The organism is Aquiluna borgnonia, from assembly GCF_013283855.1.
GTDB lineage: Bacteria > Actinomycetota > Actinomycetes > Actinomycetales > Microbacteriaceae > Aquiluna > Aquiluna borgnonia.
Genome location: NZ_CP054056.1, coordinates 629,252 through 744,594 on the forward strand (window position 1 = coordinate 629,252; position 115,343 = coordinate 744,594).

Below are 115,343 nucleotides of genomic sequence, written 5' to 3' on the forward strand. Positions count from 1 at the left end.
CAGGTCGTAGCCCTCCTGATAGCCAACAAAATCCGGGTCAAAACCTACCTCAATAAACTCAGGCATTAGTGCCGCAGTCCTCTCTCGGTTAGGTTTGTGATTTCGCCAACTTCCGCCTGAACTACCAGGAGCTGTTACTAGATACCCAGGTTCGCCTCGAAGGCACCAGCCTCGAGTCTCGCCTTGACGTCGGTTAGGTAGCGGGAAGCATCCGCGCCATCGATGTGGCGGTGGTCATAGCTCAGGGCAAGGTAGACCATTGAGCGAATGGCGATTGAATCGTTGCCGTCTGCATCGGTGACTACCACCGGACGCTTGGTAACGACTCCGGTTCCAAGGATTGCGCTCTGCGGCAGGAAGACCACCGGGGTGTCAAACAGAGCACCGCGGCTTCCAGTGTTGGTGAGGGTAAAGGTGCCACCGCTTAGTTCATCCGGGGTCAGTTTGTTGCTTCGGGTGCGCTCCGCTAGTTCAGCAATCTGGCCTGCAATCTGTGCGATGTTTAGCGAAGCCGCATTCCGGATAACTGGTGTCAGCAAACCGCGCTCAGTATCAACAGCAAAAGAGATGTTCTCGGAGCCGTGGTAAACGATGTTTTCACCGTCAACGGTTGAGTTGATCTTTGGGTGTGACTGCAGACCCTCAGCCGCCGCCAGGGTGAAAAACGGCATGAAGTTGAGCTTGTTGCCGGTCTTTGCGACGAATGCACCCTGAACGTTTTTACGAAGGGTCGCAATCTTGGTCACATCGACCTCCACGACCGTGGTGAGCTGTGCCGAGTTCTGCATCGAAGCAACTGCTCTTTCAGCAAGGACCTTGCGAAGTCGAGACATCGGCTCCGAGGTTCCTCGAAGGGCAGAGACGGCTGCAGGCTGGTGAACAACCGGCGCACTCGAGGCCGCGACGGTAGCAGTTGGTGCCACGTGGGAAAGTACGTCTTCCTTGCGGATGCGTCCGCCTACGCCAGTCCCCTTTACCTGAGCAAGGTCTACACCCATGTCGTTAGCTAGCTTCCGGACGATTGGGGTCACGTAGTTTGGATCAGACTCGTCTTGAGACTCTGAAATTGCTGGTGCAGCAGGTGCCACCGCTGGTGCAGCGACGGGGACAACGACTGGCGGCGCCACTGGTGCAACTACTGGAGCCGGGGTTACCGGAGCCGCAGCCGCAGCCGCAACTGGCGGTGGAACAACCACCGGGGCTTCAACGACCGGAGCGGGGGTAACTGCGGCTGGAGCGACAGCTACTGGCGCTGAAGCAGGCGCTGCACCCTCGCCAACGACAGCTAGGACTGCTCCGACGGCAACCGTCTCGTCCTCTTGGACACGGATTTCCTGCAGGATGCCGGCGACCGGGGAGGGGATCTCGGTGTCTACCTTGTCGGTGGAGACCTCAACCAGCGGCTCATCGATGGCCACTGTGTCGCCGACCTTCTTTAGCCAGCGCGTGATGGTTCCTTCGGTAACAGATTCTCCGAGGGCTGGAAGTACTACTTCGCTCATTGTTGATTCCTTTAGGCGTGTGCGTGGAGTGGCTTGCCAGCGATAGCAAGGTGTGCCTCGCCGATGGCTTCGTTCATGGTTGGGTGGGCGTGGATGTGAGGTGCTACATCCTCGGGGTGAGCTTCCCAGTTCACGATCAACTGTGCCTCACCAATTTGCTCCCCGGCACGAGAGCCGATCATGTGGAAACCGACCACTGGACCATTGATCTGGCGAACTAGTTTCACGATTCCGGCGGTGCCCAAGATGTTGCTCTTCCCGTTTCCGGCGAGGTTGTACTCGTAGGTGGAAACTGATTCGGAACCGTACTTTTCGCGAGCCTGGGCTTCGGTAAGTCCAACTGACGCAATTTCAGGCTCACAATAGGTAACGCGAGGGATTCCCATCTCGTCCACCTTCATGGGCTTGAGCCCGGCGATTTCTTCCGCAACGAAGATTCCCTGCATGAAACCGCGGTGTGCGAGCTGCAGTCCCGGGACGATGTCACCGACTGCGTAAACGCCTGGAAGATTAGTTTGCAAACGCTCGTTGGTTAGTACCCAACCGCGGTCCATCTGAACGCCCTGCTCCTCAAAGCCAAAGCCGGTTGCGTTCGGGCCTCTACCAACTGCGACAAGCAATATGTCAGCCGTGATTTGGTCGCCATTTTCTAGCTCTACCTGAACCCCAGATTCGTTCTGGGACACGGTCTTGAACTTGTTTCCAAGCTTGAATTCGATGCCGCGCTTTCGGTAGGCGCGCTCGAGTACCTTGCTGATGGCTGGGTCCTCATTTGGAACCAAGCGGTCAAAACCTTCAATAATCACCACTTCGGCACCGAATGAGCGCCAAATCGATGCAAACTCAACACCGATTACTCCACCGCCCAGCACCGCAACCTTCGAAGGTACGAAATCCATCTGCAGGGCCTGATCACTCGTAATGACGCGGCCTCCGATCTCAATCCCCAGCGTGCGGGTGTTTGAGCCGGTCGCAAGGATGACGTTTTTACCCGTGTAGTTCTCCCCGTTTACGGTCACAGTCTTGGGACCGGTTAGCCGGCCTTCACCCTGGACGAAAGTGATGCTCTTAGAGCTAACCAGCCCGGTGAGACCCTTGTAGAGCTTGTCGATGATGGAGTCCCGGTACTTGTTTACCTGGGTCATGTCGATCGACTGAAAAGTCGCGTTCACGCCGAACATGGCGGATTCTCGAGTTACGTCAGCGACCTCAGCGGAGTGAAGCAGAGCCTTGGTCGGGATGCAGCCGCGGTGTAAACAGGTGCCACCGAGCTTGTCCCGCTCGATTAGAGCAACACTCATGCCCAACTGAGCGGAGCGAAGGGCTGCCGCGTAGCCACCACTGCCGCTTCCGAGGATTACGAGGTCAAAATTGTGATCGGACATATAGCTACTCCAAGTTGTCGCCAAACAGCCCCAAGTCTAATACCTAGCTGCTCGCCAAAGAGTCGGCCATGTCAATCAGCGTTCTAATCATCACACCGGTCGCCCCCTGCGGGGTTATGTCGTAGGCCGCAGCGTCATTATTCGCGCTGGGTGCGATGTCCAGATGTGCCCAGCTAGTCCCCTCTGGAACAAAGTCCTTCAAGAACTGTCCGCCCACAAGCATGCCGCCAGCGCGGTTTCCGATCTTGACGTTGGCGATGTCCGCAAGTTCTGAGTTGAGGATCTCACGCAGTTCAACTGGCAACGGCATTTCCCAGAGCAGCTCCCTGCTGCGTTGCGCGGATTCCAAGGCAAGCTTCACGGCAGCACCGGTCCCCATAAGCCCGGTGTAGCGGTTTCCGAGCGCGATGGTGGCCGCACCCGTTAGCGTGGCAACATCAACAATGTGATCAGGAGATAATTCGGCCGCGAGGCTCAATCCGTCGGCGAGCACTAGGCGGCCCTCAGCATCGGTGTTTAGTACTTCTACCGTTTTTCCGTTTCGAATCCGAATGACATCGCCCGGCCTCGTCGCCTCACCTGAAGGCATGTTCTCTGCAAGGCACATGAAACCGGTGACATTGATTTTTGTTTTCTTCAGAGCAATGCCAATCATGGCTCCAAGAACGGTTGCCGATCCCGCCATGTCGTACTTCATGCCAACCATGGACTCTGCAGGCTTGAGCGAAAGACCACCCGTGTCGAAGGTAATTCCCTTCCCAACCAGAGCGAGGTGTTTTCCGCCGCCCGAATAGCTCAGTTTGACCAGTCTTGGTGGCCTTACGGAACCCTTGCCAACCGAAAGTATTCCGCCGCAGCGTTCCTGCTCTAATTTTTCCTGGTCCCAGATCTCAACGGTTATTCCGACAGCCTCTGCAAGTTCCTTCGCCTTCTCGGCGAGTAGTTCGGGGTAGAGGTCGTTGGCTGGCTGATTAATCAGCTCACGAATTCGCACGATGGTCTGTGCTGTGGTGAGTTCAGGCTCCAAGGTCAATTTGTCTGGGTGGACAATCACGACCTCTGAGTCAACGGGTTGCTCAGATTTGTAGGCGGAGGGAGTTTTCTGGCCCAAAATTACGCCCATCACTAGCTGCTTTGCTTCGGCCTCGTCAGCTGCCCTCAGCACCAGGGGAGCACCTGGCGCCATCCCCCTGAGCGCGTTCGCTGCAAAGTTCATGGGGTTGTATGTATCTCCGCAACCAATGATGAGCAGCGAGCGGTCCTCGAGCACGATTCGGGCCACGCTTCCAGGTTTGCTGTCAGCCTTTGCCAAAGTGCGCTGTTGGTCCGAAATAGTGTGAACTTGATCCTTTAGTCCACTTTTCAGATAGGGAATAGCTTCCTGGTGGATGGAATTTGGATTAGCTGAGGCGGTGGTTATTTTGATCACCCAAAGAGCTTAGGTGAGTTAGTATCTGGACATGAGCAAGCTGTATCGCGTCTATGGTGAGCGCACCGAGCTCAAGGGCCTCCCGTTGGTGGCGATGCTCTCAGGGTTCACCGATTCTGGAAGCACGATTTCACAGCTGAGCGAGCATTTCTTTGCCCACCTCGACAACGAACTTCTGATCAGGTTCGACAATGATCAACTCTTGGATTACCGCTCTCGCCGGCCGGTCCTCTATTTCGAGAAAGATCACATCGAGTCCTACGAGCCCAACACCCTCGGTATTTACCTTGTCCAGGATGAGGCTGAACAGAGTTTTCTGTTGCTCGAGGGCTACGAGCCAGATTTCAAGTGGGAGGCATTTACCGAGGCGATTATTGAGATCGCTAAGGATTTCGAGATTTCTTCGCTCACCTGGGTCCACTCAATTCCGTTTCCGATTCCCCACACCAGGCCAATTGGCATCACCGTGTCCGGAAATCGTGCAGACATGATTGATCGCTTCAGCGAGTGGAAGCCGCAGACCCAGGTTCCTGGCAACATCGTACACATGCTCGAGTATCGCCTCAGCGCCGAATCACTTCCAGTGGTTGGGTTTGTCCTTTTGGTTCCGCACTACCTTGCGGATAACGAAGTGCCGGCTGCCGCACTCTCTGGCCTAGAGCTGATTACCGCTGCCACCGGACTGGTCTTCCCCTCCGATGAGATTCGAGAGCGAGCCAACAAGTTCGCAGCAAAGGTAGATGCGCAAGTGGAGGAAAATCAAGAGCTCTCAAAGCTAGTTGCAACGCTGGAGCAGACCTACCAGAGTGGCACCGGACCTTCAAGGGCTCCAATCGGAAAGCCCTCCGCCCCAACTCCCAGCGCGGATCAGATAGCCGACGAGTTGGAGAAATACCTCTCGAGCATAAGAAGGAATTCTGAAGACTCGGAATAAATTTCAGGATTCTGCTCTTTTCCACTGAACTGAAGCAAATTCAATGGCATAATTAGCTCCTCAAACCCTTAGCGAGTCTTCTGACTTGACAAGGGTTTAAACTCTGCCCAAAAAATGAGGTCATCATCGCAACCGTATCCAAAGCCACCGCAAAAGCCACCAAGCCCAAGGCAAAAGCTAAGGGCGGTGTAGAGGCTGCCGCTGAAGATGAGGTCGACCTAGAGGACGAAGTCGACATCGAGTCTGTTGAAGACATCGTGGCCGAGGTGGTTGAGGCGGCAGAGGCTGTCGTGGAGGACCCTGCAAAGGATGAGGATTTGGATTTGGCCACCGAGGTTGTGGCTCTTCCATCTGATTTAGTGGTGCTCAGCGACGACGACGATGACATTCCGGTTCAGAACCTAACCATCTCCGGAGCGACAGCGGACCCGGTCAAGGACTACTTGAAGCAAATCGGCAAGGTCGCCCTGCTGAATGCCGAGCTCGAGGTAGAGCTTGCAAAGCGCATTGAGGCGGGCTTGTTTGCCGAGGAGCGCCTCGCCACCGCAAAGAGCCTCTCTCCTGCTGAGCGCAGAGATCTGTCATGGGTGGTCAAAGACGGTGCTCGAGCCAAAAGTCACCTGCTAGAGGCAAACCTTCGCCTGGTTGTTAGCCTCGCAAAGCGCTACACGGGTAGGGGCATGCAATTCCTTGACTTGATTCAAGAGGGTAACCTCGGTCTAATTCGTGCTGTAGAGAAGTTCGACTACACCAAGGGTTACAAATTCTCAACCTACGCAACCTGGTGGATTAGGCAGGCCATCACTCGCGCCATGGCGGACCAGGCTAGAACCATTCGTATCCCTGTTCACATGGTGGAGGTAATCAACAAGCTGGCCAGGGTTCAGCGCCAGCTGCTTCAAGATCTAGGCCGCGAGCCAACCCCAGAGGAATTGGCTGCCGAACTTGACATGACCCCGGAAAAGGTTGTCGAAGTTCAGAAGTACGGGCGTGAGCCAATTTCTCTTTCCACGCCGCTTGGTGAAGATGGCGACAGTGAGTTTGGGGACCTGATTGAGGACACCGAGGCTGTCGTGCCTGCCGATGCTGTTGGTTTCACCATGTTGCAGCAGGAGCTTGAGAGGGTTCTAGATTCGCTTCACCCCAGAGAGGCCGGAGTTATCAGGTCTCGCTTTGGGCTTGGAGATGGAGTGCAGATGACTCTCGACCAGATTGGTGAGAAGTTCGGCGTTACCCGCGAGCGTATTCGTCAGATTGAATCTAAGACCATGTCGAAACTGCGTCACCCGTCTCGTTCGCAACTACTGCGCGACTATCTAGATAGCTAATGCGCACAATCCTGGCCATGGCGGCCGGCAAGACCCTGCGGTTTTTGCTCCGTCGGGTAAGGCGCGGGGGTGGTTCTGCACTGCCAGGGACTTTGGCCTACAAGATTCAACCCCTGCTGTTAGAAAATGCCATCGCATCGGCCCCGCTCGGCCTGGTCGTTGTCAGTGGTAGTGCGGGTAAGTCCTCGACAACGAAGATTCTCGTTGAGCTGCTTAGGGCTCACGGCCTCAAGGTTTTTACTAATCCATCGACCGCAAACATCCGGCAGGGCTTCTACGCGGCAATTTTGCAGTTTGCCGACCTCAGGGGGCGGATCGATGCCGACATAGTTGTGATGGAGTGGGATGAGGGTCACGGGGCTGCTTTCTCTCAGACCCTCAAACCCAGACTTGCCGTTTTGACTAACGTCCTATCCGATCAGCTCGATAGATTCATTGATCCTGTTTACGTGGTCGAAAAGCTCGCGACCATTGCGGGCAATTCCAGCCAAATTGTTTTCAATCGAGATGACAAAAACCTGAGTCAGTTCGCTGCTTCTCACCCAAATAGTCTCGGCTTTGGGCTGGGGGAGGAGCTAGTCAAAATTGGCCCGGACTACGCCCTGAATTTTGGCGAACATCCTGAACTTTCCAGGGATTGTCTTGTCGAATCAGCCACCGATGGGCAGCTCGAGCTTCGAGTCAAGGGCAGACTTGTGAAACTGTCGGGTGACTATGAGAGTCTTCCGAACGCCTTGAATACTGCAGCGGCTGTGCTGGCGGCTAGTGAGCTCACCTCACTTGACTTCGCCAAGGTGGTTTCCACCATTGAAACCCTTCCGCCGGTATTCGCTAGGGATGAGAATGCAATCATCAGGGGGCGAAAGGTCAGATTGATGCTGGTTCAAAACCCGACCAGCTTTCAGCTCAACCTGGATAAGTTGAACACCACCCCAACCCCGCTGATGCTCATGGCGGGTAGGGACATTCACGATCCGAGTTGGTTGTGGACGGTCGATTTCTCCAAACTCTCCAAAGTCGACGTCGTCGGAGGATTCAACGCCTACGAACTTGCACTCAGGCTCTTTTCTGCAGGAGTCCAAGTGAGCCAAGTAATACCTGAGATTGACAAGGCGAATGAGGCATTTTTGAGACTGGAAGGCGACAGTGCCACCATTTTGTTTTCTGCAGATGCGATGCGAAGAACCCGCAGATACCTAGGGTTGGCCAAATGACAAGGCTTTATTCATTTCAACCGCACTATTTCAACAACAATGGCGATCAAGGGAACCTAGAGGTTATAACTTCTGCCATCCGTGCCAGTGGTTCGAGCTTCAGCGTTGTCAATGAGCCCTCAAATGCTGATTTTGTGCTGATTGGCGATTGTTCCATTGCTGTCGCCGCCAAGTATGAGTCGGAGCTCCGGGCGTTGGTACCCACGCTTTCTCTCAGGCTGGAATCCGGTTTGCCAACTCTGCTGGTGGGGCGAAGCTATGAGCTATTGGCCTCAGACTTGGGCATCGAACTTGATTTCACAGATCGAGTCTCAGCATTCGTATCAGAGCAAGATGGCGATAGTGAAATTTGGGGCTACCACAACTCTTTGGTCTCAAGCCCAAAGGTTTTTCGCAAGGGAAATTTCATCGCCACCACATTATTTGGTCCGTTGCTCGCTAAGAACCCACATGTTTTGAAGAGCATGGTTGGAGCCATGGGTGTGGAGATTAAGTTGGAGCGGATGGGGGCGTTGGAGGCATTGGCCGCCAAGGCCCGAAGCAACACTACTTTTGGCTGAGGTCCTCAGACTGGTCGTGCCAGTTGATGGTTAGCGGTTGGAGCTTCTCTTTGTTGGCATTCCCGTGATGGGCGCAAAAGAGCAGTTCGCCAGTTTCCATCTCAACTCGAATGTAGGCCTGGGCTCCGCATACATCGCAGCGGTCAGTAGCTATAAGCCGAGGGGACTCTTTTACGTTTTCCATGTTGCGACTATTCAACCAGCTTTAGGGTTATTGATTCCGCTATTTACCCTTTGTTTCGCTAACTGCGAAGTGGCAGCTCAAACAACTCTGGACTCTGAGTTAGATTTCCCAAGTGGAAACCTATTCAGCCAGGCACCTCTCTGTCCTAGAGGGGCTAGAGGCCGTTCGTAAGCGTCCGGGCATGTACATCGGGTCTACCGATGCGCGCGGACTCATGCACTGTCTCTGGGAAATTATCGATAACTCGGTTGATGAGGCTCTCGCAGGTCATGGAAATCAAATCGAGGTCATTGCCCATTCGGACGGTTCACTTTCGGTCGCCGATCACGGCCGTGGTGTCCCGGTTGACATTGAGCCTCGAACCGGACTCACCGGAGTTGAGGTGGTCTTCACAAAGCTGCACGCCGGTGGAAAGTTTGGTGGCGGTAGCTACGCAGCATCTGGTGGTTTGCATGGCGTTGGCGCATCTGTTGTAAATGCCTTGAGTTCGAGACTGGACGTTGAGGTTGACCGAGATGGCGCCACCTATCAGATGTCATTTCGCAGGGGGGAGCCGGGAAGGTTTTCTGGAGCTGGCCCGGATGCGAGCTTCACCGCCTTTGAGGATGGCAGTGAGCTAACCAAGATCGGCAAAGTTGCCAAAGGTGTCACGGGAACCAGAGTCAGATACTGGCCAGATCGGCAGATCTTTGAAGCATCGGCCGCTTTTTCGCTGCAGGATTTGGAAAACCGGCTGAGGCAAACAGCCTTTTTGGTTCCAGGCCTGAAGCTCCTGGCTACTGATGAATCTTCAGCCACAAAGCTTGAATACCAGTTCGAAGGCGGCATTGCCGAATACGCGGAGTTCTTGGCTAAGGATCTAGCCATCGTCCCAACCAAAAGAATTCAATTTGAGACAACTTTTGAGGAGACCGTTCCGGTTCTGGATGAAGACAGTGGGTCTATGGTTTCCAAGGCGGTCGAGCGCAATGCCAAGGTTGACATTGCCCTTCGCTGGGGTCAGGGCTTTGACACTGAGCTCAAAACCTTTGTGAACATCATCGCCACACCCAAGGGTGGGAGTCACCAGGCAGGTTTCGAACTGGGCCTTCTAAAGTCGATTCGAGGAGCTATTGAGGCTAACTCTAGAAAGCTAAAGGCCAACGGCCTAAAAATCGAACGTGACGACATCTTTGCCGGCATGACTGCGGTCGTTGCAGTCAGTTTTCCGGAGCCTCAGTTTGAGGGGCAAACCAAGGAAACTCTGGGTACTCCGGCGATCAAGCAAATCGTGGCCAATGGTATTGGCGCTTGGCTGGACAACTTTCTCAGTGGAGGTATTCGCGGAACCAAAACCGAGGTTGATGCCTTGTTGGACAAAGTAGTTAGCGAGGCTAAGGCAAGAATCAGCGCCCGAAGCCTGAAAGACACCCAGCGGAGAAAGAACGCCCTCGAGTCATCATCACTACCCACCAAACTCGTTGATTGTCGTGCCGATGCTACTGCGGGCAGTGAGCTATTCATTGTGGAGGGCGACAGCGCACTTGGAACTGCAAAGTTAGCCCGCGACTCAAAATTCCAGGCGTTGCTGCCGATTCGCGGAAAGATACTCAACGTACAAAAAGCGTCTGTCTCCGACATGCTTTCCAATGCCGAGTGCGCCTCTATCATTCAGGTAATCGGTGGAGGTTCGGGTCGAACCTTCGATTTAGATTCGGTGCGTTACGAAAAAATCATCCTCATGAGCGACGCAGATGTGGACGGCGCTCACATTAGAACACTGCTGCTCACACTGTTTTTCCGATACATGCGTCCGTTAGTTGAAGCCGGCCGGGTTTACGCAGCCGTCCCACCGCTTCACCGAGTCATGGTTCAGAATGGGCGCTCGAAGGAGCCCGTTTACACCTACTCGCAATCTGAACTCAATGACCTACTCACAAAGTTGGAGAAATCGGGCAAGACCTACCTAAATCCCATTCAGCGCTACAAGGGCCTTGGCGAAATGGACGCCGATCAGCTAGCCGAAACCACCATGAATCCGGGAAATCGCATGCTCAGGCGGATAACTGCCGATGACGCTCAGCTCTCGGATGAGGTCTTTGAATTGCTGATGGGAAATGAAGTTGCTCCGCGCAGAGACTTCATTATCGACTCTGCTGATAGCTTCGACCGCGAGCGGATCGACGCCTAAAGTGCTCCACCTAGGTAGGTGGAAATAGGTGTACCCGAGCCGTCTCGACGGTCATCAGTCTGAGGCCCTTGGATTCTTTTCTCATCTAGGTCGAATAGTCTCGCTGGAGACTTCGCGATCGTTGCGAAGTAGAGCTGGTCTTCTCCTTTGAGGAAGCGGTGGGCTCGAATGCCCATGGCAGCTCTACCCTTCCGGGGGTATGCAACAAGCCTCGTTACCTTGGCGCTTCCAGCATCCGTCCCGCCGAGTGCCATTGCGGAGTTTGCGGCAGTCACAAGCACACCATCGTCGATGGCGTTGCCGAAATAGATGGCCCGACCCTCGGAGATGTTCATTCCTGCCATGCCGGAGGCGGGTAGCCCCTGTGGCCGAACGGTATCGGCATTGAAAATCAACAGATTTCCTGTCGAGCTCACGAATGCAATCTCGCCGCCATCGGTTGACTCGCAGACACCAATCACCTCATCAAATTCCTTGAGGGAAATTACCGGGACCTCTTGCTTTTCGGGGAGTGGACCTGTGAATCGCTTAACTACGCCGCCTGAAGTCCCGATTGCAAATGTCATATTTGATCTCCAGGGGATGACGCCAACGACCCGGCTCGACTTTGTGCCGATGAGAGATTCTGGCTCTGGTAGATCAGGTGTTACGGCTGCAGAAATACTTGGGAGATCGGCGACGTGGACGGAGTGAGCAACGCCATCGGAGGTGATTAGTGCTAAATCGGACCTCGTAGTGGTCTCGATAATCCTCGCATCGAGGGTCTGTCTGTCAACCGGAAGGTTGCTGGTTCGGTAAAGCTTGCCAGTTGGCGTTACGCATACGAAGGTCGGCTCATCAATCAACTCTTGGACCACGACGGGCTTCTTGCTGACCACCATTCCCGCAGAATCTATCAACTGCGTTCTGCGTGGTGAACCATACTTTTCAGAGACCTCTTCGAGTTCGCGCCTAATAGTTGTCTTCATGAGACTTTCCGACTCCAGCAATGATTGAAGTTCGGAAATCTCTTTGCGGAGTTGATCCGCCTCAGTCTCCAGTTCAATCACGCTAAATCTGGTTAGCCTTCGCAGGCGCAATTCCAAAATGTGGTCCGCCTGAAGCTCACTTAGGTCAAATACCTGCATCAGCCTTGTTCTGGCTAGCTCTGCGGTGTCTGATGTCCGAATAACCTCAATGACCTCATCAATGTTGAGTACCGCAACCTGAAGCCCCTCAAGCAGGTGGAGCCTCGATCTTCTTCTCGAAAGCCTGGACTCGCTCCTTCTTCGAACGACCTCCAGGCGGTGCAGGAGATACACCTCTAGAAGTTGCTTGAGGCTGAGCTGCTGGGGACGGCCATTAACCAGGGCGACATTATTGACGTTAAAGGCCTCCTCCAGTGGTGTCAGCCGATACAGCGCCTCCATTACCGAATCAGGGTTGAATCCAGTTTTTAGTTCAATTACCAACCGCAAACCGTTATCTCGGTCGGTAAGGTCAACCACGTTGTGGATTCCCTCAAGTTTTTTGGCACTGACCGCGTCGCGAATTCGGTCAATCACCCTCTCGGGACCTACCAGGTAGGGGAGTTCTGTTACTACGAGGCCGGTTCGGCGAGGACCAACACTCTCAACCGATACTCGTGCGCGCATTCGGAAGCTGCCTCGTCCGGTCTCGTAGGCCTCCCGAAGCGACTCGGCCACAAGTGCAACGGCGCCGGTTGGGAGATCAGGACCAGGAATGTGTTCCATTAGCTCAGCGGTGCTTGCGTTTGGGTTTGAAATTAGGTGAACCAGAGCAGCTATCACCTCTTTGAGGTTGTGGGGTGCCATGTTGGTTGCCATACCAACTGCGATGCCGCTGGCGCCATTCACCAGAAGGTTTGGAAATGCTGCTGGTAGGACGGATGGCTCAGTCAGCTGAGCATCGTAATTAGGCTCAAAATCTACGGTGTCCTCATCGAGTGACTCGTTCAGAAGCAGTGCTGCGGGAGCGAGCCTGGCTTCGGTGTAGCGGGCCGCTGCAGGACCGTCATCTAGAGATCCAAAGTTTCCGTGGCCATCGATCAGAGGAATCCTCAGCGTGAAAGGCTGTGACATGCGTACTAGCGCGTCGTAGATTGCACCATCACCGTGAGGGTGGAGTTTTCCCATCACCTCGCCGGTTACTCGAGCTGATTTGACATGGCCCCGATCCGGACGCAGTCCCATTTCGCCCATCTGGTAGATGATTCTGCGCTGAACGGGTTTTAGTCCGTCTCGGGCATCGGGAAGTGCTCGAGAGTAGATAACTGAGTAGGAATACTCCAGGAAGCTTTCACGCATCTCTTTGCCGACGTCAATGTCAACTATGCGCTCTTTGTTTTCGGACATGGTTCCTGATGTGTCAAACTGGTCTGGTGCCCATGACTTTACCCGTTGTTCCCAAAGCCCTGGGGAACCTGAGGCACGTGTTCTCTTCAAGCTTGCTGGCTGTTCAAAAAAAGCCAAATCCACTTGGCCTCAAACCGAAAAAGAAGATCGTTTGCATTCTGGTAGATGGGATGGGTGCGGAGAACATTCTTGCTCGAGCCGGGCATGCTCCCTATCTGGCTGCTGCTGTCCGGGCGGGGGCTGTCGGGTTCAGCGGATTTCCTTCGACGACCTCTGCAAACATTGCCAGCTTTGCAACCGGGCTGTCTCCGGGGGAGCACGGCCTGATTGGCCATGCGGTTTATGACCGCAAACACGACAGAACCTTGAATCTTCTAACCGGCTGGGATGAGTCCACTGACCCTCTGCTTTGGCAGCCGAACACCTGCGTTTCAGAGCTTTCAACCGCTGCGGGAATTGCATGCAACGTAATAGGTCATGCGGAGTATCAACATTCCGGTTACACAATGGCCACGATGCGAACCGCTAACTACCTGGTAGCTGAGAGCATGCGGGAGCGCTTTGACAGAGCTCTAGAAGTCATGGTTTCCAAGAGCGAATCCATTAGTTACCTGTACATTCCCGAGCTGGATAAATACGGCCACAAATTTGGCTGGGAGACCGCGGGCTGGGCTGCACTGCTAGAGGAGGTTGATGGCGAGCTCAGAAGACTTGTGGGCAAACTTCCTACTGACGCAGGAGTCCTTGTGGTGGCTGATCACGGAATGATGGACTCCCCACTAGAGCGACGCCTCTACATCGACGATTTCGTCGACCAGGGCGGGCTGGTCGACCATTTTGCTGGTGATACCAGGGCGAGTTACCTTTATCTAAAACAGCCAGATCTAGCCCAGGGCTTTACCGAACAGCTAAATAATCAACAGGAAATTTTCACTGCCGTAACCGGTACTCAGGCGCAAGCGGCGAACTGGTTCGGGCCAATTGGGCCAGAGGCGAGGGATCGATTCCCTGATGTAATTTTGCTGGCAAAAAGTAACATCACTCTTTTCCACAGTGTTTTTACCAAAAAGCGCGCCTTTGACATGACCGCCCATCACGGGGGTCTTACTTCTCAGGAAACCAGAGTGCCGTTAGTTCGGATCGGCTTCTAGGTGGGAAGCCCCAAGCACAATCTCGTCCCAGCTGGGGAGTGAGGCCCTTCCCTTGGCGGTCTGGGGCTTGATTTCCGCAGGTGCCTGCCGGCGGCTTCTGAGTTCCTGAACCAGGTCATGCACTGAAGCTGACGGGGCCTCTTCCGGAATTTCCGAAACTGGCACAGCTGGGGCCTCAAAGATTGCATCGCGCACTGCTGGATGCTTTCCGATTTTTCTCGCGGCAGAGTTTGATGGTTCAAGCAATCGCGCTTTGGGGTTGAAGAGCCAGGTGTAAGTGTCAGAGCCCTTGGCAGCAACAACCCAGCCGTCTTCGCTCTTGCTCACGCTGAATAGGGCGCCGGGATCAAATGCAAGGACTATGTCCTCAAATCGCTTCATCGAAGGACCGTCGGCCAGGGAAGTGTTAAGCGCCGTTTCGAGAACGTACTTGAGTTCATCGAGGATCGGGAGGGCGAACGGTTCAACGGCGGAGGAGGGCACGCCAAATTTCTCAGCAACTTGCTCTACCGTGCTGCCTGAGCGAATCAGCGACTGGACATCTTTTGGCGTGAAACCTGAAGACTCCACAACGTGATTTTTCCGGATAGCGTCCCTCAGGGATTCATCCAGGAGGGTTTGCATCCTAGTTCCGTCTGGTGCTTCAAAGATTAGAAAGTCACCTTCGCGGTTAACGAACTTTAATTCCATTTTGTGCTCCCTTTGATACGAGTTTGGCAAAGGGATTGGGGTTAGTTCGTTATTTGCTCGGTGAGTTGGTTAAGTGTTGGCGGACATCGGCGAGCCTTATTTGCAAAATGCGAGTTGCTAGGGGATGATACCTGCGCTACTAGATGCGAAAGGTGCGTGAGCAATGGCAACTGATTATGACGCTCAGCGCAAAAATGACGACGATACCGAGTCCATTGAGGCAATCAAGGAGCGCATCCCCTCCAAGCCCTCGCTTTCTGACGATGACGCTGACAACGCGGATAGCTTCTCAATTCCTGATGTAGTGAACGAAGAGCTAGAGGTGGTCATTCTGCCTCAGCAGGAAAATGAATTCACCTGCGTCAGCTGCTTCCTCGTAAAGCCTCAGAGCCAAATGGCTTCCAAAACTAAGCTCGGCTCAGTTTGTACGGAGTGCGCTTACTAGTTCCTCTGCCCGACGAGTTGAAACAATTAGGTAGGGCGTTGGATCCTCGGGATCCGTAATTTCGATTCGAACCGCGCTCCTAATGTCTCCGCGAATAACCAGCGCCGCACGCGCGCTGAGTTTTGGCCCAAGTTCGTCCCGAAGATCCGATTGCGAAATTACCTTGAACTCTCCAATGGCCTCTCGCGGCAAGGACACACTTCCGGCCATAACTCGGAACTCGTCTATTACGACCAGAGGGCTCGAAAGCACTGAGATAGCGATCAAGACGATCGTTGAAAACCCGGCAAGGACTAGCGCAAGCGACCAGCCAAACGGCGCTGCCGCCAATAGCACCATAGGGAAACTAAGGCTGTAGGCAGCCAACAGGCCGACCGATGGGTAGAGTCTTTCAACAAACTGCGGGTTGGTCACCCAAATACATTACGCTCTAGGGGTGAGTTTGGAAGTACTGATTATTGCGGAACCAGGGTTTGAACCTGTTTACGCCAAGCCAGGAGATGCCGGCTGTGACCTGAGGTCAACTCAGTCACTTATTCTTCCCGCAGGTGAGCGCGCGCTGGTCAAGACCGGTGTTCGCATTGCGATGCCCGCTGGCTACGTGGGTCTCGTTCACCCGAGAAGCGGGCTGGCAGCCAAGCACGGCATCACCGTATTGAACACTCCGGGGACGGTTGACTCCGGTTACAGAGGGGAATTGATGGTGACTCTATACAACTCCTCAAAAGAGGATTTCAAAATCGAGACCGGTGACCGAATTGCCCAGCTGGTTTTCCAGCGTTTTGAAACAGCTCGATTCATACCGGTTACTGAGCTTCCGGAATCCTCAAGGGGCGACTCTGGCTTTGGGTCGAGTGGAGTGAACTAATGCAGAAGATTGCCCCGGAAGATAGAGCTCAAAATGGACCATTCGATGTATCCGAAATCGGGCTTCTGACCCCCTACGTTGATTTTGGATCGATTCGCATTGCACCCACCGCTAATGTTTTGATCCGCGCGGACATTGATGACAACTCAAAGCGAGTCGTGGCGATAACTCTTGAGCAAGACGGCCACCGCATTCAACTTCAGGCTTTTGCTGCAAGCAAAGTAGAAGGCATTTGGGCTTCGACGTTGGATGCCATTGAAAGCGCCATTGCAAACCAGGGTGGGACTTGTGAGCGAATCACCGGCTTGTTGGGTCCTGAGACCAAGGCCTCGGTGCCGGTCACTGAGGGCGACAAGAGGGCAATGCGGGAGTCACGCTTTGTTGGAGTTGACGGCCCTCGCTGGTTTCTCCGCGGGGTGATGACGGGCCCGGAGCTTTACTCTCAGACTCGTTACACAGCTCTTATCGAGCTTTTCCGATCGGTGGTCGTCAACCGCGGTGAAGTTCCTATGCCACCGGGAGACCTGCTTCCCCTGACTATTCCGGTTCAGCAGTGACAGACCCTGCAAAATCCATAGCCTCAAGGCTCGGCGTCGAGCGGGAGGGCGAGTCCATCAAACTCACCAAAGATTCCCTGCTGGCGGCGATGGGTGGAACCCTGGGAATCGCCGAATCGGTCCTCCCGGCGTTTTCTTTTTCAATCTCCTATGCCTTGGGCCGTAGTGCATTGGTCTCAGTTCTAATCGCTGCCGGTCTGGGTCTGGGTTTTATTCTCTACCGCTTGGTGCGCAAGCAGGCGCTGAGTTCAGCTGTCATCGGGGTCCTAGCTATTGCGCTCGCCGCATTCTTGGCTCTCAGAGATGGCGGATCAGCGGTGGATTACTTCGTGCCTGGTTTTTACACCAATGCCGCGTACGGATCGGTGCTTTTGCTATCTGTTTTGGTTCGCTGGCCGATTCTTGGATTCGCCGGCAAGTTCCTATTCGGTCTTGACAATTGGAGAACTTCGAAGCCGCTCTACCGCCGATTTCAGCTTCTGACTCTCATCTGGGTCGGGTTCTTCGCTCTCCGTCTTGCAGTTCAACTTCCGCTGTATTTTGCCAATCAGGTCGAACTTCTAGCCACCTCGAGGGTTGTCATGGGGGCGCCTGCCTACGCTGGACTACTTGCCTTGACTTGGGTGGTTCTTAAGCGCATCTCCAGTACCGAAAAAGAGTAAATTAGTCAGGTCACACGTCAGGAGAAACAATCCATGCCAGATAGCTTCAAATCAGCAAAGCAGCTGCAGGTCGGTTCTAAGAGCTACAAGTACTACTCAATGCCCGAACTCGGCGTGGAAAAGCTTCCCTTCAGCCTCAAGATCCTGCTAGAGAACATGCTTCGCACAGAGGATGGCGCGAATGTAACCGCGGATCACGTGAATGCCATTGTCAACTGGGACCCTAAGGCCGAGCCTGACACCGAGATCCAGTTCTCTCCTGCCAGAGTGATTATGCAGGACTTCACCGGTGTGCCATGTGTCGTTGACCTTGCCACCATGCGCGAGGCGGTTCTTGAACTTGGTGGAGATCCGCAAAAGATTAATCCGCTGGCCCCGGCTGAGATGGTGATTGACCACTCCGTTGTCATTGATGTTGCCGGTAGCGCCGATGCCGCTGAGCGCAACGTCGAATTCGAGTACCAGAGAAACGCCGAGCGTTACCAGTTCCTGCGCTGGGGGCAAACAGCCTTTGACAACTTTAAAGTCGTTCCCCCAGGAACTGGAATTGTGCACCAGGTAAACATCGAATACCTAGCAAGGACCGTCATGGTTCGCGAGTTCAACGGTGAGCTAGTGGCTTACCCTGACTCCTGCGTGGGCACTGATTCCCACACCACCATGGTCAATGGCCTTGGTGTATTGGGCTGGGGAGTTGGAGGCATTGAGGCCGAGGCTGCGATGCTGGGTCAACCTGTTTCGATGCTCATTCCAAAGGTGGTCGGCTTCAAGCTCACGGGTCAGATTCCAGTTGGAGCAACCGCCACGGATGTGGTGCTGACCATCACCGAGATTCTCCGAAAGCACGGCGTGGTCGGTAAGTTCGTTGAGTTCTATGGATCTGGTGTTGGCAGGGTGCCGCTTGCCAACCGAGCCACGATTGGAAACATGTCCCCGGAGTTTGGCTCCACGGTTGCGATCTTCCCAATCGATGAGGTCACCCTTGACTATCTTCGAATCACCGGTCGAAGTGATGAGGAAGTAGCTCTTGTCGAGGCTTACACCAAGGCACAGGGTCTATGGCACGACCCAAGCATTGAGCCGGTTTACAGCGAATACCTAGAGCTTGATCTGAGCACTGTGGTTCCATCCATTGCCGGTCCTAAAAGGCCTCAGGATCGCATTGAACTCTCAAACTCTAAGAATGCGTTCGAGAAGGTCCTACCCTCTTACGCAAGCGTTGCATCGAAGCCGACCAAGGTCGCGGGTCACGATTACCTGATTGACAACGGTGCAGTCACCATCGCATCCATTACTTCCTGCACCAATACCTCGAACCCATCTGTGATGTTGGCTGCCGGTCTAGTAGCCCGAAACGCAGTAAAGCGCGGCCTGAAGGCTAAGCCATGGGTAAAGACTTCGCTCGCCCCAGGGTCCAAGGTTGTGACCGAGTACTACGAGAAGGCTGGTCTGACGAAAGACCTGGATGCGCTCGGTTTCAACTTGGTTGGATACGGCTGCACCACCTGCATCGGCAACTCAGGCCCGCTGGCGCAAGAAATTTCTAACGCGATCAATGAAAACGATCTTGCCGTTACTGCCGTGCTGTCCGGAAACCGCAACTTCGAGGGTCGAATCAACCCTGACGTCAAGATGAACTACTTGGCATCGCCACCGCTGGTTATTGCCTACGCACTTGCCGGAACCATGGACTTTGATTTTGAAAATCAACCCCTAGGACAGGACAGCTCTGGAGCTGACGTATTCCTGAGGGATATTTGGCCCACCCCGGACGAGGTTCAGCAGACTATTGATTCGTCCATCAACTCCGAAATGTTCAAATCTCAGTACGCGTCGGTGTTCGACGGCGATGAGCGCTGGCGTTCGCTTCCAACTCCAAAGGGTGCAATCTTTGAGTGGGACGAGAAGTCAACCTACGTAAAGAAGGCGCCGTACTTTGACAACATGCCTTTGCAACCAACTCCGGTGAGCGACGTTCACGGCGCCAGGGTCCTGGTAAAGCTTGGGGATTCCGTTACCACAGACCACATTTCGCCTGCGGGTTCCATCAAGGCAGACTCACCAGCCGGTAAGTACCTCAGCGAGCGCGGTGTATCCAGGGTTGACTTCAACTCTTACGGATCTAGAAGAGGTAACCACGAGGTTATGATTCGCGGCACCTTCGCGAACATTCGCCTTCGTAACCAGCTGCTAGACAATGTTGAGGGCAGCTACACTCGCGATTTCTCAAAGGCCGACGGCCCTCAGGCCTTCATCTTCGACGCTTCTGAGTCTTACCGCGCGGATTCCACCCCTCTAGTAGCCCTTGCGGGCAAGGAGTACGGTTCCGGCTCCTCTCGTGACTGGGCTGCCAAGGGCACCAGCCTGCTGGGAATCAAGGTAGTAATCGCTGAGAGCTTCGAGCGCATTCACCGCAGCAACCTCATTGGAATGGGAGTCCTGCCGCTGCAGTTCCCTAAGGGTGAAACGGCTGATTCGCTGGGTCTTGACGGCACTGAAGTATTCGACGTCACGGGCATTGAGGCGCTAAACGCCGGAACGACTCCAAAGACCGTTCGGGTGGTTGCAAAGCCCTCGGCTCACTCGCCTCAGGGCAAGTCGGTTGTCGAATTCGACGCCGTCGTCCGAATCGACACACCCGGTGAAGCGGACTACTTCCGCAATGGAGGAATTCTGCAGTACGTACTCCGTAGCTTGGTTGCCTAGGAAGCTAACGGCCGTTTAGGTTGTTGGTATTGCCATGAGCATTCTTGAAGGCATCTCAGAGCCGAGAGACCTAGATTCGCTGTCAGTAGCCCAGTTGCAAGAATTATGCGGCGACATCAGGGAGTACCTGGTTGAGTCGGTTTCGAAGACCGGTGGCCACCTGGGTCCAAACTTGGGCGTCGTGGAAATCTCTGTAGCCATCCACCGGGTTTTTGATTCTCCCAATGACGCCATCGTTTTTGATACCGGCCACCAGAGCTACGTCCACAAGCTACTAACTGGACGAAAGGATTTCTCCAAGCTCCGCCAGAAGGATGGAATCGCTGGATATCCGCAGCGTTCTGAGTCGGTGCACGACATTGTTGAGTCATCGCACGCTTCCAGCTCGCTCTCTTGGGCGGACGGTATATCTAGGGCCTTCAAGGCAACCGGCCAAACATCTAGGCACGTTGTTGCGGTAATCGGCGACGGTGCGCTCACCGGTGGTATGGCTTGGGAGGCTCTCAACAACATCACTGATGACAACGACAGAAACTTGGTCGTCATAGTCAATGACAATGGCCGCTCATACGCCCCAACCATCGGTGGTCTGGCGCGATCGCTAAACGCTATCCGAACTGAATCCTGGTATCGAAAGGGCTATTCACTCTCTCGTCGAATCTTCTCAAAGTTTGGCCCCCTCGGTAGGTTGCTGTTCCGAGCCGCCCACGCCGCCGGGCAGTCTGTAATTGTTGAGGCAAGTCCGAACGCTATGTTCCCGAATCTTGACCTGAAGTACATCGGACCTATCGATGGCCACAACCTCCAGGAGCTAGAAACTGCCCTGCGGCAAGCCAAGGATTATGGCGGTCCGGTTATTGTTCACGCAGTGACCCAGAAGGGCAAAGGCTACGACCCAGCGGTTTCCGATGCGGCCGATCAATTCCACGCGGTTGGAAAGATTAATCCCGAAACTGGCCTACCCCTCAGCAGCGGTTCTGGTCAAAGTTGGACCGGTGTGTTTTCAGAGGAAATAGTCAAGATCGCTGATGCCAACCCCAGGGTGGTTGGCATCACGGGCGCGATGCTAATCCCGGTTGGGCTCGATAAATTCGCAGAGAAGCATCCAGGTCGAGTTTTCGACGTTGGTATTGCCGAGCAGCACGCCGTGACCTCAGCGGCGGGCATGGCATTCGGTGGGCTACACCCTGTGGTTGCAATTTATTCAACGTTCTTGAATAGAGCATTTGATCAGGTGCTGATGGATGTCGCCCTCCACAAAGCTGGTGTGACATTTGTGCTCGACAGAGCTGGGATCACGGGTCCCGATGGGGCTTCTCACCATGGTGTATGGGATCTTTCTATGCTCCAGGTTGTTCCGGGAATGCAGCTCGCTGCTCCAAGAGACGGTCAAAGGCTAAAGGAGCTGTTGTCGGAGGCAATCGGTGTGGACGATGCGCCAACTGCGGTCCGCTTCCCCAAGGGCAACATCCCATCGGCAATCGATGCCATCGTGATGACAGATGATGGCGTTGACATCCTGCACCAGTCGCCCAGCAAAGATGTTTTACTGGTAAGCGTCGGAGCTTTCGCCCACACCGCAGTTCAAGTTGCCCAGCTGCTGGCAGCCCAGGGAATTGGAACAACGGTTGTTGATCCGCGCTGGATCCTTCCAATTCGCTCGTCCCTGGTGGATATGGCGAGAGAGCACAGGCTCGTGGTGACTCTTGAGGATGGCGTTAGGGTTGGGGGATTTGGATCCAGGTTGCGTCAGGAGCTGCGTGCTCAGGGTGTGGACACGGGCCTCAACGAGGTTGGCGTTCCAGCTGAGTTCCTGGAGCACGCCGAGCGAGACCAGATATTGGACAGACTCGGGTTAAATCCACGGGCAATTGCGATAGACATCGTTGCCCAAGTGGTGGGAACCAAAGTTCCTCACGCTAAGCCGCTGGATCAGACTCCGTTTGATTCAAGCATTCAAGAATCGGCCCAGTAACCAGACCAATCTGCCACGGCCTTGCTCCGTAACTCCTTAGCTGGCCAGCAATGTCATCAAGCGGCTCGAAGGCAACTCTTCTGAGGTAGTCAGGGGTAAGTAGGTTTTCCGTCGGGAGGTTTAGCTCTGAGGCGAGTTTTTGAACCACTGGGCGCAATTGCTCAAGTCTCTTGTGAGCATCGGGGAACCTGCGCTCCCAGCTCTTATGGTTCGGGATGCCATTCGACTTATCCAGTGGCTCAGCTGAAATCTCTAAGTCTGGAGACTCCTGAATCGCCTGCCACCAGGTGGATAACAGTGACCTTGAAGCTCGCCCCTGGAAATCTGGGTTCTTCGCCAGCTCGGAGCGTGTAGTCGGCGCTGCGAGGGCAGCAGCGACTATCGAGCGATCTGGAATAAGGCGACCAGGAGCGATGTCTTGATCTCTTGCGAGCTGGTCCCTCTTGGCATGCAGGGCCGCTGCAATCTTTAGCTTGCTGATGTCCTTGACCTTGATCATCCCGGGTAGGTGGCGCCACGGTTCGATTAGAGCAGGCTTAGGAGAGAAGCCAACCAGGTTTGCAAACTCCTGCAGTGCCCATTCAAGTTTTTCCTGCTCTCTAAGCAGGGCGGAAATGGCATCCCAGAGCTCAAACATCACGTCAACGTCCAAAGCGGCGTAGTCGATCATTTCCTGGGGGAGTGGTCGCTTGGACCAGTCGGCGGCAGAGTGCTCTTTTGCCAGGTCCAGTTCCAGAAGAGATTCACTCAGAGAACCCAAACCGACGCGCTCGCAACCTGCCAATCTCGCAGAAAGCTCAGTGTCGATAATTCCAGAGGGCTTAAGGTTTAGCTCTGCCAGGCACGGGAGATCTTGGGTTGCAGCGTGTAGCAGCCAGGTTTTTTTGTTGAGCTCGAGGGAAAGACCCGATAGGTCTATGTCTTCAGCAGTATCAATCAGCCAGATTCCAACGTCGCGAATTGCTATTTGGATCAGGTATGCGCGCTGGCTGTAGCGAAAGCCTGACGCGCGCTCGGCATCAATGGCTACTGTGTCGGTTCCAGGAAGCGCCTCAAGCAGGCTATGCAATTCGCCGGCTTGCTCAACTAAACGAACAGGCAGGCGCGGTTTATCGAGCCTCACTAAGTCTCACTACCTTTGAATCTTTCGGGGGCAGACCTGAAATGAGGGCCAGGAGCTCGATCCATCCGGTCAGGTGGGGGAGTAGTTCAAAATTGATGGGTGCCCAGGATGCTCGAATTTCCAATTCTGCATGTTGCGGCTGAGTGATGAGCGAACCGTGACCCGTTGAAATCACGGTTGTGGTGGTGCCGGCGTCGTGTGCGAACTGGGCGCCAGATTGGGTGAGAGAGTCTCTTAGCCATTCCCAGGGCATTGAGGAGAGATATTCATCCTTCGCCATGTCAAGTTCGATTGGACTCTTCGCGTAGCCAATCACTCGGAATTCGCTATTCCAACCCTCTGGCATAGAACTGTCTCTGCAAAAAACCAAACGAGACACCCCATGGTCGCTCGCAATTTCGTGGTCTATTTCGGCTGCAATTGCAATAGCTTCTGGGGCGATGCCTTTAGGGGAAGGAATTTGCGTGAGAGTGATCTCTGGTCGAACCTGGATGCTGGAAAGGGAAGTGAGCATGCCTTTGAAGGGCTCTGAGATTCCGTCTAGGTCCAATTCCACCTCGTAAATTTACCCCCGAGCCGGTCTAATTTTTGAGTGCCACGCCACCACGGCGAGGAACAGGTCAGCCAGTTCAAACCTGGCCCCATCGAGACCCTCTCGACCCAGGTAAGCCTCGACTCCGTCGGCCGAGGTGGATGAGATAAAGAGTGCGTCCAAATTTCGATTTGAAACCAGCTCACGGATACCGGTCTCTCCAAACTCGACGTGGACGGCGCCGTAGGCGTCACGGAGCTCTTCAAAAGAACTCTGGTAGCCACCAGATAGTAAAAGCAGACGCCTGTCCTCGGGAACAGTAATCGAAACCCCTTCTCTGGTGAGCACAGCTAGGTCAGCAGCTCTGGGAAAACGATATTGGTCGGCTCGAAACGTCCTCCCCGAGGTCAGCACCACCTTGGAATTTCTTCGCAGCGCCTTGAGTAGTTCAAGATCCGTGGCGTTGCCTAGGCCCTTTGAATTTCCAATTGGCCCGATACTCGAGCCTTTTGGGTCAACCACCAGTGACGCGGTGAATCGAAAGCCAGAAATCAGGGCTTCCAGCAAACTTGGGAGATTGCCAGTTAGTTTCAACTATTTAGCTCGCGAGTTTTGCGCTTGATTCTGGCTAGCATCCCCCGCATGCCTCTGACCCTAAGAGGTGAGATCAGCTTGTCTAGGCCAAGGGCGCTTGGAAAGTCATCTGAGGTATCAAGAATTTCCTGAGCGCTCAAACCATCAAGAGCGGAATGCAGCACGCTCGCGAAACCACGAGTGGTGGGAGCTTCCTGCGGGGCCGAAAAATGCAGTCGAATCTGGTCGGCGGTCCCATCAACGGCAATAAAAACCGGTGACTGGCACTCTTCAACGCGCTCCAGAAGTTCTGGATGCTCGCCATACTTCGGGTCCAAGGGGGGAAGGTTTTCACTGAATTCAAGCAGGAGCTGCAGCCGGTCCTTCTCGGGCAAGAAGTTGAAGTCCTCGGCTATTTCCGTGGCTCTTAGGTTCAACGTGAGACCACTCCGGGCTCTTCGCCCACCGCCACTGGAACTCCGACTAGGTTTCCCCACTCCGTCCAGGAGCCGTCGTAGTTTCTGACATCCGATACGCCAAGAAGGTACTTGAGTACGAACCAGGTGTGGCTCGAGCGCTCACCAATTCGGCAGTAGGCAACGAATTTATCCGCAGGGTTGAAGCCGGTGTTCTCAAAATAAATGGCCTTTAGCTCATCAACCGGCTTGAAGGACTCATCGGCAAGAATCGCGGACGACCACGGAATGGATGCAGCAGTCGGGATGTGGCCACCACGGGAAGCGCCCTCGTTTGGGTAGTCCGGCATGTGTAGCCTCTCGCCGGTGTATTCAGGTTTTGAACGAACATCAACCAGAGGGAGGCCTAGGTGGTCTAGGACGTCATCACGGAACGCCCTGATGGTTCTGTCGTCCCGCTCTACGACGGGATAAGCCTTACTTTGGGGCGTAGGAACTTCCTTCGTTAGCTCTCTGCCCTCCGCAATCCACTTGGCCCTGCCACCGTTGAGGATTCGAACATCCTCATGTCCGAAGAGCTTGAACACCCAAAAGGCATAAGTTGCCCACCAGTTCGACTTGTCTCCGTAGATGACGACGGTGTCGTTGCGCCCAATCCCTTTTTCATTCATTAGCTCGGCAAATTGTGGACCGGTCAAGTAGTCGCGCTTGTGCTCATCATTGAGTTCGGTGTGCCAGTCGAGCTTCACTGACCCTGGGATGTGACCGGTTTCGTAAAGCAGAACGTCTTCGTCGCACTCCACGATCACAACCGATGAGGAATTTTCCTCGAGCCAGGCAGTTGTTACAAGGGAATTCGGGTGAGCGTACTGTGCGATTCTCTGGTCTTCCGACATTGGTATCTTCCTTGTTGCCTAGAATTTGTTGCTTGGAGGTAGCAAAATGCTCGAACAGCGCATCGTGGGTGCTAATTCCCTCCCGAGTATTGTCCCAGACTTATCACCTGAAGAACTAATTAGGCAGCTCTTACCTCCACCGGAATTTACCGCCGCTCGGTTCGAGAACTACCGTCCTGACGCCAATTTCCCCTCCCAGAAGGCGGCTGTGGAGATTTCGCAACAGTTCGTAACAGGCAAAAAGGGGAAGTTATTTTCCAAAACCGAGCCGACGCCTGGGGTTTACCTAGACGGCGGTTTTGGCGTGGGGAAAACGCACCTGCTGGCATCAATCTGGCATGCATATTCTGGGAAGAAGGCTTTTGGTAGCTTCCTGGAGTACACCAGCTTGGTTGGATACATCGGCTTTCAGACGGCAGTTTCTGAGCTTTCAAAATTCGCCCTGATATGCATCGATGAGTTTGAACTCGATGATCCGGGAGACACAATGCTGATGTCTCGACTTCTCAAAGAACTCAGCATCAAGGGGGTGAGGTTTGCCGCCACGTCAAACACTCCGCCGAACGCCTTGGGTCAGGGAAGATTCGCTGCCGAAGATTTCAAGCGAGAAATTCAAGGCTTAGGCGAGCGTTTTGAAATTGTTAGTGTCGACGGCGAAGACTATCGTCACCGCGACACTCACGCGGACTCCCGCAATCTCACTGTGGCGGAGCTGCAGGATTGGCTGGGAATACAGTCCGACCTATACACCTCAGATTTTCCAGAGCTACTAAAGCTTTTGTCTACGCTTCACCCGACAAAGTTCCGCAGGCTCATCGCTTCGGTTGGAGCATTCGCACTAACTAACGTCTACCAACTTGAGGATCAGGTTGCAGCCTTGCGACTGGTCGCGTTTGTCGACCGGATGTATGAGCAGCAGATACCGATTCGGACCAGCGGGACAGTTCCGCTCACCAAGGTTTTCTCAGAAACCATGCTCCAAGGCGGCTATCGCAAGAAGTACCTCCGCGCGATTTCGCGCATAGGTGCGCTTTGCGAGCTCTACTGAGCACGAATCTTGCGGTAGTGCCTGCCCCGCAGCTGGGCTAACCAAGCTCCCAGCGTCATGGAGATGACAGAGCCCAGAAGCACGGCAAGCGTCCCCTCGGCCAGGAGTTGTGGGTGATCTTCAAAAGCAAGTTTGGTCATCAAGAGTGACACCGTGAAACCCACTCCGGCCAGTGCAGCAATCGCGAGAAAATCAAGGGTTTCAAGCGGCAATCGTGACTTCGGATCCGCCATGCGATTGGCAATGGCTGCAAAGGCGGTGATGCCGATGAGTTTTCCAAATGGAAGAGCAATCAGGACGCCCAGGAAAACCATGGAAGTCTGGGAGCTGAAGCTCGGCAGGGTGATTGCAACGGAGAAAAACGCAAATAGCGGTAAGACGAGCGTGTTCGTCCATGGCTGCAGCTTTGAGACCAGCTGGTGGGTTTTTTTGGCGGGTATGAGTAGCCCAAGCAAAACACCTGCGATCGTGGCATGGACCCCTGATTGAAACACTAGGTACCAGAGCGCGAAAAAGGCCAGGATTCGAATCAAGTTGTGAGGCGCTTTACGAATTCGCTCTGCTATAACAACCGCTGCAGCGACCACAGCAGCAGCCAAAAGCCACAGCGCCTCGAGGTCATCGGTGTAGAAGACAGCGATGATGAGGATGGCGACTAGGTCGTCAAAGATCGCCAGAGCTAGAAGAAAGATCCGAGCGGCCTTAGGAAGTCCAGTTCCAAATATGGCCAGCACCCCGAGTGCAAAAGCAATATCGGTTGCGGTTGGGATCGGCCAGCCCGAAGCCTCGACGCCCTCCGTGTTGAACGAGTAATAAATCAGGGCAGGGACAATCACTCCGCCCAGGGCGGCAAGAATCGGTACAAGCGCTATCGATGGCTTTGAAAGTGCACCGAGCCTCAGCTCGTATTTGAGTTCTAGGCCAGCGACAAGAAAGAAGGTTGCCAAAAGCAAATCGCTCACCCAGTGCTCGACTGTGAGCTTCAAACCAATTTGCTCGAGGCCGAAGTAGGTCTCCTTGAATCCCAACAGCGCGGGTCCGATAGGGCTGTTAGCGAGCACCAGGCCAAAAATTGCAGCGCCAAGCAGAGCGAACGCTGCAGACTTGTCACTTTTCATTCGGACCTTATCTTTTACAAACTCGAAACAAAACAGGGCACCTGCATGAAATCTTCGTTGACCAGACTCTCAGTCAAGAGCCCCAGCGGGTGGGTTCGTTTAACTCTACGAGAGGGAGAGACTATGGATCAGGGAAACACAGCCTTTGTGCTGTTTTCAGCGGCCTTTGTGTTGCTAATGACTCCGGGACTGGCATTTTTCTATGGCGGCCTAGTGAAGGCAAAGAGCGTCGTGAGCATGATGATGCTGTCTTTTGGATCGCTTGGGCTTATCGCAGTGCTTTGGGTGCTCTACGGATACGCAATTACTTTTGCCGACATAGATGACGCAGGCTGGGTCGGAATTCCCCACATCATCGGAATAGACACCAACGCTATTGGTCTTGCGGCACAGGTCGCGGACGCTGCAGATCCTGCTGGTGCGTTCCCTGAACTTGCGTTTGTTTCCTTCCAGGCTACTTTTGCCATCATCACAGTTGCTCTGATCTCGGGTGCTATCGCCGACCGTGCAAAGTTTGGCGCATGGATGGTCTTTGCCGGACTCTGGGCCACCCTGGTGTACTTCCCGGTTGCGGGTTGGGTGTTCAACTTCATCCCATCGGACCAGGGCGGTTGGATTGTGGACAAGCTTGGAGCGATCGACTTCGCCGGCGGAACCGCCGTTCACATCAACGCCGGCGCTGCTGCACTGGCTCTTGCAATTGTGCTGGGTAAGCGATTTGGATTCTCCAAGGGAATCATGCAGCCACACAACGTGCCGCTGACCCTAATTGGAGCAGCTCTTCTTTGGTTTGGTTGGTTTGGCTTCAACGCCGGCAGTGAACTTGCTGCCGATGGCGTGGCGACCGTGGCCTTCATCAACACAATTGCCGCCCCTTCGGCTGCGATGCTCGGTTGGATCATCATCGAAAAGATCAAGCACGGCAAGGGCACCTCGGTCGGTGCTGCCTCAGGTGTGGTTGCGGGTCTAGTCGCGATTACCCCCGCCTGCGCCTCGGTAGACCCAATCTGGGCGATTGCCCTCGGACTAGTGGCGGGTGTGATTTCCGCACTGGCAATCGACCTCAAGTTCGCACTGGGCTTTGATGACTCGCTGGATGTTGTAGGCATCCACCTGGTTGGCGGTCTGATTGGAACCCTATGGATTGGCCTGTTTGGCAACGGAGTCGGACTTGCGTTCGGCTACGGTTTCGAACAACTTTGGATTCAGACTGTTGGATCTCTTGCCGTTCTCGCCTACAGCTTCGTGGTTGCGCTACTGCTGGGTCTAATCATCGAGAAAACTATGGGCTTCAGAGTCAAGGCTGAGGATGAGATTGCGGGTATTGACACTGTCGTACACGGCGAACTTGCCTACAGCTTCGGAAGTGACAAAGACTAACTAAATACAAAGACACCAAACGCCCTTCGAGTCCATGACTCGGTGGGCGTTTTGGTGCGTAATGGAGAGAGCTATGAACCACGACCAGATCTACTTTTTGATTACCTGCATTGCCATGGTGCTTTTTATGACCCCTGGGCTTGCATTCTTCTATGGGGGTCTAGTTAGAGCATCCTCTGTCATCTCGATGATGATGATGTCTTTCGGCGCCCTCGCGTTGATTTCGCTGCTCTGGATTGCCTTTGGTTATGCCATGGCCTTTTCAGGCTCCGGAGCAGGAAACTACATCGGAATTGACGGTGTCTTGGGAATCAACCTTTCAAACCTGTTCTTGGATTCGCTTCTTGATGAGCGAATGTCCTTCGACCTAGTTTTTGCAGCATTCCAGGGAACGTTCGCGGCCATAACGGTCGCGCTGATCTCGGGAGCCATTGCCGATCGGGCAAGGTTTGGATCTTGGATGATTTTTGCGGCGCTCTGGGGAAGCGTGGTCTATTTTCCGGTAGCTGGCTGGGTATTCAATTTCACGCTTGACGACCAGGGCAAGGTAATTGATGGCGGCTGGTTGGTCAAAGACATAGGTCTACTCGACTTCGCAGGTGGCACCGTTGTTGAGGTTGGTTCGGGCGCGGCAGCGCTTGCTGTGGCACTTGTGCTTGGCAGACGGTTTGGGTTTCGAAAGGGCATGTACGCTCCCCACAATGTGCCGCTAACGCTGATTGGTGCAGCTATCCTCTGGTTTGGTTGGTTCGCATTCAACGCGGGCAGTGAACTCGCAGCCGATGGTATTGCCTCGTTGGCTTTCCTGAATACCCTCATTGCGCCAGCGGCAAGCATGCTCAGCTGGGCTGCCTTTGAGAGAATTACGGCAGGCAAGCCAACTGCAGTCGGAATTGCGTCTGGCGCCATCGCCGGAGCTGTAGCCATTACTCCGGCCTGCGCATTTCTCGATCCGATCTGGGCCATTGTTTTAGGTCTTGTCGTTGGCGTGGTTTGCGCCTGGGCAATTGAGTTGAAGTTCGCCCTTGGCTTTGACGACTCTCTAGATGTAGTTGGAATCCACTTGGTTGGTGGAATCGTGGGAACCTTATTCATTGGCGTGTTTGGTAGGGGAGTGGGGCTGGCCTTTGGGCACGGATTTGATCAGCTTTTTGCTCAATTAATCGGGGTGCTCGCGGTCGGACTTTATAGCTTCGCAGCAGCTTGGATAATTGCGTATGTCCTTGAGAAGACGATTGGCTTCAGGGTCCAGTCAACGGATGAAATGGCCGGAATTGACCCAATTTTGCATGGACAGCTTGGTTACCACGACAAGGATCCACGCTGGAAAGGCGCACTTGACTAGCTAGTTTCAAGCTTTTGAACATAACCGAAGAATTTGTGGCATAATCTTCTAGTTCTGTTTAGAGCATGCGGATGTAGCGCAGTTGGTAGCGCACAACCTTGCCAAGGTTGGGGTCGCGAGTTCGAGTCTCGTCATCCGCTCTGAACACCACACACGGTGGAGTGGCCGAGAGGCGAGGCAGCGGCCTGCAAAGCCGTGTACACGGGTTCGAATCCCGTCTTCACCTCCATACCACGACATGGGCGATTGGCGCAGTGGTAGCGCGCTTCCCTGACACGGAAGAGGTCACTGGTTCGAACCCAGTATCGCCCACCAGGTTTGTCCCCAGTTCATCGATTTCTTGTCGGTATGTAATTAGGCGTTCACTCATTGGTAATGCTTCCTACCTAACTTGCTCGGCATGAACCCAACATTGAAGAAGGCCTTCGGGGCTATAAGCTCTCTCGCCATTGCATCTGCACTTCTCCTCGGCACTGCCCCAGTGGCATCCTCCGCCGAGACATACGCCGCTCCGGCTGCTCCAACCAAAGTGTCCGTCGTTCCCGCAAAGGGTGGCTTCAAGGTTTACTGGAATTCGGTCGTCGCGACCCCAGCGGTTACGAACTTTATTGTCACCGGTGGTGCAAACAGCTGCCCAGTGATCGTTTCGGGAAATAAGACATCTGCGTTTGTTCCCGCTACCTCGATGGATTTCCAGGAGCTTCAAGTTCAGTCTGTAAACGAGTATGGAATTTCTGCACCCTTCGGTAATGGAGAGCTAGTAAGTCCCATCTCCAAGGGAAGTAGCACCATCAAGACCGTTCAGATCTTGCAGTTGAGCGACCTACACGGCCAAATTGAAGCGAACCGCTCTTTTGGGGCCGGGCTTTTAGCTGCAAACTTTGATGCTGAGCGAAAAATGAATCCAACTACTGTTGCAGTTTCAGTGGGAGACGCCATTGGAGCAGCTCCACCAATCAGCAGCCAGTTCAACGAGCTTCCAACAATTGAAGCCATGAACGAGATTGGCTTTGACGTTGCAACCTTTGGAAACCACGAGCACGACCGCGATCTGAAGCACCTGAGGACGATGATCGCCGCCTCTGACTTCCAGTGGGTCGCCTCAAACTACTCAAGCCTTCGACCACTGAACGCAGGCACCGGAAAGTCCGCGAAGTCATTCGCTATCGTCTCTAAAGGTGGTGTAAAGATTGGGTTCGTCGGCATGAACACCGCTCAGACCGCAGAGCAGGTTATGCCCGGCAATCTCGACTACACCTACGCTGGAAAGAATTACACCCTGGAAATTCTCGACAGCGAAGAGCGGGTGGAAGCTGCTGCCAAGGCTGCTCGCAAAGCTGGTGCAGACATGGTGGTCGCCCTGATCCACGAGGGTTGGAACACCAACCGCGATGGTAAGGCTGTAGGGCCGCTGGTTGACTACGCCAAAGGCATCGCTGGCGTTGATGTGTTCTACGGCGGCCACTCGCACCTGACTTACTCATCGGTACTGAACGGTCACCTCACCGCAATGGTTGCTAATGCTGGGTCCCAGTACAACAGGACCCAGGTTTGCGTTGACACAAAAACCAATAGGGTGCTTGGGGCCTCCAATGAGCTCGTAACAACAGCTAACGCCAAGATCACAGCAACGACTCAGGCTGACCCTGGGGCCACGGCTGTGGTGAACAAGTACAAGACCGATTTGAACGCCAAGTTCGATGTCAAGGTTGGAACTGTTGCCCAGCAGACGCCAATTGGTGGAACTGTTCCAGTTCAGCGCTCGGGCGAGCACGCCTTCGGCAACTGGTCGGCTGACGTGATTCGGGCGAAGTACGGTACTGACTTCGCCCTGGTAAACGGTGGTGGAATTCGCGACACTTTCCCGTCCACCAACTACAAGGTCGCAGATGCTTCGTTGCGCCGTCCCGGAGCTAGCAGCTCAAGTTCGGTCTTCGATGTGACCCTGGGTGACGTTTACACGGTGCAGCCTTTCGGAAACACATTCAGCACAATCGAGGTAACCGGAACGACTCTCTGGGCAGCTCTTGAGAATGGTGTCTCGAACTACCCCGCAGATGGTCGCTGGCCACACGTTTCCGGATTGAAGTTCACGGTTGACGTTACCAAGCCTGCAGGCTCAAGAATCGTCAGTGTCACGGATTCTTCAGGTAAAGCAATCGCGAAGGATTCAAAGGTCTTCTCCCTGGCGACAACTGACTTCATCGCTAAGGGTGGGGATGGTTACAGCATGTTTGACGTGCTGAAGCTCAGCGTCAGGGACATTGACGCCCTCGTGCTAATCGATGCCCTGAAGGCTGATCTAGCCGCTGGAAAGACAACCGTTATGGCACTTGACGGTCGAATCACTGTTATCAAATAGCTAAATCGAATAGGAGAGGGAGGCAAGAGCCTCCCTCTCTTTGATTAAGCCCTAAGCCCCAGAGTTTTGGCGGTTTTTGCCAGAGTCCTCATGGCGAGAGCCGAATTGGTATTCAGGGATTTGTTGTGTGCTGGGATGAACTCGGCGAGTTTTTTATCGTGCTGTTCACGACTTTCGGGGTAGAACTTTCTTAGAACGTCAATCATCACGCTCACCGACACCGAAGCTCCGGGGCTAGCTCCGAGCAATCCTGCGATGGTTCCATCCTTGGAGGCGATGACCTCGGTGCCGAACTGTAATGTGCCACCGCCCTTGGCTGGCTTGATAACTTGCGCGCGCTGACCTGCCTCATAGAGAGACCAATCCTCTTGCTTTGCTTGGGGAACAAACTCCTTCAGGCTTTCAAACTTCTTGGCGCTTGACTTTGTGACCTCCGTGATGAGGTATTTTAGCAGGTCGAAATTCTTCAGGGCGACAGAGAGGTAGGGGATGATGTTTGCCGGGCGAATTGATAGCGGCAGGTCTAGAAGCGAACCGTGCTTCAAAAACTTGGGGTTCAGTCCGGCGAATGGGCCAAAAAGCAGTGACTGCTTGCCGTCTACCACACGAGTGTCAAGGTGAGGGACAGACATTGGGGGAGCCCCGACTTGGGCCTGAGAATAGACCTTGGCCTGGTGCTGACTGACGATCTCTGGATTATCGGTCCTGAGGAAGTGTCCGCTCACCGGGAAGGTGCCGTAGCCGGAGATTTCAGGGATGCCGGATCGTTGCAGTAGCTTCAGTGCCCAACCGCCGGCGCCAACAAATACGCGATCAGCTTTGACAATTCTTTGGTAGTCGGCCCCTCCAAGGGATAGTTCCCAGGAGCCGTCTGGATACTGGTTGAGATTCTTCACCTCCGTGGAGGTCTGCACCTCGGCGCCAGCATTCTTTAGCCACGCAATCATTTGCTTTGTCATGGTTCCATAATCAACGTCCGTGCCTTGCATTATGCGGGTGGCGGCAATTGACTCTGATCCTCTTCCACTGATTATGAGCGGCGCCCACTTTTTAATTTGCTCGGGGTCCTCGCTGTACTCAAGGCCGGCAAACAACGGTTGGTCCTTCAGGGCCTGGAATCTTCTTCGCAGGTAATCAACATCTTTTTCACCGCGCACAAATGTCATGTGGGGAACAGTCCGGATGAAACTCTCTGGCTCTCCCAGAATTCCAAGCTCAACAAGGGCGCTCCAGAACTGGCGAGAGACTTGAAATTGCTCATTGATCGCGATCGCCTTGGCTGGCGAGGGGAGCGAGCCATCTGTGCTGTCCGGCATGTAATTCAATTCGCAGAGTGCAGCATGGCCAGTACCGGCATTGTTCCAGGGGTTCGAACTCTCGAGGGCAAAATCATCAAGGCGTTCAAATAGCGCGATTGAAGCCTTGGGGTTGAGGAGCTTAACGATTACACCAAGGGTTGCGGACATGATGCCGCCGCCAATTAGGCCAAGATCAAAACGTTCTACGTTGGACACCAGTAAAGGCTACCGAACTACAGGACCGTTACCCCTAGAAGCTGGCCAATTCCCCACGAAATTGTGACCGTTGCCAGTGACACCAACACGTTTCTGAGGATTCCCCGGGTAATCGAAGATCTTCCTGCAAAAGCGGCCCACCAGCCGGTTGCGGCAAGTGCCACAACTACCGCTGCGCTGGTGACCAGAATCCGCTGCTGCTCCCAGGGCCCAATCATTGCAAATAATGGCAACAGGGCCCCCAGGGTGAATGCGACAAACGAGGACCAAGCTGCCTGCCAGGGATGGGCAGCGGATTTGTTTGGGTCTTTACCGTGGGAGAGTTCCGTGTCACGTTGGGCGCTTACCGAGGTGTATTCCCCGCCAGCCATAGACACTGCACCTGCCACCACAGCAGCGACACCGGCCAGGAGTATGGTCTCCCGTTGAGCACCAGCACTGGCAACACCAATCACCACACCGGCCACGGATACGATTCCGTCGTTGGCGCCAAGTACAGCAGCGCGAAGCCAATTGAGCTTGAGCTCCAAAGCAGCTGTGTCGGTTTTCACGGCTAAAGTCAATCGTCCATTTGGCACTGTGTCCAGTAAGGCAAGCCTTGATAGCTAAGGGATAGACTTTGCGGGTTAGGAGCCAAGTGGACATCAAACTTTCAGGCCAGCCTCACCAGGTAAGTGAGGGAGCCGATGGATTCAAACTCTTTGAGGATCGATCAGTAGTTGCTCTTCGCGTAAATGGCGAATTGAAGGACCTGAGTTATCAACTTGCTCCGGGTGACGATGTAATGCCGGTGACTATTGATTCAGAGGATGGCCTGGCTATTTTGCGCCACTCAACCGCGCACGTTATGGCCCAGGCTGTGCAGGAGCTTTTTGACCCGGCAAAGCTAGGAATTGGACCGCCGATTAAGGACGGCTTCTACTTTGATTTTGATGTCCCCGAGGCCTTCAAGCCCGAAGATCTGAAGCGCATTGAAAAGCGAATGAAGGAACTTGTTGGGAAATCCCAGCGGTTCGTAAGGCGCGAGGTCTCCGATTCCGAGGCTCGTGAGGCAATGGCCGATGAGCCTTACAAGCTTGAGCTGATTGGCTTGAAATCTTCCGATGTCGGCGAAGGTGCCGCTGAGGTTGGCGAGGGAACTCTCTCTATCTATGAGAACGTCAATCCGGACGGCAGTGTCGCCTGGAGAGACCTTTGCCGCGGACCTCACCTGCCAAACACCAGGAGCATCGGCAAGGGATTTTCGCTCACCAGAAGCGCAGCTGCGTATTGGCGAGGAAACGAAAACAATAAGCAGCTGCAGCGTATTTACGGCACCGCTTGGCCAACCCAGGAGCAGCACGACGAGCACCTGCAGCGCCTCGAGGAGGCCGCCAGGCGAGACCACCGGAAGCTCGGGGTTGAATTAGATCTGTTTAGCTTCCCCGACGAGATTGGCTCAGGACTGGCAGTTTTCCACCCCAAGGGCGGAATCCTCAGGCGGGTTATGGAGGATTACAGCCGCAAGCGTCACGAGGAGGCGGGATACGAATTCGTGTACTCGCCACACATCACTAAGAGCAATTTGTTTGAAACCTCCGGACACCTGCAGTGGTACTCCGACGGCATGTTCCCGCCGATGAAGCTCGATTCCGAATTTGATGAATCGGGCGCCTTGAAAAAGAGTGGTGCTGACTACTACCTCAAGCCCATGAACTGTCCGTTCCACATCTTGATTTTCCGCTCACGGGCTCGAAGCTACCGAGAGCTTCCGCTTCGGATGTTTGAATTCGGCTCGGTATACCGCTATGAAAAATCCGGAGTTCTGCACGGTCTAACGCGCGTCCGGGGAATGACTCAGGATGATGCTCACCTTTTTGTTACCGAAGAGCAGATGGAGCAGGAGCTCACATCGGTTCTGGAATTCGTGCTTGGGCTACTCAGGGATTATGGACTAAATGATTTCTACCTTGAGCTTTCGACCAGGGACCCCGAAAATCCAAAGTTTGTGGGCTCGGATGCGCTATGGGAAAAGGCCACCAACACTCTTGCCAAGGTTGCCGAAAAGTCCAAGTTGAATCTGTTCCCAGACCCGGGCGGAGCGGCTTTTTACGGTCCGAAGATTTCGGTTCAAGCCAGGGATGCCATTGGCCGAACCTGGCAAATGTCCACAATTCAGCTGGATTTCAATCTTCCTGAGCGATTCGATCTTGAGTACATCGGTTCAGATGGTGAGCGTCACCGGCCAATCATGATTCACAGAGCGCTGTTTGGTTCGATTGAACGCTTCTTCGGAGTATTGACTGAGCACTATGCCGGTCATTTCCCACCGTGGCTTGCGCCGGTTCAGGTGGTTGGTGTTCCTATTGCTGACGAATTTGCGGATTACCTGGAGCAGTTCGCTGCTGAGCTTCGCCCTCACTCAGTTCGCATCGAGGTCGATAGAAGTGACAATCGAATGCAAAAAAAGATTCGTGATCACACTTTGGCCAAAGTTCCCTTCATAGTTATCGCAGGAGCTAGGGACGTTGAGCAGGGAACTGTCGCATTCCGCTTCCGAGATGGCTCTCAGGAGAATGACCTGACTCTCGAAGAGGCAAAGGCTCGAATCCTCAGTGCTATCGCTAACAAGGAACAGGTCTAATTGACCGAGTTTCTTGATCGTTTTTCTCCGATGGCCGATGATTTTGAGCGGCTTTGGACGCCGCACCGTTTGGTCTATCTCCAGTCGGGTCAGCAGCCGCCAGATGACGAGTGTCCTTTTTGCCTAGCTCCAGGCAAATCGGATGAGGATGCGCTAATCGTCTTTCGAGGCAAGAGCTGCTTTGTCCTTTTGAATCTGTTTCCCTATAACACCGGCCACTTGCTGGTGTGTCCATACCGCCACGTGGATACCTACGACAAGGCCACTGAGGAGGAAACAGCTGAGATTGCTCTTCTCACCCAGCAGGCCATGAAAACTCTAAGGAAGGTTTCCGGGACTCACGGGTTTAACATCGGGATGAATCAGGGAGAACTGGCAGGAGCAGGAATTGCCGGGCATCTTCACCAGCACATAGTTCCGCGCTGGCTACATGACTCAAACTTCTTTCCGATCATCGCCAAGACCAAAGCGCTTCCTAGGCTTCTTGGTGAGGTTCGCGAAACAATTGCAAACAACTGGATAACCGATAAATAGGATTGATGAATGTCAACTAACGAAAACGCAACCCCATTAGTCAAGCGCGGCCTAGCAGAGATGCTAAAGGGCGGCGTGATCATGGACGTCGTTACCCCTGAGCAGGCTCGCATCGCCGAGGATGCCGGAGCGGTGGCGGTTATGGCTCTCGAGCGCGTCCCAGCCGACATCAGGGCGCAGGGTGGCGTTGCCCGCATGAGCGACCCAGACTTGATCGACGCAATCATCAACACCGTTTCCATTCCAGTTATGGCCAAGGCGCGTATCGGTCACTTCGTGGAGGCGCAGATTCTGCAGTCACTAGAGGTGGACTACATCGACGAATCCGAAGTTCTCAGCCCTGCCGACTACGTGAATCACATCGACAAGTGGAAGTTCGACATTCCGTTCGTTTGCGGTGCCACCAACCTAGGCGAGGCACTTCGCAGGATCACCGAGGGTGCTGCCATGATTCGCTCAAAGGGTGAGGCCGGTACCGGTGATGTTTCTGAGGCGACCAAGCACATCAGAACAATTTCCTCGGAAATCCGTGCCCTCGCTGCCAAGACTGAAGACGAGCTTTACGTGGCCGCAAAGGAACTTCAGGCGCCTTACGCTCTGGTCAAGGAAGTTGCAACCACCGGCAAGCTCCCAGTCGTTCTGTTTGTTGCAGGTGGTGTTGCAACTCCAGCTGACGCCGCCATGATGATGCAGCTGGGTGCTGACGGAGTCTTCGTCGGTTCCGGAGTTTTCAAGTCCGGCAACCCAGCTGCCAGAGCAGCCGCCATTGTGAAGGCCACCACCTTCTACAACGACCCAAAGATCGTTGCAGAGACCTCACGAGGACTGGGCGAGGCCATGGTTGGAATCAATGTCAACGACCTGCCCGCCCCGCACCGCCTTTCGGAGCGTGGCTGGTAGTTGCTAGTTGGAGTTTTAGCCCTTCAGGGGGATTGGCGTGAGCATAAGGTAACCCTCGAAAGCTTGGGCGCCGAGGTCCTGCCGGTGAAGACTAAAGAAGATCTCGAGAGAGTTTCCGGCTTGGTGATTCCCGGAGGCGAGTCAACGACAATATCAAACCTCGCAAAAAGCTTCGGTCTGTTCCCTCACCTGCGAGAGTTCGCCAGGTCAAAGCCTGTGCTTGGAACCTGTGCTGGGCTAATTATGCTCAGCAATGAGGTTGAGGGTGCGGCACCCGGCCAAGAGTTTGTTGGGGGGCTTGATGTGAAAGTGTCTCGAAATGCGTACGGCGGTCAAACACACAGTTTTGAGGCAGAAGTTTCCTTTGGTGCAGAAAAAGAGCGGGTGGCGTTCATCCGTGCCCCTAGAATTTTGGCGGTAGGAAGCGCTGAAGTAATCGCCAAGCTAGGGGATGAACCGGTGGCAGTGCGGCAGGGAAAGTTGCTAGGTGCAACTTTTCACCCGGAGATAACCGGAGGCACACTGCTTCACAAGCTGTTCCTCGAAAGCATTCACTGAGAACAAAGGGCACTCATGTCAGGCCACTCCAAATGGGCAACCACCAAACACAAAAAGGCAGCCAACGACGCTAAGCGCGCCAAGCTCTGGGCCAAACTCATTAGAAACATTGAGGTTGCTACGCGAACCGGCGGTTCGGACATAGAGGGCAACCCAACCCTGTATGACGCGGTTTACAAGGCTAGAAAGAATTCAGTCCCCAACGACAACATTGAGCGTGCTATCAAGCGCGGTTCCGGTGCGCTTGGAGATGGCGCCGAATACATGGGAATCATGTATGAGGGTTACGGGCCAAATGGAATTGCGATTCTGATTGAGTGCCTCACGGACAACAAGAACCGCACGGCTGCAGAGGTTAGGACTGCCGTCACTAAAAATGGTGGCACCATGGCCGATCCCGGATCAGTGTCCTACCAGTTTGCCCGCAAGGGAGTAATCGTCTGCACCGCAGGTAGCAGTGAGGACGCCATCTTGGAGGCGACCCTGGAACACGACGCAGAGGATGTCTCTTCGAATGGTGAGGGCTTTGTGGTCACAGTTGACCCTTCCTCCATGGTTGCTGCAAGAGCTGCACTTCAGGCGGCCGGAATCGATTACGAATCCGCGGATGTTGAGTTTGTGTCCTCTATGAAGATTCAAGCCGACCTGGAAACTGCCTCAAAAGTAATCAAAATGATTGACGCAATTGAGGATCTTGACGATGTCCAAAATGTTTACACCAACATGGACATCAGTGCAGAAGTCCTAGAGCGACTCGAGGCCTAGTGGCTTTGATCCTTGGAGTTGACCCCGGGCTCACCCGCTGTGGATTTGGTTTGGTCGACTCTGAGAAGAACTCGGCAATCAGGTACGGAATGTTTCAATCAACGCCAGATCAGGACCCGAGTGAGCGAGTCGGACGGATTTCGCAGCAGCTCGCGGCGCTTTTGGATGAGCATCGGCCGGAGCTGATTGGCCTCGAGAGGGTTTTCGCTCAGGCCAACCTTCGGTCAGTTATGGGTGTGGCCCAAATCTCCGGAGCCTTGATGGCACTGGCTTTCGAGCGCAACATTCCCCTTCAGTTCTTCACGCCGAGCGAAGTAAAGGCAGCGGTAACGGGCAATGGAAGGGCTACCAAGGATCAGGTTGGCATGATGGTGACCCGAATCCTCCAACTTGATAGCCAACCCAAGCCCGCCGACGTTGCAGACGCTCTAGCTGTGGCCATATGCGCTTCTAAACGTGGTTTCAATGTGGGGACTTCTGCACAGCAAGCGTGGGTTGCGGCGGCAAAAAAGGCATCGCGGCGATTAGGTTAGCTTCGTGATTGAACTTCTAACGGGTCAAGTAGCAAGACTCGGCACTGATTCGCTAACCCTTCTGGTTGGGGGAGTCGGATTCCGAGTTGCGGTTACCCCGCGGCATGGGCTCTCCCTCCGGCTAAACCAAGACGCAACGTTGGTCACGAAGATGGTTGTCAAAGAGGATGACATTTCGCTTTATGGCTTTGAGAGCTCTGCCGAACTTGAGATTTTTGACCTACTTTGCTCGGTCAGCGGCATTGGGCCGAAGCTCGCGATGACGGTGCTGTCTGGTATGGATGCCGATGGCGTGAGAAACGCCGTCAATGCCTCCGACGATGCCGCATTCAGGGCGATCTCGGGTATCGGGCCAAAGACGGCCAAACTGATTGTGATTTCACTCTCCAACAAGGTTGGACTATCGGTTCACCTGCCCCACGCCAACGTCATTCAAGCGCTAGTGCAGTTGGGAACTGACGAAGCGCGCGCTCGAGCCGTTATCTCGGAAATCCCCGTGGGGCTTGATGATTCCGCGGCGCTCAAGGCGGCACTCTCTCTCCTTGGTAGCAGCAAACTAGGTGAAGCTTGATCGAGCCAACCTCCGACGAGCGGGAGGTTGAAGCAAAACTGCGGCCAACCTCTCTGACCGAATTCGTGGGTCAAGAGAAAGTCGTCAACCAGCTCAACCTGATTCTTGACGCTGCGAAGCTGCACAACCGCGCCCCCGATCACATTTTGCTGGCGGGACCGCCCGGACTTGGTAAGACCACCCTCGCCATGATTGTCGCTCACGACTCCGGGAAACCACTGCGGCTTACCTCCGGTCCAGCCATACAGTCGTCAGGGGACTTAGCATCCATGCTCTCGGCACTGCAGAGCGGAGACGTTTTATTCATAGACGAGATCCATCGAATGTCTCGCAGTGCCGAAGAGATGCTCTATTTGGCGATGGAAGATTTTCGAGTAGATGTGATGGTCGGCAAGGGCCCGGGAGCCGCTTCGATCTCACTGGAAATCGCTCCCTTTACCCTGGTTGGAGCCACCACCCGGAGCGGAATGCTACCCACGCCACTAAGGGATAGGTTCGGGTTCACTGCCTTTCTGGAGTACTACGAACCCGCGGACCTGGTTTCGGTCGTAACGAGGGCGAGTCAGAAACTCGGGATAGAAATCGAGTCAGACGCGGCCAATGCGCTAGCAACTCGCTCTCGTGGCACACCGCGAATCGCAAATCGCCTGCTGCGCAGGGTCCGAGATTTCGCGGCAGTCAATAGACAACCAGTCATCACCATGGATTCAGTTCTAAGCGCTATGGAACTGTTTGAGGTTGATGCCCTCGGGTTAGACCGAGTTGATCGACAAATTCTGACTCTGCTTGCCACTCAATTCAGTGCAAAGCCGGTGGGTTTAAGCACTCTGGCCGTTGCTATTGGCGAGGAACCAGACACGATTGAGGCCGTTATCGAGCCTTACCTGATTCGAATTGGATTTATCCAGCGTACTCCGCGCGGTAGAGAGATAACTCAGCACGGCATCGCCCACCTGACGCAAGCTAAGCGCTAATTGAGTAACTTGCACCTATAATTTCGGGGTACCTAGTCGGTAAGGAAAACTCTTGGACTACATTCTGCTTGGCGTGCTCGCCGTGATGATTCTGCTTTTGGTTCAGCAAAATCGCAAGCGCAAAAAGGATGCCGAAACTCTCCTAAGTTCTTTGGAGGTTGGCTCCGAGATTATTCTCCACTCCGGCATCAAAGGTGTTATCACGGAGATTAGCGGCGACGATTTAGTCGTGGAGAGCACTCCAAAGACTAAGTTGCGAGTGGTCAAGCAAGCCGTTCGCGGTGTAGTGCCGACGCCAGCTGAGGGGAACTAGCGTGTCAGAAAGAACAACCGAGCAATCCGCTAAGCGGAAGCTGGGATGGCTTGGAGCCGTTGCTGCTTTTTTCACAGGTCTAATCATCTGGGGCGTGGTAACCGTTCAGCCAGGTGCAAGTTTTGCCCCTGAGCTAGCCCTTGACCTTCAGGGTGGAACGCAGATCATCCTCACCCCAACTCTCGCCGATGGCCAGGTTGTTGAGCAGGAGCAGCTAGACCAAGCCGTCACAATTATTCGTCAACGAATCGACGGCTCCGGTGTTGGTGAAGCTCAGGTTTCGGTCCAGGGAAATCAAAATATCGTGGTCTCAATCCCTGGAGCTCCTGACGCCAACACTCTTCAGCTGATCAAGGCCAGCGCTTTGCTGGAATTCCGGCCAGTTATCACCTACGCGGCCTCGGCAGCGCCAAGCACTGAGTCTGCCGCTGTAGACATTTCAACCCTGAATGACACCCCGGCGACCACTCCGGTAAATGCCTCGGACGCAGCGTGGATTACTGAAAAGGTGCAGGCCCAGTTCGACCAGCTGGACTGCTCAACAGAATTTAGAAGTGCAGGGCAGGTTGATGATCCAACCAAGCCATTGGTTACCTGTGACGACTTTTACCTTTACAAGTACATCCTCGGTCCCGTCGAGGTCAATGGACTCAACATTTCCAATGCCTATGCCGGTACGGTTACTACCACTACCGGTGCAAGCACCAACGACTGGGCGGTAAACCTAGAGTTTGACGCAACCGGAACAGAGTCATTTGGACAGGTAACCGCTCGCCTTTTCGGTTTGCCATCGCCACAAAACCAGTTTGCTATCACCTTGGACGGATTGGTAATCACCGCTCCTGCAACCAACGCAGTGATTACCAACGGTCAGGCTCAAATCACTGGAAACTTCACCCAGGAATCCGCTACCGCACTGTCGGATCAGTTGAAGTATGGAGCTTTGCCTATTGGCTTCGAAGTCCAGTCGCAAGAGAACATTTCAGCCACCTTGGGTGAGGAGTCACTTCGTAGCGGTTTGATTGCCGGTGTTATCGGCCTCATTGTAGTCGTGGTCTACATGACTTTCCAGTACCGCGGCCTCGCATCCGTGGTTCTGGGATCCCTGATTGTCGCTGCCATCCTGGTCTACCTCGCGGTGGCCTTCTTGAGCTGGCGCCAGGGCTACAGACTTTCGCTAGCCGGAGTTGCCGGATTGATTGTGGCAATTGGTATCACGGCTGACTCGTTCATTGTTTACTTCGAAAGAATTCGAGACGAGCTTCGCGAGGGTCGAACCCTTGAAACTGCGGTTGAAGCCGGCTGGAAGCGTGCCCTGAGGACCATCTTGGTTTCAGATGCCGTGAGCCTTACGGCCGCAGTTGTGCTCTACCTCCTAACCAGTTCTTCGGTTCGAGGGTTTGCCTTCACCCTCGGTCTCACGACCCTCATCGACTTGATGGTAGTTACCCTGTTTACCCACCCGCTTGTTCAGGTACTGGCAAGAAAGAAGTTCTTTGCCTCAGGTCACAAGTGGTCTGGCTTTGACCTGAGTGCATCCAAGGCTGCCTACCTAGGTCGCGCTCAATTTAGAGTTTCCGAGAAGCTGGCTGAGGGCAAGGCTGAGAAGGCCTCCAAGGAAGCGCGCAAGCGTCAAACAATTGCAGAGCGTAAGGCTCAGGAGGTCACAAATGACTAGTCTCAAGACAATTGGAAATCAGCTCTACTCAGGCGAGCGTTCGTTTGACTTTGTTGGTAAGCGGAAGCTTTGGTACACCATTGCCGCACTCGCAGTAATCCTCTCGGTCCTACTTCCAATCCTCAGAGGCGGATTCAACTTTGGAATCGAATTCCGAGGTGGATCTGAATTTCGTTTGACGAATTCACAAGAGCTTCCGCTAACCCTCGCCGAGGATGTTGTTTCGGGCATTGTTGCCGGAGCTCAGGTCTCTGTAACTGAGGTTGGAACCTCTGACATTCGCATCCAAACCGAGCAGCTGGCCGATGTCGAGTCTGAAGAGGTGCGCCTAGCGCTCGCCGAAGCCTACGGCGTACAGGACAGCGAGGTCGCATCGAGCTTTATCGGTCCGAACTGGGGAGCCGATGTCACACAGCAGGCCATCACCGGACTGATTGTGTTCTTGGCTCTGGTTTCGCTCCTCATGGCCTTTTACTTCAGAAGCTGGAAGATGTCAGTGGCAGCATTGGTCGCCCTTGCCCACGACCTCATCTTGACCGCTGGCGTTTACGCTGGAGTCGGCTTCGAGGTGACTCCCGCGGCAGTCATTGGCTTCCTCACCATTCTCAGCTACTCTCTCTACGACACGGTGGTGGTATTCGACAAGGTTCGCGAGAACACTCTTGAAATTGAATACAGCGAGACTAGGACGTTTGCCGAGATGGTAAACCTCGCCGTGAACCAGACCCTGGTGCGCTCTATCAACACTTCCGTCGTGGCGGTTTTGCCAGTAGCGGCCATTCTGTTCATTGGGTCTGTTTTGCTCGGGGCTGGAACACTGCGTGACATCGCTCTGGCGCTGTTTGTAGGAACCATCGTCGGCACCTACTCGTCCATCTTCCTAGCGGCTCCGGTTTATGTTCACCTTCGTGAAAATGAGGCACAACTCAAGGCTGCGGCTGAAAAGGTCGAGGCAAACCGCTAATAGACTTCTCACAACCATTAGGGAGTGACTAGTTGACTGACAGCTTTGCATCGTCGCTGAGGTCTCGCCTGCCGAGAATCTTTACTAGATCCTCTACGGCCTATGGAGCCGATCTAAGTGAACTCATCAAGATTGTGAGAATCAACCACCCCAAAAGCGACTACCAGGTAATTGAACGTGCCTACAAGACAGCAGAGCACTATCACGAAGGTCAAAAGCGCAAGTCTGGAGAGGACTACATAACCCACCCGCTTGCGGTTGCACGAATCCTTGCCGACCTCGCTTCCGGGCCCGCAACCATTGCCGCCGCACTGCTGCACGATACGGTCGAGGACACAGAGTACTCGATTGATAAGTTGCGCAGTGACTTCGGTGAGGAAGTGGCTCTTCTGGTAGACGGCGTGACCAAGCTAGACAAGGTCAAATTTGGTGACAGCGCCCAGGCAGAAACCATGCGCAAGATGGTTGTAGCCATGAGCAAAGATGTCAGGGTTTTAGTCATAAAGCTGGCCGACCGTCTGCACAACGCCAGAACCTGGGGCTTTGTAAACCCTGAGTCGGCTAAGCGTAAGGCTCAGGAGACTCTCGAGATTTATGCCCCCTTGGCACACCGTCTCGGAATCAGCACCATAAAGGTTGAACTTGAGGACATCAGTTTTGCCGTCCTTTATCCAAAGGTTTACGAAGAAATAGTCAGCTTGGTGTCGCAGCGCAATCCCTCTCGCAGTGAATACACCGAGCGAGTAATAGACGCCATCGAAACAGAACTTCGAGATAACCGCGTCAAGGCAAGAATTTCAGGGCGCCCCAAGCAGTACTACAGCATCTATCAAAAGATGGTTATGCGCGGTCGTGAGTTTGATGACATTTACGACCTAGTTGGAATCAGGGTAATTGTCTCCAGTGTCAGGGATTGTTACGCCGCACTGGGAGCACTGCACGCTAAGTGGTCCCCGTTGCCAGGCCGATTCAAGGACTACATCGCCATGCCGAAGTTCAATCTCTATCAGTCGCTTCACACCACCGTGGTGGGGCCGGATGGCAGAGCGGTAGAGATTCAGATTCGCACTCAAGAGATGCACCAGAGAGCGGAATTTGGTGTTGCAGCTCACTGGAAGTACAAAACCAACACCGGTAAAGACGGGGACCAAGAGGTAGATTTCGCGTGGCTAAAGCAGCTGAGCGATTGGCAAGAGGAAACTGCAGATCCAGGGGAGTTCCTAGACAACCTGCGGTTTGAAATTGGAGCCAAGGAACTCTACGTCTTCACTCCAAAGGGCAAAGTGGTTGGTCTGAGCGCCGGTTCAACTCCGGTCGACTTCGCCTACGCCGTCCACACCGAGGTTGGTCACAAGACCATTGGTGCAAAAGTGAACGGCCGTCTCGTCCCACTTGAGAGCAAGCTTCAAGCCGGTGATGTGATTGAAATTCTCACGTCAAAGAGCGAGTCAGCTGGCCCTTCCAAAGACTGGCTAAACTTCGTTGGCTCACCAAGGGCACGAGCAAAGATCAAACACTGGTTTACCCAGGAGCGCAAAGAACTCGCAACCGAAGAGGGTCGAGAAGCCTTGGCAAAGGCCCTCAGACGCCAGGGTCTTCCAATTCAGTCGCTGCTGAGCTCAGAGAGCCTGAATCAGGTTGCTCAGGAACTGCGACTGACAGACATCAATGGACTATTCACTGCGGTGGGGCAGGGCCAAGTATCTGCCATAACCATCATCGAGCGAATCAAACAGCTGCAAGGGCTTGGAGGAGATCCAGACACTGAAGAGATTCCGGTTCAGCAAATTCCGAAATCCCTACGAGGTCCGCGTCACCGTTCGCAGGGCGTGCTGGTCAAAGGTTCACCAGATGTGCTCACCAAAATGGCACGTTGCTGCACTCCGGTTCCAGGTGATGGGATTATCGGATTTATCACCAGGGGAGACGGTGTTTCTGTTCACCGCTCCGACTGCAAGAACGTCAAGAGTCTCAACGCTGAACGAGTCGTTGAGGTTAGCTGGGCGGAGGATTCCAGGGGGGTATTCATGGTTCAGATCCAGGTTGAGGCTTTGGACCGATCTGGATTACTTTCCGACGTCACCAGGGTCCTGAGTGAAAACCACGTCAACATTCTCAGTGCCACCGTCTCAACCTCAAGAGATCGTATTGCGCTCAATAAGTTTGTCTTTGAGATGGCAGACCCATCTCATCTCGACCACCTGCTAAATCAAGTTAGACGCATCGAAGCCGTCTACGACGTCTATCGAGTAAAAAGCACCTAGTCGACAGCCTTGATTGCAGCCTCTAGCCAAGACTTTCTGGCGTCAATCTGAGCTTGGATGTCCTTCTTCTTTGCAGCTGGTGCTGCCTTCAGCTCGGCCTCAAGGCTCTCGATAGCAGATTCGAGTTGAGAAACCAACGAGTTGCTTCTGGCCTTTGCGGCTGGGTCTGATCTTCTCCAAGCGTCAGCCTGGGCGTCCTGAACGAGCTTTTCGACCTTACGAAGTTCCGACTCAATGTCTCGGACCTTGTCCTTTGCCACGTGACCGATCTTGACCCATTCTGCCTGGATCTCAGAGAGCGCTCGCTTGGCGCTGTCGAGGTCTTTGACGTCAATCTTCTTAGCCTTTGCAATGAGTTCTTGCTTGGCCTTGAGGTTAGCGGTGTGCTCGGTGGCTAGCTCAGCGTCCTTTTCCTTCTTGGCCGCAAAGATCGCGTCACCGGCTGCTCTGAACTTGGCCCATAGGACATCCTCGGCCTTGCCCGCTCTTGGAGCGAGTTTCCAGTCATCCTGAAGCTTGCGGTAGTCGGCTGCTGCATCTCCACCCTTGGCGACAAGCGCCTCAGCTTTTTCAACAAGCTGTGATTTGGCACTTTTAGCCTCTTTGAACTTAGAGTCAAGCGTTGCAAAGTAGGTTCTGCGACCGGCCTCAAACTTGGCACGTGCCTGTGAGAAGCGCTTCCAGATGGGGTCAGTCTTAGCCTTGGGGACCTTCACTCCATCCTTCTGAAGGCTTTGCCACTGATTGAAGAGGTCGTTCATCTCCTGGGCAGACTTCTTCCAGTTGATTCCCCCTAGGTTGCCTACCAGAGCCTCAGCTCGGGCGGCAATCTGCTCTTTCTGGGCCATGGCTGCCTCAATGGCTGCGTCACGCTCGGCAGCAAGCTTTGCCGATGCGGCTTCAATAGCGGGGGAGACTTTGGCTAAACGGTCTCGGAGTCCCTTGACATTTCCCACGGCCTTTGGCTCGGCGAGCTCTGAGGTCAGGTGGTCAAAAGTGGTCTTGAGGCTCTTGGAATCGGTTATGCCTGAGGCCAATCGCTGCTCCAGAATGCGCACCTGAGCCTCAAGGTCCTCGAACTTGCGAACGAAGTAAGCCAAAGCCTCATCGGGAGTAACGTTTGGGTACTGGCCAACCAATCTCTCGGTGCCTTCCTCGATGACGTAAACGTTGTTTTCGCTGTCGACGCGGCCGAATGCATTGTTGGACACGGGGGATCTCCTATGTTTTGAGGTTTTACTCTACCGAAATACCGCTTAGCGAGACGGCGTTCAGCGGAGAGCCATCACTTCCGTCATCAGCTGTTCCTGCTGCCGCAATCGCGGTCACAGCCTCGAGGTTTGAGGTGATTCGGCCAAACACCGTGTAGCCGCCCGCAGCGTCCGATGGAATCTGCGAGTCCTTGTAGACGATGAAGAACTGAGAGCCCATTGAGGCTGCATCGCCGCCTCGACGTGCCATTGCAAGTGTTCCAGCAGGGTAAATGTCGTCTGCCGGAGCATTCTCAATCGGGCCAAAGCTATAGCCTGGACCGCCGGTTCCATCGCCGCTGGGGTCTCCGCACTGAAGCACAAAGATTCCCTCGGTGGTGAGTCGGTGGCAATTTAGAGATTCGAAGTAGCCAGCTTGGGCAAGGGAGATGAAGTTTGCTGAGGCCTGGGGTGCCAGGTCACCGAATAATTCCAGTCCTAGAGGTTGATCGTTTAAGTTCAGGGATCCGTTCCAAGTTCGATTCTCAGCCAACGCCGGGTCTGGAACCATCGACTCAGATTCCTCGACAACTTCCTCTGCAACCACTTCTTCGGCCGGAGCGGATCCAGGGCCAATGCCGAAATAGGCCAACTGTCCGAGAAATGCAAGAGCCAGCGCACCAGCGCCGACGAGGAGAGCGAGTCGATTGTCCTTTTTGCGAACCAGCTCCCGCTCATTCTTTAGGTTTTGTTTTGCTTGGTAGTTAGCAAGCTTGTCGGTGTTTCCCATAAAACCCTCAACTTTCCGCAGTAATTCTAGGTGTTGCATACAATCAGCTTGTGGCTTCAATACCTTTGGCAAACAGGCTCAGACCCAAGAGCATCGACGACGTGCTTGGGCATGAATCCTTACTAAAGAATGGCTCGCCGCTTCAAAGGCTGATATCAGGGAGCGAGACACAGAAAAGCTCCGTAATCCTTTTTGGACCCCCCGGAAGCGGTAAGACCACGCTCGCAAGGCTGATATCGCAGGGAACCGGCTCGGACTTTGTTGAACTCAGTGCTGTTTCAGCATCGGTTGCAAATGTTCGCGAGGTGGTTGAGAGCGCTAAACGGCAAAGAGAGGTTTTTGACCGCGATACGGTGCTGTTTTTAGATGAGATTCATCGCTTCAGTAAATCCCAGCAGGATTCCCTGCTGGCGGCTGTGGAATCTGGTGTGATCACACTGATTGCAGCCACCACTGAGAACCCAGCTTTCTCAGTGATTCGCCCACTGATCTCGAGATGCCTGGTAATCAAATTAGAACCGCTCACGCAACTTGAAACTAAAACGCTCCTCGAGAAGGCGCTCAACGATCCCAATGGCGTTCGCCTTGAAATCGAAGAAGACGCCCTTGAATACATAGCCAGCGTCTCGGATGGAGACGCGCGAAGAGCCCTAACCCTTTTGGAGGCTGTTGCGCTGGGCTCTGAGGCTGCCACTCTGGAAAACGTGAAAGAAGTTTGCAGTCGAGTCCAGGTTTACGATGCCACTGGCGACCAGCATTACGACACGATCAGCGCTTTTATAAAGTCTGTGAGGGGTTCTGATGTAGCAGCGGCAATCCACTACTTAGCCAGGATGATAGCCGGGGGAGAGGATCCTCGCTTCATCGCAAGAAGGCTAATGATTCTGGCCGCCGAGGACATCGGCCTTGCCGATCCAAACGCCCTGTCCATCGCTCATGCTTGTGCTGGAGTGGTCGAGAAGATTGGCATGCCAGAGGGGAGAATCCCACTAGCCGAGGCAACTATCTACCTTGCAACTGCGCCCAAGTCGAACCGGGCGTACCTCGCAATAAATCAGGCTCTTGAAGACCTCGAGAGCGGCGGACAGCAGCCCGTTCCCGCCCACCTGCGCTCCACCGGAGCCGTGGGCTATAAGTATCCGCACGATTTCCCAGCCGCTGTGGTTCGACAAACCTACGCTGAGGGAATACCGAACTACTACGAGCCCTCTAATCACGGGTTCGAGAGAACCATCGCCGAGCGCATGAAGGGTATCGGCGATATTCTGGGCAAATAGTGACAGGTCCACCCTCAACTGCTAAGCTTTCGGGGTTACTCTGCTCCAGCGGCTGGGACGTAGGGTGAGAATCCAACCTAAGACATTTGAAAGGTACCTTTTTGTCAAAGACAACTAGAACCCGCAGCAAGACTCGTCTGTCGCGTGCACTCGGCATCGCACTGACTCCAAAAGCTGCAAAGTACATGGAAAAGCGCCCGTATGCACCGGGCCAGCACGGCCGCACCAAGCGCAAGTCTGACTCCGACTACGCAGTACGTCTTCGCGAGAAGCAGCGCCTGAGGGCCCAGTACGGCATTCGTGAGGCACAGCTTCGCAAGACTTTCCAGGAGGCAAAGCGCACCGAGGGTCTAACCGGTGAGAACCTAGTAGAGCTCCTAGAGATGCGCCTCGACGCTCTGGTATTGCGTTCGGGCTTCGCTCGCACCATGGCCCAGGCTCGTCAGATGGTAGTCCACCGCCACATTCTCGTTGATGGAGAACGCGTTGACCGCCCATCCTTCCGCGTGAAGCCAGGTCAGATGATTCACGTTCACTCCAAGAGCGAGAAGACCGAGCCATTCCAGGTTGCAGCTGCCGGCGGACACAGCGATGTCCAGGCCAAGACCCCTGAGTACCTGTCAGTAGATCTAGACAAGCTCCAGGCCACCCTAGTGCGTCGTCCAAAGCGCGTTGAAGTTCCAGTCACCTGTGAAGTTCAGCTCGTGGTCGAGTACTACGCAGCAAGGTAGTTCTAATGAGCGGCGGCGAAGTTGTCGGCATAATTTTTGCCCTCAGCTTCGCCGTTCTCGTTCTATTCATCGGTTTCCCTCTGGTCAAACTCGGGAAAGTTCTCGACGAGTCGGCAAGAACCATCAAGTCTCTAAATGCGGAGCTTGAGCCCATGCTTCAAGAGGCCAGGGTCACCATGGCCGAGGCGAACAAACAGCTCAAGCGCATAGATGCGATCACCGAAGACGTCGAGCAGGTAACCGAGAACATCAATGGCCTGGTAGCAGTTTTTACAGCTTCCATAGGTGGTCCGCTGACTAAACTTTTTGGTGTCACCAAGGGCCTGTTTACGGTCATGGGAAAGCGGAGGTAGAAATGTCTAAATTGGGTTGGTTTGCCGCGGGACTAGGTCTTGGCGCACTCGCCGTGATTCAGCTCAGGGATAACCCAAAGGCCCAGGCGGCCCTGGATGACGCGATTGCGGCTGCCAAAGACTTTTCCTCGGCCGTCGCCGCCGGATACCAGGAACGTGAGGCTGAGCTATCTAAGCCCGCCCCTAAGGCTGCTGCCAAAGTTTCAACCCCTAGACCTGCCGCTAAGCGTCCTGCAACCAAGAAATAACTCATGAAGACTGCCGAAATCAAACGGCGGTGGCTCGACTACTTCGAATCGAAGGGTCACACCGTTGTACCCAGTGCTCCACTGATCAGCCAAGACCCAACTCTGATGTTCGTGGTCGCCGGAATGGTCCCCTTCATTCCATACATGACAGGTGTACTTCCGGCACCGTACTCGCGCGCCACGAGCGTTCAAAAGTGCGTTCGCACCCTAGACATAGACGAGGTCGGAAAGACCACACGTCACGGCACCTTCTTCCAGATGAATGGCAATTTCTCATTTGGCGACTACTTCAAAAAGGAAGCCATCGGATTCGCCTGGGAACTCCTTACAAATCCTGTTGAGCAGGGTGGTCTTGGGTTTGATCCGAAGCGTCTCTGGGCAACTGTCTACCAGGATGATGACGAGGCAATCGGTTATTGGCTTGAGCAGACCAGCATTCCTGCAGAACGAATCCAGCGCCGCGGCATGCGCGACAACTACTGGTCCACCGGACAGCGTGGCCCAGCAGGTCCCTGCTCAGAGATCTATTTCGACCGCGGCCCTGAGTACGGGGCCGAGGGTGGCCCTGAGGCAGATGAAGATCGCTATATCGAAATCTGGAACCTCGTGTTCATGCAGTATGAGCGCGCCGACGGCGGCACCAAAGATCACTTCGAAATCCTCGGCGAACTTCCAAAGAAGAACATTGACACTGGAATGGGTCTTGAACGAGTCGCATTCTTGCTTCAGGGCGTTGAGAACATCTACGAGATAGATCAGGTCCGCCCGCTGATTGACGCTGCAGCCAAGCTTTCCGGAAAGCGCTACGGAGCAGTCGAGGCGGACGACGTCCGAATGAGGGTAATTGCCGACCACATTCGATCGGCACTGATGCTGATGTCCGACGGAGTCACCCCGTCAAACGAGGGACGCGGGTACATCCTCCGAAGGCTTCTTCGTCGCTCAGTGCGATCACTGCGACTTCTAGGAGTGCAGCGCCCCTGCTTTGAAGAACTTTTCACGATCAGCAAGAATGCAATGGTCGAGGCATACCCAGAGCTCGAGGAATCCTTCGAGCGGGTTCTGCGGAACGCCCTAGCCGAAGAGGCAGGATTCACCAGAACCCTGGACACCGGACTGCAGGTGCTGTCTGAGGCGATCTCTCAAAGCGCAAAGGAGCTCTCTGGGGAAGTTGCATTCCAACTTCACGACACCTTCGGATTCCCCATCGACCTAACGGTTGAAATTGCCGAGGAAAACGGTCTCGGAGTTGACAGAGCGAAGTTTGACTTGCTCATGCAGGAGCAAAAGCAGCGAGCTAAGTCTGATGCGAAGGCAAAAAAGGTCGGCGGAGCAGGGCTCCAGGTCTATTCAGAGTTCCGCGCCCTCGGCGAGACTCGATTCCTTGGTTACCAGTCCCTGGAAACTTCGGGTTCGGTTCTGGGACTTCTGCACGAGGGTGAATCGGTTTCTGCACTATCCCAAGGTCAGCTCGGCGAGGTTTTCCTAGACCAGACCACGCTTTATGCGGAATCCGGTGGTCAGAGCGCCGATGCCGGATGGATTCGTGGCGATGGTTTTGAGCTTGAGGTTCTGGATGTGCAAAAGCCCGTGAAGGGACTGTTTGCCCACCGAGTCAGGGTTACTCGCGGTCAAGTAGTAGTAGGCGCTGCCGCGCAGACTCAAGTTGATGCGGACTGGAGACTCGGTGCCGCACAGGCTCACTCAGCCACCCACGTAGTTCACGCCGCCCTCAGGCAGGTGCTGGGACCAGAGGCCTTGCAGTCCGGTTCGTTCAACAAACCCGGCTACATGCGGCTCGACTTCTCTTGGACCGCTGCACTTTCAGAGGAAACCAAAAGTGAAATTGAGGAGGTCTCTAACCTCGCAATACGCGCCGACCTCGCCGTTAGCGCCCAATTCATGAGCCTTCCCGAAGCCAAAAAATGGGGAGCGGTAGCACTGTTCGGCGAGACCTATGACGAAGAGGTTCGTGTTGTCCAAGTTGGTGGCCCCTGGTCAAGGGAGCTTTGCGGTGGAACACACGTGTCCAGATCCTCGCAAATTGGTCTGGTTTCCGTAACTTCCGAATCTTCGGTCGGTTCGGGCTCCAGAAGAATCGAAGCATTGGTTGGGCTTGATGCGCTTCACTCGCTATCGGCTGAGAGAGATCTAGTGAGACGACTTTCGGTCAATCTCAAGGCTCCGGTTGCTGAAGTCGAGGCAAGAATCATGTCCTCCCTGGAAGAGTTAAGGAGTGCTCAGCGCAGAATTGCAGAGCTGGAGTCCGCTCAAGCCCTCGCGCTCGCGCCGGCTCTGGTTACGACCGCAACCAAGATTGCGGGCCTAAATGTGGTTTCACAAGAACTTACAAATCCCATTTCTACTGATCAGCTAAGGGCTTTGACGCTTGAAGTCGCTAGGCAGCTGCCCGATTGTGTAGTGATTTTAGGTGCCTCGCTGGAAAAGCCCGTCGTCATGGTCTCCTCGTCTCAAAAAGCTCAGCAACAGGGCATTAGGGCGGGAGAGCTGGCAAAAGTAGCATCTGCTGTGCTGGGCGGTGGCGGCGGCGGCAAGGCTGACTTCGCTCAGGGCGGTGGAGTCGATTCGGCCAAAATGTCTGCGGCCCTTCACGCTGCGGTCTCCGCAATCGGCTGATGGCTTTTGTCGCGCTCGACGTTGGGGATGTCCGGATCGGGCTTGCCTTCAACCAAGGCGAACTAGTCCTTCCAAAAGAGGTCTTTCAAAATACTGAACCCGGGCTCGTCGCGCTCACGGAAGACCTCACCAGGCTCAAACCCGAGGTTGTTTACGTGGGTCTTCCACTTAGTCTCTCCGGTGGGCACACTGCCTCGACATCAAAGGCGATAGAGTTTGCGCGCAAAATTCAAAACCTCGGCTTTACTGTTCGCCTTGTGGACGAGCGAATGACCACCAGGGGAGCGCAGGCAAAGCTGACGGCTGCAGGTAAATCAACAAGAGATTCACGGTCCATCATCGATTCGGTTGCAGCTATGGCTATTCTCGAACTGGCTCTTGCCAATCCCCAGATAGGTTTAGCACTGGAGGATTTGGATGCTTGATGAGTTTGAAACCACTGCTGAAAGAGGCCGCAGGAAAGGACTGCTCATCGGAGTAGTTTCTGTGCTGGCGACTTTGGGCTTGATTGCTGGAGCATCGCTAATCGCTTTCGACTCGGTCAAAGACTTTGTTTCTAGGTTTCAAGTCGAAGATTACGATGGCAGCGGTGGCCCGGAGGTATTGATAGTTATTGAAGCTGGAGATGACGGGGCGGCCGTTGCACGAAAGCTAGTCGATGCCGATGTCATAAAGAGTTTCGATGCCATCTACCGCAGCATGCTCACCACAGAATTCACTATTTACCCGGGAACATACCGCTTCCCCTCGCAAATCTCAGGGGCCAGGGCCCTGGAGATCCTTATAGCGGGTGAGAACCGAGTAACGGTTAGCACTACGATTCCAGAAGGCTTCCGTATCCGGGAGATTATTCCTCAGCTCGCAACTGACCTTGGCCTGAGTGAAGCTGACCTTGAAAATGAAATCCAAAAGGTCTTGGCCAGATTGCCCGAGGAGGCTCCAAACGCCGAGGGATATCTATTTCCAGCCACATATACTTTTGATCCCGGCGTCACGGCAGAAATGGTTATTACTGCAATGGTGGACCGTACCGAACAAGCGCTGGCAAAGTTCGACATGACTCTCAAACAGAGCCACGAAGTGATGACCCTTGCGGCCCTGATTCAGGTAGAGGCCAGACTGAAGGAGGATTTTTTCAAAGTCTCTAGGGTCTTCCAAAATCGACTGGAACTGGGCATGCTGCTGCAGTCGGATGCAACCGTGAGCTATGGCACCGGAGGCACTACCGTCACAACGACGGATGCCCAACGCTCCGATGAGAACCCCTACAACACATATTTGTACCCCGGCCTACCCGCTGGTCCAATTTCAAACCCTGGGGAGTTGGCTATTGAAGCCGCACTAAGGCCGGCCGACGGCTCTTGGCTCTATTTCGTCACAGTGAACTTGAAAACTGGCGAGACTAAATTCAGCAATACCTGGTCAGAGCATGAGAAGGCCGCGCAAGAGTTTTACGCTTGGCTACGAGAGAATCCGGAGTGGAATGACTAGTCGTTTCGCCTTATTGGGAAGCCCAATTTCCCACAGCAAATCTCCCGCGATCCACACCGCAGCCTTTAAAGCCATGGGCGTTGATGCTGCCTACGATTCCCAAGAGCTATCGGAACACCTAGCAGAATGGGTTCAGGGACTGCCGGACAGCTACCGGGGACTTTCTATAACAATGCCCCTAAAGGAACAAGCCTTAGCCCTAGCCGAGCGAGCAGACCCGATTGCAATTGCAACAAACGCTGCCAACACCCTGGTGCGCACAAACACCGGTTGGGATGCCTACAACACCGATGTTTTTGGGATTCAGAGGTCAATTTCCCATTTGAAAGTGGCCAAGGCACTGGTACTGGGTTCGGGGGCTACTGCAAGAAGTGCCGTCGTGGCACTGCAAGAGTTAGGAATTGAAGTCAGCATCTGGGCCCGAAATTCTAAAAGCGCAAAAAACTTAGCCTTTGAATTTGAAGCTCTTGTGTGCGACGACATATCAACCGCAAAGACAGTGCCGCTAGTAATTTCCACACTTCCAGGTGGGGCCTTGGACGAGTACCTTGGTCAGCTTGAGAGCCCAAGCGGGGTTCTTCTCGATGTTGCCTACCATCCCTGGCCATCTAAGGCCGCCGAGCACTGGGGCATGAATTCGACCATTTCCGGCCTAGAAATGTTGATTTGGCAGGCCATTGGCCAGCAGCGACTTTTCAACGGAAATGCATTGGACGAGCCCTTGGAAGCCGAAAAAGAAGTGCTCTTGGCCATTCGTGCCGCCCTAGAGATGGCAAAATAGTTAGATGCTGCGCTGGATAACTGCTGGAGAATCTCACGGACCCGAACTAATTGGTGTGCTGGAGGGGCTCCCCGCGGGTGTTCCCGTGCTTGCTGAAGACATTCAGGATGGCCTAGCCCGTCGCCGGCTCGGCTACGGCCGTGGCGCTCGAATGAAGTTTGAGCAAGACGAGATTTCACTCTCTACCGGCATCCGCCACGGGCTGAGCCAAGGCGGTCCGATTGCTATTCGAATCGCAAATACTGAATGGCCCAAGTGGGAGACCGTCATGTCGGCAGCCCCTGTGGCCGCGGAGGATTTGACCGGTGCACGCGGTGCAGCGCTTACTCGACCAAGACCAGGTCACGCTGATTTCACCGGCATGCAGAAATACAACTTCGATGATGCCAGACCAGTTCTGGAAAGAGCCTCTGCCCGCGAGACCGCTACAAGAGTCGCGCTTGGACAGGTAGCAAAAAACTTTCTCAGAGAGCTCGGCATTGAGTTGGTTACCCACACTGTTGCCATCGGACCGGTTCAAAACACGAGCCTCGAGCTTCCAAAGCCTAGTGACGTTGAGAAACTCGATACTGATCCGGTGAGATGCTTCGACAAAGAGGCAAGTGCTCAGATGGTTGCCGAAATTGATGACTGCCACTCATCGGGAGACACCATCGGCGGCGTTACCGAGACCTTGGTTTACGGCTGCCCTCCAGGCATCGGTAGTTACGTGCATTCCGACAGAAGACTGGATGCCCAGCTTGCCGGGGCCATCATGGGGATCCAAGCCATGAAGTCTGTGGAAATCGGTGATGGCATAGACACCACACGTAGGCGCGGGAGCGTTGCCCACGATGAGATGCTGCGTGAAGACGGCGCCGTGCACCGCATCACAGACCGCGCCGGTGGCATTGAAGGCGGAATGTCAAACGGGGAAATTATTCGGGTGCGCGCGGGCATGAAACCGATTTCAACTGTTCCGAGGGCCCTGCAGACCATCGACACGGCAACGGGCGATGCCACAACAGCACATCACCAACGTTCGGATGTCTGTGCGGTTCCAGCCGCCGGAGTTGTTGCCGAAGCAATGGTTGCACTGGTAATCGCCAATGCGGTCTTGGAAAAATTCGGTGGCGACAGCGTGGGTGAAACCAAGCGGAACATGGAAAGCTACCTGGCCGCTATCCCCGAAACTCTTCGCTCCCGCATTGCCAGAGGCTAATGAAAACCCTGATACTGGTTGGTCCAATGGGTTCAGGGAAGACGACTCTGGGTAAAAGACTCGCGAAGGAGCTTGGTGTTCAATTCACGGACACCGACAAACTCGTTGCCAAAACCCACGGCTCGATTACGAAGATTTTTGAGGTACACGGCGAGCAGCACTTTCGCGACCTTGAACACATCGCCCTCACCGAAGCCATAAAAGCCGGGGGAGTCATCGCCACTGGAGGCGGAGTGGTCTTGAGACCAGAGAATCTAGCGCTAATGAAGGGCCACTCGGTCGTGTTTTTAGATACGGCCGCCGAATTCGTGCTCGGAAAGATAAACCTGGAGAAACGACCACTGCTCAAGGACAACCCTGAGCGCTGGCAGACCATTTACGATGAGCGCAAGAAGCTCTACGAAGAGGCGGCAACCGCAACTCTTTTCACCGGCGGAGCATCCGTTAAAGCGCTTATAAAACAACTGAAGGATTTGGTGGAACAGTGAGTTCAGTAATCGGTAGGGGACTGCTATCAGAAGTATCGAAGAGCCTTGACGGGGTAAAAAAGGTACTCATACTTCACCCGCAATCACTTTCAACGACCGCCATCGCCGTCCAGGAGGAGCTACGCAGTAAGGGCTTTGAGGCGCTGGTTGCTGAGGTGCCGAACTCTGAGGATGCTAAGCGGATCGAGGTCGCAAGCTTCTGCTGGCAAATCATGGGTCAAGCAGACTTCCATCGAAACGATGCCGTGATTGGAATCGGCGGGGGTTCAACGACCGACCTTGCTGGATTCGTCGCTGCAACCTGGTTGCGCGGGGTTAGAAGTGTTTTGGTGCCAACCACCCTCCTTGGAATGGTAGACGCGGCCATCGGCGGTAAGACCGGAATCAATACCTCCGAGGGGAAAAACTTGGTTGGGGCATTTCACCTGCCGCACCGAGTAATCATTGACCTGGACACCCTCGACACGCTTCCTCGAAACGAACTGCTGGCCGGTATGGCAGAGGTCGTGAAATGTGGCTTCATTGAAGACCCCTGGATTCTGGATGCAGTAGAGAGCGAAGGTGCTCAAATTGACACCCACTCTGAGGTGTTCGAGGAACTGATTCGCAGGGCAGTTGCCATAAAAGAAAACGTCATCGCGGTTGATCTCAGGGATACCGGTAATCGCGAATTTTTGAATTACGGTCACACCTTGGGGCATGCTATAGAGCACGCGGAGCGTTACAAATGGCGTCACGGAGCCGCAATCTCCATAGGAATGGTGTTTGCAGCCGAGCTCTCCATGCTCAGCGGAAAGTTAAAAGAGCATGAGGTCGAACGTCACCGCACTGTTCTTGGGTCACTGGGTCTTCCACTTACCTATCGAGCTGATCGCTGGGAGCAGCTGCTGGCGACAATGCAGCGTGACAAGAAGGCGCGTAGTGGGTCTTTGAGGTTCGTGGTACTGGATGCCATCGGCAAGCCAACGATGCTAAACGCACCAACTCCAGAGTTGGTATTCACGGCTTTTCAGGCGATTGTGGAATAGCGTTTAGCCATGCGCAAAATTTACGTCCTCAATGGGCCAAACCTAAACATGTTGGGAGCCAGGGAACCTGAAGTTTACGGCCACCAAACTCTGGCGGACATTGAAGCCGCCATGCGCAAGGCCGCAGGCGGGGTTGAAATCGAATTTCACCAGTCGGCCAGCGAAGATGTTCTAATCGGGTTGATTCACAAGGCTTTCGGGGAGAAGGCAGACGTAATTCTGAACCCTGCCGCATTCACCCACTACTCGTATGCCCTACGAGATGCCTGCGCGATGCTCGCCTCCGTCGGCTCGAGGCTAATAGAGGTCCACATTTCAAACCCCCACAGCCGAGAAAGCTTTAGGCACAACAGCGTCATTTCAGGTGTGGCAACCGGAGTGATAGCGGGCTTTGGGGTTGATAGTTACCTTTTGGCACTCTCGCAGCTGACTCGCAACTAGACTCTTTCAGGTTTATCAAGGAGAAAAATGGCAACCTCAAACGATCTAAAAAACGGCATGGTCCTCAACATCGAAAACCAACTCTGGTCGGTGATTGAGTTCCAGCACGTGAAGCCGGGCAAGGGCCCCGCGTTTGTTAGAACGAAACTCCGTCACGTCCTCAGTGGCAAGGTCGTTGAGCGCACCTTCAACGCTGGTGTAAAGGTTGAAACCGCAACGGTTGATCGACGAGACATGCAGTACCTTTACAACGACGGCTCCGGTTTTGTCTTCATGGACAACACCACATACGACCAAATCACTATTTCGGCGGAAACCGTTGGTGAAGCGGCCAACTACATGCTCGAGAACCAGATGGCGACCGTCGCACTGCACGAGGGCGCTCCGCTTTACATTGAACTTCCACCATCTGTGACTCTTGAGATCACCTACACCGAGCCTGGTCTTCAGGGAGATCGCTCCACTGGAGGAACTAAACCAGCGACCCTCGAGACCGGTTTCCAAATTCAAGTCCCTCTCTTCATCGAAAACAACACGCGCGTGAAGGTGGACACCAGAACCGGTGATTACCTCGGCCGAGTTACCGAATAGTTGAGCGCCCGGACCAAAGCGCGTAAGAGGGCCCTAGACGCTCTTTACGCGGCGGATGTGAGACAAGAGTCCGCAATGGATTTACTGAAGCAAACCGAGCAGCAGAGTCAAGACCGTCAAAACCAAGACGTCATTTTTGACTACGCCGAAATGCTCGTGACGGGATATCTCGAAAACGCCAACCAAATCGATACTGAGCTTCAGATGTTGGCGGACAACTGGTCTATTGAGCGAATGCCTGCGGTTGATCGTGCACTTCTCAGACTGGGAGCGTGGGAGATCTTGCACAATTCCGAGGTTCCTAACGAGGTCGCCATTGCGGAGGCAGTGGCCTTGGCAGGGGAGTACTCCACCGATGAGTCACCCAAATTTATAAATGGCGTTTTGGCACGGCTGGCCAAAGGCAGACAGGCGCTCTAGCGACTGTTATGATTTACCAAATTCACCTTTAAATTCGTCCCGTGAGGCGAAGAAGGAAGCAAGATGCAGGAAAGCGTCGTACTCGAGGCCCACGAGATTGAGAGGGCCCTGAGGCGTATTGCCCATGAAATTCTCGAGGCCGTTGAAGGCAATTCCGACCTTGTTCTCCTAGGAATTCCAACCCGGGGCAGATTTTTAGCTCAGCGGCTCGGCCAGCTATTAAAAGCCATCGACCCAGACTCAAAAATCGAGCTTGGCACGTTAGACATCACCATGTATCGGGATGACTCTGTGGCTGCCGAGAGACTGATCCACACCACAGAAATTCCCGTGAGCGGGATTGCGGGCCGTGTCGTTATCCTCGTCGACGACGTGCTCTATTCAGGAAGAACAGTCCGGGCCGCGCTTGATGCCCTGAACGACTTCGGAAGACCCAGCCACGTGAAACTGGCCGTGCTGATAGACCGAGGCCATCGAGAACTGCCAATCAGGCCCGACTTTGTTGGCAAAAACCTTCCTACGTCCAAGTCAGAGCGGGTCCGCGTGAGTCTGAGTGAGATAGATGGTCAGGACCAGGTGGTGATTTCAAAGTGAGACACCTAACCTCAATTCGGGAACTGACCAGAGAGTCAGCCATCGCCTTGCTTGACAACGCCCAAGAGCTTGCGCAAGTTGGTGACCGAGAAGTCAAGAAACTCCCTGCACTACGTGGCAAAACCGTAGTGAATCTCTTCTTCGAAAACAGCACTCGAACCCGAATTAGTTTTGAGATTGCCGCTAAGCGCCTTAGCGCAGATGTCATAAACGTTTCGGCCGAGAGCTCCTCAGTTTCAAAGGGGGAGTCGCTCAAGGACACCGCGCAGACCCTGGAAGCTCTGGGGGCAGATGCGATTGTGCTGCGCCATCCAATGTCGGGTGCCCCCAAAATACTCGCCGCCCAGGGTTGGACCAAGGCCAGCATTGTGAATGCGGGTGATGGGTCTCACGAGCATCCAACCCAGGCACTCCTGGACGCTCTTACCCTTCGGCAAGTAGCTGCATCCTCGACCGACTTGGCAGGGCTGAGGGTTTTGATTGTCGGAGACATTCTGCACTCAAGGGTTGCCCGATCTAACATTTTGCTCTTGAACCTGCTGGGCGCAAATGTAGAGATCTGCGGACCAGAAGCACTGGTTCCCAGTGGAATCGAGGAGCTCGGCGCAAGCATTTCGCATTCCTTTGACCAGGCTTTGGAGCGCAATCCCGATGCAGTGATGATGCTGCGGATCCAAAAGGAGCGCATGGATGGTTCATACTTTGAATCCCCAGCGGCCTATGGCAGAGACTGGTCACTGAATTCCGAGCGGTTGTCAAAGCTTCGCCTAAACACCAAGATTCTTCACCCGGGCCCTATGAACCGAGGTTTGGAGATATCCGCAGAGGCTGCCGACGACTCACGCTCTCTAGTACTGAGGCAAGTAGCAAACGGGGTAGCCGTACGAATGGCCGTGCTGCACAACTGTCTAAGTTCAGGGGGTGAGTCATGAAATCGGTTCTAAAAGGCGTCCAGTTACCAAACGGTAAAACAACAGACGTCACAATCGAAGGCACCACTATTGCCGCTATCGAATCAACCAGCGAGGCTGGTTTAGATTGCAGCGGCTTGATTGCCCTACCCGGATTCGTGGACGTCCACACTCACCTTCGAGAGCCAGGTTTTGAAGCCAGTGAGACCGTTTTGAGCGGAAGTCGCTCTGCCGCTGCGGGTGGCTACACAGCCGTCCTTGCGATGGCAAACACTGACCCCGTGACCGACAAAGCCGAAGTTGCCGAATTGGTTGCCAGACTTGGCGCTGAGTCAGGTTATTGCGAAGTTCAGCCCATAGGTTCTGTAACCAAGGGGCTCAGGGGTGCAGAGCTATCGGACCTTGAGGGACTAGCCAAATCCTCAGCCAAAGTTCGAATGTTCAGCGACGACGGAATGTGCGTCTTCGACGAGTCACTAATGCGCGAAGCGCTAATTAGGGTCAAGGCATTTGACGGCGTGATTGCCCAGCACTCCCAGGATCCGCAACTCACAGTCGGGGCTCAGATGAACGAAGGTCCACTAGCTACCGAATTGGGTCTCAAGGGTTGGCCCGCCATTGCTGAGGAAGCAATCATAAAGCGGGATGCTCAGCTGGCCCTTGAAACGAATTCACGCTTGCACATTTGTCACCTGACGACCGCTGGTGCTGTCGAGGTTGTTCGGTGGGCAAAAGCCAAGGGGGCAAAAATAACCGCCGAGGTTACCCCGCACCACCTATTGCTGACCGAAGAGTTGGTGCGGAGCTACGACCCCGTCTATAAGGTAAACCCACCACTGAGAAGGCAAGAAGATGCGCTGGCCCTGCAGGCGGCAGTTCTCGATGGAACCATCGACGTAATTGGAACCGATCACGCTCCGCACTCGGCTGAAAAGAAGCAGTGCGAGTGGCAAAACGCAGCCTTCGGGATGGTGGGCCTTGAGCACGCGGCATCGGTGCTGCAGCAAGTTCTGATCGAGAATGGGGGGCAAACCTGGGAGAGGTTCGCAGCTCTGATGAGCACAAAACCCGCTGAGATTGCAAGACTCACCGGCCAGGGAGAATTGCGAGTCGGTGCTGTGGCGAATTTAGCCTTAATAGACCCGAATGCTAGGCGCACCATCCAATTCCAAACGCACTCTAGGAGTCAAAATAACCCTTTCGCCAGGACAGTGCTTCCCGGAGCTGTGGTCCACACCATTTACAGAGGCAGGTTCACGGTTGTGAACCAGGAAGTTCAGGAACTAAATGGTTAGGGAACTGATTGGCGCTGGAGCAATAGCCCTGGTTGCTTTGGTTGTGGTGCTGGTTTTCCTCTCGGTTAGATCCAAAACGCGCGCTCAAGAACAGTGGCTACCCAAACCACAGCCAGCCGTTCCCGGTGAGTCGATCGACGTCTTTTACGTCACAACCGTTTTCGCTGACCGCCCACTCGACCGAATTTGGGCCTACGGCTTGGGCTACCGAGGCAAGGCCAGAGTAAACGCTGGTGCGGAGGGGATTTCTCTAGAGCGCGATGGGGAGCGCGGGTTCCTGATTCCTTCCCACGCGATAGTAAAAATCGGATCGGCAAGCGCAACCCTGGACAAGGGCGTCGAGCGCGATGGACTAACCAGCATCGAGTGGCAATTAGGAGAGGCAAGGGTCAGCACCATGCTTCGCTTCCAGTCCGCACAGCTGCGTAAGAGATTCAACGAACAGACAACAAGAGAAGGAGCCGTCAATGGATAAAGCATTCCTAGTGCTAGAAAATGGAATGGTATTTGAGGGCGAGGCTTTTGGAAGTCGCGGGCAGACCCTGGGCGAGCTGGTTTTCGCAACCGGTATGACGGGCTACCAGGAAACAATCACTGACCCCTCCTACGCGGGACAAATTGTCGTGCAAACCGCACCGCACATCGGAATCGTCGGCACCAATTCACGGGATGAAGAGTCCTCTAGGATCTGGGTTGCCGGTTACGTGGTTCGGGAACCCTCCAGGATTTCTAGTAACTTCCGGGCCGAGCGCACACTCGTGGAGGACCTCGTTCAGCAAGGCGTGGTTGGCATCTCAAACGTTGACACCAGAGCTATCACGCTGGCTATTCGAGACGCTGGTGCCATGCGAGCCGGAGTCTTTTCCGGGGATGCAATTGCCCCGCTCGAAGTGCTCTTGGATCGGGTGAAGCAAGCGCCTGAAATGAAGGGCCAAAGCCTCAGCTCCCAGGTAACCGCAGCCTCGAGGTACACCATCGATGCGATTGGGGAGCAGGTAGGTAAGGTTGCCATTCTTGATTTAGGAATTAAGAGATCAACACTTGAACACCTCTCCGAGCGCGGTTTAGAGGTTGAAGTTTTCCCAGCGGACTCTTCATCCAGTGAAATCTTGGCTGCAAAACCAGATGCTGTGTTCTTCTCAAACGGTCCGGGGGACCCCCAAGCATCCGGGGCTCAAGTTGAAATGCTTCGCGAAGTGCTTCGGGCTGGAAAGCCATTCTTTGGTATCTGCTTCGGAAACCAGTTGTTGGGGCGGGCGCTTGGCTTCGACACCTACAAGCTTGCATTTGGACACCGTGGAATCAACCAGCCGGTAAGGCAATCCGCTACCGGTCGGGTTGAGGTTACCGCCCACAACCACGGCTTCGCCGTTGCCATTGACGGCGATGAGGCTGATTCTCCTCAGGGCTTCGGCAAGGTCCGAGTAAGTCACAGGGGTCTCAATGACGGTGTCGTAGAGGGGCTTGAGTGCCTCGATATTCCAGCATTCTCGGTTCAATACCACCCCGAAGCTGCGGCCGGTCCACACGATTCGCACTACCTATTCGACAAGTTCATTGCCCTAATCAAGGAGAGCAAGTAATGCCAAAGCGCAGCGACATCAAATCCGTTTTGGTAATCGGATCTGGCCCAATCGTGATTGGGCAGGCATGTGAGTTCGACTACTCCGGCACTCAGGCTTGCCGAGTGCTCCGTGAGGAGGGAATTCGAGTAATCCTGATTAACTCAAACCCTGCCACCATCATGACCGACCCGGACTTTGCAGATGCAACCTATGTTGAGCCGATTACCCCAGAGGTAATCGAAGCAATCATCGAAAAGGAAAAGCCGGACGCAATTTTGCCGACGCTAGGTGGCCAGACCGCCCTGAATGCAGCGATGTCACTCTATGAGCGTGGGTCGTTAGAGAAGTACGGGGTTGAACTAATCGGAGCCAAAGTCGAGGCCATTCGAGCTGGCGAGGATCGCCAGGCCTTCAAGCAGCTGGTGCTTGATGCCGGAGCAGATGTTGCAAAAAGCGCCATTGCACACAACATGGACGAGGTGTTGGCGGCAGCCGACCAGCTCGGCTACCCGCTGGTAGTGAGGCCAAGCTTCACGATGGGTGGACTTGGATCTGGTTTCGCCTACAACGAGACTGATCTCAGGAGGATTGCTGGAGCTGGAATTCAGGCATCGCCGACCTCTGAGGTATTGCTCGAGGAGTCGATTCTTGGATGGAAAGAGTACGAACTCGAGATGATGCGCGACAAGAATGACAACACCGTTGTCGTCTGCTCTATCGAAAACTTTGACCCGGTTGGAGTCCACACCGGTGACTCGATAACCGTAGCCCCGGCCATGACTTTGACCGACCGCGAGTATCAAAACCTCCGGGACATCGGAATAGAAATTATTCGTGCGGTCGGTGTTGATACCGGCGGCTGCAACATTCAGTTCGCAGTTGACCCAGTCGATGGCCGTGTGATCGTGATCGAAATGAACCCGAGAGTGTCGCGATCTTCGGCGCTGGCATCAAAGGCGACCGGCTTTCCAATTGCCAAGATTGCTGCAAAATTGGCTATTGGCTACACCCTCGATGAGATTCCTAACGACATCACAGGCGTGACCCCCGCCTCCTTCGAACCAACGCTGGACTACATCGTGGTTAAGGCTCCGCGCTTTGCGTTTGAGAAATTCCCGGCGGCCGACCCAACACTCACGACAACCATGAAGAGTGTTGGCGAAGCAATGGCTATCGGGCGAACTTTCTCTCAGGCACTTCAGAAGGCGCTGAGATCACTTGAGAAGCGCGGCAGCTCCTTCCACTGGTCGGAGCAAGCCCTATCAGCTGAAGAGCTTCTAGAGAAAATCAAAACGCCAACAGATGAGCGCATCGTTCAGGTCCAGCAGGCACTTCGCCTAGGCGCCAGTGCGGAACAGGTCTTCGAGGCCACAAAGATTGACCCCTGGTTTATAGACCAGATAGTTCTAATCAATGAGGTTGCTGCTTGGATCACCGACCTTCCAGAACTTACCTTTGAAAATCTAAAACGAGCAAAGCAGCATGGCTTCTCGGACCACCAAATCGGGCAGCTGCGCGGAATGTCCGAGGCCGCGGTTAGGCAATTGCGCCATGAACTGAACCTTCGCCCGGTTTACAAAACCGTTGATACCTGCGCGGGGGAGTTTCCGGCTCTGACCCCCTACCACTACAGCTCCTATGAGCAGATGACAGAGGTTAGACCTTCAGATCGCAAGAAGGTGGTCATCCTTGGTTCGGGACCAAACCGTATTGGGCAGGGTGTCGAATTTGACTACTCCTGTGTCCATGCCGCGTTTGCTCTTCGCGACGCCGGTTACGAAACCATCATGATCAATTGCAATCCGGAGACCGTCTCAACCGACTACGACACCTCAGACCGACTGTATTTTGAGCCGCTGACCCTAGAGGATGTCCTGGAGGTTATTCACGCTGAATCTCAGTCCGGAGAGCTTGTGGGCGTGATGGTGCAGCTCGGTGGGCAAACAGCGCTGGGTCTTGCCAAGGGCTTGCAGGCAGCTGGCATACCAATCTTGGGCACCTCACCGGAGTCAATTGACCAGGCTGAAGAACGTGGGCAGTTCCAACAGATTCTTGACCAGGCTGGACTTCTCGCACCCGCAAATGGAATAGCTACAAATTTGAGCGAAGCCACATTAGTTGCTAACCGAATTGGCTACCCGGTGTTGGTCCGGCCTTCATTTGTGCTGGGCGGAAGGGGAATGGAAATCGTCTACGACGAAAATTCACTCTCTGGCTACTTCGACAGAATCGCGGGCCACGCACTGGTTGACGCTGAACACCCATTGCTGGTTGACAGATTCCTGGACGATGCCATCGAGATAGACATTGATGCCATATTCGATGGGCATCAGCTTTATGTGGGCGGCGTAATGGAGCACATCGAGGAAGCTGGTATTCACTCCGGGGACTCAAGCTGCACACTGCCCCCAATCACCCTCAGTGACTCGCAGATTGAGCGGGTAGCAAGCGCAACCGAAAAGATCGCGCGCGGCCTGAATGTCAGGGGTCTGATCAACGTCCAGTTTGCTTTGGCATCGGATGTCCTCTATGTCCTGGAGGCAAACCCTAGAGCTTCGAGAACCGTGCCGTTTGTCTCCAAGGCACTTGGCATAACCCTCGCCAAGGCCGCCTCCCTAGTTATGGCTGGGCAAAGTATTGATGAGCTAATCAGTAATGGACAGCTTCCGAAAAGTGATGGCCGCAGCCTTCCCGCGGGAACTCCAATTTCGGTAAAAGAGGCGGTTTTACCGTTCAAGCGCTTCGCTACCAGAGACGGAAGATTCGTCGACTCGCTGCTCGGTCCAGAAATGCGTTCAACCGGCGAGGTCATGGGCATTGACGTTGACTTCCCAACTGCATTTGCTAAAAGTCAGGCGGGCGCCGGGTCAAGCCTTCCAATTTCAGGCACTGTATTCATCTCGGTGGCAGATCGGGACAAGCCACAGGCCCTGCTTCCGGTTCGAAGGTTGGCACAGCTTGGCTACCGAATCCTTGCCACCGCTGGAACCGCGAGAATGCTTGGCCGCCACGGCATCACGGCCGAACAAGTTGTCAAGCACTCCCAGGCGGCCCAGAACGAGCGCTCGATTGTTGACATGATCAACGCGGGCGAGGTTGATGTTGTTGTGAACACCCCGAGCGGTGCCGATGCTAGAAGTGACGGGTACGAGATTCGCGCCGCCACCACGGCAGCTGATAAGCCGATATTCACCACCATCGCGCAGCTTGCCGCTGCTATCGGGTCATTCGAAGTGATTCGCGAGGGTGGATTCAAAGTGAAGCCGCTCCAGGAGCACGCCGCCGATCGAAAGGCACTGATCGGTGGGTAAATTTTCAGCAAGGCTCTCTCGATCAGTTGCAGAGTTCGGTCCGATTTGCCTCGGTATTGACCCCTCAGAGACTGAGCTTGGTAATTTTGACCTTCCTGATTCAGCGGCGGGTGCCAGGGAATACGGATTGCGCCTAGTCAACGCTGCAACCGGGCTCATCGGTATTGTGAAACCTCAGATTGGCTTCTTTGAGCGATTTGGCTCGCTTGGTTATCAAGCACTGGAGGAAGTAATCACGGCTGCGAGAGATGCGTCACTTCTAGTGATCGCGGATGCGAAGCGCGGAGACATTGGCACGACAATGCTCGGATATGCCCAGGGCTGGTTCGGAGACGACTCCCCGCTTCGATCAGACGCACTTACAGTTTCCGGCTACCTTGGTCCCTCATCGCTGGCGGAGACTCTTGACCATGCCCTTGATGTCCAAGCTGGACTCTTTCTGCTCGCCGCCACCAGCAACCCCGAAGCCGGTGAGCTTCAAAAGGGGATGATTGGATCCCAGACCGTCGCATCTCGAGCGATCGAACTCGCCTCCGAGATTGGCAGGGGAGAAATAGGCGTTGTAATTGGCGCAACTCAAGATCTTGAGGAATTCGGCATCGGGCGAGTCAAAGAATCTGACATTGGAATCCCGATCCTGGCACCAGGATTTGGCGCCCAGGGGGCGTTGCTGGAGAACCTTGAGTCGATTTTTGGGGCCAGCAGCGGTCGAGTTATTGCAGCAATGTCCAGAGAGTTGACCAGAGGTGGGGCGGCTAAGTTGGTGCGAAACATCGAGAAGGCGAAGGAAAAACTGTGAGTCTGATTGTGCTGGCTGGCCCAGCAGGGGTCGGCAAAGGCAGTATCGTCCGCTGGATTTTAGAGAACCGAAATGATTTCACGGTATCTGTCTCGGCCACCACAAGAGACCCGAGACCGGGAGAAGTAGATGGGGTTCACTACCACTTCGTAACGAACGACCAGTTCGAAAACCTAATGGCTGAGGGTCGAATGCTCGAATGGGCAAAGGTTCACGGCGCCAATTACTACGGCACAATGCGCGCTGAGCTAGAGAGGGCTGAGGCGGAAGATAAGCATCTCCTGCTGGAGATTGACCTTCAGGGTGCCAGGCAGGTGGCCCACCTGATGCCAAACGCCATTCAGATTTTCATCCACCCACCAAGCTTTGAAGAGCTGGAACGAAGGCTTCGTTCCAGGGCGACGGAGACAGAATCCCAAATTCAAACTAGACTTGAGACAGCTCGCATGGAGTTAGCCAATGCGGGGGAGTTTCAATACCAGGTAATCAATGAGAATCTTGAGCAGTGCGCTCTTGAAATCCTCGGCCTGGTTAGATCACACGAAGGACAAAAATGAGCGACAAGCTTCAGGGAATCGTAAACCCACCAATTGACGAGCTACTCAGCAAGGTCGGTTCCAACTATGAGCTCGTGATCTTCGCCTCGAAGCGTGCCAGACAGATCAACGAGTATTACAGTGCGCTCCACGAGGGAAGCCTGTTCAACTACGTCGGCCCACTGGTTGACTCTTCGATTGACGACAAGCCCCTTAGCATCGCCCTGCACGAGGTCTACCAGGGCAAGCTGGTCAAAAAGAGCGCCAACTAGCAACACATGAGAATTCTGCTTGGCATCACCGGCGGAATTGCTGCCTATAAGGCCGCGAACCTGATTCGCGGATTTTCCGAGTTGGGCCACGAGGTTACTGCCGTCCCGACGGAGAACGCACTTAGGTTCATTGGTAAACCAACCCTCGAGGCGCTTTCAGGTCACCCGGTTGAAACCGACATGTATGTCGATGTCGATATGGTAAGACACGTCGAACTTGGTCAGCAAGCAGACCTGATTGTCATTGCCCCCGCTACCGCATCCTTCATCGCTCGGCTAGCTGCGGGCATTGCGGATGATTTGCTGCTCAATGCGGTATTAGCCTCGAAGGCACCAGTCGTCCTGGCACCCGCGATGCACACCGAGATGTGGCAAAACTCAGCAACCCGAGCAAACATTGAGACTCTTGCCCAAAGGGGAATTCGGGTATTGGAACCGAGCTCAGGAAGGCTGACCGGAGCGGATTCGGGACCAGGAAGGCTTCCTGAGACCAACGAGATCATTAGCTTCGCCCTATCGGGCGGACTGCTCAATGGAAAGCGCGTTCTCATCACCGCAGGTGGGACCAGGGAACCGATTGACGCTGTGCGCTACATTGGCAACTCGTCATCCGGGCGGATGGGCATAGAGCTGGCAAGGGCGGCTCGGGATATGGGTGCCGCGGTGACGTTAGTTGCGGCAAACATCGAACTTCCGCTACCCCCAGGAATTGAAATTATTCGAGTCTCTAGCGTTGACGAGTTAGAGCTGGCGATGGAGCGAGAAGCGGATCTGCTAGTCATGGCAGCCGCTGTTTCAGATTTTAAGGTAGCCAACCCCCACCCTGGAAAGCTCAAGCGATCGGCCGGATTGACGCTTGAATTGAAACCAACAAAAGACCTGGTCGCAAACTACGCGGCCAAGCATCAAAAAGCCTGCAAGGTGGCTTTTGCGCTAGCCGAAGAGTCTGATGAGCGTCTGATTGAAATCAGCAGGCAGAAACTTTGGGACAAAGGCGTAAACGTTGTAATCGGGAACTCATTTGACTCGCTGGCCTCTTCTCAGACCGAGGTGCAGTTTGTAACAGACTCGAGCTCGGTATGTCTCACCGGCAGCAAATCAGAGGTCAGCGTAAAGATCTTGGAGCTTGTCGCACCGCTGGTGAAATGAGGCTCTGGGCTAAACTTTCCCCATGACGCTACGCACATTTACCTCTGAATCGGTCACTGAAGGCCACCCCGACAAAATCTGCGATCAAATCTCAGATACCATCCTGGACGCGATGTTGGAACAAGATCCGCAAGCTCGCGTTGCAGTTGAGACCCTAGTAACCACCGGCTTGGTTCACGTTGCCGGTGAGGTCACCACCAGTGGATATGTTGAGATACCACAGCTGGTTCGCCAGAAGATCTTAGACATTGGCTATAACTCATCCGAGATTGGTTTTGATGGAAACTCCTGCGGAGTTTCGATTTCAATCGGAGCCCAATCGCCAGACATCGCCTCCGGAGTTGACTCGGCGCTCGAGATCAGGGGCGGTTCGGCAGATTCGGATAACCAGCTCGGTGCTGGAGACCAGGGAATGATGTTTGGTTATGCAACCAACGAGTCCTCCGTGCTAATGCCGACTCCGATTTTGCTCTCCCACCGCATCACCGAAAAGCTCAGTGCCGTAAGACGCGAGCTCAACAACTCCGTTCTAAGGCCTGACGGGAAGGCTCAGGTGTCAGTCGTTTATGACGGCCACACACCGGTTGCAATCGATACCGTAGTGCTCTCCACGCAGCACCACCAGGATGTGACTCAGGATGACCTCGCGGCATTGCTCCTGGAGCGAGTTATTGGACCGGTGCTGGGTGAATCAGGTCTTGACGCCAGCAATACGAAGTACTTCATCAACCCCTCTGGGCGCTTCGTAATTGGAGGCCCACAAGGAGATGCTGGCCTAACAGGAAGAAAAATCATCGTCGACACCTATGGTGGCATGGCCAGACACGGCGGAGGGGCATTTAGCGGCAAGGATCCCTCAAAGGTCGATCGTTCTGCTGCCTACGCCATGCGCTGGGTTGCCAAGAACGTGGTTGCCGCTGGGCTTGCGGATCGCGCTGAAATCCAGGTCGCCTATGCCATCGGCGTTGCAAAGCCGGTCGCGGTGTTCGTCGAGACCTTTGGAACCGAGAAGGTTGAAACTGCCGCCATTGAGCGGGCAATTGCCGCGGTATTTGACCTCAGACCTGCAGCCATAATTCGTGACTTAGACCTTCGTCGCCCGATCTATGCCAAGACAGCTGCCTACGGACATTTTGGCAGGGAGTTGGCTGAGTTCACCTGGGAAAAAACCGACCGCGCAGCTGCGCTAGCCGAGGCTGCAGGTCGCTAAATGTCTCGCTTTGCGCGGGTGGTGGTGGAGTCGGATCTCATTCAACTTGATAGAGAATTCGATTTCATCATCCCCGACGCACTTCAAGACAAGGTCAAACTGGGATCAAGGGTTCAGTTCCCGCTGGGCAGACTCAAAAAGTTGCAAACCGGTTTTGTCACTCAAATTCTGCAGGCCAGCTCCTTCGCTGCCTCAGAGCTGACCGGAATTATCGGTGACCAACCACCCACCAACCAAGAGGTCCTGGACTTCACCAAAAAGGCAGCCCTCAGGCAGTGCGTGGCTCACGGCGAAGTTCTGAAACTTGCGGTCCCAGATTTCATGCCGCGCACACTGGTGCCCGAGCTTTCCAGGGGCGAGCTTCCTCAAGTCACTTTTCCCAAACTGCCAGGTGCAGAGAAACGGGCTGCTCGAAGTGCAATTCTTAGCTCCGCTAGGCACGTTTCCCACGAGGGGCTCAGATTCCCCGATTGGTGCTGGCTCCTGGTTGAGGCTGCCCATAAAAAATTGCAGTCTGGAAAATCATCCATTCTGATTCTTCCCGAGCAAGATCAGATTTCGCAGTTACGCGACCTCTTTATCGCTGTGGGGCTTGGTTCGTGGCTTCGCAGCTACGGCCTTGGAACTAAAAAGTCCGATCGCTTCATTCAGCACCAGCAGATTCTGGCCAGTGACGAGGTAATAGCAATCGGGACCCGAACAGCCATTTATGCCCCGGTTACTAAATTGGGGCTGATAGCCATTTTTGACGATGGTGACGAGTCACTCAGGGAACAAGGGTCGCCCCACACCCACGCTCGAGAACTTGCAATGATTAGGGCTTCGAATTCAACCGAGCTGATGTTCGTCGCCAACTACCGAACCGCCGAGGTGCAGCGCCTAGTAGAAATCGGATTCCTAAAAGACTCGGCAATAACCTTGCCGCCGCCACGGCTCTCCTTCACTCAACCAGGCTCAAGGCTCGATGCCGCCGCGTTTAGAGTGATCCGAGACGCGCTAGACACTGGTCCGGTGCTAATGCTCGTGCCGCGGAAGGGTTCATCGGCTTCGCTATTCTGTGCCGGATGCGGATCTAGGGTCCGTTGCCAGAGCTGCCGCGGCCCAGTCTGGGAGCCAACGACAGGCAACCATCAGTGTCGACTTTGCAGCAGATTCGCTTTCGGTTGTGGGGAGTGCGGATCCAGTCAGGTGAGGCTTGGGCGCACAGGAACCGCGCGTTCTGTCACCGAAATTGGTAAGGCTTTCCCAGGAACGCAGATTTCGGAATCGACTCAGGAAGTCAAACCGGGTCGCATAAAGAGTAAAAACCATATCGTGATTGCCACGCCGGGTTCCGCACCCAGGACTCGGGATGGCTATCAGGCGGTCTTGGTCCTGGATCCTGATGTCTGGCTTTCAATCCCGAGCCTAAGAGCGGAACAGAATGCAATTCGCGACTGGATGGAGGCCTTTGAGCTGCTCTCGGACACGGGTCGAGGCCTAATAGTTGGAATCGATCAGCATCTGGGGCAGGCAATTGCGCTGGGGCAGCATCGCCAGCTCGCATCAACAAGCCTCACCGACCTTGGCCAGCTCAAGCTTCCACCTGCCACTCGCATCGCTTCGCTCGAGTCAGAAGCACAAGGATTGCAGGAGCTGCTCACCCAACTAACCGAGCTCGGGGCAACCGTTCTCAACAGCGACATGTCTGACCCAGCCAAAGCCTTGATCCGGTTCAGCTATAACTCTGGACCGGAGATAGCCCAGGCCATCAGGGCTACAGCCCTAAAAACGAATACTCGACTCGTTGCGGGATCTAAGCGGCGAGGCCTAAAGGTGGTCATGGATGATCCCACTGCACTGTAGGTTTAGCTGGCCATGAGACTCTTTTTTGCTGGGACCCCAGCTAACGCTGCCTTGGCTCTTGAGCATCTTGTAGGGCAGCACGAAATCGTCGGCGTCTTGACTCGCGAGGACGCTGCCGTGGGGCGCAAGAAAGTGATGACGCCCTCTCCCGTTGCACAATCAGCTGAAAAGCTCGGCCTGCACATCATCAAGGCGAATCGGGTGACTGAGGCCGTTGTCCAAGAAGTTGTCAGCCTCAATCCAAATCTCGGGCTGGTGATCGCTTACGGCGGCATGATCCCGAAGACGCTTTTGGATCAGCTCGAATTCTGGAACCTTCACTTCAGCATTCTGCCCATGTGGCGCGGGGCGACCCCGCTTCAGCACTCGATCATGCACGGCACGAAGACCGGGGTGAGCCTATTCCGTCTTGATCAGGGGCTCGACACCGGCGACCTGGTGGGAACTGCAGAGCTTGTTCTTGGCGGCAACGAGAGCACTGCGCAAGCTTTGCCAAGATTTACTCTGGCTGGGTTGGAGCTTTTTCAGAGGGTGACGTCGGAGCCAGTGAACTACATGCCGCAGCAGGGTGGTACAAGCTACGCGCCGAAATTCACTCGTCAGGACGCCAGGCTCTCACTGAGTGACAGTGCCGATCAGCTGCACCGAAAAGTTTTAGCCTTCAATCCCGAGCCCGTTGCATGGCTGGAATGTGGTGGCGAGCCGATCCGAATATTCGAAACGCGAAGCCTGGGGGCAACGGATTGGACTACTGGCGAGCACAGGCCCGGGCGGGTAACGGTAAGCGGTGGGAAAGTCCTCCTTGAATGCGCCAACGGTACTCAACTCGAGCTGCTTCTGGTTCAACCGGCGGGTAAAAACATCATGAGGGCGGGGGATTGGTTCAGGGGGCAAACGACAGAGGTGAAATTTGTCTAATCCACGTCAGGTCGCGCTCGATCTTCTCCTTCGAGTCGAGGAGACCGACAGTTACATCAACCTGCTGCTGTCCTCGGTCCTTGAGAAATCCGGACTACCCGAGATCGACCGCGGGCTGGTGCAGGAACTCAGCTACGGAGCCCTGAGGTGGCAACTGCAGTATGACGAGTTCATTAACCTTCTGACTCCGGGAAAGGTTCTCTCGGCAAAGGTGCGAATTTCCCTAAGGCTTGGGTTGCATCAGCTTTTCCGGATGCGGGTGCCCGCCCACGCGGCAATCCATGAGACCGTAGAGATGGTAAAGCGTTTTGAGCGCAGTGCTGCGGGTCTGGTAAATGCCGTTCTAAGGAACTGCGATCGCGCAGGTTTCGATTCTCTGCTCGGGCAGGTTACGGAAAATAAGCCAGCCATTGAAGTGATGGCAATCACTCATTCGCATCCAAAATGGGTTGTTACCGCATTGATCAGCGCCTTGGAACTGGATGGCAAGGGCGGGGAGATTGAACAGCTGTTGATCGCCAACAACGATACCCCGGAGATCAATCTTGCCGCCCTACCAGGTTCGAATGCCCAACAAGCGCTCCTAGAGCTCGGCCTAACTCCTGGGGACGCATCGCCAATTTCATTCATCGCCCACGGAAATCCTGAACCTCTCCTCGCCACACCCGGGGTCAGGGTTCAGGATCAGGGCTCGCAGCTGGTCGCCCTAGCTCTTCTTGCGGTAGGGGATAAATCGGGCAGCTGGTTAGACATGTGCTCTGGGCCAGGCGGTAAGTCTGCGCTATTGCAAGCTGGAATTGCTGAGCAGGGCGGACTGCTCGACTGCCTCGAACCAGCTCCTCATCGAGCTGAGTTGGTAAGGCAGGCGCTGAACCCCAAGCTGCAGGCGAACGTGATTGTTGGCTATGGGCAAGAGGCAAAGCAAAACAGCTACGACGCAATTCTGCTTGACGCCCCGTGCAGTGGATTGGGTTCGGTGCGCAGGAAACCCGAGTCGCGCTGGCGCAAAACTCCAGAGCAACTTGCCAATCTCACCAAGATCCAGGCAGAGCTGCTTGAGGCAGCGGTATTAGCCCTCAAATCCGGGGGTTACCTGCTCTACTCAACCTGCTCACCGATAGTCGTCGAAACCAACACGCAGGTGAAATTGATTCTGGATAGGCACCCTGAGCTAGAGCTTGAGAATGCCAATCAGGTACTGAACGGGATCAATCCCTCGTTGCAGCTTCCCAGCGGAAGAAAAACAGCTCAGCTCTGGACTCACCTGCACACCACGGACGCCATGTTCATGGCGCTAATTCGCAAGAAGTAGGCTGGACGCATGAGCATTCATCCGTCAATACTGAGCGCAGATTTTGCGAATTTGCAGGCAGAGCTTGAAAGTATTGCTTCGGCTGATGCAGCACATGTTGACGTAATGGACAACCACTTCGTTCCCAATTTGACCCTTGGGCTCCCGATCGTTCAGCGTCTTCAGGAAGTCTCGAAGATTCCGCTGGATGTTCACCTGATGATTGATGACCCAGATCACTGGGTCCCAAAGTACGCCGAGCTTGGGGTGGACTCAGTGACTTTTCACCTGGAGGCCGCCAAGGATCCATTGGCTTTGACGAGAACGCTTCGATCCATCGGTGCTCAAGCTGCCATCGCCATCAAACCGGGAACGCCCGTTACTGATGTCGTTGAACTGCTTCCGGAGATAGACATGTTGCTGGTGATGACCGTGGAGCCTGGATTTGGTGGCCAAAAGTTGATTTCGGAAACTCTCGCCAAGATTGTCCAGGCGCGAAGCGAGATTCGAAAGCGAGGCCTAACAATTGCGCTGCAGGTGGATGGCGGAGTCACGGAATCCAACATCAGTGAACTTGCAGAGCTAGGAGCAGATTGCTTCGTCGCCGGATCGGCCGTGTTCAATTTTGAAAATCGTGCACTGCAAATCAGTAAGCTTCGGGAGCTTTCTGGCTCTCATTCTCACTAGCCCAGTAACCTATACCCCATGAAATCCTTTGATCAGCTCTTTGAAGAGCTTCTCCAGCGCAACGAGGAGCGTCCAGTTGGGTCACGCTCCACGGAACTGCTGGAGCAGGGAGTTCATGCGATTGGGAAAAAGATTGTTGAAGAGGCCGCTGAGGTTTGGATGGCTGCCGAGCACGAGTCGGACGAACAGCTTGCGCTTGAGGCGTCTCAGTTGATTTACCACCTCCAGTTGATTTTGATTTCTAGGGGTATTCCACTTTCCAAGGTAGAGGAGAAGCTCTAGTGCTTAGAGTTGCTGTCCCAAACAAGGGCATTTTGTCGGATTCAGCGGTCTCCATGCTCAAGGAGGCTGGATATGCAACCCGCCGAGACTCTGCCGAGCTGCACCTGGTTGATCAGGAGAACCAGATTGAGTTCTTCTATCTCCGCCCCCGAGACATCGCCACCTACGTCGGCTCAGGCTCCTTGGACGTTGGCCTGACCGGCCTTGACCTGCTGCACGATTCTCAGTCGAGGGCCGTTGAGGTGGCAGATCTTGGATTTGGTGGTTCGACTTTCAGGTTTGCTGCCCCCGAGGGGTCGAGCTTTCGCGAGCTTTCAGATTTAGCGGGAAAGCGACTTGCTACCGCTTATCCAAATTTGATCTCTGATTACCTGGCCAGCCACGGGGTCAGCGTCGAAATAGTGAAACTGGACGGTGCCGTTGAATCCGCCGTTCGACTCGGCGTTGCAGATGCCGTTGCCGACGTGGTCTCGACCGGAAACACCCTGCGCAAGGCTGGGCTGGCAATTTTCGGTCCGGTAATTCTCAAATCAACCGCTCGGCTTATTGCAGCTCCGGGAAAAACTGAGCTGGCATCCAAGCTCCTTCGCAGACTCCAGGGCGTGATAGTGGCTCGAGAGTACGTAATTTTTGATTACGACTGTCCCGTTGACCTTATTGAGAGGGCGTCGCAAGTCACCCCAGGGATTGAATCCCCGACTATTTCGCCGCTTGCCGACAAAAACTGGGTTGCAGTGCGAGCCCTAGTCAAGGCGGAGCAGACGAATCAGGTTATGGACCAGCTTTATGAGCTTGGAGCGAGAGCGATTTTGGTTTCGGCTATCCACGCCGCGAGGATCTAGTGAGCGCAATCAGGGTAATTCCATGTCTCGACGTGGCAGATGGGCGCGTAGTCAAGGGCGTCAATTTTGAAAATCTGCGCGACAGCGGCGACCCAATAGAGCTTGCGTCTCGTTACTACGAGGCTGGAGCTGACGAGATAACGTTTCTAGATGTTGCTGCCACGGTTGAAAACCGTTCTACTATGCACGCAGTGGTCACAGCTTGCGCCGAACAGGTATTCATTCCACTGACAGTTGGTGGTGGGATACGCGAACTTTCCGATGTGAGCAAACTCTTGGCAGTTGGCGCCGACAAGGTGTCGGTGGGTTCGGCCGGCATAGCAAACCCCAAACTGCTATCGGAAATTGCCCAAGAGCACGGAAATCAGGTGTTAGTCATCTCGCTCGACCTGAAGCGAGCTGACACAAAATCTGGTTTCGGGGTCACCAGCCACGGTGGGCGGCGGCTAACTGAACTTGACGCGTTCGAGTGGGTAACCCAGGTTCAGGGACTTGGCGCTGGAGAACTGCTTGTGAACAGCATCGATGCGGATGGCACCAGGGATGGCTTTGATCTGGAGCTAATTGAAAAGGTGCGAGCCATCTCTTCGGTTCCAATCATTGCCTCCGGCGGAGCCGGAACCGTGGATCACTTTGTTGAGGCCGCCCAGGCTGGTGCCGACGCGCTGCTGGCAGCAAGCGTTTTTCACGAACAGGTAATCTCAATCGCACAGGTCAAACAGGCACTTCGTGCGCAGGGAATTGAGGTTCGATGAGATTGCTTGAAATTGCAGAGGTTCGCTTCAACGATGCTGGACTTGTTCCAGTTGTGGTGCAGCAGCATAATTCAGGCAAAGTACTGATGCTGGCCTGGGCTAACGCGGAAACCCTCAGGGAATCTATTGAGCTAGGTGAAATGGTCTATTTCTCGAGATCTAGAAACGAGCGCTGGCACAAGGGGGAGACCAGCGGAAATACCCAGCGGATTGTTGACCTAAGCCTTGACTGCGACGGGGATACCGTTCTAGCGATCGTAGATTCCCACGGTCCCGCCTGCCACAACGGCACCGAAACCTGCTTTGAGGAGCACTGATGCTGAGTTTTGAGCAGGTTTCCGAACTTAGTGCGAGCTACAACGTCATTCCGCTGACCAATAAGCTATTCTCCGGAACCGAAACGCCCTTGGGCATTTACCAAAAACTTTGCGGAGAGCGGCCCAACACTTTTTTGCTGGAATCCGCAGAGCAGGGCGTATGGGCGCGCTATTCGTTTATCGGAGTTCGATCCCGCGGGCAGCTAATAGCCTCTGAGACCAGGGCGCACTGGAATTCCAGCGAGGTTGCAACGCCAGAGGGGACGCTACCGGGCGAACCGCTGGAAGCCCTCGAATATTTGCAGCAGGCATGGAAATCTGCCCCAGCAGGATTTCCGCTCAATTCGGGTTTAGTCGGTTTCGTGAGCTGGGGGGCGGTAAATCTTCTGGAGAATCTGCCAGCCCCAAAGCCTAGAGACTATGAAATCCCGCTTTACGCGTTCAATCAGTTCTCCGAATTAGTGGTTATGGACCACAAAACCGCCGAGCTGATTTTGGTTAGCGTCATATTTGTCGATGATAAAGACCTCCACGCTAAGTATCTTGAGGCAACCAAGAACCTCGAGAATCTTGAGGCTGAGCTCAGGAAGCCAACCCTTTCGATGATCTCGGAGCCCAGCTGGCCCTCACCGAATGTGGTCAAGCGAACTGAGCCCAAAGATTTCCTAGATCAAGTCGAGCGAGCCAAGCACCATGTTCGCCTTGGAGATGTGTTCCAGGTGGTCATCTCTCAGCGTTTCGACCAGGTGATTACTGCCGACGCGACAGAGGTATATCAGGCCATGCGAGCGGTAAACCCAAGCCCTTACATGTATTTGACGCGTTGGGAAGATCAGGGCGGGCGTTTCGAGATCGTTGGATCGTCGCCGGAGGCTCTGGTCAAGGTCACCGATGGCAAGGCCATAACCCATCCAATTGCTGGTTCCAGACCCCGGGGCGAGGATGCCACCGCCGACAATGCTCTGGCAGATGAACTATTGAATGACGCGAAAGAGCGCAGCGAACACCTGATGCTGGTCGACCTGGCTCGAAATGACCTTTTGAAAGTATGCGAACCGCAGTCCCTGCGAGTGACAGAGTTCATGCAAATCCACAGGTTCAGCCACATCATGCACCTGGTTTCAACCGTGGAGGGTCAAATGAGAGCGGGACTTGGGCCCGTAGCCGCGCTGCGAGCAACGTTCCCGGCCGGAACCCTATCGGGAGCCCCAAAACCTCGGGCCCTTGAGATCATCCATGATCTTGAGCCCGCCTATCGAGGACTATTCGGTGGAGTGGTTGGCTACTTCGACTTTGAGGGTAACTCCGATCTGGCAATAGCAATCCGCACCGCTCTAATCAGAGATGGCGTGGCCCATGTGCAGGCTGGCGCGGGCATTGTGCTCGATTCCATCCCAGCGTCGGAATACGCCGAGACGGAGGCAAAGGCGGCAGTTGTGCTCAAAACCGTAGCCGCAGCGAATGCGATGCACGTTGAAAGCTAGGTCATTTGCGGCAGCTGGTCTGGTGGCGACCTGGTGGATCACGGTCAACCTCAGCTGGGTAATCGTTGGTGAACGAGAACTAACCGGTGCCCAGCTAGCCCCACTGGCCAATTTAGTTCCAGGCATTGCCATCACAGCCCTGCTGATTTCCCTTTACGGCAAGGCGGTGCGGTTGTTATTCGTGCTCTCCGGTGCCGCACTGATTGCGTTGGGCACGTGGATACTTGCCACTAACTGGAGCGAACAGCCGGCGGTAATCACAATCCTCGAGGAGCTATCTGGCGTTCTAAATGCCGATCAGCACGCAGCGGGAGTTTATGTTGAACAACTGACGGCAAGCTACCTAAGTGGCGTGCTGGCCGTGATCGCGGGAGCACTGATTTTAATTTTTGGGCTGAGAAGACCTGGTCTTTCAGTTAGGCCAGAGCGTGAGAGAGTTGAAGATAACCGCTCGCTGTGGGATGAACAGACCTAGGCTCTTGGTAAGCTTTTTGAGTCGAAAGAGAAGAACATGACACAGCACAGCGACCCCGGCCACGGAAACTCGGTAGCCTCCTGGACCACCGTAATCATCATTCTGGTGGCATTCACCGTCGGCACTTTCTTCTTCTTCCTGGACAACGCTGCGATGGTCTGGGCTTCAGCCGGACTGGTAGTTGTTGGCCTAATCGCAGGCTGGGCCCTAAAGCAAGCCGGATACGGTGTTGGCGGTAAGCACACCAAAGCGCACTAGTGCTCGAAGGTCTATTTGAGCAGGCCAGACTGGCCAGTGAGCGCCGAGCGACTTCGGTAAGCGCTTCACAACTAGAGCAGAGAATTTCGGCACTCAAGCCCCCCGTCGACGCATACCTTGCACTTGCACCAGCGAAGCAAATCAAGTTGATTGCAGAAATCAAACGACGCTCACCTTCAAAGGGTTTTCTGGCTGACATTCCAAGTGCCGCGGATCAGGCTCTTAGATACCAAGACTTCGGAGCTCACGCAATCTCAGTTTTGACCGAAGAATCTGGCTTTGGTGGTCGCTTAGAAGACTTGGAGCTGGCTTCAAAGGCGGTTGAAATACCACTCCTTCGCAAGGACTTCATCAGCAACGAGTATCAAATTTTGGAGGCAAGGGCCAATGGCGCAGATTTTGTGCTCTTGATTCTGGCCTGGCTGTCAGCTTCGAAATTCAAAGAACTATTCGATTTCGCCCACAGCCTAGGTCTAGGGGTGCTTGTTGAAACCCACACCCTTGAAGAAATAGACATCGCGAATCAAGCGGGGGCGAGGCTAATTGGTATAAACACCCGCAATCTAGAGACGTTTGCCACCGACATTGGACTGTTTGAAAAAATGGCTGGTCGACTCAACCCCGACGCCATCAAAGTTGCTGAATCGGCGGTGCGCGATGTGCAGGATGTGATCCGCTATCGCTCCGCTGGGGCGGATGCGGTTTTGGTGGGAGAGGCTTTGGTCAAGGGGGATCCTTCGGTTCTGATCCCTGAATTTGTATCCGTTACGTAGGATTTACCAATGCAAACAAATCTTCGAGACGTGGCAGGCCCGTACTTTGGTGAATTTGGCGGGCGATTTGTCGCGGAACCGCTGATTGCGGCGCTGGACCAACTCGAAGCAACCTACCTTCACGCCAAGTCTGACCCGGCTTTCATTTCGGAACTTGCGGAGCTTCACCGCACCTACACAGGAAGGCCCTCAATCATCACTGAGGCTCCGAAGTTTGCTGCGCAGTTCGGAGACCTCAGGGTCTTTCTAAAGCGAGAAGACCTAAACCACACCGGTAGCCACAAGATCAACAACGTCATGGGGCAGGCCCTGCTTGCTAAGCGCATGGGTAAAAAGCGCATCATCGCCGAAACTGGGGCGGGTCAGCACGGTGTCGCTTCCGCAACCGCAGCAGCCTTCTTTGGGCTTGACTGCGTGGTTTACATGGGCGAGATTGACACTGAGCGTCAGGCGCTGAATGTTGCACGAATGAAGCTCCTCGGTGCCGAGGTAATCCCAGTCACCACGGGGTCGAGAACCCTCAAGGATGCCATTAACGAGGCCCTTAGAGACTGGGTTGCCAACGTGGAAACCACCCACTATCTGCTCGGCACAGTTGCCGGTCCCCACCCCTTCCCAACCATGGTTCGTGACTTCCACTCTGTAATTGGCATCGAATCGCGTGCTCAGATGCTCGAAATGACTGGCCGATTGCCCGATGCTGTTGCTGCTTGCGTCGGCGGCGGATCCAATGCCATCGGCATCTTCCACCCGTTTTTGGACGATGAGAACGTGCAGCTTTGGGGATTTGAGGCAGCTGGGGATGGCGTTGACACTCCCAAGCATGCCGCGACCCTGAGCAAGGGTCGTCCGGGAGTGCTCCACGGAGCACGCAGCTACATGCTGCAGGACGAGGATGGGCAGACCATGGAATCCCACTCCATCTCAGCCGGCCTGGACTATCCAGGTGTTGGACCTGAGCACTCCTGGCTAAAGGACCTTGGGCGTGCAAAGTATTTCGGTATAACCGATGCGCAGGCCATGAACGCCATGCGACTACTTGCGCAAACTGAGGGCATAATTCCGGCAATCGAGACCGCGCATGCCCTGGCTGGAGTTTCACACCTGTCAGACGTTTTGCCAGCTGGCGCGCACATTTTGATCAACCTCTCTGGTCGCGGGGATAAAGACATGGAAACCGCTGGTCGCTACTTTGGCCTGCTGGAGGAGAAGTAATGCAGTCGGTTCAGCAGGTCCTTGAGCAAAACTCAGCCACCGGCCGAGGCTCACTGATTGGATATTTCCCAGCCGGCTACCCAAGCGTTCAGGATTCGGTTGATGCCCTAGTTGCAATGGCGGAAAACGGGTGTGACGTATTGGAAGTTGGCGTTCCCTACTCTGATCCCGTGATGGACGGCCTTGTCATCCAGCAGGCAACGGAAAAGGCGCTGGCTAACGGATTCAAACTCCGTCAACTCTTCGATGTTGTGAAAGGTGTTCGAGCTAAGACAGATGTGCCGATGCTCGTGATGTCCTACTGGAACCCAGTGCTCTCCTACGGGGTTGAGAAATTTGCCGAAGACCTAAAAGACTCGGGTGCCCAGGGAATCATCACGCCTGACCTAATCCCGGACGAAGCGGGAGAGTGGATTGAGGTGAGCGACCAGCTGGGTCTAGACCGAGTGTTCCTGGTCGCGCCCTCCAGTTCAGAGAAGCGCGTAAGCAACAACTCTGCAGCATCCAGGGGCTTTGTCTACTCGGTATCCACCATGGGTATCACAGGTGAGCGAGCAGAGCTTGACCGCCTGGCCCGGGAGGTCGTGGGCAGAGTCCAGCAATCCGGCTCCACCCCTACCTGCGTCGGGGTTGGAATTTCCACTGCCGAGCAGGTTCGCGAGGTAAACAGCTATTCAAGTGGTGCCATCGTGGGCACCGCCTTCGTGCGCGCCTACGAGCAGGGTGGTGTCCATGCCCTTGCAGAAAAGGCACGTGAATTGGCCGGCGGATTAGGATAACCAAGTGCACTTTCTGACAAGCATTCCCTCACCCGAAATCAGTTTCATTGACCTGGGTCCGGTGCGTATTCATTTTTATGCGCTGTTTATCCTGACCGGAATCGTCATCTCAAGCTTTCTGGCCGACTCCAGGTTGCACGCCAGGGGAGCACAGCGGGGAGTGTTCCTTGACATTGCGCTTTGGGCTGTGCCGGCGGGAATTTTAGGTGGTCGCTTCTACCACGTGATCACCCACCCTAAGGATTACTTCTATGAGGGCGCCGACCTATTGGCAACCCTAAGAATCTGGGAAGGTGGGATGGCAATTTACGGTGCCGTGCTTTTTGGAGCCGTGGGTGCATGGTGGGGAGCCAAGCAAGCAGGTATCAGGTTCTGGCCGGTTGCAGACGCCGTGGCACCAGGCCTACTGATTGCCCAGGGAATCGGTCGATTGGGAAACTACTTCAATCAGGAGCTTTTTGGAGTTCCGACTACTTTTTGGTGGGGGCTTGAGATCCCAAGCGATAACCCTGCGTACCCTGCAGGGCTTCCCGAGGGTTTGACCTTCCACCCAACTTTTGCGTACGAAATGATCTGGAACCTCAGTGCTGCACTGATCCTTATTTACCTGGGTAAGCGCTTCACTCTGCAGTGGGGTAAACAAATTGCCCTCTACCTCGTGTTCTATTCGTTAGGAAGACTTTGGATAGAAAGTATCCGAATTGACCCAAGTGAGATTATCCTTGGACTACGAGTAAACATCTGGTCAGCGTTGATCGGAATCGCCATTGGAGTGATCCTCTTCTGGGTTCAAAGTCGCCGCCACCCTGGCCTGGAACCCGACATTTGGCTCAAAGGCAGAAACCCTGCCGAATCAGAGCCAACTCAACCGGCTGAAGAGAAAGCTCAGGCCTAAACTCTTTCCACCACCCTAAAGGGCCAAAGACGTCCCCTATTGATGAAGTTCGACAGGAGACTAATGCCCGCACTCAGTCCTTTCCAGCGCTTTAGCGCAGGTCCCGAAGCTGTTGGTCTATACGACCCAACAGCTGAAAAGGATGCCTGTGGTTTGGCGATGGTTGCGACGCTTCGCGGAAGTGCCGGTCACGACATTGTTGAAATGGCTTTGAGCTCCCTTAGGAACCTTGAGCACCGCGGAGCCGTTGGTTCTGATGCCGGCACCGGTGATGGTGCGGGAATTCTTTCTCAGATGCCAGACAGATTTCTACGCAGAGTGGTCGATTTTGAACTACCGCCAATGGGTCAGTACGGAGCGGGTTTGGTCTTTCTGGAGGAAAACTCCAAGGCAAAAGACAAAGTTGCACTTGAGCAGCTAGCCGCAGCCGAGAACCTAAAGGTACTCGGCTGGCGCACCCCTCCCACGCGTCCTGAGGTATTGGGCGACTTGGCTCGCGCGGCTATGCCAGTAATCGAGCAGGTTTTTGTGATGGGAGCTTCGGGGGAGAAGGACCTGGAACTTGAGCGCAAGCTCTTTAGGCTGCGCAAGCGCAGTGAGCGGGAAATTGGCCTCTACCACCCATCGCTTTCTTACCGGACCATGGTCTACAAGGGCATGGTCACAACCCTGCAGCTGGAGCCGTTCTACCCGGACCTCTCAGAGCCAGACTTTGAGTCACAGCTGGCCCTGGTTCACTCAAGGTTCTCAACTAACACGTTCCCATCTTGGCCCCTTGCGCACCCATTTAGGTTTATCGCCCACAACGGTGAGATCAACACCGTGAAGGGGAACGCGAACTGGATGGCTGCCCGAGAATCCCAACTTGAAAGCGAAGTTCTGGGCAACATCGACCAGCTGAAGCCGATTGTCACCCGAGGTGCCTCCGATTCAGCAACCTTTGATGAGGTGCTGGAGCTGCTGGTGCTTTCTGGCAGATCGCTTCCGCACGCCATGATGATGATGATTCCCGGAGCCTGGGAGAAGCAGCTCGATCTCGACCCTAAGGTTAGGGACTTCTACGAGTACCACTCGATGATCATGGAGCCATGGGATGGACCTGCGGCAGTTATTTTCACTGACGGTTCGACCGTTGGGGCAACCCTCGACCGCAATGGGCTTCGCCCAGGTCGCTTCGTGGTTACCGAAGATGGCTTCGTTATTCTCGCCTCTGAAATTGGTGTGGCAAACATTCCAGCCGACAAGATCGTCCGCAAAGGCCGCCTGCAGCCAGGAAAGATGTTCCTGATTGATACCAAGGCCGGCCAGATTATCGAAGACGAGCAGATCAAGAGCGAGATCGCAGCTCAAGAGCCCTGGGGTGAGTGGCTCGAAGAGAACATGATCAATCTCCGTGACCTTCCAGAGCGCGAGCACATTCGCTACTCGAGCTCATCGGTAAACCGCAGGCAGCGAGTCTTTGGCTACACCGAGGAGGACCTGAAGGAATTTATCGGGCCAATGGCACGCGCGGGGCAGGAGCCGATTGGTGCAATGGGAACCGACACCCCAATTGCGGCCATTTCCGAGCGTCCTAGGTTGCTGTTTGATTACTTCACTCAGCAGTTTGCTCAGGTGACTAACCCTCCGCTTGACGCTATTCGCGAGGAGGTGGTCACTTCGATGACCGCTTCCATCGGTCCGGTTCCAAACCTGCTGGATGCCACCCCCGAGCATGCCAAGCAGCTGGTGATGGACTTCCCGATTCTGACCAATGACGAACTCGCCAGAATCAAGCACATTGACCGAGCCAACAATATTGGTAAAGCGGTCACAATCTCTTGCCTTTACCGCGTGGATGACGGCGCGGAATCGCTCGAGGCACGACTCGCTGAAATGGCTGTCGAGGTTGATGAGGCACTTGATGCCGGAGCCACCTTCATCATCCTCTCGGACCGCGATTCCAACCGCGAACTCGCGCCAATTCCGTCGCTACTTTCTCTCAGCAGCGTTCACCACCACCTGATCAGGCAGGGCACCAGACTCCGCGCCGGATTGGTCGTGGAGTGTGGCGATGCCAGAGACGTTCACCACGCGGCAACTTTGATTGGCTACGGCGCCTCTGCAATCAACCCCTACCTCGCCCTGGAAACAGCCGAGGACATGGTTGTCAAAGGCTTGATCACTGGAATCACACCGGAGCGCAGCAGCAAAAACATGGTCAAGGCCATGGGCAAGGGTGTCCTGAAGGTCATGAGCAAGATGGGTATCTCTACCGTTGCCTCTTACGCCGGTGCTCAGTGCTTTGAAATCATTGGCCTAAGCCAGGACCTAGTGGATAAGTACTTCACCGGCACTACCACAAAGCTGGGTGGAGTTGGGCTCGAAATCCTGCACCACGAGATTGAAAAGCGTCACCGTGCCGCCTATCCGGTAGAAGGGGCGACCAAGATTCACCTTCCCCTTGAGGTTGGTGGTGAAATGAAGTGGCGCCGAGAGGGGCCGCCGCACCTTTTCAACCCGGAGACAATTTTCAAGCTGCAGCACTCCACGAAGCAGAAGCGCTATGACATTTTCAAGGAGTACACCAAGGCGGTTGACGACCAGTCTGAGCGCCTAATGACCATTCGCGGTCTTTTTGAATTCAAAAAGACCCGTCCTTCCATCTCTATCGACGAGGTCGAGCCAATCTCCGAGATCGTAAAACGCTTTTCCACCGGCGCCATGTCGATGGGTGCCATCAGCCCGGAGGCACACGAGGTTTTGGCAATCGCCATGAACCGCATCGGTGCCAAGAGCAACACCGGAGAGGGTGGCGAATCCGTCGAAAGACTTCTAGACCGTAACCGCCGCAGCGCTGTGAAGCAGGTTGCATCCGGCAGGTTCGGTGTCACCTCGATGTACCTGACACATGCGGATGACATTCAGATCAAGATGGCCCAGGGAGCCAAGCCGGGCGAAGGTGGCCAACTTCCTCCGCACAAGGTCTACCCGTGGATCGCTGACCTGAGACATTCAACCCCTGGTGTCGGATTAATCTCTCCACCCCCGCACCACGACATCTACTCGATTGAGGACCTCAAGCAGCTGATCTTCGACCTGAAGCGAGCCAATCGCTCCGCCAGGGTGCACGTGAAACTGGTTTCGCAGTTTGGCGTAGGCACGGTTGCAGCCGGTGTGGCGAAAGCCAAGGCGGATGTTGTGCTGATCTCCGGGCACGACGGCGGCACCGGTGCAAGTCCGCTGAACTCCCTCAAGCACGCCGGAACCCCGTGGGAGCTTGGCCTTGCGGAGGCGCAGCAGACGCTGCTGTTGAATGGCTTGCGCGATCGAATCGTGGTCCAGGTCGATGGTTCCATGAAGACCGGTCGCGACGTTGTGATTGCGGCACTGCTGGGTGCTGAGGAATATGGTTTTGCCACCGCTCCGCTAGTGGTTGAGGGCTGCATCCTGATGCGCGTGTGCCACCTTGACACCTGCCCGGTTGGTGTTGCCACTCAGAACCCTGAGTTGCGAGCAAGATTTCAGGGTCAGGCGGACCACGTGGTTAATTTCTTTGAGTTCTTGGCTCAAGAGGTGCGTGAGCACCTCGCCGAGCTGGGCTTCCGAAGTCTTGAAGAGGCCATTGGACATGTCGAATTGCTCGATGTGAATCGAGCCGTGAAGCACTTCAAGGCTGATGGCTTGGACCTGACTCCAATTTTTGCTGCTAAGGACATGGACCTTACACAGAACCTAAAGAACACCACGGTTCAAGATCATGAGCTTGAAGAGCACTTTGACTTTCCGCTGCTACAGGTTGCTGAGCCTGCCCTGAAGCACGCCCAGTCAGTTGTGATTGATCGAGTGATAAACAACACCAACCAGGCGATTGGCACCATGCTTGGAAACGAGCTGACCAAGCGCTGGGGCGAGCAGGGGCTCAACCCGGGAACTTTGACCCTGAACCTCGTTGGTTCTGCTGGACAGTCGCTAGGCGGCTTTGTCCCCAGGGGAATCACTATCAATGTTCAGGGCGACTGCAACGACTATGTCGGTAAGGGATTGTCCGGAGGAACCATCACCGTTCGCCCCGAAACCAGCGCTGGTTTCGTTGCCGCGGAGAATGTAATTGCCGGAAACGTGATTGGCTACGGGGCGACCTCAGGTCAAATCTTCCTAAATGGCGTTGTCGGTGAGCGCTTCCTGGTCCGAAACTCAGGTGCCGAGGCGGTAGTTGAGGGAGTGGGCGACCACGCCTTGGAGTACATGACCGGTGGTAGGGCCGTAATCCTCGGCCGCACCGGCATCAACCTCGGTGCGGGCATGTCCGGTGGCATCGCTTACGTCTACAAGCTCTCAGAGGCCAGGGTCAACCGCGAAGCATTGCAGAGTGGGGAGCTCACTTTAGCGGCCCTGGATTCAACCGACGCTGCCGAACTGAGGGGCCTGATTGAGGCCCATGTGTTGGCAACCGACAGCACGAGGGCCAAGGCTCTTCTGCAAAACTTCGATGCCGAGCTGGTGAACTTCGTAAAGGTGATGCCGCGCGACTACGCAAAGGTGTTGGAAATCCAGAGAAACGCGACCGAGCTGGGCATTGAGCTGGACGGCGAAGAGGTCTGGACTCAGATTTTGGAGGTGACAGGTGGCTGATCCACGTGGATTTCTGAAGGTTACCGAGCGAGAGACCGCTCCCAGAAGACCGGTACCGGTTCGCATCAAAGACTGGAAAGAGGTCTACGCCGAGCGCAACTCTGAGGTCGTTCAGCGTCAGGCTGGACGCTGCATGGACTGCGGTATTCCGTTCTGCCACCAGGGCTGCCCGCTTGGAAACCTAATTCCCGAGTGGAACGACCTAACCCATCGGGGTAGAGGCCGTGAGGCTATCGATCGCCTACACGCCACCAACAACTTCCCGGAATTCACCGGAAGACTTTGCCCAGCCCCCTGCGAGAGTGCTTGCGTGCTCGGTATCAACCAGCCGGCAGTCACCATCAAGGAAATTGAAGTTTCGATTATTGACGATGCTTTTGATGCAGGTTACGTAACCCCTTCGGTTCCAGAGCGCTTGACCGGAAAAACCGTGGCCGTCGTCGGTTCTGGCCCAGCCGGACTGGCAGCGGCGCAGCAGCTTACGCGCGCTGGCCACACGGTGGCTGTCTTCGAGCGCGATGACCGAATCGGCGGTCTACTTCGCTACGGCATTCCAGATTTCAAAATGGAAAAGCACCACATTGACCGACGCATAGCGCAGATGGAGGCTGAGGGCACTCGTTTCCGCCCGGGAACCAACATCGGTGTCGACATCAGCTGGGAAGAACTCAGGATTCGCTACGATGCAGTGCTGATTGCTACCGGTGCGATGGTTCCAAGAGACCTAAAGGTAGTCGGCAGAGAGCTAAACGGCGTTCACTTCGCAATGGAATTTCTTACGCAGGCAAACCAGGTGGTTGCCGGAGATTCCGTAAGCGGTCAAATTTCAGCCGAGGGAAAGCACGTGATCATCCTCGGCGGCGGCGACACGGGTGCAGACTGCCTAGGCACTGCGACCAGGCAGGGCGCGCTGAGCGTCACGACCCTCGCCATTGGAAAGCAGCCGCCTGAGGAGCGCACCAGCGATCAGCCCTGGCCCATGATGCCAAGCCTGTTTGAGGTAGCAAGTGCCCACGAGGAGTTCGGTGAGCGCAAGTACCTTCATTCCACCGTGGAATTCGTTGGCGAGAACGGTCAGCTCACCGGTTTGAAAGTTGCGGACACGGAGTTTGTGGACGGGAAGCGACTACCCAAGCCCGGCACCGAGAGGGTCTTGCCGGCCGACCTCGTTTTCCTCGCCCTTGGCTTCACCGGGGTCGAGTCCCAAGAATTAACTTCCCAGTTACACGTCCCGATTGATTCTCGGGGTAATGTTTCGAGGGATGGTCGGTATGCCGTGGCGGATGGAGTATTTGCTGCTGGAGATGCCGGCCGAGGCCAGTCGCTGATTGTATGGGCGATTGCCGAGGGTCGCGCCGCTGCTGCCGCGATTGACGAGTATCTCGAAGGCGAGACTGAGCTTCCATTCCCTGTGAAGCCAACTGATAGGCCAATTTCGGTCTACAGCTAACCAATTGAAAAGGTAAGTAGTTATAAATGAGACGCGCCAAAATTGTGGCAACTTTCGGCCCTGCCGTGGCTGATTACGACAAAGCTCGAGCAATTATCGAAGCAGGTGTGGATGTGGCTCGCATGAACCTCAGCCACGGCTCACACGAGGTTCACGAAGGGGTCTACGCAACCATTCGAAAGGCTGCCAGCGACGTTGGTAAGCCGGTGGGAATCCTGGTAGACCTGCAGGGGCCAAAGATTCGCCTGGGAAGATTTGCAGAGGACAAGGTTATCCTTGCCAACGGCGCTACTTTCAAGATCACCACGGATGACATTCAGGGTGACGTGAACATTTGCTCCACTACATACAAAGGTTTGCCTGGCGATGTGAAGCCGGGAGACCAGCTGCTTATCGATGATGGCCGAATTGGCTTACGAGCAACCGCAGTGGATGCGACGACTGTGACCTGCGTGGTTGAGGTTGGCGGTCCGGTTTCAAACAACAAAGGCATCAACCTTCCCGGTGTTGCGGTGAACGTGCCAGCACTGTCAGAGAAGGACGAGGATGACCTGCGCTGGGCTCTGAAGCTCGGTGCCGACATGATCGCTCTCAGCTTTGTCAGAAACGCCAAGGACATCGTTCGAGTTCACGAAATCATGGCCGAGGAGGGACGTTTTGTTCCGACCATCGCCAAGATTGAAAAGCCCCAGGCAGTCGACGCCCTGGAAGAAATCGTTGACGCCTTTGACGGTGTGATGGTCGCTCGAGGCGACCTGGGTGTTGAACTGCCGCTTGAGCAGGTGCCACTGGTACAGAAGCGAGCGGTAGAGCTATCGCGTCGCTGGGCGAAGCCGGTCATTGTCGCCACCCAGATGCTGGAAACCATGATTTCAGCCTCAAGACCTACCCGTGCAGAGGCCTCTGACGTTGCCAACGCTGTGCTGGACGGTGCCGATGCACTGATGCTCTCCGGCGAGACGTCGGTGGGAGAGTACCCAATCGAAACCGTCCAAACCATGGCGCGCATTATTGAGTCCACTGAGGAAAATGGACTAGAGCGTATTCCATCGCTTGGCACCAAGCCCCACACCCACTCCGGTGCGGTCGTGCGCGCAGCGCTGGAAATCGCAGAGCTGCTGGGCTCCAAGTACGTCTGTGTTTTTACCGAGTCTGGTGACACCCTCCGACGAGTCTCAAGACTGCGCTCTCGAGTACCGGTCTTGGCCTTCACGCCAAATGAGGAAGTCCGTCGCAAGCTTGCGCTGGTTTGGGGTGCAACCACCTTTATCGCCGAGCACGTAAAGCACACCGATGACATGATCAAGCAGGTTGACGAACTTGTGCTAGCCAGCGGCAAATGCCGGGTTGGCGATGAGGTTGTGATTGTTGCTGGTTCCCCTCCGGGAATCCCAGGATCAACCAACAGCCTAAGAGTTCACCGAGTGGGAGACGCGGTTCACCGCGCAGCTCCCGGCTACGGAAACTAGTCTTCAAAAAGCACAAAAGCGGTGGGTGACCACCGCTTTTTGCTTTGTACCGAGAGTGGGACTCGAACCCACACGCCCAGGGGACATCGCATTTTGAGTGCGACGCGTCTACCATTCCGCCATCCCGGCAAGCCCTCAAATTCTAGTGCAGTTTCAACTGCAGGTTATAAAGTTGTCCAATGGCAGAAGCGCTCAAGGTTGTAGTAGTCGAAGACGAAGGTCTAATTCGCATGGACGTGGTCGCCACGCTCCAAGAGGCCGGTTACCAGGTAATCGGTGAGGGCGCAGACGGTGAAGAGGCTATCCGCTTGGCGACCGAGCTGGAGCCCGACCTAATTGTGATGGACATCAAGATGCCCAAACTCGATGGCATCTCCGCCGCTGAGAAGATAGCGGAGCTTAAGATTCCAGTCGTGCTACTGACCGCCTTTTCCCAATCGGAGCTAGTGACCAGGGCAGCGGAGGCCGGAGCCATGGCCTATGTCACCAAACCCTTCAAGCCAACCGATCTCTTGCCAGCCATACAAATTGCCCTTTCGCGGCATGAGGAGCTGGTTTCTCTTGAAACTGAAATTGCAGATCTTCAGGACCGCTTAGAAACCAGAAAGCTTATGGATCGGGCCAAGGGCCTGCTGCAGTCAAAGATGCAGCTCACCGAACCTGATGCCTTCCGCTGGATACAGAAAGCCTCGATGGACCGCAGGCTAACGATGGCTCAGGTGGCAAAAACTGTCATTGAGCAACTGGGGGAGAAGCAGTAGCCTTCCCTACTTTGCCCTGAGATAGTTAGTGATCCTCACAGTGGAGAGCAACCTGCCCGACTCGTCAGTCATTTTTATCTCGTGGGTGGTCAAAGTCTTTCCTAGCTTGACCGCGGTACATGTGCCAGTGACCACTCCCTCGGAGATTGACGCGTGGTGAGAGGCGTTTAGTTCAATCCCCACGGCATAGCCCCAGGGGTGGGCATGGACATTAGCGGCAAAACTCCCCAGTGATTCCGCCAGGACAACATGCGCTCCGCCGTGCAGAATCCCAATCGGTTGAGTGTTTCCCGCCACCGGCATGGTCGCTACGGCGCGTTCCGCGCTTAGCTCAACTAGCTTTATGCCCATCGAATCCGCGAGAGCACCCAGCCCACGCTGTTTCATTAGCTCGAGTGCGGTATCCGATGCGTTGATGCTGTTTTCGGTCACGAGTGGAATCCTTTTGCGAAGTAGGCTAGCGGGCATGAGCTCTGGTGAAAAGCCTACCCTTCTGCTAATTGACGGGCACTCCCTGGCATTTCGTGCCTTCTACGCACTGAGCCCAGACAACTTCAAAAACTCGGCCGGGCAACACACCAATGCCGTCCACGGTTTTATCTCCATGATGCTCAACATATTGGAGCTCGAGAAACCCACTCACCTCTGCGTCGCGTTTGATGTCTCCAGGGAAAGCTTCAGAACTAAGGAGCTCCCGGAATACAAAGGAACTCGGGGAGAGACTCCGGAGGAGTTCATCGGCCAGACCGAGCTCTTGGTTGAGGCACTAACTGCCATGAACATCGTCAGTGTCTCAAGAGAGAACTACGAGGCCGATGATCTGATCGCCTCCCTCTCTGTTGCCGGGGAAAAGGCAGGTATGGAAGTTTTGGTAGTCTCCGGAGATCGGGACACCTTTCAGTTAATCACTGAGAAAGTCACGATTCTTTACCCGGTCAAGGGAGTGCTAAACCTGGCGCGTATGGACGACGCCGCGGTCCTTGAGAAGTACGGAGTTCACGCCAGGCAATACCCCGAACTTGCCGCCCTTGTGGGGGAGACCTCCGACAACCTAAAAGGTATTCCAGGGGTTGGTCCTAAAACCGCAGCCAAATGGATCCAAGAATTTGGATCACTTGAGGCGATTTTGCAAAATGCCGAGCAGATTCCAGGCAAGGTTGGGAATTCGCTCCGCGAAAATGCTGAACTCGCTGTTCGCAACCGACGGCTCAACCACCTGCTCAGGGATCTTGAATTTGATTTCACGCTCGAGGATTTGGAGCTAGGTCCTGTCAATGAGGACGCGGTTAGTGAAAGCTTCGCCAAGCTAAGTTTCCGGACGCTGCTCACCAGAGTGCTCAAGCTCAGGGGCACCAATGGATCGCAGCACAAAGTTATTTCCGCCAAGGTCATGCACGAGGAATCTGACCACACTTCTGTAATTGATGCCCCCGCTGCCGCAACCAGCGCTGTTATCGCAGACCTACCGACGGAGCCGATTCCATCTGAGCTGGCCGACTTGGTAAGCATCGAGCGACTCATCGGCTCAGGCGATTGCTGTGTTCACGTTGAAATCGCGGATTCAAAAGTTGTCGGCCTCGGGGCTGCAACGCTCTCCAAGCGTCTGCAGTGGAATGGGGAGGGGAACCCTGATCCACTTCTTGAGACCGGCGGATTTGGAACTTGGGACTACAAAATGCTCTCGAGAAACCTTGCTGGGATTGGAATTTCTTTGGGTCCAATCACAAATGACCCGCTGCTTAGCTGCTACCTGATAGATCCCCTTTCCAAAGACCTAAACCCAGACGCTCAAATTCGACAGCACGCCGGCATAGACATCGTGCGTCAGGATCCGAACGAACTGCTTTCCCAGAGCGATCCCTCCCTAGACGCCTGGATTTACTCCGTGCTGGTTGCTGTCACCTGCCCTCAGCTCGAGGCTGAGGGATCTCTGGCGGTTTACCGAGATATCGAACTTCCCGCCTCGGCAGTTCTGGCGAAAATGGAGCAGCTGGGCATTGCGGTTGACAGGGATTACCTGGAAACCCAGTTTCAAGAGCTGGACGCAGAGGTGGCGAAGGTGGCTCAGGAGGCCTACGCCATCATTGGCCACGAGGTGAATCTGGCCAGCCCCAAGCAGTTGCAGACGGTTTTATTTGAAGAACTGGGAATGGTTGGTACCAGAAGCGTAAAAACGGGTTTTTCCACCAATGCCGAGGCGCTGGCCACTCTTTATGAGCAGACCGAGCATCCGTTTTTAGAGCGACTGCTGGCGCACCGTGACGCGACTAAGTTGCGCCAGATGGCGGAGACTCTGATCAAATCAATTGAGAAAGATGGTCGAATCCACACCAGCTACTCTCAGGTAGGCACCTCCACGGGCCGACTCAGCAGTGAAAACCCGAACCTGCAAAACATCCCCATCCGCTCAGCAAGAGGTCAAAAACTTCGCGGTGCGTTCATTGCAGGAGCAGGCTTCGAGACCCTGCTTACGGCGGACTACTCACAAATCGAACTGCGCATCATGGCACACATGTCTCAGGATGCTGGATTGATTGAGGCTTTCAACGCGGGGGAGGACCTGCATAACTTTGTAGGGTCAAGGCTTTACGACGTCGCTCCCGATCAGGTAACACCGGATATGAGGGCCAAAGTCAAGGCCATGAGCTATGGTCTCGCTTACGGGCTCAGCGACTTTGGCTTAGCCCGTCAACTGCGCATCGATAAACGTGAGGCCAAGCAGCTCATGGAAGACTACTTCTCGCGCTTTGGTGGCATCAAAACCTATCTAGACCAGGTGGTCCAGCGAGCCAAGACCCTCGGCTACACCACAACTATTTACGGCCGTCGCAGACCATTTCCGGACCTAAACTCCAAGATTTTCCAGCTCCGGGAAAACGCCAGGCGAGCGGCCCTAAACGCGCCGATGCAAGGCACCGCTGCTGACATCATGAAAATCGCCATGGTGAACGTTGCCAAGGCGATGGATCAGGCAGGACTTAGGTCCCAGCTGCTCCTGCAGGTACACGACGAACTCGTGTTTGCGGTCTACCCCGGGGAGCTTGAAACCCTAAAGCAGTTGGCAGTGACGCAGCTTGGCCAGGTTGTGAAGCTATCGGTTCCCCTTGATGTCCACATTGGAGTCGGGGCCAACTGGGAGCTAGCAGGCCACTAGAAATACCTGTAAGCTTGCGCGGGTGCCTTCTGGCATCAAATCCCTGTCCGATTGCTGGGCAAACCTGCGCTGAAACAATGGTTTTGCACGGCCCGAGAAAACAAAAGTGGAGTACCCACGTTCATGGCAACTAAGAAGACCGCAACAAAGCAAATCGCAGTAAACGACATTGGCTCAGCAGAAGACTTCCTAAAAGCGGTCGAAGCAACTCTAAAGTTTTTCAACGACGGAGACCTGATCTCCGGAACCATCGTGAAGATTGACCGCGATGAGGTTCTAGTAGACGTTGGCTACAAAACCGAAGGTGTTATCCCGGTTCGCGAACTTTCCATCCGTCAGGATGCAGATCCAAACGACATCGTCAAGGTTGGCGATGCAATCGAGGCCCTTGTTCTTCAGAAGGAAGACAAAGAAGGCCGCCTAATCCTTTCCAAGAAGCGTGCCCAGTACGAGCGCGCCTGGGGCGACGTTGAGAAGATCAAGGAAGCCGATGGCGTGGTCAAGGGAACCGTTATTGAGGTTGTCAAGGGCGGTGTCATCGTGGACATCGGTCTGCGTGGCTTCCTACCTGCCTCACTAATCGAGCTCCGCCGCGTTCGCGACCTGGGCCCATACCTGGGCACCGAAGTTGAGGCTAAGATCCTTGAGCTCGACAAGAACCGCAACAACGTTGTTCTCTCTCGCCGCGCTCTTCTAGAGCAGAGCCAGACCGCAAACCGCACCACCTTCTTGAACGACTTGGTCAAGGGACAGGTTCGCACCGGTGTGGTTTCCTCCATCGTGAACTTCGGTGCCTTCATTGACCTCGGTGGCGTTGACGGCCTAGTCCACGTTTCAGAGTTGAGCTGGAAGCACATCGAGCACGCCAGCGAGGTTGTCGAGGTTGGCCAAGAGGTAACCGTTGAGGTTCTCGAGGTAGACAACGACCGTGAGCGCGTCTCACTGTCCCTCAAGGCAACTCAGGAAGACCCATGGCAGCTGTTCGCTCGCACCCACGCGATCGGCCAGTACATCCCAGGCAAGGTCACCAAGATCGTTCCATTCGGTGCATTCGTTCGCGTAGCGGACGGCATCGAGGGCTTGGTCCACATCTCCGAGCTCTCCTCGAAGCACGTGGAGCACGCTGACCAGGTTGTAGCGGTGAACCAGGACGTCTTCGTCAAGCTCATCGACATCGACCTCGAGCGTCGTCGCATTTCGCTCTCGCTAAAGCAGGCCTTGGACGAGGTTGACCCAGAAGGCAACGATTTCAACCCAGTCCTCTACGGCATGAGCGCCGACTACGACGAGAACGGCAACTACCGCTACCCAGAGGGCTTCGACCCAGCCACCAACGAGTGGAAGGCAGGCTTCGAGGAAGCCCGCGCCAAGTGGGAGGCTGAGTACGCCGAGGCTCACGTTCGCTGGGAGACCCACAAGTCCCAGGTCAAAGCAACTCGCGAGCAGTTGGCAACCTTGCCGGACAACGCTCCAGCCCAGGAGCCAACTGCTTCTGCTGGTGCAGCTTCAAGCGAGGGAACCTTGGCTTCGGACGAGTCGCTTGCCGCTCTTCGCGACAAGCTAGCTGGCGACAAGTAAGTTCAAAACCTGAAACGGGGGTGCGAGAGCACCCCCGTTTTTCGTTTATCCTTAGCCCGTGCTAATAGCTCTCACCGGTGGTATCGGATCAGGTAAGTCAACCGTGGCCCGGCGCTGGGTGGAGCTCGGTGCCACCGAGATTGACGCGGACGTTTTGGCGAGGGATGTAGTCGCTCCAGGAACAAAAGGCTTGGCACTGGTGGTTGAGGCGTTTGGGTCTAAAATCCTGAGCCCTGATGGATCTCTAAATCGAGCCGCGCTAGCCGAAATTGCCTTCTCATCTGAGGGCAATCGAAAGAAATTGGAGAGTATTTTGCACCCGCTCATCCAAGAGGCCGCCCAGAAAATCATCTCAACCCAGTCAGGACCTGTGGTCTACACCATTCCACTTTTTGTTGAATCAAATTCTCCACTCAAGTTTGATGCGGTTGTGACTATCAGCTGTCCCGAGCAGGTTCGAATTGATCGCCTGGTTCGAGACCGGGGAATGGCCTGGGAGCAGGCGCTGGCGAGGGTGAAGGCTCAGGCAACGGATGCTCAGCGTGAAGCTGTTTCGGATCACGTTATTGACTCAAACTGTGACCTCAACGAACTGATCAGTCGGGCCGATCGCGTGTTCGCAGAACTGGTTGCCTGAACGCATGGATCCTCAGGCGAAACCTTTCAGAGTAGTAAGCCCATATCAACCCTCGGGTGATCAGCCAAAGGCAATAAAGGAACTCGCCGAGCGCATTCGGGCGGGCGAGCGAGACGTTGTTCTACTTGGGGCCACCGGTACTGGTAAATCAGCAACTACCGCTTGGCTAATAGAAGAACTCCAGCGACCAACCTTGGTTATTGCCCACAACAAAACCTTGGCGGCCCAGTTGGCCAGCGAACTGCGAGAGATGTTTCCGGAAAACGCAGTTGAGTATTTCGTGAGCTACTACGACTACTACCAGCCAGAGGCTTACGTCCCTCAAACCGACACCTTCATTGAGAAGGACTCGACCATCAACGAGGAGGTTGAGCGACTTCGCTACTCGGCAACCATGTCCCTGCTATCAAGACGAGACGTGATTGTGGTGGCGACCGTGTCCTGCATCTACGGCCTGGGGGCTCCAAAGGAGTACTTAGCGCAGTCCCTTCCACTTCAAGTTGGTCAGCGCATCGACCGGGATGAGTTGATTAGGGCGCTGGTTCAAATCCAGTACCAGCGAAATGACATTGAATTCACCCGAGGAAATTTCAGGGTAAAGGGCGACACGGTTGAAGTGATTGCCGTCTACGACGAGGAAGCCACTCGCATCGAATTCTTTGGGGATGAGATTGAAAAGATCTACCGAATCCATCCGCTGACCGGGGAAATCTTGATGGAGCGCGATTCGGTGGCCATCTACCCAGCCTCTTACTATGTCGCTCCCGCCGAGCGGATGGGGCAAGCCATTGAGGCAATCGAAGAGGAGCTCGAGGTTCGCTACCGAGAGTTTGAGCAGCAGGGCAAACTTCTAGAGGCTCAGCGCATCAAGATGCGAACAACTTTTGACCTCGAGATGATCAGGGAGCTCGGCTTTTGCTCCGGCATTGAAAACTACTCGCGACACATCGATGTCAGGGCCGTTGGAGAGCCGCCAGCCTGCCTGCTGGACTATTTCCCCGAGGACTTTCTCACCGTGGTGGATGAGTCTCACGTAACAATCCCGCAGATTGGGGCCATGTTCAACGGCGATTCTTCAAGAAAGCGCACCCTCGTTGAGCATGGCTTTCGTCTACCCTCAGCTTTGGATAACAGACCACTGCGATTCGAAGAGTTTTTAGAGCGGACCGGTCAAACCCTTTACCTCTCAGCGACACCAAGCAAGTATGAACTTGAGAAATCCGACGGAGTGGTGGAGCAGATCATTCGACCCACCGGTCTGGTCGATCCCCAAATCGTTGTGAAGCCAGCCAAGGGCCAGATTGATGACCTGCTGGAGGAGATCAAACTCCGCACCGAAAAAGACGAGCGAGTGCTCGTGACAACCCTAACCAAGCGTCTGGCTGAGGAGGTGACGGATTACTTCACCGAGATGGGAGTTCGGGTCAGGTATTTACACTCTGACGTTGACACGCTGCGAAGGGTCGAGCTGCTGCGTGAGCTGCGTCAGGGAATCTTCGACGTCCTAGTCGGCATCAATCTGCTTCGAGAGGGACTAGACCTACCTGAGGTATCGCTGGTTGCAATTTTAGATGCCGATAAAGAGGGCTTCCTGCGATCCACCACATCACTCATCCAAACCATTGGCCGCGCGGCAAGAAACGTGAACGGCGAAGTTCATATGTATGCCGACAAGATAACCGCTTCAATGGCTCGGGCCATCGACGAGACGAACCGCAGGCGCGAAAAACAGGTTGCCTACAACACTGCTAACGGCATTGATCCGCAGCCGCTTCGCAAAAAGATTGCTGACATCACCGACCAGCTGATGCGCGAGGAATTAGACACGGAAACCCTGCTCGAGGAGCTCAAAAAGGAGCCAAAACGCAAAGTTGGCAGCGTCCCGATGCGCGGTCGGACCAACATTGGATCCATGGGATCAAAGGCCCTTCTCGACACCATCCTGGAGCTTGATGTTCAGATGAAGGCTGCTGCTGGTGCTCTCCAATTTGAACTTGCGGCCAGAATTCGCGACGAGATTTCAGAGTTGAAAAAAGAGCTGCGTCAAATTGAAGCAGCCGGTCACGCATAGGATTCTCAAGTGAGCATACAAACCCCAGCAGGCGCCAAATTGTCCATCAAGGGCGCCAGAGTTCACAACCTCAAGAACCTCAACCTTGAGATCCCAAGAGATGCCCTTATTGTTTTCACGGGACTATCTGGATCTGGGAAGTCCTCGCTTGCCTTCGACACGATTTTTGCGGAGGGTCAGCGCCGGTACGTTGAGTCACTCAGTGCCTATGCCAGGCAGTTTTTGGGGCAGGTTGACAGGCCTGACGTTGATTTCATCGAGGGTCTCAGCCCAGCTGTTTCCATCGACCAGAAGTCCACCAACCGAAACCCTCGCTCCACGGTTGGAACCATCACGGAGATCCACGACTACCTGAGGTTGCTCTGGGCGAGAATTGGCGTCCCGCACTGCCACCAGTGTGGTGAGGTGATCTCCAAACAGACTCCGCAGGCCATCGTCGATCAACTACTGCAGCTTCCCGAGGGGACCCGCTTTCAGCTGCTCTCGCCGATCATTCAGCAGAAAAAGGGTGAGTTTCAAGACCTGTTTGCCTCGCTGCAATCCCAGGGTTACGCCCGAGCAGTGGTCGACGGCGAAACCGTAATTCTTGCCGAGGCAAAACCCCTCAAGAAGTCTTTCAAGCACGACATCTCGGTTGTCGTGGATCGACTGGCCATTAAGTCAGATATCGGCTCCCGCCTGACGGACTCTGTGGAGACCGCTCTGAAGCTGGCCGATGGCAGGGTGGTGGTTGACTTTGTCGACCAGGGGACTCAGAGAACCTTCTCCGAACGACTCTCATGCCCAAACGAGCACGAGATTGTCCTCACAGAGATCGAGCCGCGAACTTTCAGCTTCAATGCTCCATTTGGTGCCTGCCCCGACTGCTCGGGGCTTGGAACCAAGATGGCGGTTGATTCCGAACTGGTAATCGGCGACCCGGGTGCCAGTATCAACGAGGGTGTGATTTTGCCCTGGTCAACTCAAGGCAAGGGTCTCTACAGCTACTTCACGCGACTGCTGGATGGGCTCACCAAGGACCTCGATTTTTCTCTCGACACCCCCTGGGAGAAACTGGGCGAAGAGACTCAGGCAGCCATCCTGCACGGCAACGACTTCGAGGTTCAGGTCAAGTGGCGCTCGAAGTACGGGCGCGAAATGCGCTACACCTCTGGGTTTGAAGGTGTGCTTCCATACGTGGAGCGCCGCTATCTTGAGGCTGACTCGGATTGGGCCAGGGGTAAGTGGTCAGAGTTTCTCAGGGAGATACCCTGCCCCGCCTGTGAGGGCGCCCGCCTGAGGGCTGAGGTGCTGGCGGTCAAGGTTCACGGCGCATCAATCCACGATGTCGCTCAGATGAGCCTTGGAAACAGCTACAAATTTTTTGAGCAATTGGAACTGAGTGAACGTGAGGCCACGATTGCAGCCCAGGTTCTGCGAGAAATCAGAGCCAGGCTCGAATTCCTTTTGGCAGTCGGGCTGGACTACCTCTCGCTCGAGCGAGCAGCCGGTTCGCTATCGGGTGGCGAAGCGCAGCGCATTCGCCTTGCAACCCAAATCGGCGCCGGCCTAACCGGCGTCCTCTATGTTCTCGATGAGCCGTCTATCGGCCTGCACCAGCGCGATAACCTCAGGTTGATTGAGACTCTGGTCAGGCTCAAGAACCTAGGAAACACCTTGATTGTGGTGGAGCATGACGAGGACACCATCAAGACTGCGGACTGGTTGGTAGATATCGGCCCAGGTGCCGGGCTCAACGGTGGAGAAGTGGTTCACTCCGGAAGCTATAAGGACATCTTGAAGAACAATAGGTCGATCACCGGGGACTACCTCGCGGGAAGAATCAAAATCGAAACGCCTCAAAAGCGCCGCAAAGTAGATAAAACTCGCAAGATCAAAGTTGTCGGAGCTCGGGAAAATAACCTGCGAAGCGTCGACGTTGAGTTTCCGCTCGGTGTCATGACGGCCGTCACCGGAGTTTCTGGCTCTGGAAAGTCTTCGCTTGTGAATGACGTGCTCTACGAGGTCCTGGCAAACAAGCTAAATGGAGCAAAGGGTGTGGCAGGTAAGCACACCCGTATTGAGGGGCTGGAGCAGTTAGACAAGGTCGTGCACGTTGACCAGGCGCCGATTGGAAGAACTCCAAGATCAAATCCAGCCACCTACACCGGCGTCTTTGACCACGTTAGAAAACTGTTCGCCGAGACTCCCGAGGCAAAAGTTCGCGGCTACCAGCAGGGCAGATTCTCCTTCAATGTCAAGGGCGGCAGGTGCGAAACCTGCGCAGGTGACGGCACAATCCGAATTGAAATGAACTTCCTGCCAGATGTCTACGTGATGTGTGAGGACTGCAAGGGGGCTCGGTACAACCGAGAGACGCTTCAAGTGCGCTACAAGGGCAAGTCAATCGGAGATGTGCTGAACATGCCAATCAGCGAAGCGGCTGAGTTTTTTGCGCCGATAAATTCCATCGCTCGATTCCTGAACACTCTTGTGGACGTGGGTCTTGGCTATGTAACACTTGGGCAAAGTGCCACAACCCTCTCCGGGGGTGAGGCGCAGCGCGTCAAACTGGCTACCGAACTGCAGCGCCGGTCAACCGGAAAGACCATCTACGTCCTGGACGAACCAACCACGGGATTGCACTTCGAAGATGTTCGTAAGCTCCTGCTGGTCCTTTCAGGGCTGGTAGACAAGGGCAACACGGTAATTGTCATCGAGCACAACCTCGATGTGATTCGATGCGCCGACTGGGTTATCGACATGGGACCCGAGGGCGGCTCGGGAGGCGGTCTGGTGATTGCCGAGGGCACCCCGGAGCAAATTGCCAAGGTGCCGCAGTCCCACACCGGCAAATTCTTGGCGGAACTTCTGGGCTGAAATGGCCAATGAACTCAGTTTCCGCCCGGCAACCGGTGAGATACCCACCCAACCGGGGGTCTACCGCTTTCTAGATTCCGATGGGCGCGTGCTTTATGTCGGAAAGGCTAAGAACCTCAGGGCAAGGCTCTCCAATTACTTTGGTCCGCTGAATTCGCTGCACGAGCGCACCCAGCGGATGTTGCTCAGCGCCAGCGATGTGAAGTGGACGATTGTCGACTCTGAGTTTGAAGCTCTGCAGCTCGAGTTCATGTGGATCAAGGAGTTTGATCCGCCGTTCAACGTTCGCTTCAAAGATGACAAGAGTTACCCGTATCTTGCGATCAGCGTCAGTGACGAGGTCCCACGAACTTTCATTACCCGCCGAAAGGACATGCGCGGGGTTAGGTACCTCGGCCCCTACACCCAATCCTGGGCGATCAGGGAGACTCTCGACACCCTGCTCAAGGTTTATCCGGTTCGAAGCTGCTCCTCGGGCACCTATGAAAGGGCCAAGCGACAGGGTAGGCCCTGCCTCCTGGCAGAAATCGGGAAGTGCTCAGCGCCTTGCGTAGACCGGATAGCAAAAGCCGACCACAAGGCCCTGGCCAAACGCCTGGGAGATTTTCTTGCCAGTGGCAACGAGACTTACATCGAAGAACTTCGCGGTCGAATGGCAATCGCCTCAGAGACCCAGAACTATGAGCTCGCTGCTCAGTATCGGGACGATGTTTCGGCCCTGGAGAAGGTTTTGGAGAGATCCGCACTGGTGTTTGCAGATCACACCGATGCTGATTTGCTGGCTATCTCCCGGGATGAGCTAAGCGCTGCCGTCTCCATCTTCATCATTCGCGGTGGCCGAATTCGAGGAAATCGCTCAATGGTGGTCGACCTAGAGCTTGACCGCAGCAATGAAGAGCTGATCGAGTACCTGATTCAGGAGCTCTACACCAAGGGAAAGCGCGGCCCAGAGGCGGAAATCCCGAAACAGCTGCTGGTGCCGGTGCTTCCAACTGACCAAGAGCAGCTCCAGCAGTGGCTAAGTAAGCTTCGCGGCTCCAAGGTTGACATTTCCGTCCCATCGCGAGGAGATAAAGCCAAATTGCTTGGCACGGCAACTAAGAATGCCGAACAGGCCCTTCACAGCTACAAGCTAAAGCGCAGCAGTGACTTCACAGCCAGGGCCGACGCGTTAGCCGGGATCCAAAAAGCGCTCCGCATGGCGAACGCTCCGCTGAGAATAGAGTGCTTTGACATCTCTCACCTTGGCGGGACCGGGACTGTTGGCTCAATGGTGGTCTTTGAGGATGGGCTTCCTAAAAAGGACCACTACAGGCGATTTAATTTGGAAACCGCAGACGACACCGAGTCCATTTATCAAGTTCTACTTCGCAGGCTGAAGTACCTAACCCAGGAGCAAAGCGAGAAATTTAGCTATCGACCGTCCTTGCTTTTGATTGACGGTGGCTTACCCCAGCGAAATGCCGCCCTTAGAGCGGTTGAGGAACTTGGCATCACCGGGGTAACGGTTGCAACCCTTGCGAAGCGACTTGAAGAGATTTATGTCTCTGGTCAGGATTACCCGCTTATCCTCCCGAGAACCAGCGAGGAGCTGTTTCTACTGCAGCGCATTCGCGACGAGGCTCACAGGTTCGCAATCACCGCCCAGCGGGCAAGTAGATCAAAATCCATCTCAAGCCAGCTCTTAGAAATCGATGGGCTGGGGGAGATGCGGGCGAGACTGCTGATCCGTAAGTTCGGTTCGCTCAAGCGAATTCGGTTAGCCTCGGTTGAGGAAATCGCTCAGCTTCCAGGATTTGGTCCAAAATTAGCTTCGGTTGTCCACAGTTCACTTGCGGAAACCGAAATTGTAACGCGCGCGACACGCCGAAGGACTAACCTTGTACCTCAAGTGATCAGGGGAGCCATGGACAGCGCTAGAAAGCCAGAACTGCTGGTTGTCACCGGCATGTCGGGTGCTGGACGCTCGACCGTGGGAAACGCCCTGGAAGACCAGGGTTGGTACGTAATTGACAACCTCCCACCGCAGCTTTTGGGTCCGATCAGTGACCTGTTTTCACTCAGCAAGGCGACCCTCCCGAGAATTGCAGTGATCATTGACGTCAGGGGAGGCGAGTTCTTCAACGACCTTCTGGCAAACCTGAGTGCACTCAGGGAGCGCGACATAAATGTCCAACTGCTATTTCTCGAGGCCAGCGACGCAGCCCTCGTGAAGCGTTTTGAGTCGGTCCGCAGACCACACCCACTCCAGGGCGAGGGGACCATTGTTGATGGAATTGCCGCGGAGCGACACGAACTGCTGACCCTTCGAGAGAGCGCTGATATTGTCTTTGACACCACAGAGCTCAATGTTCACCAATTGACGAACCGAGTATCAGATGCGTTTGCGTCCACCGCACGCGGCCTTCGGATCAACGTCATGAGCTTTGGTTTCAAGTACGGCATTCCTGCAGACGCTGACCTGGTAGTTGATGCCAGGTTTATCCCAAATCCGCACTGGCAAGAGGAGCTTCGGGCTAAGACCGGAAATGACCATGAGGTTGCCGGCTACGTTCTGGCCCAGCCAGGGGTTGCAGAATTCATTGAAAATTACACCGCAGCCTTGAGGGTTGTGCTGAATGGCTATCGGACAGAGAATAAAAAATTCGCGACCATCGCCATCGGCTGCACCGGAGGCAAGCACCGCTCAGTTGCACTGAGCAACAAAATCGCTGAAATTATCAGCCAGGAGCAAGACGTCAAGGTTTCGGTCAAGCACCGCGACCTGGGTAGAGAGTAAAAGTGGCACTTACACAGGCAATTAAGGAAGAGCTCGCGAGAGCACCACTGGGCAAAGGCCTAGAACGGGCCGCGGAACTGGCAACGATTTTGCGTTTTTGCGGGGGATTGCATCTGATTTCGGGGCGCATCGCGATTGAGGTGGAGCTGGACAGCTCTGCGCTCGCTAGAAGGATCTCCAGGGCCATCCTCGAGCTCTACGGGATCCACTCCGAGCTTTCCGTCGTTTCCATGGGCGGGCTTCGTAAATCAAGCGGTTACCAAATTCGAGTTCTCAAGGAGGGTGAGCTGCTTGCCCGCCAAACCGGATTGATTGACAATCGCGGTCGCCCAGTTAGAGGCTTGCCCGCCACCCTGGTTAGCTCCACGCTGGATGAGGCTAAAGCAATCATGCGCGGGGCGTTTCTGGCCCACGGCACCCTCACTGATCCGGGACGCTCCACATCACTGGAAATTACCGCCCCCGGCAATGAGTCGGCTATGGCGCTGGTCGGTGTTGCCCGAAGATTGGGCGTGACCGCTAAGGCTCGAGAGGTTAGAAACGTTTATCGGGTGGTTGTGCGCGACGGAGAGGGAATCACAGAACTTCTCAAGCAGATGGGATGTACCGACCAGGTTCAGAAGTGGGAAGAGCTGCGAAACCGTCGGGAAGTCAGGGGAGTGGCCAACCGTTTGGCCAACTTCGACGATGCAAACCTTCGTAGGAGCGCGCAGGCGGCAGTGGCCGCAGGAGCCAGGGTCGCCAGGGCACTGGAGATCCTGGGCGAGGATGCGCCAGAGCACCTGCGGTATGCAGGCGCCCTTCGGCTTCAGCACCGCGATGCCTCGCTAGACGAGCTGGGAAGACTTGCCGAGCCTCCGATGACCAAAGATGCCATAGCCGGTCGAATCAGAAGACTGCTGGCCACCGCAGACCGAAAAGCACAGGAAATGGGAATTCCCGACACTGAAAGTGCGATTACAGATTTACTGGATGAAAACTAAGGACCCAAGATGACCTACACCCTGCCTGAACTCAACTACGACTACTCCGCGCTCGAGCCACACATCTCTGCTCGCATCATGGAGCTTCACCACTCGAAGCACCACGCCGCCTATGTGGCGGGAGCAAACGCCGCGCTAGACGCGATGGCTCAGGCACGAGCCGAGAATAACTTTGCAAATCTCCCCAAACTGGAGAAGGACCTGGCTTTCAATTTGGGCGGACACACAAACCACTCGGTTTTCTGGAAAAACCTCGCTCCTGCAGGTGGTGAAGCCACCGGTGAGCTGCACGCTGCACTGGTTGAGTACTTTGGTTCCTACGACGCCTTCAAGGCACACTTCACCGCAGCCGCTATGGGCATCCAGGGGTCTGGATGGGCCTACCTGGCGTGGGACTCGATCGGAAACCGAATGATTATCGGGCAGCTCTACGATCAGCAGGGCAACCTTGCCATCGGCACCCTTCCACTATTGATGCTTGACATGTGGGAGCACGCGTTTTACCTCGATTACCAGAATGTGAAGGCCGACTACGTCAAGGCTTTCTGGAACATCGTGAACTGGGAAGACGTGGCAGCAAGGTTTGCTTCGGTGAAGGTGGTTTCGCGCTCCCTGCTGCTAGGCTAGAGGCCGTCCACTCAAAGGCGCGTCGGGCTTTTTTATCCCACTTTAAGAATCTGGAGTATTCCTGTGACTCGCATTGGTATTAACGGTTTTGGACGCATTGGACGCAACTTCCTCCGTGCCGCCCTCGCTCAGAATTCAAACCTTGAAATCGTCGCTGTCAACGACCTTTCCGACCCAAAGGGTCTTGCTCACCTGCTGAAGTATGACTCTGTCACTGGTCGCCTAGACGCTGCAGTTTCGGTTGAGGGTGACTCGATCATCGTCAACGGCAAGCCAATCAAGGTGCTGGCAGAGCGTGATCCCGCCAACCTCGGCTGGGGCGACCTGGGCGTAGACATCGTCATCGAGTCCACCGGAAGATTCACCGACGCCTCAGATGCCAAGAAGCACATCCAGGCCGGTGCCAAGAAGGTAATCATCTCTGCGCCAGCAACCGGCGAGGATGGCACCTTCGTAATGGGTGTCAACGAGCACCTGTACGACCCAGCCAACCACCACATCATCTCTAACGCGTCCTGCACCACCAACTGCTTGGCGCCACTGGCCAAGGTTTTCAATGACAAGTGGGGTATCAAGAACGGTCTGATGACTACCGTGCACGCCTACACCGCAGACCAGAACCTGCAGGATGGCCCACACTCAGACCTTCGCCGCGCTCGAGCAGCTGCGGTAAACATCGTTCCTTCCACAACTGGTGCTGCCAAGGCCATCGGCTTGGTACTGCCAGAGCTGAAGGGCAAGCTCGATGGCTTCGCTCTGCGAGTTCCAGTTCCAACCGGTTCAATCACTGATTTGACTCTGGTCTCCGAGAAGCCAGTGACCATCGATGAGATCAAGGCGGCCTACAAGGCTGCTGCCGAAGGTCCGATGAAGGGCATCTTGCTCTACACCGAGGACCCAATTGTTTCCTCTGACATCGTGACCGACCCTCACTCCTCGATTTTCGATGCAGGTCTGGTTCGCGTGATTGACAACACAGTCAAGCTCTCCAGCTGGTACGACAACGAGTGGGGTTACTCCAACCGACTGGTTGAACTCACCGCACTGGTTGCATCCAAGCTCTAATGCTTCGCTCGCTAACAAATGCCGGGAATCTTGCCGGCAAGCGCGTGATTTTGCGTTGCGATCTGAACGTTCCTCTAAAAGACGGAGAGATCACAGACGACGGTCGAATCCGGGCATCGCTACCCACCATCAAGTACCTGGTCGATGCCGGCGCCCGAGTCGTAGTTTGCTCACACCTCGGAAGGCCAGAGGGCACTCCGGACGCAAAGTACTCGCTGGCTCCGGTTGCAGAGCGCCTCGAGGAGCTCTTGGGGCAGCCTGTGGTTTTCGCTGGCGACACTGTCGGACACCAGGCCACAGCAGCAGTCAAAACCTTGGGTGACGGTGGCGTGTGTCTAATCGAAAACCTAAGGTTCAATGCTGGCGAAGCTTCGAAGGACGCCGGTGAGCGAGCTGCCTTCGCGGCCGAACTGGCCGAACTGGGTGAGGTGCTGATTTCAGATGGTTTCGGCGTCGTTCACCGCAAGCAAGCTTCGGTCTACGAGCTGGCGAGGCTAATTCCGGCATTTGCTGGTCTACTGATCGAAGCTGAACTAAAGGTATTGAAGCAACTCACTGAGGCTCCTGAGCGCCCCTACACCGTGGTGCTGGGTGGCTCAAAGGTGTCAGACAAACTCGGAGTCCTAGGGCACCTGCTGCCAAAAGTTGACCGATTGGTGATCGGAGGCGGAATGGTCTTCACGGTTCTTGCCGCCTTGGGTCACAGCGTTGGAAAGAGCCTGCTCGAAGCCGACCAAATTGAGACCGTTGGTAAGTTCCTGAACCAGGCAAGGGAATTGGGCGTGGAGGTTGTGCTGCCCACCGACATAGTGGTTGCAGAGAAATTTGCCCCCGATGCAGCCTTTGAAGTTCTTCCCGCTGACCAAATTGAGAGTTCAAGCTTTCGAGCAACTGGCATCGGTCTCGACATCGGCCCAGTTAGCGCTGAGGCATTTGCGGAAGCCGTTGCCAGCAGTGCAACTGTGTTCTGGAATGGACCCATGGGCGTCTTCGAATTCCAAAACTTTGCAGGCGGAACTCGGGCTGTGGCTCAGGCTTTAACTGAGGTTCAGGGTCTGGCAGTTGTGGGCGGCGGAGACTCCGCAGCCGCTGTCAGGGCACTCGGCTTCGATGAGACGGCCTTCGGGCACATCTCTACCGGCGGTGGAGCATCTTTGGAATACCTTGAGGGTAAGCAGCTACCTGGACTGGAGGTCCTAAATGACTAAGCGGATTCCGCTAATTGCTGGCAACTGGAAGATGAACCTAGACCATCTGCAGGCTATCGCTCTGGTCCAGAAACTTAGCTGGACTCTGAGTGATGCAGGCCACGAATACAGTTCGGCTGAGGTTGCGGTCTTTCCACCGTTCACTGACCTCAGAAGTGTTCAGACTCTGATTGAAGCTGAGAAGTTTGAGGTTGTCCTGGGTGCCCAGGATTTGTCAAAGCATGATTCTGGAGCCTTTACGGGGGAGATCTCGGGCGCCTTCCTATCAAAGTTGGGTTGCAAGTTCGTCCTCATTGGTCACAGTGAGCGCAGGCAGTATCACTCGGAAACTGATGAGACGGTCCAGGCTAAGGTAGCGGCAGCTTGGAAACACGGTCTGGTGCCAATCATTTGCGTTGGGGAGACTCTCGAAGAGCTCGAGACCCAGGGTCAAGCTGCGGTCCCAGTAGCTCAGACCATCGCTGCACTTTCTGGACACGAAACCCTTGGCGAGTTTGTAATTGCCTACGAGCCGGTGTGGGCTATCGGGACCGGTAAGGTAGCGACCCCGCTCGAGGCAGAGAGCGTTGCAAAGGCAATTCGAGCTGCAATCACCGAGAACTTCGGTGCCGAGAGTGGACAGAGCAGAATTCTCTACGGCGGATCAGTCAAAGCCAACAACGTCGCAGGCTTCCTCGCCTCCGGTGAAGTTGATGGGGTTCTGGTCGGTGGAGCAAGCCTGGATGCCGAGGAATTTGCTGGCATCGCGCGCTTTCAGAAGCACATAGTTCTATAATTTGACGAGCGCTTCACGCCCGAACTAAGGATTCCCTCATGGCTGTACTACAAACCGCACTATTGGTGCTGCTGGCTATCACCAGCGTGCTGCTGATTTTGCTAATCCTGCTCCACAAGGGTCGCGGTGGTGGCGTTGCAGACATGTTCGGTGGTGGGGTGACCAGCACCATGAGCTCCTCAGGTGTTGCAGAGCGAAACTTGAACCGCATCACAATCGTCTTGGGCCTGATCTGGGTAGTGGTCATCATCATTCTTGGCCTGTTCACTCGTTTTGGCTGGGCCTGATGTCGAACTCCTCATCAATTAGAGGCGCTCGCGTTGGCGCGGGGCCAATGGGGGAGCAGGATCGCGGCCACCACGTTCAGCGCGTAGCTCGAAACTTCTACTGCTCCAACAACCACGAATCTGTGCAGTTTTTCGCGGCAACCGTAAATGACGTTGACGTACCAATTGAGATAGATTGCCCTCACTGCGGCCTACCAGCCGGCATGGATAAGGCAAACCCTCCACAGGTTGCAAAAATCGAACCGTACAAGACTCATCTTGCCTACGTCAAAGAGCGCAGAAGCGATGATGAGGCCTCACAGATTCTTGATGAGGCCCTTCAGGCAATTCGTGAGCGCCGTGAGCGCGCCGCTGCAGCGGCTAAAGCCCGCGGCTAATTTCAGAATCTACGTACCAGCGAGTCAATTCCAGCCCGCCGACCATCGCTGCGGGCAAATCACAGTCAGCCTTTGCGATCGCGCACTGAGCAGCCTCGCGCTTAGCCTCACCCGAAGCTAGAAAAAAGACAGCCCGGGAGCGATTTAACGCACCATAAGAGAGCGACAACCGCTGGGAGGGTGGCTTGGGCGAGGCGTGCTCGGCAACAACCCAGCTAACCGCGTGAGACTTGTCTGGAAAAAGGGAAGCCACGTGACCATCTGGGCCCATACCAAGCAGCACCAGGTCAAAACACGGCAGGGGGCTTTCGATGCCTCCAAACTCGGCCTCTAGCTCCCGAGACATGGCATCAGCGGCGGCGTCCACCGGGCGACCGGTGGCCGGAAACCTCCTCAGATTGAAGTTGGCAAGCTCCGGCCATGCTTCCAAGGCCTGGTATTCATTCCTGTCCGCGTGGTCAAGGGGGACAAATCTCTCGTCCCCGACCATAATCTCTATTTTTTCCAATGGCAGCCCAAGCTTTCTGAGGTCACTCAGGATCTGGATACCTAGGGTGCCACCGGTGATCACCAGTCTTGCCTTACCGCGCTCCGCTATGGCTTCCAACAGAATCTGCTCTGCATCCTGGGCGGCCTTTGCGGTGAGCTCCTGGTTGTTTGAAAAGCTATTGACTTCAATCACTTGGCAAACCCTTGGGTCAGCACGCGGCCAAAGGTCTCATCCTCGCCCAAAAAGCGCATGTCTTCAACCAGGCAGTCCTGGTTTGAGCGACGTGGCAACAGGACTGATGAGTGTGGGGCATCGACCTGATCGATGTGGGCCACTTCTTCACGCCTGACCAGCTTTAGCTCTCCTGAATCGAAGGAAATCACCACGCCAGCGATGCCCTCGACGTTTACTCCATCGAGTGTGTGTTCGACGTTCACCCTGACCTTGAGGCTGAGCTCGAGCCACTTTGCAAGTAGCTCGGTGCTCGGGGATAAATCGGACCCAATGACAGTGACGGCCTGCACTATTCTGTGAAGGTGCTGGTCAAATAGGGCGGCAAGCTGGGCTCTCCACAACGTGATTCTGGTCCATGCCATGTCGCCGTCACCGGGCCGGTAGTGCTTGGCCAAATTTCTCAAGAATTCAATCGGCTCTGGCTGCTCGGCGGAGTCGACTATTCGGCGGGTAGCAATTTTGCCAATTGCAGTACTGCTTGGATTCGAGCCGCAGACTGCCGGCCACCAGGCAACTACGGGAGCATCCGGCAACAGCAACCCAGTCACCAGTGATTCCGCGTTATTTGCCGCTTGGCCATGGGCCCGGAGGATTACCACCTCAGATGCTCCGGCGTCTCCGCCGACTCTGATTTCCGCATCGAGCCTAGACTCGGCCAGCTGAGCGCCGTCGTCGTCGGCTAGAACGATGATCCTCGAGGGGTGGGCGCGAGACGCGCTATTGGCCGCCTCGACAGCCTCCTCGATGTGGGCAAAGTCTGTCTCAATCAGCAGGGTGAGAACCCTACCCAGAGCGACAACCCCACCTGATTCTCGTAGCTCCTGAAGACGCTTACCGATCTGACTGGAGGTGGTATTTGGAAGGTTTACGATCATGGTCGCCTCCAAGCTCTGCCGTCAATTGAAAGCATTGCGTGAGCGGAGAGTGGGCCCCAACTTCCAGGAGCATACTGCTCAGGCTTCCCGTGCTGTTCCCAGAACTTGACGATCGGGTCAAGAATTTCCCAGCTGAGCTCAACCTCGCGCTGGCGCGGGAACAACGGTGGCTCGCCCAGCAGGACGTCCAAGATCAGTCGCTCATAGGCCTCAGGGGAGTCTTCGGTAAATGCATGTCCGTAACCAAAGTCCATGGTGACATCTCGCACCTGCATGGCTGGACCTGGAACCTTGGATCCGAATCTCATGGTCACGCCCTCGTCGGGCTGCACCCTGATTACCAGGGCATTCTCCCCGAGCAGAGTAGTTTGATTTTCGGCAAAAAGCTGCTGCGGTGCGCGCTTGAAAACCACGGCAATCTCGGTAACTCGGCGCCCAAGGCGCTTTCCAGCACGCAGGTAGAACGGTGTTCCGTTCCAGCGCTCATTCGCCACATCGAGGCGCATCGCCGCGAAAGTCTCGGTAACGGACACCGGGCTAATACCCTCTTCGCTCAAGAATCCCAGAACCTCAGCTCCGCCCTGCCAGCCACCGGAGTATTGACCGCGAGCGGTGTGCTGTGAGAGGTCATTGGGCAGCTCGACAGCGGCCAAAACCTTTTCTTTTTCAGCGCGTAGATCGGCGGCATCAAAACTTGCAGGTTGCTCCATGGCGGTCAGAGCCAAAAGCTGCAAAAGGTGATTTTGAATTACGTCTCGAGCGGCACCGATGCCGTCGTAGTATCCGGCGCGACCTCCGATTCCAATGTCCTCGGCCATGGTGATTTGAACATGGTCTATGTACTTCGAGTTCCAGATCGGTTCAAACATTTGATTGGCGAACCGCAGAGCAAGAATGTTCTGAACCGTCTCCTTGCCGAGGTAGTGGTCAATGCGGAAGACCGAATCCTCTGGGAAAACTCGCTGAACCACAGCATTTAGCTCTTTGGCTGTCTCTAGGTCGGAGCCAAATGGCTTCTCGATAACAACCCGCCTAAATTGCCCCGGTAACCCTTGGGTGAGCCCGGCTTGCTCCAGCTGGTTTACCACCAGCGGAAAATCACGGGGAGGGATGGAGAGGTAGAAGGCGTGATTACCCGCGGTTCCACGCTCTCGATCTAGCTCATCAACCGTCTGTCGCAACCTGGCAAACGCCTCTGGGTCATCGTGCCTGCCAGAAACGAAGCGAATCCCCTTGGAAAGCTGATTCCAGACATCTTCAGACCACTCGGTTCTCGCGTGAGATCGAACCGCATCGTGAACAATCTGCTCGAAGTCCTGCCCAGTCCAGTCCCTTCGGGCAAATCCAACCAGTGAGAAGGCTGGCGGAAGCAGGCCACGATTGGCCAAATCGTAGATAGCTGGCAGGAGTTTCTTGCGTGATAGGTCGCCGGTGACACCGAACATAATTAGGCCGCTTGGGCCTGCAATCTTGTGGAGTCTGCGGTCGAAAGAATCCCTGAGCGGGTTGGTTTGCACTATCCGAGCACCTTTTTCAACTGCTCAAGACCGCTCAGTGGTTCTGAAAATCTAAGGCTCAGCACGGGCAGATTGTTGTCCAACAGCACCTGGGCGTCCCCAGCTGCCTGGGCGGCAATTAGTGTTCCAAAGGTAAAAGGTCGACCCTCGATCTCGAGGTCGTGCCCATGTTCTCCAGTGATCTGAAGGAAGACACCCTGTCTGGGGCCACCCTTGTGATACTGACCCGTCGAGTGCAGGAACCTTGGCCCCCAACCAAATGTCACTGGTCGGCCGCTTACTTTTGCCAGCAGATCTCGCAGCTGTTCAA

At 54.9% G+C, this 115,343-nt stretch carries 108 protein-coding genes and 4 tRNA genes (2 of these 112 running past the window's edge); 88 read left to right on the plus strand and 24 right to left on the minus strand.

Going from position 1 to position 115,343, the window contains the following annotated elements; genetic code table 11:
* The 4 genes from lipB to HRU87_RS03275 all read right to left on the minus strand — a co-directional run.
* Positions 1–66, minus strand: the 5' portion of a protein-coding gene (gene lipB / locus HRU87_RS03260; protein WP_173493514.1) for a lipoyl(octanoyl) transferase LipB. 570 nt of this gene lie to the left of the window's left edge; the window shows 66 of its 636 coding nt (coding positions 1–66); its start codon is at positions 64–66; the stop codon falls past the left edge of the window.
* Positions 67–137: 71 nt separating this feature from the next.
* Complete coding sequence (gene sucB, locus HRU87_RS03265) at positions 138–1,502, minus strand: 2-oxoglutarate dehydrogenase, E2 component, dihydrolipoamide succinyltransferase (RefSeq protein ID WP_173493515.1); 1,365 nt, start codon at positions 1,500–1,502, stop codon at positions 138–140.
* An 11-nt stretch (positions 1,503–1,513) separates the two neighbouring features.
* Complete coding sequence (lpdA, locus tag HRU87_RS03270; protein WP_173493516.1) at positions 1,514–2,887, minus strand: dihydrolipoyl dehydrogenase; 1,374 nt, start codon at positions 2,885–2,887, stop codon at positions 1,514–1,516.
* Positions 2,888–2,930: 43 nt separating this feature from the next.
* On the minus strand, positions 2,931–4,316 hold the full coding sequence (locus tag HRU87_RS03275) for a leucyl aminopeptidase (protein WP_173493517.1): 1,386 nt from the start codon (positions 4,314–4,316) through the stop codon (positions 2,931–2,933).
* 31 nt (positions 4,317–4,347) lie between these two features.
* Between HRU87_RS03275 and HRU87_RS03280 the strand changes: the two genes are divergently transcribed.
* The 4 genes from HRU87_RS03280 to HRU87_RS03295 all read left to right on the plus strand — a co-directional run bounded on the left by HRU87_RS03280 (position 4,348) and on the right by HRU87_RS03295 (position 8,352).
* Complete coding sequence (locus HRU87_RS03280) at positions 4,348–5,250, plus strand: proteasome assembly chaperone family protein (RefSeq protein WP_173493518.1); 903 nt, start codon at positions 4,348–4,350, stop codon at positions 5,248–5,250.
* Positions 5,251–5,372: 122 nt separating this feature from the next.
* Positions 5,373–6,578: an RNA polymerase sigma factor gene (locus tag HRU87_RS03285; protein ID WP_173494247.1), complete on the plus strand. Its 1,206-nt coding sequence runs from the start codon at positions 5,373–5,375 to the stop codon at positions 6,576–6,578.
* Positions 6,578–7,792: a MurT ligase domain-containing protein gene (locus HRU87_RS03290; protein ID WP_173493519.1), complete on the plus strand. Its 1,215-nt coding sequence runs from the start codon at positions 6,578–6,580 to the stop codon at positions 7,790–7,792. The genes HRU87_RS03285 and HRU87_RS03290 overlap by 1 nt, the downstream gene beginning before the upstream one ends.
* Positions 7,789–8,352 carry a hypothetical protein gene (locus HRU87_RS03295; RefSeq protein ID WP_173493520.1) on the plus strand — a complete coding sequence of 188 codons (564 nt, stop codon included), beginning with the start codon at positions 7,789–7,791 and terminating at the stop codon, positions 8,350–8,352. Before HRU87_RS03290 ends, HRU87_RS03295 begins: the two co-directional genes overlap by 4 nt.
* Here HRU87_RS03295 and HRU87_RS03300 read toward each other — a convergent pair.
* Positions 8,339–8,536: a DUF7455 domain-containing protein gene (locus HRU87_RS03300; RefSeq protein WP_173493521.1), complete on the minus strand. Its 198-nt coding sequence runs from the start codon at positions 8,534–8,536 to the stop codon at positions 8,339–8,341. The two genes, HRU87_RS03295 and HRU87_RS03300, sit on opposite strands and share 14 nt — an antisense overlap.
* Before the next feature lie 112 nt (positions 8,537–8,648).
* Here HRU87_RS03300 and HRU87_RS03305 point away from each other — a divergent pair, with 112 nt between their 5' ends.
* Positions 8,649–10,706 carry a DNA gyrase/topoisomerase IV subunit B gene (locus HRU87_RS03305; RefSeq protein ID WP_173493522.1) on the plus strand — a complete coding sequence of 686 codons (2,058 nt, stop codon included), beginning with the start codon at positions 8,649–8,651 and terminating at the stop codon, positions 10,704–10,706.
* Here the strand turns inward: HRU87_RS03305 and HRU87_RS03310 are convergent.
* Entirely contained in the window at positions 10,703–13,060 is a 2,358-nt protein-coding gene (locus tag HRU87_RS03310; protein WP_173493523.1) for a DNA gyrase/topoisomerase IV subunit A, read from the minus strand. The two genes, HRU87_RS03305 and HRU87_RS03310, sit on opposite strands and share 4 nt — an antisense overlap.
* 32 nt (positions 13,061–13,092) lie before the next feature.
* Here HRU87_RS03310 and HRU87_RS03315 point away from each other — a divergent pair, with 32 nt between their 5' ends.
* Positions 13,093–14,211, plus strand: a complete 1,119-nt coding sequence (locus HRU87_RS03315) for an alkaline phosphatase family protein (protein ID WP_173493524.1) — start codon at positions 13,093–13,095, stop codon at positions 14,209–14,211.
* Here HRU87_RS03315 and sepH read toward each other — a convergent pair.
* On the minus strand, positions 14,191–14,901 hold the full coding sequence (sepH, locus tag HRU87_RS03320; RefSeq protein WP_173493525.1) for a septation protein SepH: 711 nt from the start codon (positions 14,899–14,901) through the stop codon (positions 14,191–14,193). The genes HRU87_RS03315 and sepH overlap by 21 nt on opposite strands.
* Before the next feature lie 163 nt (positions 14,902–15,064).
* Between sepH and HRU87_RS03325 the strand changes: the two genes are divergently transcribed.
* Positions 15,065–15,346 carry a DUF4193 family protein gene (locus tag HRU87_RS03325; protein WP_173493526.1) on the plus strand — a complete coding sequence of 94 codons (282 nt, stop codon included), beginning with the start codon at positions 15,065–15,067 and terminating at the stop codon, positions 15,344–15,346.
* On the opposite strand, the gene HRU87_RS03330 is transcribed toward HRU87_RS03325, so the two are convergent.
* Positions 15,320–15,760 carry a DUF3093 domain-containing protein gene (locus HRU87_RS03330; RefSeq protein ID WP_173493527.1) on the minus strand — a complete coding sequence of 147 codons (441 nt, stop codon included), beginning with the start codon at positions 15,758–15,760 and terminating at the stop codon, positions 15,320–15,322. The two genes, HRU87_RS03325 and HRU87_RS03330, sit on opposite strands and share 27 nt — an antisense overlap.
* Before the next feature lie 22 nt (positions 15,761–15,782).
* On the opposite strand from HRU87_RS03330, the gene dut reads away from it, so the two are divergent.
* The 5 genes from dut to dxs are packed head-to-tail and all read left to right on the plus strand — an operon-like array spanning position 15,783 to position 22,114.
* A complete protein-coding gene (dut, locus tag HRU87_RS03335) occupies positions 15,783–16,214 on the plus strand; it encodes a dUTP diphosphatase (protein WP_173493528.1) in 432 nt (143 codons plus the stop codon).
* On the plus strand, positions 16,214–16,771 hold the full coding sequence (locus HRU87_RS03340) for a DUF3710 domain-containing protein (RefSeq protein ID WP_173493529.1): 558 nt from the start codon (positions 16,214–16,216) through the stop codon (positions 16,769–16,771). The genes dut and HRU87_RS03340 overlap by 1 nt, the downstream gene beginning before the upstream one ends.
* Complete coding sequence (locus HRU87_RS03345; RefSeq protein ID WP_173493530.1) at positions 16,768–17,433, plus strand: DUF3159 domain-containing protein; 666 nt, start codon at positions 16,768–16,770, stop codon at positions 17,431–17,433. Before HRU87_RS03340 ends, HRU87_RS03345 begins: the two co-directional genes overlap by 4 nt.
* 33 nt (positions 17,434–17,466) lie before the next feature.
* Positions 17,467–20,139: an aconitate hydratase AcnA gene (gene acnA / locus HRU87_RS03350; RefSeq protein ID WP_173493531.1), complete on the plus strand. Its 2,673-nt coding sequence runs from the start codon at positions 17,467–17,469 to the stop codon at positions 20,137–20,139.
* 34 nt (positions 20,140–20,173) lie between these two features.
* Positions 20,174–22,114 (plus strand): 1-deoxy-D-xylulose-5-phosphate synthase, encoded by a 1,941-nt coding sequence (gene dxs / locus HRU87_RS03355; protein ID WP_173493532.1) that lies wholly within the window; start codon positions 20,174–20,176, stop codon positions 22,112–22,114.
* On the opposite strand, the gene HRU87_RS03360 is transcribed toward dxs, so the two are convergent.
* Genes HRU87_RS03360 through HRU87_RS03380 form a run of 5 tightly spaced genes read right to left on the minus strand, consistent with a single transcriptional unit; the run spans position 22,059 to position 25,654 of the window.
* Positions 22,059–23,237, minus strand: coding sequence for an HRDC domain-containing protein (locus HRU87_RS03360; RefSeq protein WP_281359133.1), 1,179 nt, complete (start codon positions 23,235–23,237; stop codon positions 22,059–22,061). The two genes, dxs and HRU87_RS03360, sit on opposite strands and share 56 nt — an antisense overlap.
* The gene (locus HRU87_RS03365; protein ID WP_173493533.1) at positions 23,224–23,793 is read right to left on the minus strand and encodes a DUF3000 family protein; all 570 of its coding nucleotides are present in this window, start codon (positions 23,791–23,793) and stop codon (positions 23,224–23,226) included. The genes HRU87_RS03360 and HRU87_RS03365 overlap by 14 nt, the downstream gene beginning before the upstream one ends.
* A 9-nt stretch (positions 23,794–23,802) precedes the next feature.
* Positions 23,803–24,363 (minus strand): hypothetical protein, encoded by a 561-nt coding sequence (locus HRU87_RS03370; RefSeq protein WP_173493534.1) that lies wholly within the window; start codon positions 24,361–24,363, stop codon positions 23,803–23,805.
* Positions 24,360–24,779: a SufE family protein gene (locus HRU87_RS03375; protein ID WP_173493535.1), complete on the minus strand. Its 420-nt coding sequence runs from the start codon at positions 24,777–24,779 to the stop codon at positions 24,360–24,362. The genes HRU87_RS03370 and HRU87_RS03375 overlap by 4 nt, the downstream gene beginning before the upstream one ends.
* The gene (locus HRU87_RS03380; RefSeq protein ID WP_173493536.1) at positions 24,776–25,654 is read right to left on the minus strand and encodes a sulfurtransferase; all 879 of its coding nucleotides are present in this window, start codon (positions 25,652–25,654) and stop codon (positions 24,776–24,778) included. Before HRU87_RS03380 ends, HRU87_RS03375 begins: the two co-directional genes overlap by 4 nt.
* Before the next feature lie 46 nt (positions 25,655–25,700).
* Between HRU87_RS03380 and zapE the strand changes: the two genes are divergently transcribed.
* The gene (zapE, locus tag HRU87_RS03385) at positions 25,701–26,702 is read left to right on the plus strand and encodes a cell division protein ZapE (RefSeq protein WP_173493537.1); all 1,002 of its coding nucleotides are present in this window, start codon (positions 25,701–25,703) and stop codon (positions 26,700–26,702) included.
* On the opposite strand, the gene nhaA is transcribed toward zapE, so the two are convergent.
* On the minus strand, positions 26,696–27,820 hold the full coding sequence (gene nhaA / locus HRU87_RS03390) for a Na+/H+ antiporter NhaA (protein WP_173493538.1): 1,125 nt from the start codon (positions 27,818–27,820) through the stop codon (positions 26,696–26,698). The genes zapE and nhaA overlap by 7 nt on opposite strands.
* Before the next feature lie 123 nt (positions 27,821–27,943).
* Between nhaA and HRU87_RS03395 the strand changes: the two genes are divergently transcribed.
* The 6 genes from HRU87_RS03395 to HRU87_RS03420 all read left to right on the plus strand — a co-directional run bounded on the left by HRU87_RS03395 (position 27,944) and on the right by HRU87_RS03420 (position 32,907).
* Entirely contained in the window at positions 27,944–29,200 is a 1,257-nt protein-coding gene (locus tag HRU87_RS03395; RefSeq protein WP_173493539.1) for an ammonium transporter, read from the plus strand.
* 73 nt (positions 29,201–29,273) lie between these two features.
* Positions 29,274–30,545: an ammonium transporter gene (locus HRU87_RS03400; RefSeq protein WP_173493540.1), complete on the plus strand. Its 1,272-nt coding sequence runs from the start codon at positions 29,274–29,276 to the stop codon at positions 30,543–30,545.
* Positions 30,546–30,612: 67 nt separating this feature from the next.
* Positions 30,613–30,685: transfer RNA gene (locus HRU87_RS03405), tRNA-Gly, on the plus strand.
* 15 nt (positions 30,686–30,700) lie between these two features.
* Positions 30,701–30,774 (plus strand) — tRNA-Cys (locus HRU87_RS03410).
* 11 nt (positions 30,775–30,785) lie between these two features.
* A tRNA-Val gene (locus HRU87_RS03415) sits at positions 30,786–30,860 on the plus strand.
* An 85-nt stretch (positions 30,861–30,945) separates the two neighbouring features.
* Positions 30,946–32,907, plus strand: a complete 1,962-nt coding sequence (locus tag HRU87_RS03420; RefSeq protein WP_173493541.1) for a bifunctional metallophosphatase/5'-nucleotidase — start codon at positions 30,946–30,948, stop codon at positions 32,905–32,907.
* A 44-nt stretch (positions 32,908–32,951) separates the two neighbouring features.
* Here the strand turns inward: HRU87_RS03420 and mqo are convergent, their stop codons facing one another.
* Complete coding sequence (gene mqo, locus HRU87_RS03425; protein ID WP_173493542.1) at positions 32,952–34,421, minus strand: malate dehydrogenase (quinone); 1,470 nt, start codon at positions 34,419–34,421, stop codon at positions 32,952–32,954.
* A 17-nt stretch (positions 34,422–34,438) separates the two neighbouring features.
* On the minus strand, positions 34,439–34,972 hold the full coding sequence (locus HRU87_RS03430) for a VIT1/CCC1 transporter family protein (protein ID WP_246247354.1): 534 nt from the start codon (positions 34,970–34,972) through the stop codon (positions 34,439–34,441).
* Positions 34,973–35,058: 86 nt separating this feature from the next.
* Here HRU87_RS03430 and thrS point away from each other — a divergent pair, with 86 nt between their 5' ends.
* The 12 genes from thrS to HRU87_RS03490 are packed head-to-tail and all read left to right on the plus strand — an operon-like array spanning position 35,059 to position 47,098.
* Entirely contained in the window at positions 35,059–37,044 is a 1,986-nt protein-coding gene (thrS, locus tag HRU87_RS03435) for a threonine--tRNA ligase (RefSeq protein ID WP_173493544.1), read from the plus strand.
* A 30-nt stretch (positions 37,045–37,074) separates the two neighbouring features.
* A complete protein-coding gene (locus tag HRU87_RS03440) occupies positions 37,075–37,578 on the plus strand; it encodes an HIT family protein (RefSeq protein WP_173494249.1) in 504 nt (167 codons plus the stop codon).
* 9 nt (positions 37,579–37,587) lie between these two features.
* A complete protein-coding gene (pdxS, locus tag HRU87_RS03445) occupies positions 37,588–38,478 on the plus strand; it encodes a pyridoxal 5'-phosphate synthase lyase subunit PdxS (RefSeq protein ID WP_173493545.1) in 891 nt (296 codons plus the stop codon).
* Positions 38,479–39,036, plus strand: a complete 558-nt coding sequence (gene pdxT / locus HRU87_RS03450) for a pyridoxal 5'-phosphate synthase glutaminase subunit PdxT (RefSeq protein WP_173493546.1) — start codon at positions 38,479–38,481, stop codon at positions 39,034–39,036.
* A 15-nt stretch (positions 39,037–39,051) separates the two neighbouring features.
* Positions 39,052–39,801: a YebC/PmpR family DNA-binding transcriptional regulator gene (locus HRU87_RS03455; RefSeq protein ID WP_173493547.1), complete on the plus strand. Its 750-nt coding sequence runs from the start codon at positions 39,052–39,054 to the stop codon at positions 39,799–39,801.
* A complete protein-coding gene (gene ruvC / locus HRU87_RS03460; RefSeq protein ID WP_173493548.1) occupies positions 39,801–40,334 on the plus strand; it encodes a crossover junction endodeoxyribonuclease RuvC in 534 nt (177 codons plus the stop codon). Before HRU87_RS03455 ends, ruvC begins: the two co-directional genes overlap by 1 nt.
* Positions 40,335–40,338: 4 nt before the next feature.
* The gene (gene ruvA / locus HRU87_RS03465) at positions 40,339–40,905 is read left to right on the plus strand and encodes a Holliday junction branch migration protein RuvA (protein WP_173493549.1); all 567 of its coding nucleotides are present in this window, start codon (positions 40,339–40,341) and stop codon (positions 40,903–40,905) included.
* Positions 40,902–41,879 carry a Holliday junction branch migration DNA helicase RuvB gene (gene ruvB / locus HRU87_RS03470; protein WP_173493550.1) on the plus strand — a complete coding sequence of 326 codons (978 nt, stop codon included), beginning with the start codon at positions 40,902–40,904 and terminating at the stop codon, positions 41,877–41,879. The genes ruvA and ruvB overlap by 4 nt, the downstream gene beginning before the upstream one ends.
* A gap of 52 nt (positions 41,880–41,931) precedes the next feature.
* Positions 41,932–42,192, plus strand: a complete 261-nt coding sequence (gene yajC, locus HRU87_RS03475; protein WP_173493551.1) for a preprotein translocase subunit YajC — start codon at positions 41,932–41,934, stop codon at positions 42,190–42,192.
* Position 42,193: 1 nt separating this feature from the next.
* Positions 42,194–43,870, plus strand: a complete 1,677-nt coding sequence (gene secD / locus HRU87_RS03480) for a protein translocase subunit SecD (RefSeq protein ID WP_173493552.1) — start codon at positions 42,194–42,196, stop codon at positions 43,868–43,870.
* A complete protein-coding gene (gene secF, locus HRU87_RS03485; RefSeq protein WP_173493553.1) occupies positions 43,863–44,834 on the plus strand; it encodes a protein translocase subunit SecF in 972 nt (323 codons plus the stop codon). Before secD ends, secF begins: the two co-directional genes overlap by 8 nt.
* Positions 44,835–44,866: 32 nt before the next feature.
* Positions 44,867–47,098, plus strand: coding sequence for a RelA/SpoT family protein (locus HRU87_RS03490; protein ID WP_173493554.1), 2,232 nt, complete (start codon positions 44,867–44,869; stop codon positions 47,096–47,098).
* Here the strand turns inward: HRU87_RS03490 and HRU87_RS03495 are convergent.
* On the minus strand, positions 47,095–48,309 hold the full coding sequence (locus HRU87_RS03495) for a DUF349 domain-containing protein (RefSeq protein WP_173493555.1): 1,215 nt from the start codon (positions 48,307–48,309) through the stop codon (positions 47,095–47,097). The two genes, HRU87_RS03490 and HRU87_RS03495, sit on opposite strands and share 4 nt — an antisense overlap.
* A 25-nt stretch (positions 48,310–48,334) precedes the next feature.
* Complete coding sequence (locus HRU87_RS03500; RefSeq protein WP_246247356.1) at positions 48,335–49,117, minus strand: peptidylprolyl isomerase; 783 nt, start codon at positions 49,115–49,117, stop codon at positions 48,335–48,337.
* A gap of 11 nt (positions 49,118–49,128) precedes the next feature.
* Between HRU87_RS03500 and HRU87_RS03505 the strand changes: the two genes are divergently transcribed.
* The 43 genes from HRU87_RS03505 to pyk all read left to right on the plus strand — a co-directional run bounded on the left by HRU87_RS03505 (position 49,129) and on the right by pyk (position 92,756).
* Entirely contained in the window at positions 49,129–50,355 is a 1,227-nt protein-coding gene (locus tag HRU87_RS03505) for a replication-associated recombination protein A (RefSeq protein ID WP_173493556.1), read from the plus strand.
* 101 nt (positions 50,356–50,456) lie between these two features.
* Positions 50,457–51,086, plus strand: coding sequence for a 30S ribosomal protein S4 (gene rpsD, locus HRU87_RS03510; RefSeq protein ID WP_173493557.1), 630 nt, complete (start codon positions 50,457–50,459; stop codon positions 51,084–51,086).
* A 5-nt stretch (positions 51,087–51,091) separates the two neighbouring features.
* Positions 51,092–51,439, plus strand: a complete 348-nt coding sequence (locus HRU87_RS03515) for a DUF948 domain-containing protein (protein WP_173493558.1) — start codon at positions 51,092–51,094, stop codon at positions 51,437–51,439.
* Between the two features lie 2 nt (positions 51,440–51,441).
* Positions 51,442–51,687, plus strand: a complete 246-nt coding sequence (locus HRU87_RS03520; RefSeq protein WP_173493559.1) for a hypothetical protein — start codon at positions 51,442–51,444, stop codon at positions 51,685–51,687.
* A 3-nt stretch (positions 51,688–51,690) separates the two neighbouring features.
* Positions 51,691–54,324 (plus strand): alanine--tRNA ligase, encoded by a 2,634-nt coding sequence (gene alaS / locus HRU87_RS03525; protein WP_173493560.1) that lies wholly within the window; start codon positions 51,691–51,693, stop codon positions 54,322–54,324.
* Positions 54,324–54,749, plus strand: coding sequence for a Holliday junction resolvase RuvX (ruvX, locus tag HRU87_RS03530; RefSeq protein WP_173493561.1), 426 nt, complete (start codon positions 54,324–54,326; stop codon positions 54,747–54,749). The genes alaS and ruvX overlap by 1 nt, the downstream gene beginning before the upstream one ends.
* A complete protein-coding gene (gene mltG / locus HRU87_RS03535; protein WP_173493562.1) occupies positions 54,742–55,815 on the plus strand; it encodes an endolytic transglycosylase MltG in 1,074 nt (357 codons plus the stop codon). Before ruvX ends, mltG begins: the two co-directional genes overlap by 8 nt.
* Positions 55,808–56,596, plus strand: a complete 789-nt coding sequence (locus HRU87_RS03540) for a shikimate dehydrogenase (RefSeq protein WP_173493563.1) — start codon at positions 55,808–55,810, stop codon at positions 56,594–56,596. Before mltG ends, HRU87_RS03540 begins: the two co-directional genes overlap by 8 nt.
* Positions 56,597–56,600: 4 nt before the next feature.
* Positions 56,601–57,797, plus strand: a complete 1,197-nt coding sequence (gene aroC / locus HRU87_RS03545; protein WP_173493564.1) for a chorismate synthase — start codon at positions 56,601–56,603, stop codon at positions 57,795–57,797.
* Positions 57,797–58,285: a shikimate kinase gene (locus HRU87_RS03550; RefSeq protein ID WP_173493565.1), complete on the plus strand. Its 489-nt coding sequence runs from the start codon at positions 57,797–57,799 to the stop codon at positions 58,283–58,285. The genes aroC and HRU87_RS03550 overlap by 1 nt, the downstream gene beginning before the upstream one ends.
* A complete protein-coding gene (gene aroB / locus HRU87_RS03555; protein WP_173493566.1) occupies positions 58,282–59,313 on the plus strand; it encodes a 3-dehydroquinate synthase in 1,032 nt (343 codons plus the stop codon). Before HRU87_RS03550 ends, aroB begins: the two co-directional genes overlap by 4 nt.
* 9 nt (positions 59,314–59,322) lie before the next feature.
* Positions 59,323–59,754 carry a type II 3-dehydroquinate dehydratase gene (locus HRU87_RS03560; protein WP_173493567.1) on the plus strand — a complete coding sequence of 144 codons (432 nt, stop codon included), beginning with the start codon at positions 59,323–59,325 and terminating at the stop codon, positions 59,752–59,754.
* Positions 59,755–59,781: 27 nt separating this feature from the next.
* On the plus strand, positions 59,782–60,345 hold the full coding sequence (gene efp / locus HRU87_RS03565; RefSeq protein ID WP_173493568.1) for an elongation factor P: 564 nt from the start codon (positions 59,782–59,784) through the stop codon (positions 60,343–60,345).
* Positions 60,346–60,765 carry a transcription antitermination factor NusB gene (nusB, locus tag HRU87_RS03570; protein ID WP_173493569.1) on the plus strand — a complete coding sequence of 140 codons (420 nt, stop codon included), beginning with the start codon at positions 60,346–60,348 and terminating at the stop codon, positions 60,763–60,765.
* A 63-nt stretch (positions 60,766–60,828) separates the two neighbouring features.
* Positions 60,829–61,359: a bifunctional pyr operon transcriptional regulator/uracil phosphoribosyltransferase PyrR gene (pyrR, locus tag HRU87_RS03575; protein WP_173493570.1), complete on the plus strand. Its 531-nt coding sequence runs from the start codon at positions 60,829–60,831 to the stop codon at positions 61,357–61,359.
* Entirely contained in the window at positions 61,356–62,291 is a 936-nt protein-coding gene (locus HRU87_RS03580) for an aspartate carbamoyltransferase catalytic subunit (RefSeq protein ID WP_173493571.1), read from the plus strand. The genes pyrR and HRU87_RS03580 overlap by 4 nt, the downstream gene beginning before the upstream one ends.
* Complete coding sequence (locus HRU87_RS03585; RefSeq protein ID WP_173493572.1) at positions 62,288–63,565, plus strand: dihydroorotase; 1,278 nt, start codon at positions 62,288–62,290, stop codon at positions 63,563–63,565. The genes HRU87_RS03580 and HRU87_RS03585 overlap by 4 nt, the downstream gene beginning before the upstream one ends.
* Positions 63,558–64,040 carry a PH-like domain-containing protein gene (locus tag HRU87_RS03590; protein ID WP_173493573.1) on the plus strand — a complete coding sequence of 161 codons (483 nt, stop codon included), beginning with the start codon at positions 63,558–63,560 and terminating at the stop codon, positions 64,038–64,040. Before HRU87_RS03585 ends, HRU87_RS03590 begins: the two co-directional genes overlap by 8 nt.
* Positions 64,033–65,148: a glutamine-hydrolyzing carbamoyl-phosphate synthase small subunit gene (gene carA, locus HRU87_RS03595; protein WP_173493574.1), complete on the plus strand. Its 1,116-nt coding sequence runs from the start codon at positions 64,033–64,035 to the stop codon at positions 65,146–65,148. The genes HRU87_RS03590 and carA overlap by 8 nt, the downstream gene beginning before the upstream one ends.
* Positions 65,148–68,441 carry a carbamoyl-phosphate synthase large subunit gene (gene carB / locus HRU87_RS03600; RefSeq protein WP_173493575.1) on the plus strand — a complete coding sequence of 1,098 codons (3,294 nt, stop codon included), beginning with the start codon at positions 65,148–65,150 and terminating at the stop codon, positions 68,439–68,441. Before carA ends, carB begins: the two co-directional genes overlap by 1 nt.
* Positions 68,434–69,240 (plus strand): orotidine-5'-phosphate decarboxylase, encoded by an 807-nt coding sequence (gene pyrF, locus HRU87_RS03605; protein WP_173493576.1) that lies wholly within the window; start codon positions 68,434–68,436, stop codon positions 69,238–69,240. The genes carB and pyrF overlap by 8 nt, the downstream gene beginning before the upstream one ends.
* Positions 69,237–69,797 (plus strand): guanylate kinase, encoded by a 561-nt coding sequence (gene gmk, locus HRU87_RS03610; RefSeq protein WP_173493577.1) that lies wholly within the window; start codon positions 69,237–69,239, stop codon positions 69,795–69,797. Before pyrF ends, gmk begins: the two co-directional genes overlap by 4 nt.
* Positions 69,794–70,048 (plus strand): DNA-directed RNA polymerase subunit omega, encoded by a 255-nt coding sequence (gene rpoZ, locus HRU87_RS03615; protein WP_173493578.1) that lies wholly within the window; start codon positions 69,794–69,796, stop codon positions 70,046–70,048. Before gmk ends, rpoZ begins: the two co-directional genes overlap by 4 nt.
* Before the next feature lie 6 nt (positions 70,049–70,054).
* On the plus strand, positions 70,055–71,197 hold the full coding sequence (gene coaBC, locus HRU87_RS03620; protein ID WP_173493579.1) for a bifunctional phosphopantothenoylcysteine decarboxylase/phosphopantothenate--cysteine ligase CoaBC: 1,143 nt from the start codon (positions 70,055–70,057) through the stop codon (positions 71,195–71,197).
* Between the two features lie 22 nt (positions 71,198–71,219).
* Positions 71,220–72,407 (plus strand): methionine adenosyltransferase, encoded by a 1,188-nt coding sequence (gene metK / locus HRU87_RS03625; RefSeq protein WP_173493580.1) that lies wholly within the window; start codon positions 71,220–71,222, stop codon positions 72,405–72,407.
* Positions 72,408–74,252: a primosomal protein N' family DNA-binding protein gene (locus tag HRU87_RS03630; RefSeq protein ID WP_173493581.1), complete on the plus strand. Its 1,845-nt coding sequence runs from the start codon at positions 72,408–72,410 to the stop codon at positions 74,250–74,252. It abuts the gene before it with no gap.
* A gap of 12 nt (positions 74,253–74,264) precedes the next feature.
* Positions 74,265–75,170 (plus strand): methionyl-tRNA formyltransferase, encoded by a 906-nt coding sequence (locus HRU87_RS03635; protein WP_173493582.1) that lies wholly within the window; start codon positions 74,265–74,267, stop codon positions 75,168–75,170.
* Positions 75,163–76,482, plus strand: coding sequence for a transcription antitermination factor NusB (locus HRU87_RS03640; protein ID WP_173493583.1), 1,320 nt, complete (start codon positions 75,163–75,165; stop codon positions 76,480–76,482). The genes HRU87_RS03635 and HRU87_RS03640 overlap by 8 nt, the downstream gene beginning before the upstream one ends.
* Before the next feature lie 9 nt (positions 76,483–76,491).
* Entirely contained in the window at positions 76,492–77,148 is a 657-nt protein-coding gene (rpe, locus tag HRU87_RS03645) for a ribulose-phosphate 3-epimerase (protein WP_173493584.1), read from the plus strand.
* A gap of 18 nt (positions 77,149–77,166) precedes the next feature.
* Positions 77,167–77,430 carry a phosphoribosyl-ATP diphosphatase gene (locus HRU87_RS03650; protein WP_173493585.1) on the plus strand — a complete coding sequence of 88 codons (264 nt, stop codon included), beginning with the start codon at positions 77,167–77,169 and terminating at the stop codon, positions 77,428–77,430.
* Positions 77,430–78,272, plus strand: coding sequence for an ATP phosphoribosyltransferase (gene hisG, locus HRU87_RS03655; protein WP_173493586.1), 843 nt, complete (start codon positions 77,430–77,432; stop codon positions 78,270–78,272). Before HRU87_RS03650 ends, hisG begins: the two co-directional genes overlap by 1 nt.
* Positions 78,272–79,027, plus strand: coding sequence for an imidazole glycerol phosphate synthase subunit HisF (gene hisF / locus HRU87_RS03660; RefSeq protein WP_173493587.1), 756 nt, complete (start codon positions 78,272–78,274; stop codon positions 79,025–79,027). The genes hisG and hisF overlap by 1 nt, the downstream gene beginning before the upstream one ends.
* On the plus strand, positions 79,024–79,344 hold the full coding sequence (gene hisI / locus HRU87_RS03665; RefSeq protein WP_173493588.1) for a phosphoribosyl-AMP cyclohydrolase: 321 nt from the start codon (positions 79,024–79,026) through the stop codon (positions 79,342–79,344). The genes hisF and hisI overlap by 4 nt, the downstream gene beginning before the upstream one ends.
* The gene (locus HRU87_RS03670) at positions 79,344–80,828 is read left to right on the plus strand and encodes a chorismate-binding protein (protein WP_173493589.1); all 1,485 of its coding nucleotides are present in this window, start codon (positions 79,344–79,346) and stop codon (positions 80,826–80,828) included. The genes hisI and HRU87_RS03670 overlap by 1 nt, the downstream gene beginning before the upstream one ends.
* A complete protein-coding gene (locus tag HRU87_RS03675) occupies positions 80,806–81,303 on the plus strand; it encodes a hypothetical protein (RefSeq protein ID WP_173493590.1) in 498 nt (165 codons plus the stop codon). Before HRU87_RS03670 ends, HRU87_RS03675 begins: the two co-directional genes overlap by 23 nt.
* 36 nt (positions 81,304–81,339) lie before the next feature.
* Complete coding sequence (locus tag HRU87_RS03680; RefSeq protein ID WP_173493591.1) at positions 81,340–81,561, plus strand: DUF6704 family protein; 222 nt, start codon at positions 81,340–81,342, stop codon at positions 81,559–81,561.
* On the plus strand, positions 81,561–82,334 hold the full coding sequence (locus tag HRU87_RS03685) for an indole-3-glycerol phosphate synthase TrpC (RefSeq protein WP_173493592.1): 774 nt from the start codon (positions 81,561–81,563) through the stop codon (positions 82,332–82,334). Before HRU87_RS03680 ends, HRU87_RS03685 begins: the two co-directional genes overlap by 1 nt.
* Positions 82,335–82,343: 9 nt before the next feature.
* Positions 82,344–83,549, plus strand: a complete 1,206-nt coding sequence (gene trpB / locus HRU87_RS03690) for a tryptophan synthase subunit beta (RefSeq protein ID WP_173493593.1) — start codon at positions 82,344–82,346, stop codon at positions 83,547–83,549.
* Positions 83,549–84,328: a tryptophan synthase subunit alpha gene (gene trpA, locus HRU87_RS03695; protein WP_173493594.1), complete on the plus strand. Its 780-nt coding sequence runs from the start codon at positions 83,549–83,551 to the stop codon at positions 84,326–84,328. Before trpB ends, trpA begins: the two co-directional genes overlap by 1 nt.
* A gap of 4 nt (positions 84,329–84,332) precedes the next feature.
* Positions 84,333–85,223: a prolipoprotein diacylglyceryl transferase gene (lgt, locus tag HRU87_RS03700; protein WP_213086374.1), complete on the plus strand. Its 891-nt coding sequence runs from the start codon at positions 84,333–84,335 to the stop codon at positions 85,221–85,223.
* A 63-nt stretch (positions 85,224–85,286) separates the two neighbouring features.
* Entirely contained in the window at positions 85,287–89,837 is a 4,551-nt protein-coding gene (gltB, locus tag HRU87_RS03705) for a glutamate synthase large subunit (RefSeq protein ID WP_173493595.1), read from the plus strand.
* Positions 89,830–91,287, plus strand: coding sequence for a glutamate synthase subunit beta (locus HRU87_RS03710; protein WP_173493596.1), 1,458 nt, complete (start codon positions 89,830–89,832; stop codon positions 91,285–91,287). The genes gltB and HRU87_RS03710 overlap by 8 nt, the downstream gene beginning before the upstream one ends.
* Before the next feature lie 26 nt (positions 91,288–91,313).
* Complete coding sequence (pyk, locus tag HRU87_RS03715) at positions 91,314–92,756, plus strand: pyruvate kinase (protein WP_173493597.1); 1,443 nt, start codon at positions 91,314–91,316, stop codon at positions 92,754–92,756.
* Positions 92,757–92,803: 47 nt separating this feature from the next.
* Here pyk and HRU87_RS03720 read toward each other — a convergent pair.
* Positions 92,804–92,885 (minus strand) — tRNA-Leu (locus HRU87_RS03720).
* 50 nt (positions 92,886–92,935) lie between these two features.
* Between HRU87_RS03720 and HRU87_RS03725 the strand changes: the two genes are divergently transcribed.
* Positions 92,936–93,517 carry an ANTAR domain-containing response regulator gene (locus tag HRU87_RS03725; RefSeq protein ID WP_173493598.1) on the plus strand — a complete coding sequence of 194 codons (582 nt, stop codon included), beginning with the start codon at positions 92,936–92,938 and terminating at the stop codon, positions 93,515–93,517.
* A 6-nt stretch (positions 93,518–93,523) separates the two neighbouring features.
* On the opposite strand, the gene HRU87_RS03730 is transcribed toward HRU87_RS03725, so the two are convergent.
* On the minus strand, positions 93,524–93,904 hold the full coding sequence (locus tag HRU87_RS03730) for a PaaI family thioesterase (protein ID WP_246247376.1): 381 nt from the start codon (positions 93,902–93,904) through the stop codon (positions 93,524–93,526).
* A 79-nt stretch (positions 93,905–93,983) separates the two neighbouring features.
* On the opposite strand from HRU87_RS03730, the gene polA reads away from it, so the two are divergent.
* From polA to HRU87_RS03800, 13 genes are all read left to right on the plus strand, one after another.
* Positions 93,984–96,671, plus strand: a complete 2,688-nt coding sequence (gene polA / locus HRU87_RS03735; protein ID WP_173493600.1) for a DNA polymerase I — start codon at positions 93,984–93,986, stop codon at positions 96,669–96,671.
* Positions 96,672–96,794: 123 nt separating this feature from the next.
* Entirely contained in the window at positions 96,795–98,249 is a 1,455-nt protein-coding gene (rpsA, locus tag HRU87_RS03740; RefSeq protein ID WP_173493601.1) for a 30S ribosomal protein S1, read from the plus strand.
* A gap of 58 nt (positions 98,250–98,307) precedes the next feature.
* Positions 98,308–98,886, plus strand: a complete 579-nt coding sequence (gene coaE / locus HRU87_RS03745; RefSeq protein ID WP_213086375.1) for a dephospho-CoA kinase — start codon at positions 98,308–98,310, stop codon at positions 98,884–98,886.
* Between the two features lie 4 nt (positions 98,887–98,890).
* Positions 98,891–100,957 carry an excinuclease ABC subunit UvrB gene (gene uvrB / locus HRU87_RS03750; RefSeq protein ID WP_173493602.1) on the plus strand — a complete coding sequence of 689 codons (2,067 nt, stop codon included), beginning with the start codon at positions 98,891–98,893 and terminating at the stop codon, positions 100,955–100,957.
* 9 nt (positions 100,958–100,966) lie between these two features.
* Positions 100,967–103,816 (plus strand): excinuclease ABC subunit UvrA, encoded by a 2,850-nt coding sequence (gene uvrA, locus HRU87_RS03755; protein ID WP_173493603.1) that lies wholly within the window; start codon positions 100,967–100,969, stop codon positions 103,814–103,816.
* A gap of 1 nt (position 103,817) precedes the next feature.
* On the plus strand, positions 103,818–106,595 hold the full coding sequence (uvrC, locus tag HRU87_RS03760) for an excinuclease ABC subunit UvrC (RefSeq protein ID WP_179957300.1): 2,778 nt from the start codon (positions 103,818–103,820) through the stop codon (positions 106,593–106,595).
* A 2-nt stretch (positions 106,596–106,597) separates the two neighbouring features.
* Complete coding sequence (gene whiA / locus HRU87_RS03770; RefSeq protein ID WP_173493604.1) at positions 106,598–107,578, plus strand: DNA-binding protein WhiA; 981 nt, start codon at positions 106,598–106,600, stop codon at positions 107,576–107,578.
* A gap of 9 nt (positions 107,579–107,587) precedes the next feature.
* Entirely contained in the window at positions 107,588–108,205 is a 618-nt protein-coding gene (locus tag HRU87_RS03775; protein WP_173493605.1) for a superoxide dismutase, read from the plus strand.
* A 63-nt stretch (positions 108,206–108,268) separates the two neighbouring features.
* The gene (gap, locus tag HRU87_RS03780) at positions 108,269–109,270 is read left to right on the plus strand and encodes a type I glyceraldehyde-3-phosphate dehydrogenase (protein ID WP_173493606.1); all 1,002 of its coding nucleotides are present in this window, start codon (positions 108,269–108,271) and stop codon (positions 109,268–109,270) included.
* Entirely contained in the window at positions 109,270–110,478 is a 1,209-nt protein-coding gene (locus HRU87_RS03785; protein WP_173493607.1) for a phosphoglycerate kinase, read from the plus strand. The genes gap and HRU87_RS03785 overlap by 1 nt, the downstream gene beginning before the upstream one ends.
* Complete coding sequence (tpiA, locus tag HRU87_RS03790) at positions 110,471–111,253, plus strand: triose-phosphate isomerase (protein ID WP_173493608.1); 783 nt, start codon at positions 110,471–110,473, stop codon at positions 111,251–111,253. The genes HRU87_RS03785 and tpiA overlap by 8 nt, the downstream gene beginning before the upstream one ends.
* A 38-nt stretch (positions 111,254–111,291) precedes the next feature.
* Complete coding sequence (gene secG / locus HRU87_RS03795) at positions 111,292–111,540, plus strand: preprotein translocase subunit SecG (RefSeq protein ID WP_173493609.1); 249 nt, start codon at positions 111,292–111,294, stop codon at positions 111,538–111,540.
* Positions 111,537–111,917 carry an RNA polymerase-binding protein RbpA gene (locus HRU87_RS03800; RefSeq protein ID WP_173494254.1) on the plus strand — a complete coding sequence of 127 codons (381 nt, stop codon included), beginning with the start codon at positions 111,537–111,539 and terminating at the stop codon, positions 111,915–111,917. Before secG ends, HRU87_RS03800 begins: the two co-directional genes overlap by 4 nt.
* Here HRU87_RS03800 and pgl read toward each other — a convergent pair.
* The 4 genes in view from pgl to HRU87_RS03820 are tightly spaced (each overlapping or abutting the next) and all read right to left on the minus strand, a layout consistent with a single transcriptional unit that may run on beyond the window.
* Entirely contained in the window at positions 111,901–112,599 is a 699-nt protein-coding gene (pgl, locus tag HRU87_RS03805) for a 6-phosphogluconolactonase (protein WP_173493610.1), read from the minus strand. The genes HRU87_RS03800 and pgl overlap by 17 nt on opposite strands.
* Positions 112,596–113,516: a glucose-6-phosphate dehydrogenase assembly protein OpcA gene (locus HRU87_RS03810; RefSeq protein ID WP_173493611.1), complete on the minus strand. Its 921-nt coding sequence runs from the start codon at positions 113,514–113,516 to the stop codon at positions 112,596–112,598. The genes pgl and HRU87_RS03810 overlap by 4 nt, the downstream gene beginning before the upstream one ends.
* A complete protein-coding gene (gene zwf, locus HRU87_RS03815; protein ID WP_173493612.1) occupies positions 113,513–115,033 on the minus strand; it encodes a glucose-6-phosphate dehydrogenase in 1,521 nt (506 codons plus the stop codon). Before zwf ends, HRU87_RS03810 begins: the two co-directional genes overlap by 4 nt.
* A protein-coding gene (locus HRU87_RS03820; protein ID WP_173493613.1) for a glucose-6-phosphate isomerase crosses the window boundary here: on the minus strand, positions 115,033–115,343 show its final stretch. It continues 1,264 nt past the right edge of the window; the window shows 311 of its 1,575 coding nt (coding positions 1,265–1,575); its start codon lies beyond the right edge, outside the window; it ends in the stop codon at positions 115,033–115,035. The genes zwf and HRU87_RS03820 overlap by 1 nt, the downstream gene beginning before the upstream one ends.

Bases quoted from the DNA above. Each gene is read 5' to 3' on its own strand.
- sucB (WP_173493515.1), bottom strand. From the start codon at position 1,502: ATGAGCGAAGTAGTACTTCCAGCCCTCGGAGAATCTGTTACCGAAGGA.
- lpdA (WP_173493516.1), bottom strand. From the start codon at position 2,887: ATGTCCGATCACAATTTTGACCTCGTAATCCTCGGAAGCGGCAGTGGT.
- HRU87_RS03280 (WP_173493518.1), top strand. From the start codon at position 4,348: ATGAGCAAGCTGTATCGCGTCTATGGTGAGCGCACCGAGCTCAAGGGC.
- HRU87_RS03290 (WP_173493519.1), top strand. From the start codon at position 6,578: ATGCGCACAATCCTGGCCATGGCGGCCGGCAAGACCCTGCGGTTTTTG.
- HRU87_RS03295 (WP_173493520.1), top strand. From the start codon at position 7,789: ATGACAAGGCTTTATTCATTTCAACCGCACTATTTCAACAACAATGGC.
- HRU87_RS03300 (WP_173493521.1), bottom strand. From the start codon at position 8,536: ATGGAAAACGTAAAAGAGTCCCCTCGGCTTATAGCTACTGACCGCTGC.
- HRU87_RS03310 (WP_173493523.1), bottom strand. From the start codon at position 13,060: ATGTCCGAAAACAAAGAGCGCATAGTTGACATTGACGTCGGCAAAGAG.
- HRU87_RS03315 (WP_173493524.1), top strand. From the start codon at position 13,093: ATGACTTTACCCGTTGTTCCCAAAGCCCTGGGGAACCTGAGGCACGTG.
- sepH (WP_173493525.1), bottom strand. From the start codon at position 14,901: ATGGAATTAAAGTTCGTTAACCGCGAAGGTGACTTTCTAATCTTTGAA.
- HRU87_RS03325 (WP_173493526.1), top strand. From the start codon at position 15,065: ATGGCAACTGATTATGACGCTCAGCGCAAAAATGACGACGATACCGAG.
- HRU87_RS03340 (WP_173493529.1), top strand. From the start codon at position 16,214: ATGCAGAAGATTGCCCCGGAAGATAGAGCTCAAAATGGACCATTCGAT.
- acnA (WP_173493531.1), top strand. From the start codon at position 17,467: ATGCCAGATAGCTTCAAATCAGCAAAGCAGCTGCAGGTCGGTTCTAAG.
- dxs (WP_173493532.1), top strand. From the start codon at position 20,174: ATGAGCATTCTTGAAGGCATCTCAGAGCCGAGAGACCTAGATTCGCTG.
- HRU87_RS03380 (WP_173493536.1), bottom strand. From the start codon at position 25,654: ATGTCGGAAGACCAGAGAATCGCACAGTACGCTCACCCGAATTCCCTT.
- zapE (WP_173493537.1), top strand. From the start codon at position 25,701: ATGCTCGAACAGCGCATCGTGGGTGCTAATTCCCTCCCGAGTATTGTC.
- nhaA (WP_173493538.1), bottom strand. From the start codon at position 27,820: ATGAAAAGTGACAAGTCTGCAGCGTTCGCTCTGCTTGGCGCTGCAATT.
- HRU87_RS03395 (WP_173493539.1), top strand. From the start codon at position 27,944: ATGGATCAGGGAAACACAGCCTTTGTGCTGTTTTCAGCGGCCTTTGTG.
- HRU87_RS03400 (WP_173493540.1), top strand. From the start codon at position 29,274: ATGAACCACGACCAGATCTACTTTTTGATTACCTGCATTGCCATGGTG.
- HRU87_RS03420 (WP_173493541.1), top strand. From the start codon at position 30,946: ATGAACCCAACATTGAAGAAGGCCTTCGGGGCTATAAGCTCTCTCGCC.
- HRU87_RS03440 (WP_173494249.1), top strand. From the start codon at position 37,075: ATGGCCGATGATTTTGAGCGGCTTTGGACGCCGCACCGTTTGGTCTAT.
- pdxS (WP_173493545.1), top strand. From the start codon at position 37,588: ATGTCAACTAACGAAAACGCAACCCCATTAGTCAAGCGCGGCCTAGCA.
- HRU87_RS03455 (WP_173493547.1), top strand. From the start codon at position 39,052: ATGTCAGGCCACTCCAAATGGGCAACCACCAAACACAAAAAGGCAGCC.
- secF (WP_173493553.1), top strand. From the start codon at position 43,863: ATGACTAGTCTCAAGACAATTGGAAATCAGCTCTACTCAGGCGAGCGT.
- HRU87_RS03500 (WP_246247356.1), bottom strand. From the start codon at position 49,117: ATGCAACACCTAGAATTACTGCGGAAAGTTGAGGGTTTTATGGGAAAC.
- HRU87_RS03515 (WP_173493558.1), top strand. From the start codon at position 51,092: ATGAGCGGCGGCGAAGTTGTCGGCATAATTTTTGCCCTCAGCTTCGCC.
- HRU87_RS03520 (WP_173493559.1), top strand. From the start codon at position 51,442: ATGTCTAAATTGGGTTGGTTTGCCGCGGGACTAGGTCTTGGCGCACTC.
- alaS (WP_173493560.1), top strand. From the start codon at position 51,691: ATGAAGACTGCCGAAATCAAACGGCGGTGGCTCGACTACTTCGAATCG.
- ruvX (WP_173493561.1), top strand. From the start codon at position 54,324: ATGGCTTTTGTCGCGCTCGACGTTGGGGATGTCCGGATCGGGCTTGCC.
- mltG (WP_173493562.1), top strand. From the start codon at position 54,742: ATGCTTGATGAGTTTGAAACCACTGCTGAAAGAGGCCGCAGGAAAGGA.
- HRU87_RS03540 (WP_173493563.1), top strand. From the start codon at position 55,808: ATGACTAGTCGTTTCGCCTTATTGGGAAGCCCAATTTCCCACAGCAAA.
- aroC (WP_173493564.1), top strand. From the start codon at position 56,601: ATGCTGCGCTGGATAACTGCTGGAGAATCTCACGGACCCGAACTAATT.
- HRU87_RS03550 (WP_173493565.1), top strand. From the start codon at position 57,797: ATGAAAACCCTGATACTGGTTGGTCCAATGGGTTCAGGGAAGACGACT.
- HRU87_RS03560 (WP_173493567.1), top strand. From the start codon at position 59,323: ATGCGCAAAATTTACGTCCTCAATGGGCCAAACCTAAACATGTTGGGA.
- efp (WP_173493568.1), top strand. From the start codon at position 59,782: ATGGCAACCTCAAACGATCTAAAAAACGGCATGGTCCTCAACATCGAA.
- pyrR (WP_173493570.1), top strand. From the start codon at position 60,829: ATGCAGGAAAGCGTCGTACTCGAGGCCCACGAGATTGAGAGGGCCCTG.
- HRU87_RS03585 (WP_173493572.1), top strand. From the start codon at position 62,288: ATGAAATCGGTTCTAAAAGGCGTCCAGTTACCAAACGGTAAAACAACA.
- HRU87_RS03590 (WP_173493573.1), top strand. From the start codon at position 63,558: ATGGTTAGGGAACTGATTGGCGCTGGAGCAATAGCCCTGGTTGCTTTG.
- carA (WP_173493574.1), top strand. From the start codon at position 64,033: ATGGATAAAGCATTCCTAGTGCTAGAAAATGGAATGGTATTTGAGGGC.
- carB (WP_173493575.1), top strand. From the start codon at position 65,148: ATGCCAAAGCGCAGCGACATCAAATCCGTTTTGGTAATCGGATCTGGC.
- rpoZ (WP_173493578.1), top strand. From the start codon at position 69,794: ATGAGCGACAAGCTTCAGGGAATCGTAAACCCACCAATTGACGAGCTA.
- coaBC (WP_173493579.1), top strand. From the start codon at position 70,055: ATGAGAATTCTGCTTGGCATCACCGGCGGAATTGCTGCCTATAAGGCC.
- metK (WP_173493580.1), top strand. From the start codon at position 71,220: ATGACGCTACGCACATTTACCTCTGAATCGGTCACTGAAGGCCACCCC.
- HRU87_RS03630 (WP_173493581.1), top strand. From the start codon at position 72,408: ATGTCTCGCTTTGCGCGGGTGGTGGTGGAGTCGGATCTCATTCAACTT.
- HRU87_RS03635 (WP_173493582.1), top strand. From the start codon at position 74,265: ATGAGACTCTTTTTTGCTGGGACCCCAGCTAACGCTGCCTTGGCTCTT.
- rpe (WP_173493584.1), top strand. From the start codon at position 76,492: ATGAGCATTCATCCGTCAATACTGAGCGCAGATTTTGCGAATTTGCAG.
- HRU87_RS03650 (WP_173493585.1), top strand. From the start codon at position 77,167: ATGAAATCCTTTGATCAGCTCTTTGAAGAGCTTCTCCAGCGCAACGAG.
- hisI (WP_173493588.1), top strand. From the start codon at position 79,024: ATGAGATTGCTTGAAATTGCAGAGGTTCGCTTCAACGATGCTGGACTT.
- HRU87_RS03670 (WP_173493589.1), top strand. From the start codon at position 79,344: ATGCTGAGTTTTGAGCAGGTTTCCGAACTTAGTGCGAGCTACAACGTC.
- HRU87_RS03675 (WP_173493590.1), top strand. From the start codon at position 80,806: ATGCGATGCACGTTGAAAGCTAGGTCATTTGCGGCAGCTGGTCTGGTG.
- HRU87_RS03680 (WP_173493591.1), top strand. From the start codon at position 81,340: ATGACACAGCACAGCGACCCCGGCCACGGAAACTCGGTAGCCTCCTGG.
- trpB (WP_173493593.1), top strand. From the start codon at position 82,344: ATGCAAACAAATCTTCGAGACGTGGCAGGCCCGTACTTTGGTGAATTT.
- trpA (WP_173493594.1), top strand. From the start codon at position 83,549: ATGCAGTCGGTTCAGCAGGTCCTTGAGCAAAACTCAGCCACCGGCCGA.
- gltB (WP_173493595.1), top strand. From the start codon at position 85,287: ATGCCCGCACTCAGTCCTTTCCAGCGCTTTAGCGCAGGTCCCGAAGCT.
- pyk (WP_173493597.1), top strand. From the start codon at position 91,314: ATGAGACGCGCCAAAATTGTGGCAACTTTCGGCCCTGCCGTGGCTGAT.
- HRU87_RS03725 (WP_173493598.1), top strand. From the start codon at position 92,936: ATGGCAGAAGCGCTCAAGGTTGTAGTAGTCGAAGACGAAGGTCTAATT.
- HRU87_RS03730 (WP_246247376.1), bottom strand. From the start codon at position 93,904: ATGAAACAGCGTGGGCTGGGTGCTCTCGCGGATTCGATGGGCATAAAG.
- polA (WP_173493600.1), top strand. From the start codon at position 93,984: ATGAGCTCTGGTGAAAAGCCTACCCTTCTGCTAATTGACGGGCACTCC.
- rpsA (WP_173493601.1), top strand. From the start codon at position 96,795: ATGGCAACTAAGAAGACCGCAACAAAGCAAATCGCAGTAAACGACATT.
- uvrB (WP_173493602.1), top strand. From the start codon at position 98,891: ATGGATCCTCAGGCGAAACCTTTCAGAGTAGTAAGCCCATATCAACCC.
- uvrC (WP_179957300.1), top strand. From the start codon at position 103,818: ATGGCCAATGAACTCAGTTTCCGCCCGGCAACCGGTGAGATACCCACC.
- HRU87_RS03775 (WP_173493605.1), top strand. From the start codon at position 107,588: ATGACCTACACCCTGCCTGAACTCAACTACGACTACTCCGCGCTCGAG.
- HRU87_RS03785 (WP_173493607.1), top strand. From the start codon at position 109,270: ATGCTTCGCTCGCTAACAAATGCCGGGAATCTTGCCGGCAAGCGCGTG.
- tpiA (WP_173493608.1), top strand. From the start codon at position 110,471: ATGACTAAGCGGATTCCGCTAATTGCTGGCAACTGGAAGATGAACCTA.
- secG (WP_173493609.1), top strand. From the start codon at position 111,292: ATGGCTGTACTACAAACCGCACTATTGGTGCTGCTGGCTATCACCAGC.
- HRU87_RS03810 (WP_173493611.1), bottom strand. From the start codon at position 113,516: ATGATCGTAAACCTTCCAAATACCACCTCCAGTCAGATCGGTAAGCGT.